The sequence below is a fragment of the Dickeya oryzae genome, assembly GCF_020406815.2.
In the GTDB taxonomy this organism is placed as follows: Bacteria; Pseudomonadota; Gammaproteobacteria; order Enterobacterales; family Enterobacteriaceae; genus Dickeya; species Dickeya oryzae.
In genome coordinates, this window is record NZ_CP162670.1 from 4,612,544 (window position 1) to 4,727,886 (window position 115,343).

94 protein-coding genes, 2 tRNA genes and 3 rRNA genes (1 of these 99 cut by a window edge) are annotated in these 115,343 nt (G+C 53.6%); 47 read left to right on the top strand and 52 right to left on the bottom strand.

The features are described from left to right. Nucleotides 1-155 precede the first annotated feature (155 nt). Nucleotides 156-1,763 (bottom strand): dipeptide ABC transporter periplasmic-binding protein DppA, encoded by a 1,608-nt coding sequence (gene dppA, locus LF929_RS20340; RefSeq protein ID WP_038906047.1) that lies wholly within the window; start codon nt 1,761-1,763, stop codon nt 156-158. A 1,398-nt stretch (nt 1,764-3,161) separates the two neighbouring features. Here dppA and LF929_RS20345 point away from each other — a divergent pair. Further along, nucleotides 3,162-4,481 carry a 2-hydroxycarboxylate transporter family protein gene (locus LF929_RS20345; protein ID WP_282577514.1) on the top strand — a complete coding sequence of 440 codons (1,320 nt, stop codon included), beginning with the start codon at nt 3,162-3,164 and terminating at the stop codon, nt 4,479-4,481. A gap of 163 nt (nt 4,482-4,644) precedes the next feature. Here LF929_RS20345 and dcuR read toward each other — a convergent pair whose 3' ends face one another. The 5 genes from dcuR to ibpA form a co-directional block, all read right to left on the bottom strand. Beyond that, nucleotides 4,645-5,367 (bottom strand): two-component system response regulator DcuR, encoded by a 723-nt coding sequence (dcuR, locus tag LF929_RS20350; protein WP_016942756.1) that lies wholly within the window; start codon nt 5,365-5,367, stop codon nt 4,645-4,647. Between the two features lie 12 nt (nt 5,368-5,379). Beyond that, complete coding sequence (locus tag LF929_RS20355; protein ID WP_016942755.1) at nt 5,380-6,993, bottom strand: sensor histidine kinase; 1,614 nt, start codon at nt 6,991-6,993, stop codon at nt 5,380-5,382. 150 nt (nt 6,994-7,143) lie between these two features. Next, nucleotides 7,144-8,556 carry an anion permease gene (locus LF929_RS20360; RefSeq protein WP_038906048.1) on the bottom strand — a complete coding sequence of 471 codons (1,413 nt, stop codon included), beginning with the start codon at nt 8,554-8,556 and terminating at the stop codon, nt 7,144-7,146. A 709-nt stretch (nt 8,557-9,265) separates the two neighbouring features. Continuing rightward, entirely contained in the window at nt 9,266-9,715 is a 450-nt protein-coding gene (gene ibpB, locus LF929_RS20365; RefSeq protein WP_210173963.1) for a small heat shock chaperone IbpB, read from the bottom strand. A 157-nt stretch (nt 9,716-9,872) separates the two neighbouring features. Further along, complete coding sequence (gene ibpA, locus LF929_RS20370) at nt 9,873-10,286, bottom strand: small heat shock chaperone IbpA (RefSeq protein ID WP_016942752.1); 414 nt, start codon at nt 10,284-10,286, stop codon at nt 9,873-9,875. A gap of 324 nt (nt 10,287-10,610) precedes the next feature. Here ibpA and LF929_RS20375 point away from each other — a divergent pair, with 324 nt between their 5' ends. After that, nucleotides 10,611-10,985 (top strand): YceK/YidQ family lipoprotein, encoded by a 375-nt coding sequence (locus LF929_RS20375; protein ID WP_210173962.1) that lies wholly within the window; start codon nt 10,611-10,613, stop codon nt 10,983-10,985. On the opposite strand, the gene LF929_RS20380 is transcribed toward LF929_RS20375, so the two are convergent. The 7 genes from LF929_RS20380 to LF929_RS20410 form a co-directional block, all read right to left on the bottom strand. Next, nucleotides 10,979-11,983, bottom strand: a complete 1,005-nt coding sequence (locus LF929_RS20380; protein WP_226092865.1) for a LacI family DNA-binding transcriptional regulator — start codon at nt 11,981-11,983, stop codon at nt 10,979-10,981. The two genes, LF929_RS20375 and LF929_RS20380, sit on opposite strands and share 7 nt — an antisense overlap. A gap of 100 nt (nt 11,984-12,083) precedes the next feature. Next, nucleotides 12,084-13,433 (bottom strand): MFS transporter, encoded by a 1,350-nt coding sequence (locus LF929_RS20385; protein WP_012886673.1) that lies wholly within the window; start codon nt 13,431-13,433, stop codon nt 12,084-12,086. 113 nt (nt 13,434-13,546) lie between these two features. Then, on the bottom strand, nt 13,547-14,593 hold the full coding sequence (locus tag LF929_RS20390; protein WP_226092864.1) for an exo-alpha-sialidase: 1,047 nt from the start codon (nt 14,591-14,593) through the stop codon (nt 13,547-13,549). Nucleotides 14,594-14,608: 15 nt separating this feature from the next. Beyond that, nucleotides 14,609-15,580, bottom strand: a complete 972-nt coding sequence (locus LF929_RS20395) for a dihydrodipicolinate synthase family protein (RefSeq protein ID WP_226092863.1) — start codon at nt 15,578-15,580, stop codon at nt 14,609-14,611. A gap of 4 nt (nt 15,581-15,584) precedes the next feature. Continuing rightward, nucleotides 15,585-17,237: a signal transduction protein gene (locus LF929_RS20400; protein ID WP_168366749.1), complete on the bottom strand. Its 1,653-nt coding sequence runs from the start codon at nt 17,235-17,237 to the stop codon at nt 15,585-15,587. A 50-nt stretch (nt 17,238-17,287) separates the two neighbouring features. Continuing rightward, nucleotides 17,288-18,874: an FGGY-family carbohydrate kinase gene (locus tag LF929_RS20405; protein WP_226092862.1), complete on the bottom strand. Its 1,587-nt coding sequence runs from the start codon at nt 18,872-18,874 to the stop codon at nt 17,288-17,290. Between the two features lie 240 nt (nt 18,875-19,114). Further along, complete coding sequence (locus LF929_RS20410; protein WP_226092861.1) at nt 19,115-20,398, bottom strand: DUF3748 domain-containing protein; 1,284 nt, start codon at nt 20,396-20,398, stop codon at nt 19,115-19,117. 236 nt (nt 20,399-20,634) lie between these two features. On the opposite strand from LF929_RS20410, the gene LF929_RS20415 reads away from it, so the two are divergent. Continuing rightward, nucleotides 20,635-20,895, top strand: a complete 261-nt coding sequence (locus LF929_RS20415) for a YdgH/BhsA/McbA-like domain containing protein (protein WP_226092860.1) — start codon at nt 20,635-20,637, stop codon at nt 20,893-20,895. Between the two features lie 100 nt (nt 20,896-20,995). Here LF929_RS20415 and LF929_RS20420 read toward each other — a convergent pair whose 3' ends face one another. Further along, nucleotides 20,996-21,691, bottom strand: coding sequence for a FadR/GntR family transcriptional regulator (locus LF929_RS20420; RefSeq protein ID WP_226092859.1), 696 nt, complete (start codon nt 21,689-21,691; stop codon nt 20,996-20,998). Between the two features lie 409 nt (nt 21,692-22,100). Between LF929_RS20420 and uxuA the strand changes: the two genes are divergently transcribed. Continuing rightward, complete coding sequence (gene uxuA / locus LF929_RS20425; RefSeq protein ID WP_210176929.1) at nt 22,101-23,285, top strand: mannonate dehydratase; 1,185 nt, start codon at nt 22,101-22,103, stop codon at nt 23,283-23,285. Nucleotides 23,286-23,450: 165 nt separating this feature from the next. On the opposite strand, the gene yidA is transcribed toward uxuA, so the two are convergent. After that, nucleotides 23,451-24,266 (bottom strand): sugar-phosphatase, encoded by an 816-nt coding sequence (gene yidA, locus LF929_RS20430; RefSeq protein WP_038906056.1) that lies wholly within the window; start codon nt 24,264-24,266, stop codon nt 23,451-23,453. Between the two features lie 222 nt (nt 24,267-24,488). On the opposite strand from yidA, the gene LF929_RS20435 reads away from it, so the two are divergent. Next, nucleotides 24,489-26,516 (top strand): methyl-accepting chemotaxis protein, encoded by a 2,028-nt coding sequence (locus LF929_RS20435; protein ID WP_226092858.1) that lies wholly within the window; start codon nt 24,489-24,491, stop codon nt 26,514-26,516. A 139-nt stretch (nt 26,517-26,655) separates the two neighbouring features. Here the strand turns inward: LF929_RS20435 and uspA are convergent, their stop codons facing one another. Beyond that, a complete protein-coding gene (gene uspA, locus LF929_RS20440; protein ID WP_012886684.1) occupies nt 26,656-27,090 on the bottom strand; it encodes a universal stress protein UspA in 435 nt (144 codons plus the stop codon). A gap of 643 nt (nt 27,091-27,733) precedes the next feature. Between uspA and uspB the strand changes: the two genes are divergently transcribed. After that, nucleotides 27,734-28,069 carry a universal stress protein UspB gene (gene uspB / locus LF929_RS20445; protein WP_023641072.1) on the top strand — a complete coding sequence of 112 codons (336 nt, stop codon included), beginning with the start codon at nt 27,734-27,736 and terminating at the stop codon, nt 28,067-28,069. Nucleotides 28,070-28,253: 184 nt separating this feature from the next. Here uspB and pitA read toward each other — a convergent pair whose 3' ends face one another. Continuing rightward, on the bottom strand, nt 28,254-29,762 hold the full coding sequence (pitA, locus tag LF929_RS20450) for an inorganic phosphate transporter PitA (RefSeq protein ID WP_038906058.1): 1,509 nt from the start codon (nt 29,760-29,762) through the stop codon (nt 28,254-28,256). Nucleotides 29,763-30,060: 298 nt separating this feature from the next. Between pitA and LF929_RS20455 the strand changes: the two genes are divergently transcribed. From LF929_RS20455 to LF929_RS20465, 3 genes are read left to right on the top strand one after another with little or no spacing between them, the layout of a single operon-like run. Then, nucleotides 30,061-31,245, top strand: coding sequence for an NAD(P)/FAD-dependent oxidoreductase (locus tag LF929_RS20455; RefSeq protein WP_226092857.1), 1,185 nt, complete (start codon nt 30,061-30,063; stop codon nt 31,243-31,245). 41 nt (nt 31,246-31,286) lie between these two features. After that, complete coding sequence (locus LF929_RS20460; RefSeq protein WP_368678955.1) at nt 31,287-32,780, top strand: AAA family ATPase; 1,494 nt, start codon at nt 31,287-31,289, stop codon at nt 32,778-32,780. Beyond that, a complete protein-coding gene (locus LF929_RS20465; protein WP_226092855.1) occupies nt 32,764-33,426 on the top strand; it encodes a TIGR02646 family protein in 663 nt (220 codons plus the stop codon). Before LF929_RS20460 ends, LF929_RS20465 begins: the two co-directional genes overlap by 17 nt. Nucleotides 33,427-33,547: 121 nt before the next feature. Here the strand turns inward: LF929_RS20465 and LF929_RS20470 are convergent, their stop codons facing one another. The 6 genes from LF929_RS20470 to LF929_RS20495 form a co-directional block, all read right to left on the bottom strand. After that, nucleotides 33,548-33,799, bottom strand: coding sequence for a DUF1471 domain-containing protein (locus LF929_RS20470; RefSeq protein ID WP_226092854.1), 252 nt, complete (start codon nt 33,797-33,799; stop codon nt 33,548-33,550). Nucleotides 33,800-33,998: 199 nt separating this feature from the next. Next, complete coding sequence (locus LF929_RS20475) at nt 33,999-34,862, bottom strand: endonuclease/exonuclease/phosphatase family protein (protein ID WP_226092853.1); 864 nt, start codon at nt 34,860-34,862, stop codon at nt 33,999-34,001. A gap of 28 nt (nt 34,863-34,890) precedes the next feature. After that, the gene (locus LF929_RS20480; RefSeq protein WP_226092884.1) at nt 34,891-35,994 is read right to left on the bottom strand and encodes an ABC transporter ATP-binding protein; all 1,104 of its coding nucleotides are present in this window, start codon (nt 35,992-35,994) and stop codon (nt 34,891-34,893) included. 3 nt (nt 35,995-35,997) lie between these two features. Beyond that, nucleotides 35,998-37,044, bottom strand: coding sequence for a carbohydrate ABC transporter permease (locus LF929_RS20485; RefSeq protein WP_023641089.1), 1,047 nt, complete (start codon nt 37,042-37,044; stop codon nt 35,998-36,000). Next, the gene (locus LF929_RS20490; RefSeq protein ID WP_038906062.1) at nt 37,041-37,958 is read right to left on the bottom strand and encodes a carbohydrate ABC transporter permease; all 918 of its coding nucleotides are present in this window, start codon (nt 37,956-37,958) and stop codon (nt 37,041-37,043) included. The genes LF929_RS20485 and LF929_RS20490 overlap by 4 nt, the downstream gene beginning before the upstream one ends. A gap of 52 nt (nt 37,959-38,010) precedes the next feature. Further along, entirely contained in the window at nt 38,011-39,381 is a 1,371-nt protein-coding gene (locus LF929_RS20495) for an extracellular solute-binding protein (protein WP_318841886.1), read from the bottom strand. Between the two features lie 100 nt (nt 39,382-39,481). Here LF929_RS20495 and LF929_RS20500 point away from each other — a divergent pair, with 100 nt between their 5' ends. Continuing rightward, nucleotides 39,482-40,585 carry an ROK family transcriptional regulator gene (locus LF929_RS20500; protein WP_226092851.1) on the top strand — a complete coding sequence of 368 codons (1,104 nt, stop codon included), beginning with the start codon at nt 39,482-39,484 and terminating at the stop codon, nt 40,583-40,585. Nucleotides 40,586-40,642: 57 nt separating this feature from the next. Here LF929_RS20500 and LF929_RS20505 read toward each other — a convergent pair whose 3' ends face one another. Both LF929_RS20505 and LF929_RS20510 read right to left on the bottom strand, forming a co-directional pair. Beyond that, a complete protein-coding gene (locus tag LF929_RS20505; protein ID WP_038906065.1) occupies nt 40,643-40,894 on the bottom strand; it encodes a DUF1471 domain-containing protein in 252 nt (83 codons plus the stop codon). Nucleotides 40,895-41,072: 178 nt separating this feature from the next. Then, nucleotides 41,073-41,354 (bottom strand): hypothetical protein, encoded by a 282-nt coding sequence (locus LF929_RS20510; protein WP_226092850.1) that lies wholly within the window; start codon nt 41,352-41,354, stop codon nt 41,073-41,075. Between the two features lie 370 nt (nt 41,355-41,724). Between LF929_RS20510 and LF929_RS20515 the strand changes: the two genes are divergently transcribed. The 3 genes from LF929_RS20515 (at nt 41,725) to LF929_RS20525 (ending at nt 44,430) form a co-directional block, all read left to right on the top strand. Beyond that, nucleotides 41,725-42,453: a hypothetical protein gene (locus tag LF929_RS20515; RefSeq protein ID WP_226092849.1), complete on the top strand. Its 729-nt coding sequence runs from the start codon at nt 41,725-41,727 to the stop codon at nt 42,451-42,453. A 24-nt stretch (nt 42,454-42,477) separates the two neighbouring features. After that, nucleotides 42,478-42,942: a GNAT family N-acetyltransferase gene (locus LF929_RS20520; protein WP_226092848.1), complete on the top strand. Its 465-nt coding sequence runs from the start codon at nt 42,478-42,480 to the stop codon at nt 42,940-42,942. A 207-nt stretch (nt 42,943-43,149) separates the two neighbouring features. Next, nucleotides 43,150-44,430, top strand: coding sequence for a histidine-type phosphatase (locus LF929_RS20525; RefSeq protein ID WP_226092847.1), 1,281 nt, complete (start codon nt 43,150-43,152; stop codon nt 44,428-44,430). Nucleotides 44,431-44,544: 114 nt separating this feature from the next. Here LF929_RS20525 and LF929_RS20530 read toward each other — a convergent pair whose 3' ends face one another. From LF929_RS20530 to LF929_RS20540, 3 genes are all read right to left on the bottom strand, one after another. Then, a complete protein-coding gene (locus LF929_RS20530; RefSeq protein ID WP_226092846.1) occupies nt 44,545-45,714 on the bottom strand; it encodes an MFS transporter in 1,170 nt (389 codons plus the stop codon). 167 nt (nt 45,715-45,881) lie between these two features. Further along, nucleotides 45,882-46,772 carry a LysR family transcriptional regulator gene (locus LF929_RS20535; RefSeq protein ID WP_226092845.1) on the bottom strand — a complete coding sequence of 297 codons (891 nt, stop codon included), beginning with the start codon at nt 46,770-46,772 and terminating at the stop codon, nt 45,882-45,884. 30 nt (nt 46,773-46,802) lie between these two features. Beyond that, nucleotides 46,803-47,984: an MFS transporter gene (locus LF929_RS20540; protein ID WP_226092844.1), complete on the bottom strand. Its 1,182-nt coding sequence runs from the start codon at nt 47,982-47,984 to the stop codon at nt 46,803-46,805. A 231-nt stretch (nt 47,985-48,215) separates the two neighbouring features. Between LF929_RS20540 and LF929_RS20545 the strand changes: the two genes are divergently transcribed. The 3 genes from LF929_RS20545 to LF929_RS20555 are packed head-to-tail and all read left to right on the top strand — an operon-like array spanning nt 48,216 to nt 50,257. After that, on the top strand, nt 48,216-48,824 hold the full coding sequence (locus LF929_RS20545; protein ID WP_226092843.1) for an iron-containing redox enzyme family protein: 609 nt from the start codon (nt 48,216-48,218) through the stop codon (nt 48,822-48,824). Nucleotides 48,825-48,827: 3 nt separating this feature from the next. Then, nucleotides 48,828-49,622, top strand: coding sequence for an SDR family oxidoreductase (locus LF929_RS20550; RefSeq protein WP_226092842.1), 795 nt, complete (start codon nt 48,828-48,830; stop codon nt 49,620-49,622). Nucleotides 49,623-49,633: 11 nt separating this feature from the next. After that, complete coding sequence (locus LF929_RS20555) at nt 49,634-50,257, top strand: tetratricopeptide repeat protein (protein ID WP_226092841.1); 624 nt, start codon at nt 49,634-49,636, stop codon at nt 50,255-50,257. A gap of 452 nt (nt 50,258-50,709) precedes the next feature. Here LF929_RS20555 and LF929_RS20560 read toward each other — a convergent pair. Together LF929_RS20560 and ligB are read right to left on the bottom strand one after the other, a co-directional pair. Beyond that, nucleotides 50,710-50,786: transfer RNA gene (locus tag LF929_RS20560), tRNA-Pro, on the bottom strand. A gap of 142 nt (nt 50,787-50,928) precedes the next feature. Beyond that, nucleotides 50,929-52,614 (bottom strand): NAD-dependent DNA ligase LigB, encoded by a 1,686-nt coding sequence (ligB, locus tag LF929_RS20565; protein ID WP_226092840.1) that lies wholly within the window; start codon nt 52,612-52,614, stop codon nt 50,929-50,931. Nucleotides 52,615-52,906: 292 nt separating this feature from the next. Here ligB and gmk point away from each other — a divergent pair, with 292 nt between their 5' ends. The 7 genes from gmk (at nt 52,907) to LF929_RS20600 (ending at nt 62,506) form a co-directional block, all read left to right on the top strand. Continuing rightward, nucleotides 52,907-53,530 (top strand): guanylate kinase, encoded by a 624-nt coding sequence (gmk, locus tag LF929_RS20570; RefSeq protein ID WP_016942719.1) that lies wholly within the window; start codon nt 52,907-52,909, stop codon nt 53,528-53,530. A gap of 54 nt (nt 53,531-53,584) precedes the next feature. Continuing rightward, on the top strand, nt 53,585-53,860 hold the full coding sequence (rpoZ, locus tag LF929_RS20575) for a DNA-directed RNA polymerase subunit omega (protein ID WP_012886708.1): 276 nt from the start codon (nt 53,585-53,587) through the stop codon (nt 53,858-53,860). A gap of 24 nt (nt 53,861-53,884) precedes the next feature. Further along, nucleotides 53,885-55,987: a bifunctional GTP diphosphokinase/guanosine-3',5'-bis pyrophosphate 3'-pyrophosphohydrolase gene (gene spoT / locus LF929_RS20580; protein WP_038906076.1), complete on the top strand. Its 2,103-nt coding sequence runs from the start codon at nt 53,885-53,887 to the stop codon at nt 55,985-55,987. 6 nt (nt 55,988-55,993) lie between these two features. Further along, nucleotides 55,994-56,686, top strand: a complete 693-nt coding sequence (trmH, locus tag LF929_RS20585) for a tRNA (guanosine(18)-2'-O)-methyltransferase TrmH (protein ID WP_012886710.1) — start codon at nt 55,994-55,996, stop codon at nt 56,684-56,686. Further along, nucleotides 56,686-58,767 (top strand): ATP-dependent DNA helicase RecG, encoded by a 2,082-nt coding sequence (gene recG, locus LF929_RS20590; protein ID WP_226092839.1) that lies wholly within the window; start codon nt 56,686-56,688, stop codon nt 58,765-58,767. The genes trmH and recG overlap by 1 nt, the downstream gene beginning before the upstream one ends. 202 nt (nt 58,768-58,969) lie before the next feature. Beyond that, entirely contained in the window at nt 58,970-60,358 is a 1,389-nt protein-coding gene (locus tag LF929_RS20595; protein ID WP_016942715.1) for an NCS2 family protein, read from the top strand. 396 nt (nt 60,359-60,754) lie between these two features. Next, complete coding sequence (locus LF929_RS20600; RefSeq protein WP_226092838.1) at nt 60,755-62,506, top strand: AsmA family protein; 1,752 nt, start codon at nt 60,755-60,757, stop codon at nt 62,504-62,506. An 82-nt stretch (nt 62,507-62,588) separates the two neighbouring features. Here LF929_RS20600 and fabY read toward each other — a convergent pair whose 3' ends face one another. The 4 genes from fabY to typA form a co-directional block, all read right to left on the bottom strand. Continuing rightward, nucleotides 62,589-63,530 carry a fatty acid biosynthesis protein FabY gene (gene fabY, locus LF929_RS20605; protein WP_038909375.1) on the bottom strand — a complete coding sequence of 314 codons (942 nt, stop codon included), beginning with the start codon at nt 63,528-63,530 and terminating at the stop codon, nt 62,589-62,591. Nucleotides 63,531-63,619: 89 nt separating this feature from the next. Next, the gene (gene dtd / locus LF929_RS20610; RefSeq protein WP_038906080.1) at nt 63,620-64,057 is read right to left on the bottom strand and encodes a D-aminoacyl-tRNA deacylase; all 438 of its coding nucleotides are present in this window, start codon (nt 64,055-64,057) and stop codon (nt 63,620-63,622) included. A gap of 7 nt (nt 64,058-64,064) precedes the next feature. Beyond that, on the bottom strand, nt 64,065-64,676 hold the full coding sequence (yihX, locus tag LF929_RS20615) for a glucose-1-phosphatase (RefSeq protein ID WP_226092837.1): 612 nt from the start codon (nt 64,674-64,676) through the stop codon (nt 64,065-64,067). Between the two features lie 220 nt (nt 64,677-64,896). Then, nucleotides 64,897-66,720, bottom strand: coding sequence for a ribosome-dependent GTPase TypA (gene typA, locus LF929_RS20620; RefSeq protein ID WP_016942711.1), 1,824 nt, complete (start codon nt 66,718-66,720; stop codon nt 64,897-64,899). A 374-nt stretch (nt 66,721-67,094) separates the two neighbouring features. On the opposite strand from typA, the gene glnA reads away from it, so the two are divergent. From glnA to LF929_RS20640, 4 genes are all read left to right on the top strand, one after another. Beyond that, nucleotides 67,095-68,504, top strand: coding sequence for a glutamate--ammonia ligase (gene glnA, locus LF929_RS20625; RefSeq protein ID WP_038906082.1), 1,410 nt, complete (start codon nt 67,095-67,097; stop codon nt 68,502-68,504). Nucleotides 68,505-68,710: 206 nt separating this feature from the next. After that, the gene (gene glnL / locus LF929_RS20630; RefSeq protein WP_033568900.1) at nt 68,711-69,760 is read left to right on the top strand and encodes a nitrogen regulation protein NR(II); all 1,050 of its coding nucleotides are present in this window, start codon (nt 68,711-68,713) and stop codon (nt 69,758-69,760) included. 8 nt (nt 69,761-69,768) lie between these two features. Beyond that, nucleotides 69,769-71,181: a nitrogen regulation protein NR(I) gene (gene glnG, locus LF929_RS20635; protein ID WP_012886721.1), complete on the top strand. Its 1,413-nt coding sequence runs from the start codon at nt 69,769-69,771 to the stop codon at nt 71,179-71,181. A 168-nt stretch (nt 71,182-71,349) separates the two neighbouring features. Beyond that, nucleotides 71,350-71,472 carry a YshB family small membrane protein gene (locus LF929_RS20640; RefSeq protein WP_012886722.1) on the top strand — a complete coding sequence of 41 codons (123 nt, stop codon included), beginning with the start codon at nt 71,350-71,352 and terminating at the stop codon, nt 71,470-71,472. A 145-nt stretch (nt 71,473-71,617) separates the two neighbouring features. Here the strand turns inward: LF929_RS20640 and hemN are convergent, their stop codons facing one another. Then, nucleotides 71,618-72,991 carry an oxygen-independent coproporphyrinogen III oxidase gene (gene hemN / locus LF929_RS20645; RefSeq protein ID WP_038906083.1) on the bottom strand — a complete coding sequence of 458 codons (1,374 nt, stop codon included), beginning with the start codon at nt 72,989-72,991 and terminating at the stop codon, nt 71,618-71,620. A 181-nt stretch (nt 72,992-73,172) separates the two neighbouring features. Then, entirely contained in the window at nt 73,173-73,706 is a 534-nt protein-coding gene (gene yihI / locus LF929_RS20650) for a Der GTPase-activating protein YihI (RefSeq protein WP_038906084.1), read from the bottom strand. Between the two features lie 223 nt (nt 73,707-73,929). On the opposite strand from yihI, the gene yihA reads away from it, so the two are divergent. Continuing rightward, entirely contained in the window at nt 73,930-74,574 is a 645-nt protein-coding gene (gene yihA, locus LF929_RS20655; RefSeq protein WP_038906085.1) for a ribosome biogenesis GTP-binding protein YihA/YsxC, read from the top strand. A 473-nt stretch (nt 74,575-75,047) separates the two neighbouring features. Here yihA and polA read toward each other — a convergent pair whose 3' ends face one another. From polA to LF929_RS20675, 4 genes are all read right to left on the bottom strand, one after another. After that, a complete protein-coding gene (gene polA / locus LF929_RS20660; protein ID WP_226092836.1) occupies nt 75,048-77,834 on the bottom strand; it encodes a DNA polymerase I in 2,787 nt (928 codons plus the stop codon). Nucleotides 77,835-78,211: 377 nt separating this feature from the next. Continuing rightward, nucleotides 78,212-78,835, bottom strand: coding sequence for a thiol:disulfide interchange protein DsbA (dsbA, locus tag LF929_RS20665; protein ID WP_038906087.1), 624 nt, complete (start codon nt 78,833-78,835; stop codon nt 78,212-78,214). A gap of 22 nt (nt 78,836-78,857) precedes the next feature. Next, entirely contained in the window at nt 78,858-79,844 is a 987-nt protein-coding gene (locus LF929_RS20670; protein ID WP_038906499.1) for a serine/threonine protein kinase, read from the bottom strand. A gap of 35 nt (nt 79,845-79,879) precedes the next feature. Continuing rightward, nucleotides 79,880-80,149, bottom strand: coding sequence for a YihD family protein (locus LF929_RS20675; protein ID WP_038909380.1), 270 nt, complete (start codon nt 80,147-80,149; stop codon nt 79,880-79,882). 110 nt (nt 80,150-80,259) lie between these two features. Here LF929_RS20675 and mobA point away from each other — a divergent pair, with 110 nt between their 5' ends. Both mobA and mobB read left to right on the top strand, forming a co-directional pair. Then, complete coding sequence (mobA, locus tag LF929_RS20680) at nt 80,260-80,850, top strand: molybdenum cofactor guanylyltransferase MobA (protein WP_038909381.1); 591 nt, start codon at nt 80,260-80,262, stop codon at nt 80,848-80,850. Next, entirely contained in the window at nt 80,843-81,361 is a 519-nt protein-coding gene (mobB, locus tag LF929_RS20685; protein ID WP_226092835.1) for a molybdopterin-guanine dinucleotide biosynthesis protein MobB, read from the top strand. The genes mobA and mobB overlap by 8 nt, the downstream gene beginning before the upstream one ends. Nucleotides 81,362-81,466: 105 nt before the next feature. Here mobB and rrf read toward each other — a convergent pair. From rrf to kup, 11 genes are all read right to left on the bottom strand, one after another. After that, nucleotides 81,467-81,582: ribosomal RNA gene (gene rrf, locus LF929_RS20690) — 5S ribosomal RNA — on the bottom strand. Between the two features lie 131 nt (nt 81,583-81,713). Beyond that, nucleotides 81,714-84,620: ribosomal RNA gene (locus LF929_RS20695) — 23S ribosomal RNA — on the bottom strand. A gap of 193 nt (nt 84,621-84,813) precedes the next feature. Then, nucleotides 84,814-84,889 (bottom strand) — tRNA-Glu (locus tag LF929_RS20700). A gap of 86 nt (nt 84,890-84,975) precedes the next feature. Continuing rightward, a 16S ribosomal RNA gene (locus LF929_RS20705) occupies nt 84,976-86,517 on the bottom strand. Together the 16S, 23S and 5S rRNA genes with 1 tRNA gene alongside form the textbook arrangement of a ribosomal RNA operon. Nucleotides 86,518-86,949: 432 nt before the next feature. Next, nucleotides 86,950-87,957 (bottom strand): ribose operon transcriptional repressor RbsR, encoded by a 1,008-nt coding sequence (gene rbsR / locus LF929_RS20710; RefSeq protein WP_226092767.1) that lies wholly within the window; start codon nt 87,955-87,957, stop codon nt 86,950-86,952. A 3-nt stretch (nt 87,958-87,960) separates the two neighbouring features. Beyond that, entirely contained in the window at nt 87,961-88,887 is a 927-nt protein-coding gene (rbsK, locus tag LF929_RS20715) for a ribokinase (RefSeq protein ID WP_038906091.1), read from the bottom strand. Nucleotides 88,888-88,969: 82 nt separating this feature from the next. Then, complete coding sequence (gene rbsB / locus LF929_RS20720; protein WP_012886735.1) at nt 88,970-89,860, bottom strand: ribose ABC transporter substrate-binding protein RbsB; 891 nt, start codon at nt 89,858-89,860, stop codon at nt 88,970-88,972. 25 nt (nt 89,861-89,885) lie between these two features. Beyond that, the gene (gene rbsC / locus LF929_RS20725) at nt 89,886-90,854 is read right to left on the bottom strand and encodes a ribose ABC transporter permease (RefSeq protein WP_012886736.1); all 969 of its coding nucleotides are present in this window, start codon (nt 90,852-90,854) and stop codon (nt 89,886-89,888) included. 7 nt (nt 90,855-90,861) lie between these two features. Then, nucleotides 90,862-92,367, bottom strand: coding sequence for a ribose ABC transporter ATP-binding protein RbsA (rbsA, locus tag LF929_RS20730; RefSeq protein ID WP_020477035.1), 1,506 nt, complete (start codon nt 92,365-92,367; stop codon nt 90,862-90,864). A 7-nt stretch (nt 92,368-92,374) separates the two neighbouring features. After that, nucleotides 92,375-92,794: a D-ribose pyranase gene (gene rbsD, locus LF929_RS20735; RefSeq protein ID WP_016941663.1), complete on the bottom strand. Its 420-nt coding sequence runs from the start codon at nt 92,792-92,794 to the stop codon at nt 92,375-92,377. Nucleotides 92,795-93,109: 315 nt separating this feature from the next. Next, nucleotides 93,110-94,978 carry a low affinity potassium transporter Kup gene (gene kup / locus LF929_RS20740; protein WP_038906094.1) on the bottom strand — a complete coding sequence of 623 codons (1,869 nt, stop codon included), beginning with the start codon at nt 94,976-94,978 and terminating at the stop codon, nt 93,110-93,112. A 258-nt stretch (nt 94,979-95,236) separates the two neighbouring features. On the opposite strand from kup, the gene ravA reads away from it, so the two are divergent. The 15 genes from ravA to LF929_RS20815 all read left to right on the top strand — a co-directional run bounded on the left by ravA (nt 95,237) and on the right by LF929_RS20815 (nt 109,836). Next, nucleotides 95,237-96,733, top strand: a complete 1,497-nt coding sequence (gene ravA / locus LF929_RS20745) for an ATPase RavA (protein WP_210176879.1) — start codon at nt 95,237-95,239, stop codon at nt 96,731-96,733. 5 nt (nt 96,734-96,738) lie between these two features. Then, nucleotides 96,739-98,214, top strand: a complete 1,476-nt coding sequence (viaA, locus tag LF929_RS20750; RefSeq protein ID WP_038906096.1) for an ATPase RavA stimulator ViaA — start codon at nt 96,739-96,741, stop codon at nt 98,212-98,214. 120 nt (nt 98,215-98,334) lie between these two features. Next, a complete protein-coding gene (gene asnC, locus LF929_RS20755; protein WP_038906097.1) occupies nt 98,335-98,799 on the top strand; it encodes a transcriptional regulator AsnC in 465 nt (154 codons plus the stop codon). Between the two features lie 91 nt (nt 98,800-98,890). Continuing rightward, the gene (gene mioC / locus LF929_RS20760; protein WP_038909387.1) at nt 98,891-99,334 is read left to right on the top strand and encodes an FMN-binding protein MioC; all 444 of its coding nucleotides are present in this window, start codon (nt 98,891-98,893) and stop codon (nt 99,332-99,334) included. Nucleotides 99,335-99,713: 379 nt separating this feature from the next. Beyond that, nucleotides 99,714-101,603 carry a tRNA uridine-5-carboxymethylaminomethyl(34) synthesis enzyme MnmG gene (gene mnmG, locus LF929_RS20765; RefSeq protein WP_038909388.1) on the top strand — a complete coding sequence of 630 codons (1,890 nt, stop codon included), beginning with the start codon at nt 99,714-99,716 and terminating at the stop codon, nt 101,601-101,603. A 76-nt stretch (nt 101,604-101,679) separates the two neighbouring features. After that, on the top strand, nt 101,680-102,300 hold the full coding sequence (rsmG, locus tag LF929_RS20770) for a 16S rRNA (guanine(527)-N(7))-methyltransferase RsmG (RefSeq protein WP_226092768.1): 621 nt from the start codon (nt 101,680-101,682) through the stop codon (nt 102,298-102,300). Between the two features lie 621 nt (nt 102,301-102,921). Continuing rightward, nucleotides 102,922-103,305 (top strand): F0F1 ATP synthase subunit I, encoded by a 384-nt coding sequence (gene atpI / locus LF929_RS20775; RefSeq protein ID WP_038909390.1) that lies wholly within the window; start codon nt 102,922-102,924, stop codon nt 103,303-103,305. A 22-nt stretch (nt 103,306-103,327) separates the two neighbouring features. After that, complete coding sequence (gene atpB, locus LF929_RS20780; protein WP_016941654.1) at nt 103,328-104,119, top strand: F0F1 ATP synthase subunit A; 792 nt, start codon at nt 103,328-103,330, stop codon at nt 104,117-104,119. A gap of 49 nt (nt 104,120-104,168) precedes the next feature. Beyond that, nucleotides 104,169-104,408 carry a F0F1 ATP synthase subunit C gene (gene atpE, locus LF929_RS20785; protein ID WP_004093904.1) on the top strand — a complete coding sequence of 80 codons (240 nt, stop codon included), beginning with the start codon at nt 104,169-104,171 and terminating at the stop codon, nt 104,406-104,408. A gap of 64 nt (nt 104,409-104,472) precedes the next feature. Beyond that, nucleotides 104,473-104,943, top strand: a complete 471-nt coding sequence (gene atpF / locus LF929_RS20790; RefSeq protein ID WP_012886748.1) for a F0F1 ATP synthase subunit B — start codon at nt 104,473-104,475, stop codon at nt 104,941-104,943. Nucleotides 104,944-104,957: 14 nt separating this feature from the next. Continuing rightward, nucleotides 104,958-105,491, top strand: a complete 534-nt coding sequence (atpH, locus tag LF929_RS20795; protein WP_226092769.1) for a F0F1 ATP synthase subunit delta — start codon at nt 104,958-104,960, stop codon at nt 105,489-105,491. A gap of 12 nt (nt 105,492-105,503) precedes the next feature. Continuing rightward, nucleotides 105,504-107,045 (top strand): F0F1 ATP synthase subunit alpha, encoded by a 1,542-nt coding sequence (gene atpA, locus LF929_RS20800; protein WP_016941653.1) that lies wholly within the window; start codon nt 105,504-105,506, stop codon nt 107,043-107,045. Between the two features lie 53 nt (nt 107,046-107,098). Next, nucleotides 107,099-107,962, top strand: coding sequence for a F0F1 ATP synthase subunit gamma (gene atpG, locus LF929_RS20805; RefSeq protein ID WP_016941652.1), 864 nt, complete (start codon nt 107,099-107,101; stop codon nt 107,960-107,962). Between the two features lie 48 nt (nt 107,963-108,010). Beyond that, complete coding sequence (gene atpD, locus LF929_RS20810) at nt 108,011-109,393, top strand: F0F1 ATP synthase subunit beta (protein WP_038906104.1); 1,383 nt, start codon at nt 108,011-108,013, stop codon at nt 109,391-109,393. 29 nt (nt 109,394-109,422) lie between these two features. Next, nucleotides 109,423-109,836, top strand: coding sequence for a F0F1 ATP synthase subunit epsilon (locus tag LF929_RS20815; protein WP_026357867.1), 414 nt, complete (start codon nt 109,423-109,425; stop codon nt 109,834-109,836). A gap of 130 nt (nt 109,837-109,966) precedes the next feature. On the opposite strand, the gene pelX is transcribed toward LF929_RS20815, so the two are convergent. Further along, nucleotides 109,967-112,171, bottom strand: a complete 2,205-nt coding sequence (pelX, locus tag LF929_RS20820) for a pectate disaccharide-lyase PelX (RefSeq protein ID WP_226092770.1) — start codon at nt 112,169-112,171, stop codon at nt 109,967-109,969. 393 nt (nt 112,172-112,564) lie between these two features. Here pelX and glmU point away from each other — a divergent pair, with 393 nt between their 5' ends. Together glmU and glmS are read left to right on the top strand one after the other, a co-directional pair. Next, entirely contained in the window at nt 112,565-113,935 is a 1,371-nt protein-coding gene (gene glmU, locus LF929_RS20825) for a bifunctional UDP-N-acetylglucosamine diphosphorylase/glucosamine-1-phosphate N-acetyltransferase GlmU (protein ID WP_226092771.1), read from the top strand. Nucleotides 113,936-114,168: 233 nt separating this feature from the next. Next, nucleotides 114,169-115,343, top strand: the 5' portion of a protein-coding gene (glmS, locus tag LF929_RS20830; RefSeq protein WP_226092772.1) for a glutamine--fructose-6-phosphate transaminase (isomerizing). Its footprint extends 661 nt past the window's final position; the window shows 1,175 of its 1,836 coding nt (coding positions 1-1,175); it begins with the start codon at nt 114,169-114,171; its stop codon lies beyond the right edge, outside the window.

Here is a 115,343-nt window from a genome sequence, read left to right on the forward strand (position 1 = left end):
CACCATCGAGCCTGACATTGCTCACTGCGTTAAAACGGGCGTTGAGCGCACCCTGCCGTTTCCCTACAGAAACACGCGTCTCCAGAAACACGCATTCCAAAAACAACAGGGGCGACAGCGCTGCCATCGCCCATAAGTGTGACGTGATGAGATAATTAGTCTATTGATACGTGGTTGAAGCTGTGTACGCCGCGCGGCTCAATAACGTAGCCTTTCACGTTTTTACGGATCGGTTCAAACACGGTGGAGTGCGCCACAATCAGTGCCGGAGCCTGATCGTGCATCACAACCTGAGCCTGTTTGTACAGTTCGATACGTTTGGCCTGATCAGACACCGCGCGAGCTGGCTGGATCAGGTCTTCGAACGGCTTGTAACACCACTTGGAGTAGTTAGAGCCTTTCTTCGCCGCATCGCAGCTAAACAGCGTCGCCAGGAAGTTATCCGGATCCCCGTTGTCGCCAGTCCAGCCCATCAGCACGGTCTGGTGTTCGCCCGCTTTAGCGCGTTTGAGGTACTCGCCCCACTCGTAGGTAACGATCTTGGCTTTCACACCGACTTTCGCCCAGTCAGCCTGAATCATCTCAGCCATACGGCGAGCGTTCGGGTTGTACGGACGCTGTACCGGCATCGCCCACAGATCTATCTCAAAGCCGTTTTCCAGACCGGCTTCTTTCAGCAGCGCTTTGGCTTTAGCCGGATCGTACGCGTAGTCTTTAACGTCGTCGTTATAGCCCCACATGGTCGGCGGAATCAGGTTTTTCGCTGCCTGGCCCGCGCCCTGGTATACCGCTTCGATGATAGCCTGCTTGTTCACCGCATACGTCAGCGCCTGACGTACTTTCACGTTATCCAGCGGCTTTTTCTCAACGTTGAACGACAGGTAACCGACGTTCAGGCCCGGTTTCTGCAGCAGTTCAATGTTCTTGTCCTGCTTCATGCTGGCCAGGTCGGCCGGGTTCGGGTACGGCATCACCTGACATTCGTCTTTCTGCAGCTTGGCGTAACGCACGGAGGCATCCGGCGTAATGGAGAATACCAGACGGTCGATACCCGGTTTGGTGCCCCAGAAGCTGTCAAAACGCTTGTAGAGAATGCGGGAGTCTTTCTGGTACTGCACCAACTGGAACGGACCGGTACCGATCGGATCCAGGTCGATTTTCTCCGGCGTACCGGCTTTGAGCATCTTGTCGCCGTATTCAGCGGACATAATGGACGCAAAATCCATCGCCAGGTCAGCCAGGAACGGTGCTTCAGCGTGGGTCAGTTGGAAGCGGACAGTATAGTCATCCACTTTCTCGATTTTGCTGATCAGGTCATTCATCCCCATGCCTTCAAAGTACTCGTAGCTGCCGCCGGAGACTTTGTGGTACGGGTGGTTGGCATCCAGCTGACGCTGGAAGGAGAACAGCACGTCGTCAGCGTTGAACGTACGGCTCGGTTTGAAATCTTTGCTGTCCTGCCACTTCACGTCTTTACGCAGGTGGAAGGTGTAAGTTTTACCGTCGGCGCTGATGTCCCATTTTTCGGCCAGACCCGGCTCGATTTCGGTAGTACCGTTCTTGAACTCAACCAGACGGTTATAGATAGGAATGGAGCTGGCATCAAACGTCGTACCAGACGTAAACAGCTGTGGGTTAAAGCCTTCTGGAGAACCTTCTGAGCAATATACCAGGGTTTTTGCCTGTACACCGGCGGCAACGGACAGCGCCAGCAAACCAAGGCCGAATTTCAGCACCCTTGATTTCATCAGGGATTTAGCCATTACATGAACTCCATTGTGGATGTTGTGTGTCAGCCAGACCTGTTTGTTGTCATCGCGACTGTTGTGATTACAACAGGGTTATCGCAACTTAGGTTATCGCGATGATTTTTATCGCGGTGGTCTGTACTTTTCTTCTATTTCAGCCTGAGGAGCGTGTCCAAAGACCAATGTAATAGTAAACAGGGAGAGACAACAGTGCGGGACAAGCAGGAAAAACCCCACCAGCCCTGTCGATTCAACCGTAATGATTCCTGGTCCTCTGCTGCTGTTCTCCTCCTTGTGACGCCCACAATGTGTCAACAGATCACAATCGCGTCAATATAACCTGTTAGGATTTACAAACAGAAACCACGGAATCATCAAGGTATAAAGTTAGCTCAATTTGCCACTGAGTTGGTGATAAAACCCACAAAATAACAAAAATCCAACAGAGAAAACCACATCAGAGCCATCATTCGATAATTATCACCACACAATAACTCATAGGAAAATCCTCTCGAATGGTGAATTACTGCACAATAAAGCGTGTTAAAAAGGTTAAAGTCAGGTGAAAATACTGACAAAACCCCTCGATGGTGATGTATTCCTATCATCCCTGACGATTGTTAGCCAACTATTTGCGCATTATAAAAAAACTTTATAGCACAGCGGCAAAAGCACCGAACACGGTGACAGAACGTGGTAGAGGCGGGTGATCGCCACGTCATGCCATTGCGTCCTTTACTTCGCCTGCCTAACACAGTGTAGATCATCGTGCAGTGTAGAATGCCCCAACGCTGAGATATCGTGAGCAAGGTCGAATACCGTTTGTTACCACACAGGAGGAGTATGGAGAGATAGGCACTCAGCTCCGGCGTTATTCGCTTCACACCATTCGCTTCACACCATCAATTAACGACAAGCGACATAACGATAAGCAACACAACAACAGCAACATAGCGGCAAGGTCAGGCAGAGATATCACATGAGGTTGGAGAAAAGGCGGGTTGAATACTTTATTTATATAACTTTAAAAAATTATTTTTCCATCCGTCGCTAGCGTGTTAACTTTATATAACACTGAATCAACCCTTCCATATAAATATCCCACCCACGATATTCACAAACTAATTTTAATTACAAAATGGCTAATTAAGCTACTTAAAAATGAATTGCTGTGCGGTTCACAATTCCCTAATATTTGCAGTGAACAACTATTATTTTTAACATTTCTCCATGCTAGATTACTTGCCACATTACTATAAAAATAACATCGCATCCGTCTTGGATGGTGCAGCACATGACTACGTGCTTTGCGCCCTGACTAAGTTTTCCACGTATTGCAGAGCAAACTGCTTATCTCTGTCCTAATGCCGCTACAACAGGGTGAATATAATGAAAAATATTGAAACTGAAATCATGAGCGATAACACGCTCGCTACCACCGCACCATCAGGCTTACTGGAAAGCCTGAATAAAGCTCGCATCGGATCAGTCCCTTTTATTCTCTTCCTGGTCATTTCCGCTGTTGTTTTTATTGCGTCTTATGCCAGTTATTTGCCTAAGAATATGATCGGCGGATTCGCGGTGATTATGACCATGGGCTTCCTGTTGGCGTATATCGGCCAGCGTATTCCTGTTCTGAAAGAAATCGGCGGCCCGGCTATTCTCTGCCTGATGGTGCCGTCAGTTCTGGTGTATTTTCATCTGTTCAACGCTAACACGTTGGATACCGTCAAGTTGTTGATGAAAGACGCCAATTTCCTTTACTTTGTCATCGCCAGTCTGGTTGTCGGCAGTATTCTGGGTATGAACCGCGTTATCCTGATTCAGGGGATGATCCGCATGTTCATTCCGCTGGTGGTGGGTACCGCTACGGCCGTCATTACCGGTTTGCTGGTAGGTAAACTGTTTGGCTACAGCTTCTATCACACCTTCTTCTTCATCATCGTGCCGATTATCGGTGGCGGTATCGGTGAAGGTATCCTGCCGCTGTCACTGGCCTACTCCGCTATCCTTGGTCACGCGCCGGATGTGTATGTCGCCCAACTGGCCCCAGCCGCTGTAGTCGGCAACATTTTCGCTATCATTTGCGCCGGTGTGCTGGCTCGTATCGGTGTATTGCGTAGCGACCTGAACGGTAATGGCAATCTGGTACGCAACGAGGCGGATAACGCGTTATTTGCCATAAAAGACACACCGAAGACGGTGGATTTCCACCTGATGGGTGGCGGCCTGCTGCTGATCTGTACCTTCTTCATCGTGGGTGGGTTGTTTGAAAAAGTGCTGCACATTCCCGGTCCGGTACTGATGATCCTGATCGCGGTATTGTGCAAATACGGTCGTATTATCCCTTCCAGCATGGAAACGGGTGCCAACAGCTTCTATAAATTCGTGTCCAGCTCACTGGTGTGGCCGCTGATGATCGGTCTCGGTATGCTGTACGTACCGCTGGAAAGCGTGGTCGCGGTCTTCTCCGTCGGTTACGTGGTGGTGTGTGGCTCGGTGGTGCTTTCAATGGCGCTGGTTAGCTTCTTCATCGCACCGTACCTGAAAATGTACCCGGTTGAAGCCTCCATCGTGACCAGTTGCCACAGTGGCCTGGGCGGTACCGGCGACGTCGCCATCCTGTCGGCCTCCAACCGTATGTCACTGATGCCGTTCGCACAAATCGCCACCCGTATCGGCGGTGCTTCTACCGTGATCGCAGCAACCCTGCTGTTGGGCTGGCTGGTGTAATCACCTCCACTGATTGCCATACTAAAAGGCCACGGATTTCGTGGCCTTTTTCGTTTTATACATCCAAACAACCACCACCTCCTAAGGAGGTGGTTTAACGCTGGCAATAAAAAAGCCACGTCGTCCGTGGCTTTTTTATTGGATTTTATTGAATGTTATTGCGTTACTCGCAGTACTGGCGCAGGGCGTCCTGCTTTTCCGGCAACAGTCGGTAGAGATAAACCGGGCGACCGGTGGAGCCGTAGAGAATGTTGGTATCGAGAATACCGGTGTCTGCCAGGTAGATCAGATATTTACGGCAGGATACGCGCGAGATGCCGATGGCATTGGCTAACATCTCGGTGGAGAATTCCGTTCCTTGATTACCTTCAATCCACTCACAGACGGTGCGCAATGTCAGGCTGGTCAGCCCTTTCGGTAATTTTTTGCGTTCCACCACAGGTGTACCGCTGGTGCGACGGATCAGGTTATCGATATCTGATTGCGCGACAAATTCACGGTGCTTGAGCAGATTGGCTTCTTCCCGGTAAGCCGTCAGCGCCTGCTCGAAACGCGCAAACTGGAACGGTTTGATCAGGTAATCCACCACGCCATAGTGCAGCGCTTTTTTGATGGTATAGACATCACTGGCTGACGAAATAATGATGACATCCGTGTGTTCACTAAATTCACGGATGGTGGGCAGCAAATCCAGACCATTATCCTGCTGCATATAGATATCCAGCAGCACCAGATCAATCTCGCAGTCCGGCTGCATCAGCAGATTTCGCGCTTGCTGCAATGTCGGCACTGTCGCATAGCAGCTAAACCCGGAAATCTGATTCAGATAACACTTATTCAACTCCGCCACCATGGCGTCGTCATCGACGATCAGTACATTTATCATGGTCAAATTGCCTTAATCATGGTCAAACTGCCTTGCTTGATACGGGATATTCACAAAAAACTGGGTGTAAACGTCCGGTTCGGATTCAAAATCGATAGTCCCGCCGATTTTCTCAAGACTCTGTCGGGTGAGATACAAACCGATACCGCGTCCGGAGCCTTTGGTGGAAAAGCCTTCCTGATAAATGCGCTGCTGAATATCCGGCGCAATACCCGGCCCATCATCGCTGACCGTGCAGTGCAACTGCCCATCCTGATGATGAAATGTCACGGTAATTTCTCGATTATCCAGACCAGATAACGCGTCCATCGCATTTTCGATCAGATTACCCAGCACGGTAATCAATTCATTGGTGGCCTGAGCATCGTCGGTATCCGGCAACAGGCTATCTTCACTGATGGATAGCGTGACGCCTAAATCCCGCGCCCGGTTGATTTTACCCAACAGGAACCCGGCAATCACCGGTGATTTTACTTTTCGAATAATCGAACCGATTTCTGCCTGATAATTATTGGCGGTTTTTAAAATATATTCTTCCAACTGCGGGTAATATTTCAGATGCAACATGCCGAGAATCACATGCAGCTTGTTCATGAATTCATGTGACTGGGCACGCAAGGCATCAGCGTAATAGGACATCCCGGTCAGACGTTGCAGCAACTGGCTGACTTCCGTTTTATCGCGGAAGGTCGCAATCGCACCGATAATATCGCCCTTCACCACCACCGGTACGGTGTTGATGAGCAGCAAATTGCCGTTGAAATTGATTTCCTCATCCTGGCGCGGCGCGCCAGAGGCAAGCACCTTTTCCAGGTTCATCAGCGCCGGCCAGCGGCTAATAGTACTGCCAATAGCCAGCGTTTCGCCGGAGCCGTGCTGGCTGAAGAGCCGTTTGGCTTCGTCATTGATGATAGTGACACGCAGGTCGGTATCGACCGCAATCACCCCTTCTTTGAGTTGTTTGAGCATCGCGTTACGTTGCTCGAACAGGTTGGAAATTTCGAACGGCTCAAAACCCAGCATGATGCGTTTAAGGGTTTTCACCAGGAAATAGGTACCCAGCAGACCGACCAGCGCACCAAACAGAATAGTCCAGGGGATAATCCAGCGATTTTCGTTGATGACCGACTGCACGCTGGACAGTGAAATCCCAACGGCCACGACACCGAGCTGGTGGTTATTTTCGTCAAACACCGGCGTAAACACACGCAGTGCCGGGTCCAGTACCCCACGGTTCACCGCCGTATTCTCCAGCCCCAGCAACGCCGGATAGAGATCATCACCGATAAAGTGACGACCAATTTGTTCCGGCTCCGGGTGGGAATGACGAATACCACCCATATCGGTAACAATCACAAACAACAGATGGTTGCGGCTTTTCACATTCTCGGAAAAACGCTGCACCAGCGCCGGATCACCGATGCCTTTGAGTTCATCCACCACGATCGGCGAATTGGCGACAGTGCGGGCAACCGCAAAAGCCTTATCTTTGAGATGTGCTTCAGTGAGTTCGGTAATGCGAAAAAACAGCAGTGCATACACCACCAGCAAGACAGAGCCGATCACCGCCGACACCATCAGGATGACCGAGGTACCCAATTTCAGCGGTGTCTTTTTTTTACTCATTTCTCGCTCCGGAATTCGCATCATCGATCCCGTTATCTTAACCTGTTCAGGCCCTTTCTGCCCGTGCTGATAACAAAACCGCCGCCCTTAACAGGCGGCGGATGGAACAAACCGTCAGGCAAAAACCGGTTACCCTATACCTAACGCTTGTTACCACATACCCAAGACTTTCCACCACAGGCTGCCGATACCTAACCAGATAGGAATCACCACCAGTCCAACCAGAAAACCGATTTTCCACCAGGTGCCCAACGGCAGGTAACCACAGCCGAACATGATCGGTGCCGGGCCGCCAGAATAATGCGTGGTCGCCATAAACAGGTTACTGAACGCGGCAAACGCCAGCACCGTTAATACCGGCGGCGCACCGGCGGCAATAGCGATAGACACGAAAATGGCGTACATGGCGCTGATGTGTGCGACCGCGCTGGCCATGAAATAATGGCTGTAGTAGTACACCAGCAACAACAGCCCCAGCATTGGCAGCCAGTGCATACCGACAACCGCGTGACTGGCGATACCGCCCAGCCAGGCTATCAACCCCATCTTGTTCAACTGCGTTGCCAGCATCATCAAGACGGCGAACCATACCACGGTATGCCAGGCCTCTTTCTCACCGGTGACGTCTTCCCAGCTTAACGCTCGGGTCAGCAACAGCACGCTCAAGCCGCCCAGCGCGGTCAGGGTCGCATCGATATTCAGCGTCGCACCCAGCACCCAGAACACCACCAGTCCCAGGAACACACACAGCACAACCCACTCGTTGCGGCTCATCGGCCCCATTTCCTGCAGGCGGACTTTAGCCAGCTCGCGCATTTCCGGCGTTTTCTTCAGTTCCGGCGGGTAGAAACGGTAGAGCACCAGCGGAATGACGATTAACGACAGCAGCCCCGGTACCAGCGTGGCAGTGGCCCATTCGGTCCAGGTCAGGTGAACACCGAACTGGGTCGCCAGTTTGCTGATAAGCGGGTTACCGGCCATTGACGTCATGAACATCGCCGATGTAATGGTGTTGCACTGGAAAATGGTCTGTACCAGAAACGCACCAATACGACGCTGCGTCCCCTGCTCTGGCGTCGAACCGTAGGCTTCAGCAATCGAACGAAACAGCGGGGTGATAATACCGCCGCAACGGGCAGAGGTTGACGGCATCGCCGGGGAAAACAGCAGGTCGGTGAACACCAGACCGTACGCAAGCCCCAGGCTGCTGTTACCGAGTTTACTGATGAACAGAAAGCCGATACGACGGCCGAAACCCGTCTTAATGAAGCTGCGCGAAATGAAAAATGCACAGGCAATCATCCAGATAGTCGGGTCACTAAACCCAACCAACACCTCCTTGACCGGCAGGAGTCCGAGCGCCGACACGGCGGTGATACTAAAAATGGCAATAGCGCCAAGTGGATAGGGAGAAAGGATCAAACCGACAACGGTAGCAACAAATATTGCCAACAGATGCCACGCCGGGGGATTCACACCTTCAGGGACGGGAATAAACCAAAATATAATGGCTATACCAAGGATAATAAAAAGCTTCACTAACCTGCTGTTATTTGCAGACATACTAACACCACTCAAGATTAAAACGAAATCAGCCACGTTTACCGGAGGCCCCGTGTTATGAGTGGAGGAGTTATTTTATTTCTTCATCACCCTTAATGTCGCCATCTGACAATCCAGACAAATGCAAAAGCGCAAATAAATGCAGATAGCGGTTTTTTCATCATGCCATCACCACGTTCATGACGGGTGCGGCCTGACAAACACAACGGGTACAGCATCAGCAAAAAAAAGACGAGAAAACAATAAAGAACAGGGTGCTTTTCTCGTCCCATCAAAATCAAGTGAAGTGATCAACGAGGAAAATAGTATTATTAAAAACGGAATAAACCATTGTTATTTTAATTACTAAATAGGTTTAATAATTTACTTTTAAGAATAAAAACGCCATTTCAAAAAAATAAATATTTACTATTATCGGATAAAATAACAATTATTGAACATGACATTAACGATAATGTTAATGGCAATTTATCGCCGCATTTCTTTTTCACCGTGATTATTTATTGGTTTATTTCGCCTGATTGGCTCGGGAAGTAAAATAACTCTAAAGGGTTATTCACTATTTATCTTTTAAATGAAGAAAACTATTCAGCTACCGTAAAGCGAACCACGCCTAGCCTTGAAGGAAGGCGGGGGAAGCGTGACGCGAAATGTTAAAAAACCGCTCACGGACACACCGCGAGCGGTCGGTAACAGAAGGAACAGAATGTTAAGCCTTATCGTCAGGCGCACTCTCATTGAGTGCGGGGACCGGTCGGCCAATAGCGATACGCTGCGGTTGCAATGCCTGCGGCACTTCGCGGATCAGATCAATATGCAGCAACCCATGCTGGAACTGGGCCTGTGACACATGCAGGTGCTCGGCCAGGGTAAAACTCAGCGTGAAGGGTTTGAACACCAGCCCTTGGTGCAGATACTGCACTTTTTTCTCTGGCAATGTCGGCGAGCCTTTCACGGTCAGACGCTGGCCTTCCACTTCAATATCCAGCTCAGACTGGCGGAATCCGGCCAACGCCAGTGTAATGCGATAATGGTTATCGTCGATTTTCTCGATATTATACGGCGGGAACTCCACGGCGTCCTGATTACCCATAGAACTGGCGAGCTTGTCAAAGCCAATCCACTGACGCAGCAGGGGGGATAAATCGTAATTACGCATACTCATAACTCCTTCTGTGAAGCGAGATAATGGTTTCCGGCCGATGACCGGATCGTCCCCGTTCGGCGGACGAGTAAAAATCAGGATTCGGGGTGATAGCACTCACGCCCGGTCATCCACGTAACACCGCGACGTGGCACGCCAGCGGCCATGAAAGTTATTTGATTTCGATACGACGAGGTTTGAGCGTTTCTGGAATCACCCGCTGTAACTCAATAAACAGCAAGCCATTCTCCAGGCTGGCACCACGAATCTGGATGTGCTCGGCCAGTTGGAACTTGCGCTCAAAATTGCGCTCGGCAATGCCTTGATAGAGGTAATTGCGCGGGGTGGCGTCACCACTATGCGATCCTTTAACAATCAGCATGTTGTCGTGCGCGGTGATCTCCAGTTCGCTTTCAGCAAACCCCGCCACGGCAATGGCAATGCGATACAGGTTTTCGTCAACCAGCTCAACGTTATAGGGAGGGTATCCACCATTCCCCTGGCTCTGGCCAGCTTCCAGCAGATTAAACAGACGGTCAAAACCAATAGCAGAGCGATACAGCGGGGAAAAATCGGGATTACGCATAAACTCTCTCCTGACATGCAGCGAGGTCAATATCGACAGCCCTCCATTCGGACGGGCTCCTGGCCGCAGCTGCTGTATATCAGGAACACAGCGCCATACCCTGTCGGCGTATGTCTGCGGCTCTGATTGAGATATGGTGATTTGTCTCTGCTTTTCAACACGGCAGGTGGGAAATTTTTCTTATTCTCTAACCCAGTCCTGATGTAATCGCATACACTGGACAACGAGCACATTTTGCTAAAACATGTAAGCACATGCAGGTCGATGGCGGGTCGATGTAAGTACAGTCAACCACGTAACCGGGACGATTTACCTCAAGGTAACATGATGACCATTCTGAAAAATGCCTCATTGTCGTTCGTGCTGTCAGGCGGGATACTGGCGACGTGCGGCGGTTGCTCCAGCGTGATGACCCACTCTGGCGGCGAACAAGGATACTATTCCGGCACCAAGGCCAGCATGACCACGCTGAAAGATGAGGACACCAGTTGGGCGATGATGCCGATGGTGGCGCTGGATGTCCCCTTCTCCGCCATGCTGGATACGCTACTGTTACCCTATGACTTCTATCGCACCCACGACGATACCCACAGCACCTCCGCGCGCGACCGTCTGGGAGAATACGAGCGCCGCCAGCCGATGGGCTCCCCTCCACCTTTGGTGGTGATGCCAGCGGCGGCGAATAACGCGGGTCAGTGATGCCCGGCCTGACGACGATGGATAAGCGTCATGGGGATCACCGCGTTATGCGGCTGCACCTCACCGTTTAACGCCTGCTGCATCGCGGTAAACGCCTGTTCTGACCACGCATCTTCATTCTGACGCATCGACCACAGCGTATTGGGCAAGAACCCCAGCATGGCGTGTTCATCGAAGGTGCCGATATTAATATGCGCCGGAATATAGCCATAGCGCTCACGAACCACACTGAGCATCCCCTCCAGCACCGGCAATGATGACGCGATAAACGCGGGCGGCAGCGCATCGTGCTGGCGTAAAAACTGCTCCATCATCAACATGCCATCCTCACGGCGGTTATGGCTGGCTTCCAGCACCGCTGGCGTCAGGCCCGCCTGCTGCACGGACTGGTGATAACCACGCAGACGATCGCGGATCGCCGGTTGCTGTACGTCACCCGCCATAAAAAACAACGGTGCGGCAGGCTGGGCAGCCAGCATCGCCTGAGTCAGCGCCGCGCCGCCTTGCAGGTTGTCACTCATGACCAGCGGCACCTGTTCGATACCAAAATCGCGGTCCAGCAGTACCAGCGGCTTTTTCACCACCTTCGCGTGATGCTGCGCGGACTGTAGCGATGAGGGCACCACAAACAGCCCGTCGACATGACGTTGCAACAGCGCTTCCACCAGCCGGTTTTCATACTGTGGGTCACTGTAAGAACAGCTGATCATCAGTTGGTAGCCCACCTCACGGCAGCGCGTTTCGAGCTTTTCGGCCAGCGTCGAGAAAAACAGGTTGGATAAACGGGGAACGATAAGCCCCAGCGTTTCGGTTTTGTTCAGCTTCAGGCTGCGGGCGACGTGATTAACGGTATAACCGTACTCCGTCACATACTGGTGGATGCGTTGCTGGGTTTTGGCACTGATTCGATACTGTTCCGCTTTTCCATTGAGTACCAGACGTACCGTGGTCACGGATAACTTCAAGGCACTGGCAATCTGTTCAACTGTTTTCGCCATGAAACAGAATATCCCTATGAGAACTGAAAGATAACCAGTGTAACGGAATAACTAACTCGACGCAGCTAAAGCGCGGCCGACCCTGGCCGCGATCAATAAATCACACGTCTTTGGTCATATCCCGGCGTGATGTTTCCGGCGCTTTCCAGGCAGCGAAGGCCGCAACCAGCGCAGCTACCGTGACGTAGGTTGCCACCAGCGTCCAGGATTCGTTATCTATCGCCGTCAGCCCCTTGGCGATAAACGGGGTAAAACCACCGGCCACAATCGCCCCCAGTTGCGCACCGATAGACGCGCCGCTGTAGCGCACTTTCGGGCCAAACAGTTCGGTAAAGAACGCCGGTTGCACCGAGTTAATGGAGTTATGGGCGATATTGATCAGCAACACATACCCCAGCACCATCAGTCCAAAAGAACCACTTTCCAGCAGATAGAAGAACGGGAATGCCATTGCCGCCGCGCACAATGCACCGAAGATGTAGATAGGACGACGGCCCACCCGGTCAGACAGCGCGCCAAACAGCGCGTGCATCGGGAACGCCAGCACACAGGTCGCCATGATCACGTTGAGCATGGTTTGCTTCGGCACGCCTAACTGCACCGTGGCGTAGGATACGGCGAACACCGTCGCCAGGAAGAACGGCACACTTTCCGCGAAGCGCAACACCATGATCAAACAGACACTGCGCCACTGATTACGCAGCACTTCCACCACCGGGCTCTGACGCGGAGCGGCATCACGCTGATTCGCCTGCTGCTGTTGCTGCTTCTGAACCTGTTGGAACACCGGGGTTTCATCCACCTTGCGGCGCATATACAGCCCCACCAGCACCAGCGCCACGCTCAGCATGAACGGCACACGCCAGCCCCAGGACATCAGTTGATCTTCCGGCAGTGTCGAAACCATGGCGAATATTGCCGTCGCCAGCAATTGACCGGAAAAACCGCCCGTCTGCGGGATAGAGCCTAACAGGCCGCGACGATTGGCAGGCGCGGTTTCCACCACCATCAGCATCGCACCGCCCCATTCGCCACCGACCAGAAAACCCTGCACAAAACGCAGCACTACCAGCAAAATCGGTGCCCAGACCCCGATCTGATGATAGGTCGGCAGGCAGCCGATCAAAAAGGTCGCCATCCCCATACCACCGAGGGTAATCAGCAGCGTCAGCTTACGCCCCAGGGTGTCACCCATGTGGCCAAAAAAGATGCCGCCCAATGGACGAGCGATAAACCCCACGCCAAAGGTGGCGAACGATGCCAGCATCGCCGTTACCGGGCTGACGTTGGGAAAGAACAGTTTGCCAAAGACCAGTGCGCTCGCCAGTCCGTAGAGCAGGAAATCGTAAAACTCGATAGTGTTGCCAATCCAACTGGAGATCACCACGCGGCGAATGTTGGATTTATTGTGCATCGCCTGGTGTTGGGATAATTCCACGGAAATCGACATGATGTTCCTCGCTTTATGATTTTATCGCCCTTCAGGCAAAACCATCCGGACGCCGCCTAACCCGGAGGTTGGCGGGGGGTGTAGGGTACAGGTTTTTTTGAGTGCTACAACGACTACCCGCTGAATATCAGCGCGCAGTAAACGATATTTTTTCGATTCCAGGTGTAGGTCACATGTAACGTATCGCCATCAGCAATAATGGCGGGATAAGAAAACTCGCCGGGCTCCTGCTCAAGACAGAGAGCGTCCTGCCAGTGTTCACCGTTGTCCGTCGAACAGGCCACGGCTAACGGGTAGCGACGATGCCAGTTGCCGGTCACCGGGTTGTAGACCAGCACCAGACGACCCGCGCCCAGATGCACCAGATCGACGCCGCTATTATTGTTTGGCAAATCCACCGCGTAAGCCTCGCACCAGTGGCGGCCGTAATCGTCAGAATCGCTGCGGTATAACGCGCCACGGGTACTGCGCATCAGTACGTGTACCCGCCCGGGTGACGACTCCCATGCCGACGGTTGAATCACACCGTCCCACTGGAATACACGGGTCAGGTCGTTTTCCCACAACGCCGCCTGCTCCAGCCCCGACCACAGGGCCTCACGACCATGATCGCCGGGTAAGCGATGGGTCAACGGGATAGGCGTACGCTGCCAGTTCTGCCCCTGATCAGCGCTGAGATCGACAAACGCGTCCCAGTGGCGGTCATCCTCGACAGACGCGGGAGCCAGCCATTCGCCGTTCGACATCACCAACAGCTTATTCTTCACCGGCCCGCGCGGTGCGCTGTCGCCGGGCACCAGCGGGCGCGGTGCGGACCAGCTCGCGCCTTCATCCGTGGACAGCTGCACCCGCGTCTGCCAGTGGTGTACGTCAGCCCCCACCTTGTAGAACAGCCACAGCGTGCCCGCCTGCCAATGCAGCACCGGGTTCCAGTGCGCCAGCCCGTCTTCCCAGGCCACCCGAACCGGCGGCAACCAGCGCCCTTGCTCGCAGCTCGCCAGCCAGATAGCGGTATCACGACTACCTTCTTTTTCACCGGCAAACCAGGCAACCCGTAACCGCCCGTCCGGCAACGCCACCACGGTCGAGGCGTGGCAGTTGCCAAAATAGTCATGCCCCTCGGGCAGGACATATTGCCGTGTTGTCGTTGTCAGCCTCATCAGGATGTCCTTGCGTTAACGTGGCGATACCGGGAGCCTGGCCGCCAGCGTATTGCCCAGCCGGAGCATGCTCTCGATAGCCTGTGGGAAAAAACTCTCGTCGTAAGCCGCGCTGTTGCGTACCCGGCAAACGTGGGTCGAGAACGTACCACATTGTTGCTGATAGAACTTGGCGCAGGCCGGATAATCGAGAAATTCCACCAGTGCCGCCGTACCGAGGTAGTCCGCCAAATGCGCAGCCGCCTCCGGGTGCTCCCGCCAGTGCTCGAACAGCCACACGTACAGCTGCGGATGGAAGTTAGCCATCACACCGCTATAGGCCTGACACCCCGCCTGCAACGAGGGCAGCAGCGTCTGGCTATTGGCATTCGCCAGATGCAGGCGGGAACCCTGCGCCAGTTGCAACCGCCGACGAATCGTTGGTAAATCGCAACAGGTGTCTTTGATAAAGGTGTAGCGCTCGCTGCGCGCGCACCAGGCGACGGTCTCGTCAGACAGCAACCGCTTGTAAGGATAAGGACACTCGTAAATCCCCAGATCCACCTGCACGGGCAGTTGCGCCGTCAGCGCCTGCAACCGGGCCAACGCCAGTTCATCCGATTCACCGGCCAGCGCCAGCCGGTTACTGATGAGGATCACGCCGTCAACGCCGGTTTCCGCCACGCCGTTGAGTTGATCCACCTGCTGACTGAAGGCGCTGGCGGTGTGGCCTGACGCCACGACCGGTACCCGGCCATCCACCTGCGCGACAATAAAGCGCACTAGCTCGCGGGTTTCGGCGTCGCTTAAGAAAAACATCTCGCTGGACTGGCAGGCGGCAAACAGACCGTGTACACCCGCCTGCAGATACCACTCTACCAACCGCGCCAGCGACGCGTAGTCGATTTCGCCACGCGCATCGAACGGGGTAAGCATCACCGGCCAGATGCCGGTGTACTTGTTTTGATCACTGTTTTGATCACTGCTTGAAGGATTGTCGTGGGTCATGATGTTACTCCGCCAGCAGTGAATGAGCGTCGCCCGCTACCCATACCTGGATATGCTGCGTCAGCGCCTGGGCAACAAAGGCTTTCAGTACGTCGGCGAGTTTATCGTCGTCCACATACGCCACCGTCAAATGGTTACTCTGGTGACCCGCCATCAGGTCATCACGGGTAACGCCATCCAGTACCGCGTTGAGCAGCGGCCACTCGTAGTTGGTCGCACGGCGACGGCGCTCGAACTCGTCCGCAGGCAGCTCCACCGCGGTACCGGTACCGATATGCATGACAACCTGCGTTCCTTCGTAGTGCGCTCTTGCCCAGACAAAACGCCCCGCTTTACCCTGACCGGCAATCGTGGAGCCGCCATACGGGAAGAACATCGGCGGTTGACGATAGCCGGTAGCACCCGCAATACCACCTTTAAGATGGGCGAACGGCACCGCGCCAGAAATTTCCAAATCCCAGTAAAAAACGCCCTGATACTCACTGCCCCAGCGAATATCGTGCAGCGTGGTCTCTGCCGGTAATCCCAGCCCGTGCAACAGGTGCCACAACATGACCTGCGGAATGGCGCTGCCCATGTCCACTTCATTGATGCAGGGGATGGCGACATCAGGACGAATCGGTACGCCCTGCTCATCCGGCAATGGGAAACGCTCCGCATTGCCGATCGCGCCTTCGGCGAAATCGGACGCGGCGCAGCTGTCCTTCAGCCCTTGCTGATACTGCACCCCAACCGCCGACAACCCGAAACGCTGCACGAAACGCGCCATCGCGATCATCATCGCGCACTGCTCCAGTACCTGTTCGCGTGTCAATTGGCGGCTGGCATCATCGCCGAACTCAAAACGCATACCACGCTGCTCATACCACGCCAGACAGCTTTCCCGCAGGCTATGCGGCACTTTCGCCATTTCCACCAGCAACGCCGACTGGGACAACGACTCGATCGGCATACCGGTCTGGATCATCGCCTGTTGCGGGAATACGCCGTTGATCATCCCCATACAGAAGCTATCGAACAGCCCGATAATCGCCTTGTGACGCAAAATGTAGTCGCCGACCTGGCGGCCAATCTGTCCGGCAGTGGTCGCCAGCACCGGGTGAGAAGCGGCCACCGGACGCAGGTAGCCGGTCTTGTGACTTACCGCGCCGTCACGCAACCAGGTCGCCAACCCCTGATGGAACGCCTCATCATCAAAGGTTTCTGACCACAAACGGGAATAACTGCGCCCCAGGCTGGTCAGACAGCCCGCCATACACAACATCCCCACCAGCCCCGGCCAGGTGCCGTCAAAGTTGGCCAGCAACAGCACCGGACCACGGTGATGCACCAGCGACGGGGCGATATGGTGGGAATACTGCCAGGCGGTCAACAGCACAATCACTGGCGCATCCGGGTCGAGTGCGGCGAAAACATCACTGCCCTCCCGCTGAGAGCTGATAAAACCATGCCCGCGTGCAGTGTCTACTGCATGGGCGCGCGTCATGCGGTATCCCAGGTGTTCCAGCGCGCTCTGCAGGCGGCTTTCGAACTGTTGTTGGGTCGGCCAGCAGGTCAGGTTGGCGGATTCACGCAAGTCCGCATTGGTAACCAGCAAGACCTCACGTTCGCCGACGGAAAGCGAGCGGGGTGAGACGGGAAGATTCAGTGTCAACATAATGTACTCCTGGTGTCCTCTCCGGACGGTGCCGGAAGAAAATTCGGCTATCAGTGACGGCGCATCTGTTGCTGTGCGGCCTGCTGGTAGTCATACATCTGCAAATAAATCTGATATTTATCGTCGTGAAACGGTTGATGACCTCGATCGGCGCGGATAAGCACACCGGGGCGCACCAGCGACTGTGCCGCTTGTTGTAACGAGGAATACGCGCCGCACGCCACCGCCCCCAATAACGCCGCCCCCAGCGTGACCGCATCCTCCTCACTCGCCAGTTGAATGTCACACCCCGTAATGGCGGCGTATTCCCGCAGCCACAGTGGGTTTTTGGTCGCCCCGCCGCACATCACCAACCGGGTAATACGATGACCGGACTGATTCAACGTCTCGATAATGTGCCGGGTGCCGTAGGCGATAGCCTGTAACGTCGCCAGATAAAGCCGGGCCAGCGCGTCGGGGCCTTGCTCCAGCGTCAGCCCCATCACCATGCCGCGCGCATCCGGGTTCGCCCGTGGCGAGCGATTACCGTGGTGATCCGCCAGCACATGCAAGTGACGGGTCGGTAACGGCTCGCGCTGTTCCAGTGATGCCACCCATTCATTCAATACGGCATACGGGCTACGCTGCTGTTGTTCAGCCTGCGCGAGCAGTGTCGGCCACTGGGCATGCTGATGTAAGGTCCACTCCACCAATGCCCCCGCCGCGCTCTGCCCACCTTCGTTGAGCCACCATTGCGGCAGCATTGCTCCCCAGTACGGCCCCCATACGCCGGGCACCTCGACCGGCTGACGACTGACCAGCATATGGCAGTTAGACGTCCCGCTGATGATGGCCAGACTCCCCTGCGGTTCACTGCCCACCAGCGCCAGCCCACCGGCGTGCGCGTCGATGATGCCACCGGCGACCACTACGTTTTCCGGCAATCCCCAGTCGCGCGCGACGTCAGCCGCCAGTGTCCCGGCCGCTTCACCCAGTTGCAGGATGCGTGGCGGGATTTTCTGCACTACATCGTCCAGCCCGACTGCCTGCAACAGACCATCGCTAAAACGATTTTCATGCGCCAGATAGTTCCACTTACACGTCAGGGTGCAGACGCTGGCCACATCCGCACCAGTAGCGCGCCATACCAGATAGTCCGCCAAATCGAAAAAACGCCATGTTTGTTGGTAACGTGCGGGGAAATGGCGTTTCAACCACAGGATTTTGGGCAGTTCCATCTCAATACTGACTTCACCACCCACATAGCGCAGCGCCTCGTCGCCAGTGGCGTTGATATCAGCGGTTTCGGTTGCAGCACGGTGATCCATCCACATGATGATGTCCCGCTGCGGGTCATTCTGCTCCGCTACCGATACCGGCTGCCCTTGCTGGCCCACCGCCACCAGCGAGCAGGTGGCGTCGATGCCAATGGCACGGACCTGCGAAGGTGCAACCGCCGCCACACTGAGCGCTTCACGCACACAGGTACCCACCGCTTGCCAGATATCCGCCGACGATTGCTCCACCACATGCGTGCGGGGATGAAACTGTTCAATAGGCCGCACCGCAAACGCCAGACGCTGGCCATTGCCATCAAATACCCCAGCCCTGACGCTGGCTGACCCGACATCCACACCGATAAAGCAATCGTTTTTCATGCTGAAATCTCTTTGCTAAGTCGAGTTAGCAATTTATTTTAAGCATGGAGAAGATGACAATGATTTTTGTTGCGAACTGTGAGGCAGATCGGTGAATAAAAAATAATCGTTTGAAAGAAAACAGTTTTATCAGGCAAGCAAAATTGCCTCGCGATGAATACCGCGGAGGAGGTGCTGACGCGGCGTCAGCACTGGGCGGCGCAGACATCCGGTACGCGCCGCCTGAGGAAAAACCGGTGATTAACGGGCGACCGTCACCACAAAAATCTGGCTGAAACCGTCAATGTCCCGCAGATAGGCAAGGCGATCGCCATTGGGTGAAAATACCACCGCATCCCCTATGGGCGGCGTTTCACTGCGTGCCGTCTGGCGAATCAACCGACCGGTGGCGACCTCACACAGCATCACGCTGTTGTCGGCAATAAACGCCAGAGAGTCACCGTCTGGATGCCAGCTGAATGCTGACTGTATCGGCCAGTCGCTGTGCGTGACCTGGCGCGGCTCTCCCCCGTTCGGCGATACCGTCCACAGTTGCACAATGCCACGATCGTCTTTCATCAAAAACGCGATTTGGCTGCCGTCCGGCGAGCTGCGTAACCAGTGGCGCGGTTGATTAACCACACCGGGGTAAGCCCTGTCAGCGGTAAAGGTGAGTCGACGCTGGTACACACCGGCTGGCGGCGCGGGCAAGGTGTCATCCGTACCACCCAGCGGGCATTCGCCGGGGCGGGCGTAGTCGTCCAGTTTTTCTGGTAAATCAACAATAAACACGTCAGGCACTTTTTCGCCACGCGCCGATAGCGTATCGCCGATAAACGCCAGCGCCCAGCGCTGGCGGCTACCATCCGGGCGGACATAACCGGTATTGCCGACCCAACCTTCTTCGTAAGCGCGGTTAATATCATCGCTACCAGGACGCGGCTGCGATGTGGTTTGACTCACCAGCACACAGTAATGGCTACCGTCGTGCTCACGCGGATGGCGATGTGGCGCGTCAACCCGGTGCAACGGTACCGCTACGCCAACGTTGCGCAAGTCCAACGCCGGGTCACGCTCATGCAACACATGGTCGTTGTAGGTAAAGCTCAGGCGAGTACCGTCCGGGCTGAACACATGCACATGAGAACCGCCGCGCAGTGCGCCGGCCAGATAGGGTGGCGTCAGGACACAGGCATCCAGCGTCGTAGCCTGCTGGCGATCGTCATCGGCTATCATCACGCCACGGCGATGGTGAAAGTCATACTGCCAGTGCACATCGGGATTTTCCGGACCGTGGATAAACACGTAGCGTTGCGGCGGCACCGGGCTACCGGTCGCGACACCAACATGTGCGCCTTGCCCGGCACGGTAAAGCACCTCGCACTCTCGAGTTTCCACATTGACGCGCTCAATCGTCGAACCGGTAAACGAAGACCCATGCGGCCGGACATCATAAATCAGCCAGTTTCCATCACATGACCAAATATTGATGTTGGTCAGCTGATGTGAAAACGCCCCCACAGTTATCTGCCTGTCTTCATTCATCACAGATTCCCCGCTTTGATAAATTAACTTGGCATATCATAAAAAACCACGCAATGAATGACAAAAACAATGAAAATCAACGTATTGTTTACAATACCTGACTGTATTGTTGGTCAAAAAAGTAGAAAGATAGCGTCAACAACCTCCGTTTTCCACGAAGGCTAACAGGGCGTAACCTCTGCGTTATATCGAAAGAGCAAACGCCTTTACCAAGATGACCGAAAAAGGAAAGAGACATGAAAAACATCAAAACCATCGCTATCGCCGCCGCCCTTGCCACCGTATCTTTTGGTTCTTTCGCGGCCGCTCATAGCGTCAGCTATGCACAGGCTCAACAGCTGGAAAAAATCGGTGCCGTGTCCGCCACCGCCAATGACGTGACCTCGCTGCAAAGCAAACTGGCGCACAAAGCCCGCGCGGCCGGCGCTTCCGCGTATACCATTACCTACGCTGGCGGCGACGATACACTGCACGGCAATGCGACTATCTACAAATAATCCTTGCCCACGAATTCATCATTACCCCTCAGCCCCGGTGCCTGTGTCCCCCCCGGGGTTTTTTACTTTCAACGCCGGACACACCAGCTTAATTCAACGCTTACTTATCACCACCGAAGAGATGATCGTACACATGCTGGAGATGACGCTCCATACTGGTACGCGCCCGTGCCGGGTCGCGTGCAATGATGGCGTCGGCGATATCGGCATGATCCTGATTCATGGTGCGGGGGAAATCGGAGTCGGCATAGAGCGTTTCCAGCCGAACAAATCGGCTGCTCTGGCGCTTGTTCCACAGGTATTCCATCATGTCCTGCAACACCTCATTGCCAGACATTTCGCTCACCAACAGGTGGAAGCGCTTATCTTCATGCAGAAATTGCGCGTCATTAATGTGCAGGCGAGACAAATCGCGGGTGATTTCCTGTAGCGCGGCACACTGTTCGTCGGTGGCATGTACCGCCGCCAGTTCCGCCATCATCGCCTCGTAGACCTGGCGGGCCTGAATAAACGCCCGCAGGCTGAACTCGTCTTCTGGCAACACGACGGACGGCGCTTCCGGCAGCGGATCGTTAACGTAAACGCCATTGCCGGTACGGATTTCTACCCAGCCGGTAATCTCCAGCGCAATCAACGCCTCACGGATGGACGATCGGCTCACCCCCAGTTGTTTCGCCAGTTCACGCTCCGAAGGCAGCAATTGCCCGGCCGCAAACTGACCATTTCTGATGCAGTTAATCAGCAGTGTGGAAATCTGCCGATACAACCGCTCAACCTTCAGTGTGGGTAATACCATATCCCCTCCGGATCCCCCGTCAGTCGTGTCCTGTAAACCGATGTGATGCCAACATGTTATGCCAACAATAGCCCGCAGCTTACCATAGCCGTCAAAACGTCAGAAAATTAAATGCCCCGGTCTGGCGCTTACGCGTCATTGCACCGTCTGCCTGATGTTTACGTGATCTAAGTCACAGAAATATCACTACAGGTGGTGAATAGTGAGCTGGTCAGGCGGTCAGGCCACCAGACCGACCATCTAATATTCATTATTTCCCAATCTATACCCAAAATAATTCGAGTTGCAGGAAGGCGGCGACGCAGCGAATCCCCAGGAGCTTACATCAGTAAGTGACTGGGGTGAGTGAGGAAAGCCAACGCATCTGCAACTTGAAGTATGCCGGGTATATAGCTTAAGGAGCTACATTATGGAACACACCTGGCGCTGGTACGGCCCCAACGATCCGGTGTCGCTGGATGATGCCCGCCAGGCGGGCGCGACCGGTATTGTCACCGCCCTGCACCACATCCCCAATGGGGAAGTGTGGAGCATTGAAGAGATTAAGCAACGTCAGGCGTTGCTGGCGGAAAAAGGGCTGACCTGGTCAGTGGTGGAAAGCGTGCCAGTGCACGAATCCATCAAAACCCAGACCGGCGACTACCGGCGTTATATCGCCAATTACCAGCAGTCGCTGCGCAATCTGGGTGCCTGCGGTATCGATACCGTGTGCTACAACTTCATGCCGGTGCTGGACTGGACCCGTACCGACCTGGAATACCCGCTGCCGGACGGCTCCCGGGCGCTGCGTTTTGATCACACCGCTTTCGCGGCGTTTGAGCTGCACCTGCTAAAACGTGACGGTGCTGCTGCTGACTATACCGATGAAGAACAACGTCAGGCTGCTGCATATTTCACCGCCATGACCGACGCTGACAAAGACAAGCTGACCCGCAATATTATCGCCGGTCTGCCGGGTGCTGAAGAAGGCTATACGCTGGAGCAGTTCCGTGCCCAACTGGCGCAGTACGACGGTATCGATAAAGCGAAACTGCGTGAGCACATGGCGGAATTCCTGCGGGCAATCGTGCCCGTGGCGGAAGAAGCCGGTATCGTGCTGGCGGTACACCCGGACGATCCACCGCGTCCGATTCTCGGTCTGCCGCGCATCGTCTCCACCATTGAGGACATGCAGTGGCTGAAAGAGACCGTGGACAGCATCCATAACGGCTTTACCATGTGTACCGGGTCTTACGGTGTGCGGGCAGACAACGATCTGGTGAAAATGATCGAAACCTTCGCTGATCGCATCCATTTCACCCATTTACGTGCTACTTGCCGTGAAGACAACCCGAAAAGTTTCCACGAGGCAGCCCACCTGAATGGCGACGTGGACATGGTGAAGGTCGTGAAAGCCATTCTGGCGGAAGAATACCGTCGCCGTCAGCAGGGCAACACCCGCTCCATCCCGATGCGCCCCGACCACGGCCACCAGATGCTGGATGACCTGAAGAAGAAAACCAACCCCGGTTACTCTGCCATTGGGCGGCTTAAAGGGCTGGCGGAAGTGCGCGGCGTCGAGCTGGCCATCAAACAGACGTTCTTTAACGACTGATCCGCACACTCCACATCTTATACCCTAAATAATTCGAGTTGCAGGAAGGCGGCGACGCAGCGAATCCCCAGGAGCTTACTCAAGTAAGTGACTGGGGTGAGCGAGGAAAGCCAACGCACCTGCAACTTGAAGTATGACGGGTATATTCGTTTGGCCCGCCGGGGGTCAAACGTTCAACACAAACTTCTCAATCGCGTAAGCCACGCCATCTTCACGATTAGAGCGGGTGACGAACTGGCTTACCGCTTTGACACTATCAATCGCATTGCCCATCGCCACACCCAGACCAGCAAACTCGATCATCGCCAAATCGTTTTCCTGATCGCCCAACGCCATCACTTCATCACGCTCCAGGCCGAGGTGCTGCGCCAGCATTTTGACCCCCTCGCCTTTATTCACGCGCTTATCCAGAATCTCCAGATAAAACGCCGCGCTTTTCATGATGGTATAACGTGCGAAATCCTGCGGTGGAATACGGGCAATAGCGGCATCCAGCACCTCGGGCTCATCGATCATCATCACTTTTGGAAAACGCAGGTTGCGGTCCATTTCCTCTACCGCACGGTATTTCAGTGGCATGCTGGTCAGGTGAGACTCATGTACGGTGTAGGCGCTAATGTCTTTGTTGGCGGTATAGACATAATTGAAATCAAGCGCGTGGAAATGTACCCCCAGCTCGCGTGACAGCGCTTCAAAATAGAGATAATCCTCAAAGCTCAACGTCGTTTGTGCCACGCACTCACCCGTCAATGTGCTCTGCACTAACGCGCCATTGTTGGTGATGCAATAATGTCCGTCCTGCTGCAACGCCAGTTGCTGCAAATAGCGCTCGATACCAATGAACGGGCGTCCGGTCGCCAGCGCCACATACACACCCTTTTCACGGGCAGCCGTAATCGCTTGTTTTACCGCAGGCGAAATATGGTTTTCCGGCGTTAGCAACGTGCCGTCCATATCAATCGCAATCAGTTTTATCGCCATGAATAATCCCCAATAATCAACCTCATTGCCCGCATGCTAACGCGATTTAACCGGACGAAGCCAGAAAATCCACTGACGTGTCATCATTGTGCGATTAAAGAAACGCACACTATGGTCGATGCTAATTCTGAATACAGAAAAAATAATCTCCGTATCCAGTTGTATTCATTCCCGCTGTTATTTATTTAATTCATTAATGACGCTATACAGTGGAGTACTGCTATGCCTAACCCGTTGGTTTCCTATGCTTCCTCTGCGGTTTCTTCGGTCAGTACTATTGATATGCTGAAAAGAAATGATGCGCTGACAAGAAAAAAATCCCTTTCTACCCGAGCACTGGTGCTTATCACCACTGTCATCATCATTACCGCAGGATTTGCCATCACTATTGGTTTTTTGCTGTGGCAGTCAGGCCAACAACAAAAAACCAGTGTCCAGCAAGTGCTGGAACAAACTGCGACGGCCAGCACCTATTCAGTACAGAATCGCATTGATGTGGCGTTGTTTGCCGCACGAAATCTGGTGCAAAGCGTTGTCAGCCTACGTGAGTCCGGCTCGACAGACCGCGCTACAGCGGAACAAATGCTGAAAAACGCGCTCAAAAATCACCCTGAACTACTGTCTATGTCGCTGGCGTTTGAGCCAAATGCCTTTGACGGAAAAGATGCACAATACGCCAGCCAACCAGATCAAGACCCGAAAGGCCGGTTTGTTCGCTATGTGGACCGCGATAACGCCGGTCAGGTGGCGTTGCACAACCTGACCGACTACGAAACCCCCGGCAGCGGTGATTACTACCTGTTGCCGCGAAAGCTGCAAAAGGAAGTGATCCTGGAGCCTTACAGCTACCCCTATAACGGGGTTGATGTTCTGCTCACGTCTATTGCGGTGCCTATCATGATTGACGGTAAGTTTTACGGTTCGGTCACCGCGGACTTCTCGCTGGCCACACTGCAAAAAATGGTCAACGACATTAAGCCGTTTGGCGGTGCTGGTTACGCCATGATGTTTTCCTCCAGTGGAAACTACATCGCCCACCCGGACGCCAGCCGTATTACCAAAAAGCTCGATGATGACCCAAAACTGCTGGAGAGCATCCAGTCAGGAACCCCGTTTGTTTCCAACCGCGTGAGCTCCTTCACCCAGAAAGAGATGATGAATGCCTATCTGCCGATTACTATCGGCAATACCGGCACGCCGTGGATGTTGGGCGTCACGGTACCCGAGCAGGTGGTCATGGCGGAATCCGTACGGTTACGCTACATCGGCGCGTTCATGACGCTACTGAGTATTCTGGTCGTCTCCGGGGTGATTAGCGTTATCTTCACCCGTAAGGTGTTGCGCCCTATTGGCGGTGAGCCGACGGAGGCCGCCCGAATCGCCCTGGCGGTGGCACAAGGTGACCTGACATTCCACATTCCGGTGCAGCCTAAAGATACCAGCAGCATCTTCTATGCGATGTCGGAAATGCAGCAGCAGTTACGCAATATTGTGGAGCAACTGATGTCCACCAGCGAATCCGTCAGCCACGGTGCCGCAGAAATTTCAGCCGGTAACGTCGACCTGGCTTCCCGCACCGAACAACAGGCCGCGGCGCTGGAAGAAACCGCCGCCAGCATGGAGCAAATCACCGCCACCGTGAAACAAAACGCCGATAACGCGCACAGCGCTACCCGGCTGACACAAAACGCGGCGCACATTGCCCAGCGCGGTGATGAGATAGTCGGTCAGGTGGTAAGCGTGATGGGTAGCATTGACGACAGTTCGAAGAAAATCAGCGAAATTACCACCATCATCAGCAGCATTGCCTTTCAGACTAATATTCTGGCGCTCAATGCGGCGGTGGAAGCCGCCCGCGCTGGCGAACAGGGTCGAGGTTTCGCGGTAGTGGCAGGCGAGGTACGCAGCCTGGCCCAACGCAGCGCGGATGCCGTCAAGGATATCACGGCGCTGATCGGTGAATCTGCCGAACGGGTCGGTCATGGGGTCAGTATGGTGGAGAATGCCGGGAAAACCATGCGGGACATGCTGGCCGCCGTCACCTCGGTCAACGATATCATGAGCGAGATTGTCGCCGCCTCCGATGAACAATCACGCGGCATCAGTCAGGTAACGCAGGCGGTGCATGAAATGGACGGCGTTACCCAACAGAACGCCGCATTGGTACAGCAGGCAACGGCGGCCGCAGCCTCTCTGGAAGATCAGGCCCGGCAACTGGCGCAGTTGGTGCAGGTGTTCCGTATCCATTAGGCTCAGGGTAACGCTTTCATCATCGCCATTGCTCAATAACAAACCTCCATAACAAATAAGGGCATAGTCATCGCTATGCCCTTATCGTTGGTTTGGTCTATCGTCGTCTATCTGTGCGCATCAGCACCGTTTGTGCTGCTTACACCTCTTCATCACGCAGCGGCACAATCAGCATGTCGATGTGTACCGTATTGATCAACTGACGCGCGGACGACATCAATTTGCTCCAGAAATCCTGATGATGACCACACAACACCAGATCAACATCATACTTGCGAATCGCGTCGACCAGCACCTGACCCAGATCACCGCTGCCGCTCAGGGTTTCCGAAATAGGATAACCGGCACCGTCCGCCAGGTCTTTCAGGGCATTCTGGGTTTCTTCGGAAATGCGTTGCTGCATATCGCCCAGATTGACATCAATAAGCCCGGTGTAGAGATCGGAGTAATTCACGTCAACATGGATCAAAGAGACTTTGGCATCATACGGCCGCGCCATGGAGACCGCTTTTTCCACTAACACCTTACTTTCCGGTGACAAGTCAACCGCAATAAGGATGTGTTTGTAAGCCATGATTAAGCTCCTTCCTAATGACTAACTGATGGGTCAGCAGATATTTCTCCTGCCAGTCTGACAACCTATGGCAGTCATGAGCATAACACCCCCTCAATTCCGGGTTATGTTCAACGGATCACAACGCCACACATTTTGTAACGGTTCTGCGACGGCGGATAACCACTTACCCTGAAGTGACCACCCATTTGCGCCGATAACTCTTTATACCCGTCATACTTCACGCTATACCCGTCATGTTTCACGTTGCAGGTGTAGTGGTTCCTGTAACACGAATAATTGAGGTATGCAGGGGGAAGCCTCTCGCCCGTGCGTAAAGTGTAGCTGAAAAAAACAAGGTCTATGGCAGAGAAAACAGCGCCAGATCAAAAGAAGTCATGATGTTTTTAGCTATCAGGAACCTTGCGCAAGGTATGGAAAAAAAGCGTCAGGCTCTTCTACAATGAAACTGGAGAGGGACTTTTCAGGTTCTTTTCCAGACAGGGATATCGAGGTGAAGAAGAATACCTGGGCAACTCGCCATGGTCTGGCAGCCCCATAACATCGCGTGAATAACGTGTGGCATAAATACCCACAGATGTGACGTCAGCAGGACACGACGCCTACCCGCATCTGGAGGGTCATAATCCGGGAGGGAAGCATGATGATTAGTACATTTGCGCTTTTCTGGGCTTTATGTGTCGTCTGTGTCATCAATATGGCGCGATATTATTCTTCGTTGCGAGTGCTGCTGCTGATTCTGAGAGACTGTGATCCGCTACTGTACCAGTATGTGGACGGAGGCGGTTTTTTCACCTCCCACGGGCAGCCCAGCAAGCAATTACGGCTGGTTCGCTATATCTACGCACAACGTTATCTTGACCATCACGATCCGGAATTCATCCGTCGCTGCGCACGAGTGCGGGGTCAGTTTCTGCTGACCTCAGCCTTATGCGGGCTGGTGGTAGTGAGCCTTATCGGCCTTATCATGTGGCACTGAGGTGAACGACAACAGAGGTGGCGGACGCCTCAACCGGTCGTGTACCCCTATCAACCCTTAAATAACGCAACACTGAAAGCAGAAAGGCGACCGGGTGGCCGCCTTTCTTATTTGGTGATAACGATGTTTTGACGATAACGATGTGATTTAACGATGCTATATCGTGGTGGCATATCGCCACCCGTCAGATAACCTTCAGAGCCAGCCAGTACAGAACCCCGGACAGCACCATCGACACCGGCAGGGTAAACACCCAGGCCAGCATAATGTTTTTCACCGTTTTCCCCTGCACACCGCCGCCATCGACAATCATGGTTCCCGCCACCGCGGACGAGAGCACATGTGTGGTGGAGACCGGCATGCCGGTATAACTGGCGATACCGATGGACACCGCCGCCGTTACCTGCGCCGAGACACCCTGCGCATAGGTCATGCCTTTTTTACCGATCTTCTCACCGATAGTGACCGCCACGCGCTTCCAGCCCACCATGGTACCGAGCGACAACGCCAGTGCTACCGCAACAATAATCCATAGCGGAGCGTACTCCACCGTATGGAGCAGGTCACCGCGCAGATTATTAAGCAGACGTTTGTCATCAGCCGAGGTTTCCGGCAGTTTGACGACGCGATCCAGAGTATCGGAAATGCACATCAGCAGGCGACGAGCACGGGCGCGATCGTCTGCGGCCAGATCATCATAACTCTTCACATTATTCAGCAGCGTCAGTGCGCGGTCGACGGCAATCAACGCACGCGAGGTATCGCAGTGAAAATCCGGTTTGTTACCGGTGGAAGGGATCACATTTTCCGGTGCCGGGATGACCGGCTGAGACAAATCAATCACATGAGCCAGTGTCGCCTGATGGGACTGATAGTAGGTTTGCAGATTCACCACCGCGTCGCGGGTACGGCTAATGTCATAACCGGAGGCACTCATATTCAGCACAAACCCGGCAGGTGCCACGCCAATCAGCACCAACATAATAAGGCCAATGCCTTTTTGACCGTCGTTAGCGCCGTGAGAGAAACTCACCCCTACCGCAGACAGGATCAGCGCAGTACGGGTCCAGAACGGTGGCTTACGTTTGCCATCTTGTTTTTCACGCTCAACCGGCGTCAGGTGAATCCGCTGACGCTTCTTATTGCCGCTCCAGTAACGACGCAGCAGATACACCATCAACCCGGCAATGATCATGCCGACCACCGGTGATACCAGCAGCGACAGGAAAATACTGACCATTTTGGGAATATTGAGTGCATCCACCACCGAGGTGTGGCTCACCAGCGCGTTGGTTAAACCAATACCGATAATGGCACCGATCAGGGTGTGAGAACTGGAAGCCGGTAAACCAAAGTACCAGGTCCCCAGGTTCCAAATGATCGCCGCCAACAGCATGGAAAACACCATCGCCAGCCCGTGGGTGGAACTGACGTTCAGCAGCAAATCGGTTGGCAACAGGTGGACGATGGCATACGCCACACTCAGTCCCCCCAGCAATACCCCGAGGAAATTGAAAACACCGGCCATGACAACCGCCAGTTGGGCACGCATCGCACGGGTATAGATAACAGTGGCTACCGCGTTGGCGGTATCGTGAAAGCCGTTGATAGCTTCGTAGAACAGAACAAACAGCAGGGCGAGAACCAGCATCAGACCGGTGTGGAAATCAAGCCCGGCAAATAAATGTAACATAAGTGTTAGGCCATGTAGTGGTCATGAACGCGGCGCATTATCGATGACAAGCTGAAACGGGAAAAGCAAAATATGACATTATTTTGACTTAAATTACGCCACTTCTACCGGTGACTTTGATTTAGCTAATTAAAATCAATGCATTATTGATTTCACCCCTCTACATATTCTGTTACGGGTAAAGGCACCGTCCCACGGTCACCACTGGCGTCAGGCACCTGCAGGCAGATGACCGACGAAGAGACATCCCCTATAATCGGCCCCCCGGATATCACCGGCGCAAGAGCGGGAGAGTAATGTGGAACAGTTTGACGTCATCATCATTGGTGCGGGAGCAGCCGGGCTATTTTGCGCGGCACAGGCAGGCCAGAGAGGGTTACGTGTGCTGCTGGTGGACAATGGTAAAAAACCGGGCCGCAAAATTCTGATGTCCGGCGGTGGGCGCTGCAACTTTACCAATCTGTACGCCGAACCGGCGGCTTACCTGTCGCACAACCCGCACTTCTGTAAATCCGCCCTCGCCCGCTATACCCAATGGGATTTCATCAGCCTGGTCAGCCGCCACGGCATCGCGTATCACGAAAAAACGCTCGGCCAGTTGTTCTGCAACGATTCCGCACAGCACATTGTCGATATGCTAATGAAAGAGTGCGATGCCGGTAACGTGACGCAGCGCCTGCGCAGCGAGGTGCTATCAGTAGAAAAAAACGCGCAGTTCCAGGTGAAGCTCAATACCGGTGTGGTACAAGCGCGTGCGCTGGTTATCGCCACCGGTGGGCTGTCGATGCCCGGTCTGGGGGCTACACCATTCGGTTATCAACTGGCGGCACAATTTGGCCTCAACGTGTTGCCGACTCGCGCCGCACTGGTGCCGTTTACCCTGCACAAGCCATTGTTGGAGCAATTACAAACGCTCTCCGGCGTGTCGGTACCGGCGGTGGTCAGCGCCATAAACGGTACCACCTTCCGCGAAAATATCCTGTTTACCCACCGTGGCTTGTCCGGCCCGGCCATTCTGCAACTGTCCAGCTACTGGCAGCCGGGAGAATTCGTCACCATCAATCTGTTGCCCACGCATGATCTGGCGCAATGCCTGAACGCTGAGCGTCAGGCCCACCCGAACCAGAGCCTGAAAAATACGTTGTCGCAATGGCTGCCGAAACGACTGGTGGAATGCCTGCAAGCATTGGGGCAGCTACCGGATGTCACCTTAAAGCAGCTCAACAAGTCACAACAGGCCGAGGTGGAAGCGACGCTACAACAGTGGCGGGTACAGCCTAACGGCACCGAAGGTTATCGCACAGCGGAAGTCACGCTCGGCGGGGTCGATACCCGCGAACTGTCGTCAAAAACGATGGAAGCCAGCAAATGTCCAGGGTTGTACTTTATCGGCGAGGTGGTGGACGTCACCGGCTGGCTTGGCGGCTATAACTTCCAGTGGGCCTGGAGCTCCGCCTGGGCCTGCGCGCAGGCATTGGGGTAAGTGAGTGATCCCCGCAATGAATCCCGGAAAGGGATGTATCATTGCCAGAAGATTTGTACACTGCACAGGCGGCTCAACGTCTGATTAAGGAAGGGATGATGAAAATAAAGCAATTCCGGTTGCACAATGTCGGGCGCTTTACCTCTCTCGACGCTCTCATCGCGCCGACGGCTGATTATCCTTCCAATGTAACGGTACTGGTCGGCAATAACGGTGCCGGGAAAACTTCCATTTTGCAGGCGCTGGCGACCTCGCTCAGTTGGCTGGTAGCGCGGGTGCGTAGTGAAAAAGGCAGCGGTAGCGTTATTAGTGAAGACAGCATTACCAACGGCCATGCTTCCGCCGCGATTGAGGTCATGGTGCAGAATACGCCGCTCTCCGGTAACGCTGCTGACAACGACGCTGAATATCATTGGACACTGGCAAAAGCCCACAGTGGCAAAAAAGGACAGCACGCCAGCCAGTTGAATGCACTTTCCACACTTGCCGATCGCTACCGTATTGCCTTGACGCAAGATGAACAAAGCAGTCTGCCGTTAATCGCCTTTTATCCGGTCGAACGCAGCGTGCTGGATATTCCACTGAAGATAAGAAATAAACACCATTTTCAACAAATAGATGGATATGACAACGCGCTGAATCAGGGTGTAGATTTCCGACGTTTTTTCGAATGGTTTCGTGAGCGGGAAGATATTGAAAACGAGGCAACACCATCCCTGGTCGATGTTCTTTCCAATATACTCGACAACAATCCAGAACAATTTATTACCCAAACTCTCGACCCTGAGAAAAATAAGAATGTCGATGTCAAAGACGAAATAGCTAAATTAAAAACAGCGTTATCAAAATTAAAGCAATCCGAAAAATCGAATAAAGATCCACAGCTTGATGCCGTGCGACACGCCATTTACTGTTTCATGCCAGGTTTTTCTAATTTAAGAGTACGCCGCAAACCTCGCCTGCATATGTCGATCAGCAAAGAGGGAAAGCCGTTTAACGTGCTGCAACTGTCGCAAGGCGAAAAATCACTGATGGCGCTGGTGGGCGACATTGCACGTCGTCTGGCGATAATGAATCCAGCATTGGATAACCCGCTGCACGGGCAAGGTATCGTGCTGATTGATGAAGTGGATATGCACCTGCACCCGTCGTGGCAGCGCAGCATTATCGAACGGCTCACTACCACCTTCCCAAACTGTCAGTTTATTCTGACCACCCACTCGCCGCTGGTGATCAGCGATTGCAAGGACGTGTTAGTGTACTCACTGGATAACGGCGAACTGACAGTCGTGCCATCCCAATACGGTCAGGATGCTAACAGCGTCTTACTTGAAGTGATGGATACACATATCCGTAATGCAAGAATCACGGAAAAATTGGGTGACCTGCTGGACATGATTCAATACCAGCAATTAACACAAGCCAAAGCGTTGCTGGAAGAACTGACGGAAGAACTGCCCGCCACCAATCTGGAACTGACCAAAGCCCGCCTATTACTGCGCAAACAGGAGTTACGCGGTGAGAAAAATCACTAAAGGCACCGAACCTGCCAGTCTGACAGCCTGGAAACGCGCCAACCCCAACGGCCGCTATGACAATTTGACGGAAACCGAACGGCAGGACATCCGCGATGCCTGCGTCAAAGAGCAGTTTGGCCTGTGCGCTTACTGCTGCAAACCAATCAGCGGTGATAACAGCGACACCATGAATGAGCATGTTCAGGCGAGAGACGAGGCTCCTCAACGCAGCCTTGATTTCACTAACATCGTCGCCAGTTGTACCACGCCAAATCAGTGCGACGCCGCTCACGGTTCACAGGCGTTTTCACTTACCCCACTCATGGCGGAATGCGAAACCGAATTGGAATTCATGTCTAGCGGGCGCGTCAAAGGCAAGACAGAACGTGCTCAGGAGGCCATCAAGGTACTAAACCTTGGTGATCATGAAACGAATAACAAAAAGCTGATTGGGGCACGCAGAAAAGTCATCCATGACCTGTTATGGAAGGAAGGTATTAATCCCGAGGAAAAATTAGAATTAGAAGATGATGATTTGCTAAGAGACCTCTTAAGAGACTTCCAAATAGACAACATTAACAAGTACAGCACTCCTCAAAACGGCAGGCTTGAGCAATATTCCCCGGTGCTGGTCAATTTCCTGAAAGGATGGCTTCCTACATAAATGCTAACGCGTTTTATACCCCCCGCAATCTTCCTCCAAAACAACAAAGCCGCCCGAAGGCGGCCATTGCGTTGCGTGATACTGGTGTTAGCGAATATCGGTGTTGCTTATATCGATAGAATTAGTTGTACAGTTCGGCCACACCGCGCAGTTGGCTATCGCTGCCAGTAGCGGAGATGATGCGGAACGATTTGGCACCCGCGGCACTCGCTTTTTCAGCCAGGTTAGCCTGCAGGCCGTCCAGGGTATTAGCGCTGGCACTGACGGTACCGACGGACTGGCTGGCAGAGTACTGCACTTCTGTCGCGGCGAAGGTGCCGAAAGAAACGGTAGCCAGGGTGATAACTGCAACAATATTTTTGATAGCGCTCATGGTCTATATCCTTCACGTTGAATTCGGTTAACTTTCTTTTTGAAAGCGTCTTCGCTTTCGATGGAAGTGATAATAGACCTGTTATCCCGGCGTTAAAATCGGGTTTATTTGCAGATATCATTCAAATTTTATGAATTAAAAAAATCACCTTCGCAGCCAGCCATCTGCGCGGAAAGCAGGCAGATGGCCTGCTTAGCGGTTATTGCAGTTCAACCCACAGTGGGTGGTGATCGGAACCCTGATTCTCCGTATCGACCCAGCAACGGCGTACCGTCAGCCCCAGTGAAGGCGTCAGCAGGCAATGATCGATCCGGCCGCCGACATTCGGGTGGGTAGAACCGCTACTCTCCAACTGGCCTGCCGCAACCCAGGCATCCATCAGCCCGCGATGACGGACCAACCGACCGTGATGCGGTGACACCGGCCCCACCAAATGGCGGTATTCGTCGCTGTCCGGCAGGCAGTTCAAATCGCCCATCAGGATCATCTCCTGTGGCATCACCGGCATACGGCCTTCAGTCCAGCCAGCTGTCGGGTCAGGATGGCCGCCGCACCAGGCACCGCCTTCATCTGGGGCGTGGGCAAAAATCCCCAACATCGCGTCTACCTGTGGTAGCCGCGTCTCGGTACACAGGTGGCTGAGGTGGGTGTTATAAACGCGGATCGCCCCGCCATCGGCGTCGACCACCGTTTCCAGCACGCCTTGCTGAATCGAATGCTGGGTGAGTGTGCCGAATTTTGGCAATGGGAAGTTGCGGCTGGAAAGAATCGGCCTGCGCGACAACGTCAGGGTACCAAACTGGCGACGGCGATTGAGAACCCGGCCGTCCGCGACCACAGTACTCGCATCCATATCCAGATTGGCACCATACACCCAGTGATACTCGCCCAACAACGCGGCCAGTTCCGCCGGTTGGTCCGTCATACCGGAGCGTTGCCAGAAGCGTTCCACTTCCTGCATACAGATGATATCCGCACCGCGCACTTCATCGGCAATGCGAGCCAGATCGTAGCGGCCATCGCGGCCAAGACCGTATTGAATGTTGTAGCTGACAATGAGCATGAGGCAACCTGTTGGTAAGAGAGGGAGATTAACCTGCCGTCCGGCAGGCGGGAAAGTCATTGGCGGGCAGCACCACACCAACATCAGCAAGACGATTGCCGTCGGCACCAAACAGCAGCAGCGTGTCTGCCGACAGCGATACTCCGACGCACATCCCCGCGTCATACTGCGCTATCGAACCGGCTATCAACGCCTGCAAGGGGCCAAGCGACGTGTGCAGGCGGTAGAGGATTTCCCGCCCCATCGGTTCAACGTGTTCGATACGCCCCATCAACAGCCCAGGAGCCGCGGGCTTCAGCGTGACGTCTTCCGGGCGGATACCGAGCGTCACTGCCCCCTGATACGCCGATGACAGTTCCCAACCGACCTCCCCCACCGTCAACTGATGTCCACTGGCGTACCCCGGCAGCAGACAAATCGGCGGCGAGCCGATAAAGCTGGCGACAAAGGTATTAGCGGGCTGGCGATAGAGCTGTTGTGGGGTGCCGATTTGCTCCACCCGCCCCTGATTCATACAGATAATGCGGCTGGCGAGCGTCATCGCCTCCAGTTGGTCATGGGTGACCATCAATGTGGTGGCGCGCGAACGGGCATGAATCGCTTTCAATTCGGTACGCATCGTCATACGCAAGGTGGCATCAAGGTTGGATAGCGGTTCATCCAGTAATAGCAGCGACGGCCGTTTTACCAGCGCCCGTGCCAGCGCCACCCGCTGTTGCTGACCACCGGACAGTGCCGACGGTTTGCGATCCAGCAATTCCGATACCTGCACCAGTGCGGCCGCTTCCCGCACCCGCTGGTCACGCCCGGCACGCTCGTCGGGTTTAAAACGCAGCGGGAACGCAATGTTGTCGTACACATTCAGATGCGGGTAGAGCGCGTAAGACTGGAACACCACGCCAACGTTACGATCACGCGCATCGACGCCATTTACCCGCTGACCGTCGAACAGAATCTGTCCTTGTGTCGGCGCATACAGCCCGGCCAGCAAAAATAAGGTGGTGGATTTACCACACCCCGACGGCCCGAGGATCGCCACAAACTCGCCATCAGCCAGCGTCAGATTAACCGGGTGCAACACCGGCGTATCGCCCCAGGCTTTGGTTACACCATCAAGCACAATCTCTGCCATCATTCAGCCTTTAATTCCGCCGACGCTCATCTGCGTCAGGTATTGTTGGGTTAACAGGTACAACGCCAGTACCGGCAGGATATAGACGACGCCAACGGCAGCAATCAGCCCGGAATCTGCGCCCATACTGTCTTGTGATGCCCAGAACAGGTACAGGCTCATGGTCATCCTGCTGCTGTCAATCAGCAGGGTGCGCACAAAAATGTACTCCTCCCAGCCGCGCAAAAAGGCAAAGGTGGCGATAGCGATGATGCCGCCGGTCACCTGTGGCAACACCACCAGCCGGAATGCCTGAAAACGACTGGCACCGTCGGTAATGGCGCTCATTTCGATATCCCACGACACGCCGTCGAAAAAATTCTTCATCACGAAAATGGCGAACGGCAGCTCAAGGGCGCACATCACCAGCATCACCCCCCACAGACTGTTGAGCAGCCCCATCCAGTAAAGCTGAATAAAAATCGCCACCGTCAGCGCCATCACCGGAAAAGCGTGTAGCAATAACAAGGCTTTCAGCACCCCTTCGCGCCGTCGAAAGCCAAGCCGGGATAAGGCATAAGCGGCAGGTACCGCCAGTAAGGTCACCAACACCGTATGGCCGGTCGCAAACAGCAGCGAATTGCCCAACGCCGTCCAGACAGACGGCAACGTACCACTCTGTACACCGGTGGCCTGCACATCCGGGTTCCATAAAAAACGGTAGTTGTGGAATGTCAGTTCGGGGGCAACCCACAAGCCGCACACCAGTAATGCCGCCAGACCAACCAGCCAACGCAAACGGCGGGCATGCTGTTCGGTACGCGCCCGCCAGGCGATCGCCAGCAGCAAGGCGTAGGCCAGCGCGGCAATCGTCAGTAATCGCCACAGCACCTGATACTCGCTACCACCATCCCGATGGGTAAACGAGATAGCCAACAACCACAGATACGGCGTCACAATCGGTATCGATACCAGCGTCAGAAACAGCACCACGCTCGCCAGAAATCCCACCCGATTCCAGCGTGAACGCGCCGCCTGACGCGCCCAGTCAACCGCGTTCATCGTCGTCATCGCATCACCTCAATACGTGGCGGAGAAAACTGCGCACGCATGTTCATCATCCGCCACTGCAACAACGTCAGCAGCCCGCCGAAGACCATCAACCCCAGCGCCAGCATAGCGCCATAGCCATAAGCGCCGGACTCGAACGCCCGCCGGTAGATATAAAGTGCATAGGTAGTAGTGTCATATACCGGGCCGCCGCCGGTAATCAGCAGGATGTACTCGTAGGTCACCATCAGCGACAGCGCCTGATACAGCGCAATAAAGCACACCGGGCTTTTTAACGCTGGCAGCACCACATGACGAATCACCGACCACTCGCCAGCACCATCAACACGCGCGGCATGCCACAGGTGAGCCGGAATAGCGCGAATGGTGGAGGCAAGGATCACCATGGCAAAAGACGCCCCCACCAGACCGTTAGCCACCACAATCAACACCATCGGATGGTCATTACGCAGATTGAGTGGCGGCAACCCGAACACCCCCACCACCACCTGATTGATCAGGCTGTGGGGCGACGGGTCTGCCGCCCAGATCCACAACAGCGCGTACAACACCGAGGGGGAAATACGCGGCAAAAACCAGATACCGCGAAACAATGCTCCCAGCGCAGGCGGCACCGCCGTGGTGGCAATCGCCAGCACAATCCCCAGCCCCAGGTTGAACAACAGCAGCGTACTGACCACATACACCAGCGTAGTCAGCAAGATAGCGGGCAGGCGCTTGTCCGACACCAGCAACCGCATCAGGTTGTCGGTACCAAAGGCGCTTATCTGCACGTTGCTGCCCATATCACTAAACGCAATCACCACATTGAGCAGCATCGGCGCGACAAAAAACACCGCCAGCACCGAGATGGCCGGGGCCAGCCAACGCGCCGGATGTACCCCAGCCGTGCGGTTCGACAACGTCACAGACATACACCACCTCGTTCATCAACGCGGATAACACCAGCGCCCACGATGCCTGCCATCAATGCAGGCTATCGACGATTTCCACATCCTTGCCCAACTGGGTTTCCAGTTCGTCGGCAATAAAGTCCACCGCCTGCGCTGGCGTCATCCGTTTGGTTTCCACCGCCTGCAACCCTTTAAACAGCACGCGGTTGTAGTCGCCAAACCGGGCGTGATTCGGCACGAAGGTAATATTTTTCATCATCTTGCCGGCTTCACTCAGCGCCCAGTTATCGGTGTATTGCGGCATGGCGGCCTGAGCGTGGCTGATAGCGGTGTGATAGGAGCTGATGTCGTGGCGATTGTTGTAGTAAGGCAGGCTGGCGATAGCCACCAACTGCGCCGCCAGATCCTTATACTGGCTCTTGTTGCTGACCACGTAAGCGATAGGGTGCGACAGGTTGGCGGGTTTACCGCCTTTCACCAACGCCGGAGCAGCAATCCAGCCAATCTTGTGGGTGTATCCCGCTTTATCGGCAGGCCACGCCGGACCAAAGCTATCGTTCACTTGCCAGGCCATCGCCCAAATCCCTTGATGGAACAGGAAAGCTTTTTCCTGCTTAAACGCCGTCTGGATAGCGTCCCAGCTCATGGCGGTGTTATCAGTCGGCGTGACACCCGCTGCGACATTGCGGGCATACCAGCTGAGGGCTGCCTGGGTTTCTTTTTTCGCAAATAGCAGTTTGCCAGTCTTCTCATCCATAAATCTGGCACCGCACGCGGCAAACACCATCAGGTAGTCGATACCGACATTCGGGCGGTGCAACATGCCGATTGGCGCTACCTGACGGTCGACCACCTCTTTGGCCAGCACCGTCAGGTCATCCAGCGTGAATTCACCGCTGTCGACACGGGCGGGCAGGCTATCGATAAACGTCTCGTCTTTGCCAATCTTGCGCAGCATGTCCTTGTTATAGAAAAACATGCGGATTTCAGCATCCTGCGGTATGCCGTACACCTTGCCCTGATACTTCATCGCTTCCCACAATACCGGCAGAATATCGGCGTACACCCACGGGTTGGCTTTGATTTGCCCATCCATCGGCATGGCGTAACCATTGCGGGCGAACTCGCCAATCCACTCGTGCGGCAGCAGCACAATATCCGGCCCCTGATTCACACCGAAGGCTTTCAGCGTATCCAGCGCCAGATCGTCCCAGCCTTGTACCGCGCTGGCATGGGAATCGATAACGATTTTGCGATCCACACCCGCATCGGCGAATTGCTGGTTGAGCACTGCCGCCGCCTCTTCGATATTGACGGTGCGCATCGGCGCGTTTCTGTCATTCAGGGTCCAGAGCTTGAGTTTGATAACATCCGCTACCGCCGTGTGGGCCATTAGCCCGCTCACCAGTAACGCTGTCAGGGATAACGAGACAAGTTTACGCACGGGTACCATCCTGTTATTGGGGTTGACGAATTAATTAAGTAGCTTAATTATATTGCAGACGTATGAAGGAAACCGGACAGAACCGGGACAACGGATACCCATGGAAAAGCGAGAACTCACCATCACCCACCGCAAGCTGCTGGGGTTACTGCGCCGCTCTGGCAGCCTGTCACGCAGCGCCCTGGCCGCCGCCAGCGGCCTGACGACCGCCGCCGTCAGTATGATGACCAGAGACATGCTCAACCTTGGTCTGCTGGAAGAGAGTGACCGGGCGCAAGGACGGCGCGGCCCGCCGCAAATCAACCTGCGGCCAGCAGCACAGGCGGGCTATGTGCTGGGGGTGTACGCGGAATACGACCTGATTTGCCTGATTCTGATGGATTACGCCGGGCAAGCCGTGGCACACACCACCCTGCGTGGTGATTTCCGGCTGGTGGCGTCAGTCGCGGATACGCTGGCCAATGCGATTAACACCCAGCTTGATGCCATACCACAGGCACGCGAACGGCTTCTGGCTGTCAGTCTGGCTCTGCCCGCCCGTTTTGACGGCGGAGCCATGCCTGTGTGGATAGCCCCCGGTCTGGCGGCCTGGCGCGGGGTCGATATCGCCCGGCAATTGAGTGAACGGCTGGGCTGCCCGGTGTTGGTGGAAAACGACGCCAACTGCGCTGCCATCGGCGAACTGCATTTTGGTTCCGCCGCTCCGGATGACAGTTTTTTTTACCTGTATATCGGTAAAGGGATTGGCGGCGCCCTGATCTTCAACGGTGAGCTCCACCGAGGCCGACAGGGTAACGCCGGTGAGATAGGCGCACTGCGCACACGCGCGCAATCACGTCCATCGTTTGACGATCTGCATGATTACCTGCAAGCGGCAGGCGAGTCGTTGCCCGCCACGACGACCGATGCCAACTGGCAGACTCTGGCAGACTCGCCTGCCGGAGTGCGCTGGGTCCAACGTGCGGCGGGCGAACTGTATCAGCTACTCTATGCCGTCACCGCGCTGCTCGACCCACCCAGCCTTTATCTGGGCGGGACCTTGCCCACCCCGTTCATGGCGGGTTTGCAAGCCGCCGTCATGGCGCAGGCACCTGCGCCGGACGATGACGCACTGCTCACGCTGCCGCCGGTGCGCCTATCCACGCTACCCACACAACATAGCGCCGCTTTCGGTGCTGCTGCGCTGGCATTGAGCCAGTACTGAAACAACAAAGCCGCCCGAAGGCGGCCATTGTTGCGCATGATAACGATAAACCGGTTATCAGTTATAGAGTTCAGCCACACCGCGCATCTGGTTGTCGCTGCTGGTCGCGGAAATGATACGGAACGACTTGGCACCGACGGCACTCGCTTTTTCAGACAGGTTAGCCTGCAGGCCGTCCAGTGTATTGGCGCTGGCACTGACGGTACCGACGGACTGGCTGGCAGCGTGCTGTACTTCTGTTGCGGCAAAGGTGCCGAAAGAAGCGGTAGTCAGAGCGATAACTGCAACAATATTTTTGATAGCGTTCATGGTCTATATCCTTCACGTTGAATTCGGTTAACTTTCTTGTTGAAAGCGTCTTCGCTTTCGATGGAAGTAATAATAGACCTGTTATCGCAGCGTTAAAATCGGGTTTATTTGCGCGTAATGGTCAATTTTTTTGAATTAAATTCAGCGTTATCTGATATCGCCATGTCTTGCGCCAGACTTACTGCGGCGGGCATACCCACCGCATGTCGACGCACGGACTGCGCTTGCCGTTATCCGCTATCGGATGTGACGGCACACAGCCGCTGCTCATCGTCTCCGACGTGTTTGTCGTCCCACTGGCCGGGTGCGCCAGTAGAGACTCCATCACAATTCGACGAATCTCCGCCCGCTGCGCCTCGGTGAATGCATGGCTGCCATCAGCCGGATAAGGTGCTATAGCCAGCCCGTATAATGGCAGCAGCATCAGTATTGTGCCTGCCACCAGTCTGTTGACGTTCATGGTGACGTCCTCTGCGTTAGGAGACACGCTATGGCAGGCTCACTCCCCCTGAAATGAACCTGCCACACAGCGCATCTGAGCTGTATCAAAGCCCATGATTTCGCCCCCGATACGACGTTCAGCCCACCTTTGGTTGACGCCGCCCCGCCCGGGGGCACGTCATCAGATTACGAGCCAGACGGTAAATTTGTCGTAAAAGCCGTTTGTGCGGGTATAAAAATTCTGTATAGAGAGCCAAAAAATATATCTATATGATTATAAAAAGAAATAATAAAAACAGCCTCTCAGTCGCCAGCCGACGGGTAAAACCCTATCAATGCAGGCATGATAAATAACAGGGTAGGAAAAACGATGCAGACAGGAGACCACGATGACAGGTGATGCCTTGCACGGTAAAACGTTGCAGCAATGGTTCCATGACTTTCCACTACTGGCCCCCCTGGTGCGTCGCCAGCCGGTATGTTGGTTCAACCCGGCAGCAGCATCCGTAGATGAGGCGTTGGGTGATGTGCCACTCACCCACGCCGACGTGACCGATGCCAGTCAGCGGTTACAGCGGTTCGCGCCCTTCCTGCAACACGCCTTTTCGGAACTGCAAGCCAGTGGTGGCATCATCGAGTCCAAGCTGGTAGCAGTACCGACATTCGCGGCGGCGGTCGCCCGACAGGCTGGTTTGGATACGCCGCCGTCGGTATTGCTGAAGCTGGACAGTCATTTGCCGGTCGCAGGGTCCGTTAAAGCACGCGGCGGTATTTACGAGGTTCTGTTCCATGCGGAACAACTGGCGTTGGGCCACGGTTTGTTGCGCGAAGACGATGACTATCGTCGCTTACTGGACGACGAGATGCTGGCATTGCTGCATACCATGCACGACACGCAACAGATTCTGCTGGAGCCGTCGGCACTGGCAGGCGCACCGGGCTTTCTGCGTCTGTTGCAGGAAAATCAGGGCTACCGCCAGCGTGCCCCACTCACACCACAGCGTTGTCAGCAAGGCACGCATGTTATCTGGGCGACGGGCGGCGGCATGGTGCCGCCAGACGAAATGGCACACTACCTGCAGGCTGGTGCCGCCTGCCGCCAGTCGGCCACGCGGTAAGCAAACACAAAGGACACGCCGTTCATGCCTCTTATTGATTTTACACCGGCGGATTACCCACGGCTGATTCACTGGATAGACAGCGCCGAGCTGAATCTACTGTGGGGCGGCCCCAGCTACTCATTTCCGCTTACCGCTACACAGATTGCCGATCATCTGGCGCATCCCCAGTTTGCGCCATACCTGTTCGAACATCAGGGCGATATTGTGGGGTTCGTCGAGCTCAATCAGGTGGAACCGGGCCACAGCCGCCTGTGCCGGGTATTTATCGACCCGGCCTGCCGCGGCCGTGGGCTGGCACAAGCAATGCTGCGGGCGGCTATCCACCGGGCAGCACAGCACTATCAGGCCCACACGGTGTCGCTCTCTGTGTTTAGCCATAATCACAGTGCGCTGCGCTGTTATCAGTCGCTCGGCTTTCACGCCACAGCCACGACCCCGTATGGCAGCCAGGGACTGGCATTGACCACGATGCGCCTGACGCTGTGATGCCATGGTTTTCGACACATTCCGGCGTTTTCTTTTTTTCTTTCAGCTCCGTGACCTACCCGAAAGTGGCAGCGATATTTTTCCTGCAATAATTTTGTTTACAGATTGAAAGAAAATCCTTGTTTATTAGATAGAAAAATAGGTTTCCCGCTGCCGCCGTCATGTCACTCTAGTGGCGACTAAAAAACATGTACCTGAGGACTCATTATGGTATTCACACGCAAGATCATCGCCGGGCTGCTGCTCTCGGCGCTTCCCTGGCTGGGGGCGCAGGCAGAGACCACGTCGTCAGGCTGGACGCTGGAAAAAGTGGTGGAGGTCAGTCGCCACGGTGTTCGTCCACCGACTGAAGGTAATGTTAAAACCATTCAGCAAGGCACCGATCGCCAATGGCCGACCTGGCTGACCCATTACGGCGAACTGACCGGCCACGGTTACGCGGCAGCGGTGTTAAAAGGGCACTACGAGGGGCAGTACCTGCGCCAGCATGGGTTACTGAGTCAGGCTTGTCCGGCTCCCGGCGATGTGTTCGTCTGGGCCAGTCCGCTACAACGCACACGGGAAACCGCGATGGCGCTGATGGACGGCGTGTTCCCCGGTTGTGGTGTGGCGATTCAAGGCCCTGAGGATGAAGACAACGACCCGCTGTTTCATGCCGAGGCGGCAGGCGTGAAGCTCGATCAGCAACAGGTGAAAGCCGACCTGCAAAACGCGATGCAGGACAAAAGCGCCGCACAAATTCAGGCGCAATGGCAACCGGCTATCGATCGCCTGAAACAGGCGGTCTGTCTGCCGGATAAACCCTGCCCGGCGTTCAGCACGCCCTGGGAAGTGAAAGAGAGTAAAAAAGGGAATATTTCTCTGCACGGCCCTGAGGTGCTGGCTAACATCGCAGAGACTATCCGGCTGTCCTACAGTAACAATAATCCGCTCAGTGAGGTGGCCTTCGGTCATGCTAAAACTGCCGCAGAGGTGGCAGCACTGATGCCGCTTCTGACCGCCAATTACGATTTCACCAACGATCTGCCCTACGTGGCACGCCGCGGTGCGTCGGTACTGATGAACCAGATAGCGCTGGCACTCAACACCGAGCATCAGGCTGATGCCCCACCAGATGTCAAATGGCTGCTGTATGTGGCGCATGACACCAACATCGCCAAACTGCGTACGATGCTCGGCTTTACCTGGCAGATGGGCGACTATCCGCGCGGCAATATCCCGCCCGCAGGTAGCCTTATCTTCGAACGCTGGCGCAATCAACAGTCTGGTCAGCGCGTTGTGCGTATCTATTTCCAGGCACAATCGCTGGATCAGATTCGTGGGCTGACTGCGCTGGATGACAGCCACCCGCCGTTACGCAGCGAGTTCTCGATGCCTGACTGTCAGAAAACCGATATCGGCACCCTGTGCCCGTATGACGCGGTGATGAAGCGCCTTAACGACGCAGTGGACCGTACCGCATTGCTGCCAGTGCGCTATACGCCGTAAGAACCCGCCACACGTCAAGTTGCCGTACCGGTATCGCGTTGTCGTACCGGTGTCGCGTTGCAGTACCGGTAATTGTCGTACTGTATGGCCGTCACGGGCGGGACCCGCCCGTGATTAACGACGGCTGGCGGCGACCAGCGCCAACAACGCGACCCCGCCAGCAAACAACGTCACCGGTAACCATCCGCCTGCCTGCCAGGCCGCCATCGCCCCACTGGACCCTAGCGCCCCACCAAGAAACATACCACCCATAAACAAGGTATTGATACGACCGCGCGCAGCAGGCTGAAGCCCATAAATCACATGTTGATGAGCAATCAACGTGCTCTGTACCCCCAGGTCCAGCAGCACCACGCCGACAATCAGACCCACCACCGTTCCCCACAAACCGATAACGCCCCACGCCAGCAACGTCAGCAACGCCCCCAGCAGAATCACCGGCCGACTGCCGATACTGTCCGCCAGCCGTCCTGCCACGGGGGCAGCCGTAATCCCCGCCACACCGATGACGCCAAACAAACCTGCCGCCGCCGCACCGAGCGGATGGCTGCCGCTGGCAAGATACAGCGCCAGAATGCTCCAGAACGCGCTAAACGATGCGAACAGCGCGCCCTGAATCCAGGTCGCACGACGCAACATCGGCTCTGCGCGCCACAACGTCAGCAGCGAACGCATCAACGAACGCCAGGACAACACGGATGATGACGACAACACAGGTAACATGCGCCCCATCAGCACCGCACCGGCCAACGCCAGCGGTACACTCAGCCAGAACATGGCGCGCCAGCCAGCGGCATCCGCCACTAACCCGGCCAGCGTCCGGCTGAGCAAAATACCGCTCAATAATCCGCTCATCACCGTACCGACCACAGCTCCACGCTGGCCTTCGCCCGCTATCGTCGCGGCAACCGGCACAATCTGCTGAGCGACCGTCGCCCCCACACCAATCAATACCGACGCGGCCAGCAACACCGGTGCCGATGGTGCCAACGCCGCCAGCACCGAGGCCAATGCCAGCAATAAAAATTGCCAGACGATCAGCCGCCGACGCTCAAATTTATCCCCCAACGGTACCAGCATCAGCAATCCCAACGCGTAACCCAGTTGGGTGGCGGTGGGGATCATGGATGTCGCACTGCTGCCAGGAAAACTGGCGGTGATAAGGCCAAGCATCGGCTGGTTGTAATAAATATTGGCGACTGCCGCGCCACTGGCGGCGGCCATCGCAAAAATCAGCGGCTTCCCCGTTCTTACGGTGTCATCGCTGTACGATAATGTGCTCATGGTTATCTCCGTGGTTGCCTGTCTGACGGTCATTTTCCCCTCAGGTCGCAGGCAACATCACGCGGTACGACATGGGGGGCAGGCTCAGAATAGGGAAAGCGACTTCATCGCAGAAGATAGCCATCTGCCATAATAGTTATTCCAGAATGGAATGGCTGAAGGAAAACTCAGGCAGGCGCGGATAAATGGCGGGCCACAAACTCGGTAAATGCCTGGGCACGGGCTGAGGTTAACCGGCCGCCGGGGTAAACCGCCCACACATCCCTCACACCGATATGCCAGTCGGTCAGCGCGGTGACCACCGCACCGTTCGCCAGCTCTGGCGCAAACATCCACGCCGAGGCTACCGTCAACCCATTGTCGGCCAGCACCGCTTCCCGCACGCCTTCCGCCGCCGTGGTACGGATACGTCCGGATAGCGTCACCCTATGCTGCCGGTCACCCTTCTGGAAGCAAACACTACCCGGCGCTTCATCTTGCAGGTAGATAACCGCATCATGGTGTTCCAATGCGTCGGGTGATGTGGGTGTACCGTGAGCAGCGAAATAGGCCGGTGTTGCCAGCAACCGCATCGGTGCCGACCCTATCTTTCGGGCGGTCAATCCAGAGTCTTTCAGGTCACCGACTCGCAACGCTACATCAATACCTTCGGCAATCAAATCCACCGGACGATCATCCAGAATGATGTCAGCCTTCAGGTTCGGATGCTGCGACAAAAACACATGCAGATGAGGCAGGACGTGCAAGCGGGCAAAGGTCACCGGGGCCGACACCCGCAAATAGCCACTCAGTTCACCGTTGCCACCGCGCACAGCATCCTTCGCCTCCTGCAATTGCCGCAGTGCCGGTGCGACCTGGCGATAAAACTGCTGCCCGGCTTCCGTGGGCGTCAGGCCTCGGGTGGAACGCAACAACAATTTGACGGCCAGTTGCTGCTCAAGCTGCATGATAGCTTTGGATATGGCTGGCTGACCGATACCCAGACGGCACGACGCCGCAGAAAAAGACCCACACTCGTACACACAGACAAAGGTTTCCAGCGTTACCAGACGATCCATTTTCGCCTCCGGTGATTCACTACCCCAGCACTACTCCGCCACTTCCTGATTCACTGTTTTGTCGGCGTAGCGCGTCGTCATCGTCGGCAAGGCGTTAGCCGCCAGAAACAGTAATCCCAATAACACCAGAATCGCGATAAGCCCATCACGGCCGTACCACTGCATCAGCGAACCGCTCACCAGCGGCCCACTGAAGCTGCCAACACCCCACAGCACACCGAACAGCGCGTTGATCGCCACCAAATCGACGCCGCTGAACCACTTACCCGCCCGCACCAGCGACAAGGTATAAATACTGCCCGCTACGGCACCCAGCAAAAAAACGTTCGCCCACACCCAGCCGGTACCGTAGCTAAACGGCAAACCTGCCAGCATCAGCACGAACATCCCGCCACAGGCAAGGTGTACCCGTACCGTACCCAGCTTGTCGGATATCCAGCCCAGTGGCACCTGCAATAAGGCATCGCCGATAAACAGCACGGTGACCAGCAGCACGGCCAGCGACTCCTCGTAACCGTGCGCCATGCCGTACAGTGGCAGCATTGACAGGACTGCGCCGTCAAAAAAAGCGAAGGCAAACACCGCCATTGCCAGTGCAGGGGCGGCCAGTAACAAAGAAAACAGGTTATGCTGCCGATGCGCGCTCAGCGCCAACCGGGAAAATGACGCACCGGGCACCATCAGTAGGCATGCGCCATGCAGTGCCAGAATCAGCAACAACCCGGTTGGGTCATCCAGCCCTGTCAGGGAGATCAGCAACGGCCCCAGCAGTTGCAGACCGGTAAACGCGGTAGCGTACAGCCCGACCAGTACCCCACGGCGATGCTCGGCGGTATGGCCACTGACCCAGGATTCGCCAATGACGATAATCAGGCCGCAGCAAAACCCCATCATAAAACGGGGAACCGCCAGAAGCGCGACATTATCGAGATAAAACGACAGCGTCAGGCTTATCCCCATTCCCCATGTCGACAACGCCAGCAACCGGCCAACCGGCAGGCGCATCGCTACCGGTGCAGCTACCCACGAAGAGACAAACACGCCTATCGCCGGTAGTGCGGACATCATGCCGGTCAGTGCAGAACCGTATCCCAGCGCCGTGAGTTTCAACGTCACCAGCGGGATGGAATACCCCTGAACCAGCCCCACCAACGAGGCGCTGGTCATCACCACCAGAATCGCCAGTTGATGCGCACGGCGCGATGTCGACATGCTTTTTCTCCGTTGTGTCATTTCTGTCATTGCGTATCGGGCGCTCAGTATAGCGGATGTCAGCCTTCTCTTTGGGATATCCGCATCGCCTGCAGATTTTGACGTCAAATCCGGGAGTAAAACGATTTTTTAATCGTCTTAAGTCTCTCTTAATGCTCCCCCGCTAGCATGACACCATCGCATCCTTAGCGGCCGCTTTACGACTGTCAACGCGCCATTCAGGAGTAAGACATGAGCTTTTACCAACAACTACAATCCGCTACCTCTACCTCGCAGCAGCTTATGATGTCCGCGCCGGTTATTCACGCCTGCCGCCAGGGGACCATTACCGGGGAGATGTACGTTACGTTTCTAACGCAGATTTATCATCACGTCAGTTATACCGTGCCACTGTTGATGGCCGCGAGCGGGCGTGTCCCCCAACATCAGGAGTGGGCCCGTCAGGCACTGACGGCGTACCTCAACGCCGAATATGGCTACAAGGCGTCGCTTCGCCGCAAAATTCGAGCCTGCGGTGTTGAAATGGATACCTGGCGTCAGCGTGCGGTCGCGGAGTGGATAGAGTTGATGGCCGCTTACTTTTACGATCAGATCCAGCGCGGTAACCCCATGAGCATCTTCGGACTGATGCACGTACTGGAAGGTCTCAATCTCAACATTACGACCAGCACCACAGGTCAATCGCCATCACGGGTTCCGACGAATCAGACGCCGCTTCCTTGCTTTGCCACACTGATGGATAACATTAACGACTCAGCCGATCAGGCCGCCATCATCCACGCCGCTCACGTGGTTTATCGGCTGTACGGCGATATGCTGCGCAGCCTCACGGAGCACTAAGCTATGAAACTCGACAATAAACGTATTCTATTAACTGGCGCCAGCAGCAACCTGGGTCAGGAACTGGCACTGGCACTGGCCACCAAAGGTGCCAGATTATATTTGGTGGGCCGTAACGAGCAGGCGTTGCTGGCATTACAGCGCAGACTGCCTGATTCCGGTCATCACAATATTTTGCTGGCAGACCTCTGTAACGAACAGGATCTCGACGCGCTGGCGGAGTGTTTTCCGGAAAACGCCAGGCTGGACGTGTTGATTAACAATACTGACACCTCGACCTTTAGCTCGTTTAACGATCAAAGCCACGACACGATTCGCCAACAGCTCATGCTAAATACCGAGGCACCGATCCTGCTCACCCATGCGTTGCTCGGCTGTATCAACACGCCCGGCATTATCATGAATATTGGCTCCACGCTGGATGGGATCGGCTACCCTGGATACAGCGTCTATTGCGCCAGCAAATTCGCTTTACGCGGATTTAGTGAGGCACTGCACCGCGAACTGTCATCAAAAGGCGTTAAAGTATTGCACCTTGCTCCCAGGGCCGTCGATGCCAAAGGCAATACATCCACCGCCAGCAGGCTGATTCAGGAACTGGGCTATCGCAGCGACCGACCTGACTGGGTAGCGGATCGCGTGGTTAACGCGCTGGAGCGAGAAACGTTACGCCAATGGCTGGGGTGGCCTGAAAAAATGTTTGTGGCGCTAAATGCACTGTTGCCCATAGTGGTGGATAAAGCCATCCGGCGCCAGTTAGCCGTTATCCAGCGTTATATAACATTGCCAAAAAAATAGGGAAATCGTACATGACTCTGCGATCGATGGCGCTACTGTTTAGCGGATTACTGGCAACCAGCATGACCTATGCCGGCGATATGTCGATGGATATCCACCGGCAATGGTCAGTCTGCCAGTACAGAACACCAGCGAGCATGAAAGAAGCCTGTTTCGCCACACTCAGTCAGCAGGCGCAGGAACTGGCGGAAAATTATCCCAACCGCGCGGATTACCTGATCTCATCAGCAATGGTGGAGAGTAGCTGGGCGGGCGTTAAAGACGGTATGGAAGCGCTCAATCTGGCCGGGCAAGCCAAAAGCCGGCTGGAACAAGCCATTGTTATCGATCCACAGGCACTCAATGGCGCGGCTTACACCATCCTCGGGGTACTGTATTATCAGGTGCCAGGCTGGCCGCTCGGGTTTGGTGACGATAAAAAAGCAGAGCGATACCTCAAAACCGCCTTGAAAATGAACCCCACCAGCATTGACGCTAACTTCTTTTACGGCGACTTTCTGCTGAAAGCCGGGCGCAAAAGCGAAGCCAGACAATATCTGTCCACCGCACTGACTGTCGCGCCGCGTCCGGGGCGTGAAATTGCCGACCAGGGGCGTCGCGCAGAGGCCGAAAAAGCGCTGGCGCAGTTGAGATAGCAGCAACGCCCCCCTTCGTTCAACCTACACGGTGGTTTCGAGCCACTTCGGCCATTGCCGAACCGACTGGCATTCTCCCGTGTCGTTTTTTTCACCTTTTATTGATACATCCAGATTAAAACAGCTCACATTTTCGTGAGGAAATGGGGTAGCTGGCCGCCTTAATGTAAATAAAGGTGAAAGCCAACAAAAACACGTTGCCACTGGTTATAAACAGAATAAAAACAAAAGATTAAATAAAAAAACAGGCGGGTTATCTGCGGAAAAAACGGCGTACTTCACACAAAAGCAACAGAGAAATAGCATCTACCATAAGGTTCAGGATAGTGAAGTCTGAAAAGCAAAGAAACCGATGAAAAAAACACCAAATAAAACGACAAAAACAAAAAAACTCGCTATCGGTAAGATGCGAGTTTCATGTCAACGATAACCGGGTTTTATCGTTTTAAAAATGGTCGGTGAGAGAGGATTCGAACCTCCGACCCCTTCGTCCCGAACGAAGTGCGCTACCAGGCTGCGCCACTCACCGAATGCGGGGCGCATATTACTGCTCCCCTACTATAGCGTCAATCCTTTTTCATCGGCTTTTTTATAAAAGCCGACAGGTTGATGACAAAGTGTCCGGCCCGGCAACCAGACGCCGTATACGCGCCTGAACGCGCGTATCCCGGTCATGATTTCACGCCTTGCTCATTAAGCCACGTCAGTTGACGGACTATCTCGGGGTGGTGCAGAAAATCCCGAATACGTTGCGCTCGTCGCACGCCAATCCCCGAAAATTGCTGCCATTGTGCGACAGATCGTTGCTGTAATTGTTCGAACGAAGCGCCATCCAACGCCTGTCTGGCACTGGATGGCAACGGCAACCCTAACGCCAGCAACCACTGACGCAACGGCTGGCGACGCGCCCGCTGGAACTGACGATAAATCCGCTCTACATATTGTTTATCAACATCACCACCAGCCGCCAGTTGCGCAGGCTCAAGCGCCAGCCAGGAAACGACATCGACGACTTTACCCTGCTGTATCAACTGTCGCCAGGTGCCCTCACTGATACCGCTGAGCGACAGCCCATTACGTCCGCTCATCCACACCAGTCGGGCCAGAAACTGCGGCTGGCACGCTTTACTCCATTGCAAGCAACTGAATACATCAAAAGATGACGCCGCCGGGACGCTAATCGGCTCACGTACCGCCCCGCGCCATACCACGGCGTCCAGCCGGGGAATCCCCAATCCTGCCAGACTGATGCTGACCCGATCACCCGGTAATACATCCCACTGCCGCCAGCGGGAAACCGAACCGAGATTAACCCGGCTCACGTTCTTGTCATCCAGCATCATCGGTTTTACCTGCAGCACGACCGTCATTCTGCCGGTACGCCCGATCTCGACATCAACACCGGTCACTTCCGTTACCCGATTCACCAACGGGTATTTCCAGGCTATGGCCCACTCAGCTGGCGTATCCTGCCAGTAACGCCCGGCGGGTTCCTGCGACTGATGCAATACCACACCATCGGTTACAAACGGCAGCGGCGCTTGATACCAGCGTTCACGCCATCGCGCCGCCTCGTCAAAGGAAGCAATGGGCTGGGTGTAGTCTGCCGTTAGCCCAAATCCCAGTTCCCGTAATGCTGCAAGCCTCGTCGGCATGTCTGCCGGGCCGTCAGGCCAGGCCCAGATGAACACGCGAAGGCGAGACAGCAACGGTGACGGCTGTTTTCGTCGCATTTCACCTGCGACCTGAGCCCGCGCATTGATGCCGCCAGTCTGCTGCTGCCGATGCGCCGTCACTGACAAATACAGCTCCCCCTGCAATACCAGACGCCCAGACATACCGGAAAGTTGCTGCGGCACGGCATTCATCTGGCGCACTTTATCTGTCCAGTCCTCACCCTGACGACCATTACCGCGACTGATGGCGCTCACCAATTTTCCTTGTTCATACACCAGCGTCACCGCGACACCGTCGATTTTAGGTTGTATCCACAGGTCACGATGCTGAGCTATCCACTGTTTCAGCTCTGCCGGTTCAGTCAGTTTTTTCAGACCGGTATGCGCCACCGGATGTGGTTGCTTACCACTTGATGGCAGGCTAACCGCAAAACCGTCGGCGTCCGCCTGAAAACATACCTGCCAGGTTGCCAGCGTTTGACGCAGTTGATCATAGACCTGATCGTCAACCAAGCTCTGACCCCGTTCATAATAGGCCTTGTCCCACTGCATCAGTTGTTGCCCCAACCGGGCTACCTCCTGTTCAGCCCGTGCGGCAGACCATGCCGGACAAGGCTCCGCCTTGACCAATCCGCAGGTCACAAGCCACAACATGACCGCCAACGTGTATCGATATCGCATCGCTTTTCCTCCCTGAGCGAAAACCCAGGCATTAATCCGCAGACAGTCAGAAAATACGAGCGTAAAAATCAGGTGATGCGAAGCAAGCCGCACAGTATTGGGCGCGTTGCAGCAAGCGGCAGAAAAACAGGAAAACAGCCCGCAAAGTAAAAAAAGGTGGGGTGACAGATAACAGGTGGAGTATCAGGCTGTGTTTCACCACGCGACGGCCTACACAGCGGCGTGTATAATGCGGAAAAACGCGCAACTGGTTGCATCTCTTCTTCCATCTTTATCAGACGCAGAATTCACTATGGCTCAAGGCACGTTGTATATTGTTTCCGCCCCCAGTGGTGCAGGGAAATCCAGTTTGATTCATGCGCTGTTGAAAACACAGCCGCTCTATGACACCCAGGTTTCCATTTCGCACACCACACGCGCCATGCGCCCGGGTGAAGTTCACGGTGAACACTATTTCTTCGTGCCGACTGATGAATTCAAGCAGATGATCGCAGCGGATGACTTTCTGGAATACGCTGAGGTTTTCGGCAATTATTACGGTACGTCCCGCGCCGCTATCGAGCAGGTGCTCTCCACCGGCGTTGACGTTTTTCTGGACATTGACTGGCAGGGCGCACGCCAGATTCGCGAACGCATGCCGCAAGCCCGCAGTATCTTCATTCTGCCGCCTTCGCAAGATGAACTGGAACGTCGCCTGCGCGGGCGCGGCCAGGACAGCGAAGAGGTCATTGCCCGCCGGATGAAACAGGCGGTGGCAGAAATGAGTCACTACGCTGAATACGATTATCTTATTGTGAATGACGATTTCGATCTGGCATTACTGGATCTGAAAACCATTATTCGCGCTGAGCGTCTGCGCCTGAGCCGTCAGAAAGTTCGACATGACGCTTTAATCACCAAACTATTGGCAGACTGACGGCACTTTCAGTATGATGCCCAGTCATTTTATTTCCCCACTGGAGTACACACTATGGCACGCGTAACTGTTCAGGACGCTGTAGAAAAAATTGGTAACCGTTTTGACCTGGTGCTGGTCGCCGCTCGTCGCGCCCGTCAGATCCAGGTGGGTGGCAAAGATCCACTGGTTCCGGAAGAAAACGATAAGTACACCGTGATTGCCCTGCGCGAAATTGAAGAAGGCCTGATCAACGGCCAGATTCTGGATACCCGTGAGCGCCAGGAACAACAGGAACAGGAAGCAGCGGAAATTCAGGCAGTTACCGCCATCGCTGAAGGTCGTCGTTAATTCGCATTCGGTCGTGAGTCGCCCTTGTATCTGTTTGAAAGCCTCAATCTGCTGATTCAGCGTTATCTGCCGGAAGACCAGATAAAACGTCTCAAGCAGGCTTATCTCGTTGCACGTGACGCTCACGAGGGCCAGACACGCTCCAGCGGTGAGCCCTATATCACGCATCCGGTGGCAGTAGCCTGTATTTTGGCTGAAATGCGTCTCGACTATGAAACGCTGATGGCCGCCTTGCTGCATGATGTCATCGAAGATACACCCGCCACCTACCAGGATATGGAACAGCTGTTCGGCAAAAGCGTGGCTGAACTGGTGGAAGGCGTCTCCAAGCTGGATAAGCTGCAATTCCGCGATAAGAAAGAAGCGCAGGCAGAAAACTTCCGCAAAATGATCATGGCGATGGTGCAGGATATCCGCGTCATTCTGATCAAACTGGCCGACCGCACCCACAATATGCGAACGCTGGGATCGTTGCGTCCGGACAAACGCCGACGCATCGCCCGGGAAACGCTGGAAATCTATAGTCCGCTCGCTCACCGTCTCGGTATTCATCATCTGAAGACCGAACTTGAAGAGCTGGGCTTCGAAGCGCTCTACCCCAACCGCTATCGGGTCATTAAAGAGGTGGTGAAAGCCGCCCGCGGCAACCGTAAGGAGATGATTCAAAAGATCCTCTCCGAAATTGAAGGGCGTTTGAAAGAAGCGGGTATCAGTTGTCGCGTCAGCGGCCGCGAAAAGCATCTGTACTCCATTTATTGCAAGATGCACCTGAAAGAACAGCGCTTCCATTCCATTATGGATATCTATGCTTTTCGGGTGATCGTGCGGGAAGTCGATACCTGTTATCGCGTGCTGGGGCAGGTACACAGCTTATATAAACCGCGCCCGGGCCGGGTGAAAGACTATATCGCCATCCCTAAAGCTAACGGCTATCAGTCGCTCCATACCTCCCTTATCGGGCCACATGGCGTACCGGTTGAAGTCCAGATCCGTACCGAGGACATGGACCAGATGGCAGAAATGGGGGTTGCCGCGCATTGGGCTTACAAAGAAGGCGAAAGTAGCAGTACCACGGCACAGGTACGCGCGCAACGCTGGATGCAAAGCCTGCTGGAACTACAGCAAAGCGCCGGGAGCTCTTTCGAATTCATCGAAAGCGTTAAATCTGACCTGTTCCCAGACGAAATTTACGTGTTCACACCAGAAGGCCGCATTGTCGAGCTGCCTGCTGGCGCGACACCGGTGGACTTCGCTTACGCGGTACACACCGATATCGGCCACGCCTGCGTCGGCGCTCGCGTCGATCGCCAGCCTTATCCGCTGTCTCAGGCGTTGTCCAGCGGGCAAACCATCGAAATTATCACTGCGCCGGGCGCTCGTCCAAACGCTGCCTGGCTCAACTTTGTCGTCAGTTCCAAAGCACGCGCCAAGATTCGCCAGATGTTGAAAAACCTCAAGCGTGACGACTCTGTCAGCCTGGGGCGTCGTCTGATTAACCATGCATTGGGCAGCGGCCGTAAACTGTCCGACATTCCGGAGCAAAACATTCAGCGAGAGCTGGAGCGTATGAAGCTCGCTTCTCTGGATGATCTGCTGGCGGAAATCGGTCTGGGTAATGCCATGAGCGTGGTAGTAGCGCGTAATCTGCTGGAAGAGCGTGCTGAAAACGGTACGACCGGCATTCGAAAACTACCAATCAAGGGTGCCGACGGCGTCTTGATCACCTTCGCTAAGTGCTGTCGCCCCATCCCTGGCGACCCGATTATCGCGCATGTCAGCCCCGGCAAAGGGTTGGTGATTCATCATGAATCCTGCCGCAACATCCGTGGCTACCAGAAAGAGCCTGAGAAATTCATGGCGGTAGAGTGGGATGAGGTAACCGAGCAAGATTTCATGACCGAAATCAAGGTCGACATGTTCAACCATCAGGGGGCATTGGCCAACCTGACGGCGGCGATCAGTGCATCGAACTCCAATATTCAGAGTATCAACACCGAAGAACGAGATGGCCGGGTGTACAGCGCCTTTATCCGCCTCACCACACGCGACCGTATCCATCTTGCGAATATTATGCGCAAGATCCGCGTGATGCCGGACGTGATTAAAGTCAACCGTAACCGAAATTAGCCAGTTATGACCCCAGAACGTTATACGCGTATCCGCGAGATGCTTAACAACCGTCAGCCTGATCTGACCGTGTGCATGGAGCAGGTACATAAGCCTCACAACGTATCCGCCGTTATCCGTACCGCTGATGCCGTTGGCGTACATCAAGTGCATGCCGTGTGGCCCACCAGTCGCATGAAAACCCTGGTGTCTACCGCGGCAGGCAGCAACAGTTGGGTTCAAGTCAAAACCCACCGTACGATTCAGGACGCTGCCCGCCATCTGAAAACGCAGGGGATGCAAATTCTGGCGACCAATCTGTCCGCCGACGCGGTCGACTTCCGCGATGTGGATTACACCCGCCCGACCTGCATCCTGCTTGGACAGGAAAAAACCGGTATCTCTGGCGAGGCGTTGGCTCTCGCGGATCAGGACATCATCATTCCGATGATCGGTATGGTGCAGTCGCTGAACGTGTCGGTAGCTTCCGCCCTGATTCTGTATGAAGCGCAACGCCAGCGTCAGTTGGCAGGGATGTACCAGCGCGAAGACAGCCCTTTGGATGAGGAAGAGCAACAACGCCTGCTGTTTGAAGGGGGTTACCCGGTACTGGCCCGCGTCGCCAAACGCAAAGGGCTGCCGCGCCCACATATTGACCAGACCGGCCAGGTGATTGCCGATGCGCCCTGGTGGGCGGCGATGCAATCCACGGAGCAATAATGGATAGCCGCCTGCTGCATACCCAGCCGTTGAGCACCCTTGCCGGCGTCGGGGCCAGCCAGGCGGAAAAACTGGCCCGTCTTGGTCTGGAGACGGTGCAGGATCTGCTGCTACATCTGCCACTTCGCTACGAAGACCGCACCCATCTTTATCACATTAACGATTTGTTGCCCGGCATGTACGCGACGGTAGAAGGCGATGTGTTGCGCAGCGATATCACCTTTGGCCAACGCCGGATGCTGACCTGCCAAATCAGCGATGGCAGCGGCATGCTCACGCTACGCTTCTTTAATTTCAACGCCGCCATGAAAAACAGCCTGTCGCCGGGCCAACGCGTACTGGCCTATGGGGAAGTACGACGCGGCAAACTGGGCGGCGAGATGATCCATCCGGAATACCGGGTGCAGGGCGAAAGCACGACGGTTGAGTTGCAGGAAACGCTGACGCCGGTTTACCCCACAACAGAGGGCGTGCGGCAGGCAACGCTGCGTAAGCTGACCGACCAGGCGCTGAAACTGTTGGATACCCATCCGATTGACGAACTTCTGCCCCAGGAAATGCGCCACGGACTGATCAGCCTGCCAGATGCGTTACGCACCCTGCACCGCCCACCACCGAATGTAAAGCTGGCGGAACTGGAGCAAGGGAAACACCCGGCACAACAACGTCTGGTCATGGAAGAGCTGTTGGCGCACCACCTGAGTATGCTGGCGGTGCGCGCGGGTGCACAACGCCACCGGGCGCTGGCGCTGGATACCAAAGACGACCTGAAGCAACAACTGCTGGCCGCGCTGCCGTTCAGCCCTACCGGCGCGCAACAACGGGTGGTGGCAGAAATCGAACAGGATATGAATCAGCCCTTTCCGATGATGCGTCTTGTTCAGGGCGATGTCGGCTCCGGTAAAACACTGGTCGCGGCGTTGGCGGCGTTGCGGGCCATCGCTCACGGCAAACAGGTGGCGTTGATGGCACCAACGGAATTGCTGGCTGAGCAACATGCCGCCAACTTCCGTCGCTGGTTTGAGCCACTGGGTATTGAAGTGGGCTGGCTCGCAGGCAAGCAAAAGGGTAAAGCGCGGCAAGCCCAGCAGGAGGCTATCGCCAGCGGACAGGTTTCGATGGTGATCGGCACCCACGCTATTTTTCAGCAACAGGTTCAGTTCAGCGGCCTGGCGTTGGTGATTATCGACGAACAACACCGATTTGGTGTACATCAGCGGCTGGCGTTATGGGAAAAAGGCGAAGAGCAGGGCTTCCACCCTCACCAGTTGATCATGACTGCCACACCGATTCCCCGCACACTGGCAATGACCGCCTATGCCGACCTGGATACCTCGGTCATCGATGAGCTGCCACCGGGCCGCACACCGGTAACCACCGTCGCCATTCCCGACATCCGCCGCGCCGACATCATTGAGCGGGTACGCCATGCCTGTCTGCAAGAGGGGCGGCAGGCATACTGGGTTTGTACTCTGATTGAAGAATCCGAACTATTGGAAGCGCAAGCGGCCGAAGCGACCTGCCAGGAACTAAAAGCCGCGTTACCCGACCTCACGGTTGGTCTGGTGCATGGCCGGATGAAAGCGAAGGAAAAACAGGCCGTCATGGAGGCATTTAAAGCCAATCAACTGCATTTGTTGGTCGCGACGACCGTGATTGAGGTAGGTGTGGATGTGCCGAACGCCAGCCTGATGATCATCGAAAACCCGGAGCGACTGGGGCTGGCGCAATTGCATCAATTACGTGGCCGCGTCGGCCGTGGGGCCATCGCCTCCCACTGCGTGTTACTGTACAAATCACCACTGAGTAAAACCGCGCAAATGCGGCTTCAGGTTCTGCGCGACAGCAACGATGGCTTCGTCATCGCCCAGCGCGATCTGGAAATTCGCGGACCCGGCGAACTGCTCGGCACCCGTCAGACAGGTAACGCCGCTTTCAAAGTGGCGGATTTACTGCGCGATCAGGCACTGATTCCGCAAGTCCAACGAGTCTCGCGCCATATCCATGAGCACTACCCGGAACATGCCAGAGCACTGATCGAGCGCTGGCTGCCAGAACGCACCCGTTATACCAACGCCTGATAACATAGAAAGCGTTTTTATTGCGTTGCCCTTATCCCGTTGTTGTTACCCCTATCCTTAATAAAGGGATTGTGCCCCAGTTAGGTTTATCTGTTTGCGGCGATGATTCCCGGCGATAAGTAAATCCCATCCCGCAATCGATTGCTTTTACACAGCAGATGATTAAAATGCGTTTTTTGCCGTTCAGGAGCGCCCCGCTATCATGAGTCTTTCCACCACCGAGCTACCCCAGACTGACGCCGTTACCCCGGCAAACAGCGAGCTGATTTACCGTCTGGAGGATCGGCCTCCTTTACCGCAGACGTTATTCGCCGCATGCCAGCACCTGTTGGCGATGTTTGTTGCGGTCATCACCCCGGCGTTACTGATTTGTCAGGCGTTGGGCCTGCCAGCGCAGGATACGCAGCACATCATCAGCATGTCGCTGTTCGCTTCCGGTCTGGCTTCTATTTTGCAAATCAAAACCTGGGGACCGGTCGGCTCTGGCCTGTTATCCATTCAGGGGACCAGCTTCAACTTTGTTACCCCGCTGATTATGGGCGGTATGGCGCTGAAAAACGGTGGCGCGGATGTACCGACGATGATGGCGGCGCTATTCGGCACGCTGATGGTAGCCTCTTGCACCGAAATTCTGCTGTCACGCGTTTTGCACCTGGCTCGCCGCATTATTACACCGCTGGTTTCCGGTATCGTCGTGATGATCATCGGCCTGTCACTGATTCAGGTTGGCCTGACATCAATCGGCGGTGGTTTTGCTGCCATGAGTAACCACACGTTTGGGGCACCGAAGAACCTGCTGCTGGCAGCCGTCGTTCTGGTGGTGATTATCATCCTGAACCGCCAGCGTAACCCTTATTTGCGCGTGGCATCGCTGGTTATCGCAATGGCCGTCGGTTATCTGGCCGCCTGGCTGATGGGTATGCTGCCGGAAAGTACTGGCACATCCAACCACTCGCTGATTAACGTCCCCACCCCGTTGTACTATGGCCTTGGTTTTGACTGGAATCTGTTGATCCCGCTGATGCTGGTATTCATGGTGACCTCGCTGGAAACCATCGGTGATATCACCGCCACTTCCGATGTCTCCGAACAGCCGGTCAGCGGCCCGCTCTACATGAAGCGCCTGAAGGGCGGCGTACTGGCTAACGGCCTGAACTCTTGCCTGTCTGCCGTGTTCAATACCTTCCCCAACTCCTGCTTTGGGCAGAACAATGGCGTGATTCAACTGACCGGGGTTGCCAGTCGCTATGTCGGTTTCGTTGTAGCATTGATGCTGATCGTACTGGGGCTGTTCCCGGCGGTGAGCGGCTTTGTGCAGCATATTCCAGAGCCGGTTCTGGGCGGCGCAACTATCGTCATGTTCGGTACTATCGCCGCGTCTGGAGTACGAATTGTCTCCCGCGAGCCGCTTAATCGTCGCGCTATTATGATTATCGCGCTGTCGCTGGCTGTTGGTTTGGGTGTCTCCCAGCAGCCATTGATTTTGCAGTTCGCACCAGACTGGTTGAAAACCCTGCTGTCATCAGGCATTGCTGCGGGCGGTATCACAGCAATCGTGTTGAATCTGGTGTTCCCTCACGAAAAAGAGTAAAGCGCGCTTCCAGAAATTTTTCCTCTTACGTGATAATAAGGGCCGATGGCGGTATACCCTAAATAATTCGAGTTTCAGGACAAAACGCGTTGGCCCTTCAGGGCAAGGCTCATTGAGCCTTGTAACGCGGCAAGGGAGAGACAAATTCGTCGGGAACGAATTTGACCAGCCAAAGGCTGGCCTCTGGTGAGAGACAGGATGTCTCTCATTTCATCCCGATGAGCTTACTCAGGTAAGTGATTCGGGTGACTGAGCGCAGCCAACGCACCTGTAACTTGAAGTATGACGGGTATAACATCGGCCCTTATTTATTGTCTGTAATAAGTTACCTGTTGAGATGACTGGATAATTACGGCATAACACGATCATCCCTTGCGAATGGCGCGGACTTAAGCAATGAAATTTATCGGGAAACTTCTTCTCACACTGCTGTTACTGGCGCTACTGGCTGTGGTGGTGCTGTATGTCCTGGCCCAGACTGAATGGGGAGCCAGGCATATCAGTCAGTGGGTTAATCAACGTACCGAATACCACGTGTCATTCAGAAAGATGGCGCATGAGTGGTCTTCGCCCGGCAGTATTCAATTGCTGGATGTCAGTTTCGGCCACAAAAACCAACCGGTAACACTGGTCGCGCAACGTGTCACGGTGGGGTTCAGCGTACGCCAGATTACCGACCCTCGTCATTTTTCCAGTCTGGTGCTGGAAGGCGGTACCCTCAATCTGGGACAGACCGATTTCACCTTGCCGATTGAAGCCGACGTTCTGCAATTGAAAACCATGGCGCTGCATGCACAAGATGGCGACTGGCGTCTGAAAGGCGAACAGGTCACCGGGGGGATAACCCCGTGGCAGCCGGAGCCAGGCTACCTTTTGGGTAAGAAAGCCGCTTTCCAGCTTAGCGCCCACTCTTTACTGCTTAATGATCTGCCAGCCAGCAAGGTCTTGGTACAAGGTCAGTTTGCCAACCAGCAACTGACGCTGGAGAATTTCGGTGCCGACGTGGCGCGTGGGGAACTGACGGGAAATGCATCCCGAGCGGCGGACGGCAGTTGGCTGGTCAATAATCTGCGACTGAGCAATGTCCGGTTGCAAACCCGACAGTCGATGGCAGATTTCTGGCAGCCCGTTACTCGTCTGCCCGCCGTCACCGTTAATCGTTTTGACCTGATTGATGCCCGAATCGAAGGGCAAAACTGGGCATTTACCGATCTGGACGTCACCCTGCAGAATGTGACATTCCGGCAAAACAGCTGGCAGAGTGACGACGGCTCGTTGTCATTCAACGCCACCGATATCGTCAATGGCAACATGCATCTGGTTGACCCTATCGTCAGTCTGGATTTGTCAAAACAGGGTGTGAACATCAAACAGTTCTCCACCCGTTGGGAAGGCGGCCTGCTACGCACCAGCGGCAACTGGCAGCGCGACAATCAACGACTGACGCTCGATGAGCTGGTGGTCGCTGGCATGGAATACACACTACCGGAGGACTGGCGCCAACGCTGGCAACAAACGCTACCTGACTGGCTGTCAGAAGTGGAACTACGGAAATTCAGCGCGAACCACAACCTGCTGATTGATATTAACCCCGCGTTCCCGTTCCAGCTCACCGCCCTGGACGGCTTCGGCAATAATCTGCTGCTGGCACGTAACCATCAGTGGGGTGTGTGGCAAGGCACGTTGAACCTGAATGCCAGTGACGCCACCTTCAACAAGGTGGATGTTCGTCGTCCCTCACTGGCGTTAAACGCTAACGACAACCAAATCACGTTAACGGACCTGAGCGCGTTTACCCAAACCGGCTTACTGGAAGCCAAAGCAGTGATTGCGCAACAGCCCGCGCGAGCATTTACGCTGGACCTGAACGGCAAAGCCGTCGCATTTGATATTCTGACGCGCTGGGGCTGGCCAACACCCGCCAACGCCCCCACCGGCAACACCAATCTGCAGTTACATCTGAATGGTCGACTGGAAGCGGCAAGCCCGCTTAAACCGACACTCAGCGGTACGCTGCAAGGTATAGACAGCGCCGGACACCCCATTAATCAGGCAATGCATCAGGGCACAGTGGCAGACAGTGCGCCCGCCGCCCCCCCGGTATCTTCCGAACCGGCCTCGACACCAACAGCGCCTGTCGCACAGTAAGCACCAAGGCGCATAAACACAAACAGCCACCGTCATGGTGGCTGTTTCATATTCGTCGTCATCGCTTATCGCCGACGTTGCATTAACGAATGGCGGAACCGCCTTGCTCCAGCGATTCATTCTGATCTGGCGGCAACACAATGTAGGTACCATCAAATACGGCACCTTTTTTATCATTGCCGAACAGTTCTACCTGTAACTGAACCCGTGCTTTACGGCCACGAGCCAACCGGTCCAAATCACCACTCAGCGATCCTAAATCCGCCACCGCGCTGGGACGACCGGTTACCGGTGTGCTGTAGCGAATATGCGCATCCGCCAGAATAATGGTGCCGCCAAGTTGCCGTTCGCGCAGCAGCAACCAGATAAGCCCCCACCCGGTCAGGGTCGCCAGTGAAAACATGCTACCGGCAAACAGCGTATGGTGCGGATTCTGGTTCCCCGTTTCCGGCATCGTGGTAATAAATTTCTGACCGGTGTACTGGCTGATGCGTACACCCATTTTTTCACTCAGCGGGATATGGTTGTACCATGCCTGCTGTAGCTGACCACACCAGTCTGGGCGATGCAGAATGTCATCCAACGTTGCCACCGGCTTAATCATCAGAAAATGACGCACCGGTGTGGTCATCGGCGTGGTAATTTCACCCTGATTCACAAAACCAAGGCGGGAAAAAAACGCCATCGCATCCTCGCGGGCGCTACATACCACCCGCTTTACGCCTTCCTGACGCGCCACCGACTCCAGCGCCATCGCCATCAGGGTTCCAAGCCCTTTCCGCTGAACATCCGGATGAACCGCCAGAAAACGTATCGATGCTTCATTTTCAGCATTGATTGAGAGACGGCCAACCGCCACCAAATGACCTTGCCCATCGACAATGGTTTGATGGTGCGCCAGCGCATCATAGGCATCCCGTTCGGAGCCAAGTGGCTGATGCAGCGGTTTACGCAACATTTCCCAGCGAAACTGGTAATAAGCGTCCAGCTCTTCAGCGCTTTCCGGTACTCTCAGGTAGTACATAACCGCCCCTTCTCAACACATACTCATATTGCAGCTCGCAGCGTAATATCGCTGCTTAACCCGGCAACCAGGCCAGACCTGTCGCTAAACTATACCTGCAGCCAAAACGTCACAGGCCCGTCGTTCACCAGAGAAACCTGCATGTCTGCGGCAAAACGACCGGTTTCCGTCGTCAGGCCATGCTCACGGCATTGACCGACAAAATACTGATACAGGCGATCAGCCTCTGCCGGCGCGGCACCACGGGAAAAACTGGGGCGCATTCCTTTTTGCGTATCCGCCGCCAGCGTAAACTGCGACACCACCAGCACACTGCCACCAGCTTGCTGAACATTCACATTCATCTTGCCGTTATCATCACTGAAAATCCGATAGCCGATCACCTTTTCACATAAACGGGTTGCCTTTTGTTCATCATCGCCCTGCTCTACACCCAGTAAAACCAACAGCCCGTGGTTTATCTCCCCGACTATCGCTCCTTCTACCGCCACACTGGCGGAGGAGACTCGCTGAATTAATGCGATCATAACGGCCTTACGACTCCTGCTTAAAAACCTGGCTGGCAAAAAAATCCGGCACCACCTGCCGATCACTGACCAGAATAGAACGGATGCCCAGTGCATTTGCCGCGTCTACATTGGCAGCATTGTCATCAAAAAAGAGCGCATCACTGGCTGCAAATCCCTCTTCGCGCAACACATGATGGTAAATCGCCGCTTCTGGTTTTCGCATACCGATATCCTGAGACAAATAAATCCTGTCGGCGGCTTGCTGTACTTCGGGGTATTCGCCCGGCCAGAATTGACAGTGCAGGCGATTGGTATTGGAGAGTATTACCACGCGATGGCCTTCCTGCCGCAACCGATGCATGATGTCGATCACATCTTTGCGCACACCGATGAAAATTGCCTGCCAACCGGTCGAAAACTGCTCAAAACTGAGTGACATCCCCAACTCATGGCACAGCCGCGACGCAAATTCTTCATCGCTGATTTCACCACGTTCGTGCAGCTCAACGGTGTGTCCCAACTCAAAACGCTTACGCAAGGTCGCCAGCGGTGCGCCGCTCAGATTGCTCCACACCCCCAGAACACGATTGAAGTCGATATCGATTACGACGTTACCTAAATCAAAGATATACAGCATGAGTCCTCCAGACAGGCCAGTAGGGTTTTCACTGTAGCGAGAAAAATCCGTGCTGAATAGGGAGGATAAGCAGGATCATAATAAGGTTATGAAGGAGGCAGGCCAGACGCAAGCGCAGGGGACAACGGTCTGAAAAAACAAAGGCCCCATAAAGGGGCCTTATCGCAAGGCAGCGCGGTCAAGTACCGCATTCCGCCTGATGTATCACTAAGATAGTGAATTATTCTTCTTTGGCAGAGCGGTTAGCACGACGACGATCGTTTTCCGTCAGGTGACGTTTACGCAAACGAATCGAGGTCGGCGTCACTTCAACCAGTTCATCGTCATCAATGAACTCCAGCGCCTGCTCCAGCGACATTTTCACCGGCGGTACCAGTACGGTAGCTTCGTCAGTACCGGAAGCACGCATGTTGGTCAGCTTCTTACCGGTCAGACAGTTAACAGTCAGGTCGTTAGAACGTGTATGAATACCGATGATCTGGCCTTCGTACACTTCAGCGCCGTGACCCAGGAACAGCTTACCGCGCTCCTGCAAGCTAAACAGCGCATAAGCAACTGCTTTACCCTGGCCGTTAGAGATCAACACACCGTTCTGACGCTGGCCGATTTCACCCGGACGGATGTCATCATAGTGACTGAAGGTGGAGTACAGCAGACCGGTACCGGAGGTCATGGTCATGAACTCGGTACGAAAGCCGATCAAGCCACGGCTTGGGATTACGTAATCCAGACGTACGCGACCTTTGCCGTCTGGGATCATGTCACGCATTTCGCCTTTACGCAGACCCAGCGCTTCCATCACCGAACCCTGATGCTGCTCTTCGATATCCACGGTCACCTGCTCGAACGGCTCCTGACGGCGGCCATCGATGGTACGGAAGATAACTTTCGGACGGGATACCGCCAGTTCGAAACCTTCACGACGCATGTTTTCGATCAACACGGACAGGTGCAGTTCACCACGGCCAGATACACGGAACGCATCCGGATCTTCGGTTTCTTCCACACGCAGCGCCACGTTGTGCACCAGCTCTTTACGCAGACGATCCAGAATCTGACGTGACGTGACGTATTTGCCTTCCTTGCCGCAGAACGGCGAGGTGTTAACGCAGAAATACATGGTCACGGTCGGTTCGTCCACCGACAGTGCCGGCAACGCTTCCACGCAGGACGTATCGCAGATAGTGTCGGAAATGTTCAGTTCACCCAGACCGGTGATAGCAATGATATCGCCCGCTTCTGCCAGTGAACTTTCAATACGCTGCAAACCCAGGTGGCCCAGCACCTGGCTCACTTTACCGTTGCGTACTTTGCCTTGGCTGTCGATGATGCTGACCTGCTGGTTCGGTTTCACCACGCCGCGTTTAATACGGCCGATACCGATAACGCCAACATAGTTGTTGTAGTCCAACTGGGAGATCTGCATCTGGAACGGACCGTCGAGGTCGACATTCGGCGCTTCAACGTGTTTCACGATGGCTTCAAACAGCGGGGTCATGTCTTCGGCCATATCGTTATGGTCCAGACCGGCGATACCGTTCAGCGCGGACGCATAAACAATCGGGAAGTCCAACTGCTCGTCGGTAGCACCCAGATTAACAAACAGGTCGAACACCTGATCAACCACCCAGTCAGGACGAGCGCCAGGACGGTCAACCTTATTAATGACAACAATCGGCTTCAGGCCATAGGCAAAAGCTTTCTGGGTCACGAAACGCGTCTGCGGCATCGGGCCGTCCATCGCGTCTACCAGCAGCAGTACAGAGTCCACCATGGACATCACGCGTTCTACCTCGCCGCCGAAGTCGGCGTGCCCTGGGGTATCCACGATATTGATGCGGTAGTCATTCCAGTTGATGGCGGTATTTTTAGCGAGGATGGTAATTCCGCGCTCTTTTTCCAAATCATTGGAGTCCATAACACGTTCAGTGGCGTCATTACGCTCACCCAACGTACCGGACTGTTGCAGCAACTTATCAACCAGGGTTGTTTTTCCATGGTCAACGTGCGCAATAATAGCGATGTTACGCAAATTTTCGATCACAGCTTTGCCTCAGGCATTTTAGAAATAGCGCGCTATTGTACACGTATTAATCGAGCGACTGAACAAGATCACAATCATCTTCCACAAACAACCTGCGAATTACGGGTCTGTGATCCCTTTCACGGTGCAATAAAGCAGCACCCCACAAACTCAGAGCACCAATTAAGTGCAATAACACCAAAATGGTGCACACTTTTGGTGCAGTTAACTATCTTGGTGCAGTTCAGGAGGAGACAAAAAACCAGCAGGAACGCTGTTTAGAACTATTATTTAAAGTTGGCACAGTTTTAGCTATATGTTTTGTACGGTAACAACATCATTCCACAACGATATTCGTTCCACGACGATAAATGACACAATCGGGAGAACCAAGTATGTCAGTAGAACACGTTTTGACGATGCTGAATGAGCATGAAGTGAAGTTTGTTGACCTTCGCTTCACGGATACCAAAGGCAAAGAACAGCACGTCACTATTCCGGCCCACCAGGTTAACGCTGACTTCTTCGAAGACGGTAAAATGTTTGATGGTTCCTCGATTGGCGGCTGGAAAGGCATCAACGAATCCGACATGGTGTTAATGCCGGACGCGACTACTGCGGTTATGGATCCGTTCTTCGAAGAACCGACTCTGATCATCCGTTGTGACATTCTGGAACCGGGCACCATGCAGGGTTATGACCGCGACCCGCGCTCCATCGCTAAACGCGCTGAAGACTTCCTGCGCTCTTCCGGTATCGCTGATACCGTACTGTTCGGGCCAGAGCCGGAATTCTTCCTGTTTGATGACGTACGTTTCGGCAGCAGCATCTCCGGTTCTCACGTTGCTATCGACGACATCGAAGGTGCCTGGAACTCCAGCACCAAATACGAAGAAGGCAACAAAGGCCACCGTCCGGCTGTGAAAGGCGGTTACTTCCCAGTTCCGCCGGTAGACTCTGCGCAGGACCTGCGTTCCGCCATGTGTCTGACCATGGAGCAGATGGGCCTGGTAGTTGAAGCGCATCACCACGAAGTAGCGACCGCTGGTCAGAACGAAGTGGCTACCCGCTTCAACACCATGACCAAGAAAGCCGACGAAATCCAGATCTACAAATACGTCGTACACAACGTGGCACACGCTTTCGGCAAAACCGCAACCTTCATGCCGAAACCGATGTTCGGCGATAACGGTTCCGGCATGCACTGCCACATGTCTCTGGCTAAAGACGGTACTAACCTGTTCTCCGGCGACAAATACGGCGGCCTGTCTGAAACCGCGCTGTACTACATCGGCGGTGTTATCAAACACGCTAAAGCAATCAACGCGCTGTCCAACCCGACCACCAACTCCTACAAACGTCTGGTCCCGGGTTACGAAGCGCCGGTTATGCTGGCTTACTCTGCCCGTAACCGTTCTGCCTCCATCCGTATTCCGGTGGTATCGAGCCCGAAAGCACGTCGTATCGAAGTGCGCTTCCCGGACCCGGCTGCTAACCCGTACCTGTGCTTCGCTGCACTGCTGATGGCTGGTCTGGACGGCATCATCAACAAGATCCACCCGGGCGATGCCATGGACAAGAACCTGTACGATCTGCCGCCGGAAGAAGCGAAAGAGATCCCAACCGTAGCAGGCTCTCTGGAAGAAGCGTTGAACGCGCTGAGCGCAGACCGCGAGTTCCTGACCCGTGGTGGCGTATTCACTGACGACGCTATCGATGCTTACATCGAACTGCGTACTGCTGAAAACGACCGCGTTCGCATGACGCCGCACCCGGTTGAGTTCGAACTGTACTACAGCGTGTAACCTCCTACGCGCTTGACGGCAGGACGAAGAAAATGATGTTCATACTGCCGTCAGATAGTTGTTTTTTATTTATGTTTATTTTTGTTGCCGTGGAAACTTTTCAGCCCATCTTCGGATGGGCTTTTTTCTCCACAAGACATATTACCGTTGCGACTTAAACTACAATCGAGAATAGTGTGCACTAAAATAGTGCGGGAGTCTGCGTTATGGCAACAGGCACGCTGCCCGATGCTGGGCAGATCCTTAATTCTTTAATAAACAGCATCTTGTTGCTGGATAAAGATCTGGCTATTCACTACTCCAACCCAGCGGCGCAACAACTTCTGGCTCAAAGTTCACGTAAACTGTCTGGAACGCCCCTGCCGGAGCTGCTCGGTTACTTTTCGTTAAATCTCGACCTGATGCGGGAAAGCCTCGACTCTGGGCAAGGTTTTACCGATAACGAAGTCACCATCGTGGTAGATGGTCGGGCACATATTATGTCGCTGACAGCTCAGCGCATTCAGCACGATTTTATCCTGTTGGAAATGGCGCCGATGGATAACCAGCGCCGTCTCAGTCAGGAACAGCTACAACATGCCCAGCAACAGGCGGCTCGCGATCTGGTACGCGGTCTGGCGCATGAAATCAAGAATCCACTTGGCGGCCTGCGTGGCGCGGCACAGTTGCTGTCCAAAGCCCTGCCGGACCCGGCGCTGATGGAATACACCAAAGTCATTATCGAACAGGCAGACCGCCTGCGTAATCTGGTAGACCGTTTGCTTGGCCCGCAACAGCCCGGGCTGCATGTCACCCAAAGCATCCATCAGGTCGCCGAACGGGTATTCCAGTTAGTCTCGATGGAAAAAGCCGACAACGTGACGCTGGTGCGCGACTACGACCCCAGCCTGCCGGAATTGATGCACGACCCGGATCAGATTGAACAGGTCTTGCTGAACATTACTCGTAACGCCATGCAGGCGCTGGGAGAGGAAGGCGGCACCATCACCATCCGTACCCGTACCGCGTTTCAGCTGACGCTACATGGCGTGCGCTACCGTCTGGTGGCCCGTATCGATATCGAAGACGACGGCCCCGGCGTGCCAGCCCATCTGCAAGACACGCTGTTCTATCCCATGGTGAGTGGTCGTGAAGGCGGCACCGGGTTGGGTTTGTCGATTGCCCGTAACCTTATCGATCAACATTCCGGAAAAATTGAATTTAACAGTTGGCCAGGTCATACCGAATTCTCGGTGTATCTGCCCATTCGCCAGTGAGGTTCACGATGCAACGAGGGATAGTCTGGATTGTCGATGACGATAGCTCCATCCGTTGGGTGCTTGAACGTGCGCTTACCGGGGCGGGATTAACCTGCGCAACCTTTGATAACGGTACCCAGGCGTTAAACGCGCTGACCACGCAAACACCGGATGTCCTGCTGTCCGATATCCGTATGCCCGGTATGGACGGGCTGGCATTGCTGCAACAAATCAAACAGCGCCACCCGATGCTGCCCGTTATCATCATGACCGCGCATTCCGATTTGGACGCAGCGGTTAGCGCTTACCAGCAAGGGGCTTTCGATTATCTGCCCAAACCGTTCGACATTGATGAAGCGGTAGCGCTGGTTGAACGCGCCATCAGCCATTACCTGGAACAGCAGCAACCGGTACGCAGTCAGCCCATCAGTGGGCCGACCACCGATATTATCGGTGAAGCACCGGCAATGCAGGATGTGTTTCGAATTATCGGTCGTCTCTCACGCTCATCAATAAGCGTACTGATCAACGGTGAATCAGGCACCGGTAAAGAGCTGGTCGCCCATGCATTACATCGCCACAGCCCGCGCGCCAAAGCCCCTTTTATCGCGCTGAATATGGCGGCAATCCCTAAGGATTTGATCGAATCAGAACTGTTCGGCCATGAAAAAGGTGCATTTACCGGGGCGAACCAAATTCGGCAAGGGCGTTTTGAGCAGGCGGATGGCGGAACACTGTTCCTTGATGAAATCGGCGACATGCCGCTGGATGTGCAAACCCGCCTGTTACGCGTACTGGCTGACGGTCAGTTTTATCGTGTCGGCGGCTATGCAGCCGTGAAAGTGGATGTGCGCATTATCGCCGCCACGCATCAGAATCTGGAATTGCGGGTTCAGGAAGGCAAATTTCGCGAAGACTTGTTCCATCGTTTGAACGTGATTCGTGTTCATTTACCGCCGCTGCGTGAACGTCGGGAAGATATTCCACGTCTGGCGCGCTACTTCCTGCAGGCAACGGCTAAAGAACTGGGTGTCGAACCGAAAAACCTGCACCCGGAAACTGAAGCAGCGCTCACCCGTTTACCCTGGCCGGGTAACGTGCGCCAGCTTGAAAATACCTGCCGGTGGCTGACGGTGATGGCGGCGGGACAGGAAGTGCTGATTCAGGATCTGCCGCCGGAGCTGTTTGAAACAACAGCGCCAGACGCTACCGTACATGTCATGCCCGATAGCTGGGCGACGCTGCTGGCACAGTGGGCTGACCGTGCGCTGCGTTCCGGTCATCAAAACCTGTTGGCCGAAGCGCAACCGGAAATGGAACGCACACTACTGACAACCGCGTTACGCCATACGCAAGGGCATAAACAGGAAGCAGCAAGGCTGCTGGGCTGGGGGCGAAACACGCTGACGCGTAAGCTTAAGGAACTGGGCATGGAATAACGGCGCTCTGCCGTTTTCCCGTTACCGTTCATCACAAGGAACAGCGCCCACGGATGGGTTGCGTTATGAAACCCACACATCTGCAATTTACGTCATCATGGATATATTTTGTACTTTACTTGCGCCGCGCCAGCAGTATGATCATGTCGCTGACTGGAGAGGGTAACCATGCTGGAATCCATTTTTTCTGCCGTAACGCACGGCGCTGAGATCAGTAGTGCGATGGGTCCATCATCGCAAACTGCGATTGCAGCCGTGTTGTGCGCAGCACTGATCAATTTCTTCAGCTAACACACGCTGACACAATAAGAAAAGAGCCAGTCATACGACTGGCTCTTTTCTTTTATCTCTAACCCCTTCCCATCTACCATAACAAGGTCATGCCAGATTCGGTGGCCAACACATTTTCGATTCCCGCAGGAATTACCCGGTGGAATTAAATGACTCGGGAAAATTGGCGCTCACGCATTTTGTTGCGGAAATACACATCAAAACACATACAAATATTACGAATAAGCAGCCGTCCTTTCGCCGTCACCCGAATACCGTCGGCCTGAATCTCCACCAGTCCATCCTGGGCCATCGGTGCCAACAATGCCAGGTCCTCACGGAAGTAATCGCCAAATGACAGGCCATAAGCCTGCTCAATCGCCGCAAACTCCAGTTGGAAATGACAAATCAGCGCTTTAATGACATCACGGCGAATACAATCATCACGAGTCAGGGACAAACCGCGCCACAATGCATGACCACGTTGTTCAACATCCGCGTAGTACAGCTTCAATTCTTTTTGGTTCTGCGCATAACTGTCGCCAATCATACTGATGGCAGACACGCCCAACCCCAGCAAATCGGTATCGCCTTGTGTGGTATACCCCTGGAAATTACGGTGCAATTTGCCTTCGCGCTGCGCTACCGCCAGCTCATCATCTGGCCGGGCGAAATGATCCATACCGATGAACTGATAACCCGCTGCCGTCAGGCTTTGAATGGTCTGCTGCAAAATAGCCAGTTTTTGTTCCGCATCCGGCAGATCCGCTTCTTTAATTTTTCGCTGTGCGGCAAACAAACTGGGTAAATGGGCATAATTAAATACGCTCAGGCGATCCGGGCGTAACTCGGCTACCCGTTGTAAAGTAAAAGCAAAACTGTCCGGCGTTTGTTTTGGCAGACCATAAATCAGGTCGATGTTGGTCGAGGTAAACCCTAACGTCTTGGCCCGCTCAATCAGCGCAAAAATGAACGCTTCATCCTGCTCGCGGTTAACCAGCCGTTGCACCTCTTTATTGAAATCCTGCACGCCCATGCTAAGGCGGTTGAATCCTTCGGCGCGCAAATGATCGAGCACATCCAGTTCAATTTCCCGCGGATCCACTTCCAGCGACATCTCGGCGTGCTCAGAAAAATGGAAATGCTGGCGAAGCAGCGCCATCAGCCGACTAATCTGTGCTTTATTCAGGAACGTGGGCGTTCCGCCGCCCCAATGCATTTGGGTGACCGTACGATTGGCAAATAACGGTGCGCGTTGATGAATTTCCAGCGCCAGCCGATCGAGATACTCATCGGCTTTATGCAGTTGCCGGGTTACCAGTTTATTGCAACCACAGAAGTAGCACAGGCGGTGACAAAACGGGATATGCAGATACAACGACAACGGGCGGTGGGGATAACGGGCCACCGCCTGGGCAAACGCCGCATCGTCATAGCTGTCGCTGAATTCCAGCGCGGTAGGGTAGGAAGTGTAGCGTGGCCCCGAATAGTTATATTTCTGGATCAGGGATAAATCCCAGTCGATAGTCTGTTCGGACATAGAGCTCACTCCTTCCTGTAACCGGTCCTTGCCGTACGACGCCGGGGCAACCGATGCTGCCCAGCCAATACGGCACGCTGTAATCTGCCTTTCCGTTTCGACAGACACCACAGTTTAACCAACAGGCCACCCAAAAAACACAGAACCAACAGGGTTATGAGCAGAAACAGCGCTTTTAACATTAATAACCGTCTTTCGGATTACCACGACGAAGCAGTTGCAGCATATCTTCTTCCTGCTGTTCATCTTCGTCGTCATCGTCCAGGCTAATCCCCAGCTGTTCCATCAGGATATCAATGCGATCCAGCGTTTCATCCAGCCAGGACTGTTCTTTAGCTGGCAATGTTTCACCTTTCTCGAGCCTGTCCAGCAGGTCATCAAGACGCGGATCATTTTCCAGCATCTCCAGTTCTTCCTGTGGTGACAGGCGAACCGGTTTCTCTTTCGGCATAGTTACCGGTTTGGTCGGCGCAACGGCGCTTTCCGGCAGCAGCGCTACCGGCTTTTTACTGCCAATACGCGGGTCTTTACCTTGACCAGAGGAGGCATTGTGCTGATGACCACCAGACGGCTGCGCACGGCTGCCTGCGGCATGACCACGGTGTTTTTTCTGGCGTTTGCGATCGCGAGCTTCAAGATCCAACTGCTCGCGACTTTTTCTTTTGGCCTTTGGAGCAGGAGCTTTGCGTCCCGCCCCTTGTGATGGTTGTTTCATAGCGTCAATCTCAGGTTCGGATGAGCAAATATAAGGAGAATTGCGGCGGAATCTAGCAGAAAGCATACCAATAAAAAAGTGCTCCAGGCGCTCTGTACCAGTTTTATTTTTTCAGTCTGTTACCGCGCTAACACCCCGTACAAAACAGATAAACGCCGCCTTTCTCATCCGTTACAGGTATAATCAGCTATATAAAACCGTGATCCAGACAGAGAAGCACACTGTGACCCAGCAATACAACTATCATGTGACCCATTTTGTCACCAGCGCGCCGGACATTCGTCATCTTCCTGCCGACAGCGGTATTGAAGTCGCGTTTGCCGGCCGCTCCAATGCGGGAAAATCCAGCGCCCTCAACACGCTGACCAACCAAAAGAGCCTGGCCCGTATCAGTAAAACGCCTGGTCGTACCCAGCTCATCAACCTGTTTGAAGTCGCTGAGGGAGTACGTCTGGTCGACTTGCCTGGTTACGGCTATGCCGAAGTACCAGAAGAAATGAAACGCAAATGGCAGAGAGCGCTTGGCGAGTATCTGCAAAAGCGTAACTGTCTGAAAGGGCTGGTGGTATTAATGGATATCCGTCATCCGCTCAAAGATCTGGACCAGCAGATGTTGGAATGGGCTGTTGATGTCGGGTTGCCGGTACTGGTGTTACTGACTAAAGCAGACAAACTGGCTCAGGGAGCCCAGAAATCCCAGCTAAACATGGTGCGGGAAGCCGTGTTGCCCTTTATGGGAGATATTCAGGTTGAGACGTTTTCTTCGCTGAAAAAAACCGGTGTAGATAAATTACGTCAGAAATTAGATAACTGGTTCAGCACATTACCCCCCGCCGATGAGTCCTCTCTTGCCGAGTCTGAGCAGTAACGTCTCCATCAAGAATGGGCGAGCATTTCTGAAATGCCATCCTTGTCCACACCACTACCGGCAAATTTTTTTGCCGGTAGCATAAGCGTTGGTTATCCCGAAAATTTATTATCAGAACAATAAAAAACGCCCCGGTCAGAAACCTGACCAGGGCGGCTAACATTCAGCCAAATCCGATTACGTGAAGTAAAAGGTCTGAAAGATAGAACATCTTACCTCTGTACCCTACGTGTTTAACTCTACTCCATTTCTTTTCTGGAAAAAAGCATTTTTTGTTGTTTAATTTCATAAAAAATGGCGATGAATTAAACAAACCCAAACCAGGTCACACAATCATGTAGCTTAATTACAGAATCACCCATACCCCAGCCGAAAAAACTAACAGAGAAAGGAAAGCGCGATTTCTGTCGGCATTTACAGCTAAACGCCCGATAAATCACGAATGCGTCAGACCCATTTTTTCACCGAAGACATTAATGGGCCTGATCCCAGTTACTACCGGTACCGATATCCACCTGTAATGGCACATCCAACTGCATGCAGCCTTCCATCAGGTTACGAATCTTCGCACTGACCTCATCCAGTACAGAGTGGTGCACTTCAAACACCAATTCATCGTGTACCTGCATCAGCATCGTTGCCAATGGTTTTTCCTGCTGTAACCAGTCATCAATGGCAATCATCGCTTTTTTAATGATGTCTGCGGCGGTTCCCTGCATCGGTGCGTTGATAGCAGCCCGCTCTGCGGCTTTACGGCTCATGGCATTACGGGAGTGAATATCCGGCAGGTAGAGACGTCGGCCATCCAGCGTGGAGACATACCCTTGCTCTGCCGCCTGCTGGCGAGTGCGCTCCATGTATTCCTGTACCCCTGGATAGCGCTCAAAATAGAGATTCATGTATTTCTGCGCTTCATTACGCGCAATGCCCAACTGGCGGGACAAACCAAAAGCACTCATACCGTAAATCAGGCCAAAGTTGATGGCTTTGGCACTGCGGCGCTGTTCCGTCGTCACTTTATCAAGCGGCAAACCGAATACTTCGGCAGCGGTAGCACGGTGAATATCCAGACCTTCGGAAAACGCCTTCAGTAATCCGGCATCCCGCGATAGATGCGCCATAATGCGTAACTCTATCTGCGAGTAGTCAGCCGCCAGAATTTGGTATCCTTGCGGAGCAATGAACGCCTGACGAATACGGCGCCCTTCTTCATTACGCACGGGAATGTTTTGCAAGTTAGGATCACTGGAGGACAGACGCCCCGTAGCCGTTACCGCCTGGTGATAGGAGGTATGCACCCGTTTAGTCAACGGGTTAATCATCTGCGGCAACTTATCCGTGTAAGTCGATTTCAGTTTAGCCAACTCACGATGTTCTAAAATTAACTTCGGTAGCGGATGATCCAGCGCCAGCTCAGCCAGCACTTCTTCATTGGTCGAAGGCGCGCCTTTCGGCGTTTTCTTAATAACCGGCAACTGCATCTTTTCGTACAGAATGGCGCCTAACTGTTTAGGCGAAGCCAAATTGAAAGCCTCACCCGCCAGCTCATGGGCCTGAACTTCCAGTTCCGCCAGACGTTGCGTTAGCTCCTGCGAGTGTTCGGCCAGAATCGTGGTATCGATCAGCACACCAGTGCGTTCCATACGAGACAACACTGGCACCAGCGGCATATCGATATTCTTGAATACCTTGCACAGATCCTGTTGCGGTTCCAGCTTCGCCCATAACGTTTCATGCAAACGCAACGTCACGTCAGCATCTTCCGCAGCATAAACCGCCGCCGGCTCCAGTGGGATCTGATTAAAAGTTAACTGATTCTTGCCCTTACCAGCAATCTCTTCAAAGGTGATGGTCTTATGCTGCAGATAGCGCTCTGACAGGCTATCCATATCGTGCCGACCCGCCACACTATCAAGCACGTAGGATTCCAGCATGGTATCAAACACAATCCCGCGCAGATCAATACCGTAACGAGCCATCACGCCTTTATCGAACTTCAGGTTTTGCCCGATCTTACCGATGGCTTCATTTTCCAGCAGTGGCTTTAATCGCGCTAACACGGTATCTCTATCCAACTGTGTCGGCGCATCGAGGTAATCATGGCCTAATGGCAGGTAAGCGGCTTCACCGGGTTTGATAGCCAGAGAGATACCTACCAGATTAGCCGTTAGCGTATCGAGGCCATCGGTTTCGGTATCAAACGAAAACAGACCAGCAGCTTTAATTCTGGCAATCCAGTCCTGCAAGGATGACTCATCCAGAATGGTCACATAACCATCCTGAGACAATACGCTGGACGCCTCTTTAGGTGCATCTTCAGTGTCTGGTTTCACAAACGGTACCGCAGCCGGACTCTTTTTACCGCCCTGCAACCATTTGCCATCTTCCACATCTGCCAGCCAGCGTTTGAATTCATAACGGGCGAATAACTCACGCAGTTCCGTTGCATCCGGCTCATTCACCGTCAGTTTTTCGCAACCGAGCTCCAACTCGACATCGGTTTTAATCGTCGCCAGCTGGTAAGAAAGGTAAGCCACGTCTTTATGCTGCTCAAGTTTCGCAGCCATGGTTTTAGCACCACGGAAGGTCAGGCCAGCAATCTTATCCAGATTGCCATAGAGCGCATCCAGCCCCCCCACACCTTGCAGTAATGCCTGAGCAGTTTTCTCACCCACACCAGGCACGCCGGGAATATTGTCGGAGGAATCCCCCATCAGCGCCAGAAAATCGATAATCAGAGAGGGAGGAATACCATATTTGGCACACACCTCATCCGGCCCCAGAATAGTGTTATTCATGGTGTTGATCAGGGTTATCTGCGGCGTCACCAGTTGGGCCATATCTTTATCGCCAGTGCTGATCAACACAGGTTTACCGGCACGCTCCGCCTGCTGTGCCAGTGTCCCAATCACATCGTCAGCCTCAACACCGGAAACAGAAAGCAGCGGCAACCCCATCGCTTTCACCATACGATGTAATGGTTCAATCTGCGCACGCAGATCATCCGGCATCGGCGGGCGATGAGATTTGTAGTGTTCAAACAAGTCATCACGAAATGTCCTCCCCTTCGCATCAAACACCACCGCCACATGGCTGGGATGATACTGCTGCAACAAACTACGCAGCATATTGAGCACCCCGTACATCGCCCCGGTCGGCTCGCCAGCAGCGTTAGTCAAGGGAGGGAAGGCGTGGTAAGCGCGGTAAAGGTACGATGAACCGTCAACCAGAATGAGAGGGTTTTCTGCTATTTGAACCATGATTTTTCGTGATCGTTATTTTCTGCCATGGGGGTAAGGATGCCATAGCTGGCAGTCAGAGACGAATACTAACGATCGTTCATTACGCTTTTTGCACAACGTCTCGCAAAAATTCTGTGGATAACTTTGTGCATAGAAATTGAAAGATAATTAACAGTGATATCACCAGAATTGTTTGTTATATGTATTCCATTATCAATCAATACGTTAATAAAAAATCATTGACATTGTAGTTATATCAAAACGTTGTTATTAATGTGGATAGATATGAAACCACCAAGCCCGGCAGTAAGCAGAAATGTCCAGACGTTAGCAGTAGACGGAAATAAAAACGCCATATGCGTTAAGGCATATGGCGTATGGATAAAGCGGAAAGCTTATTTCTGAGAGAGCAGGAATTTCACTACATCAGCATACTGTTTGACATAGCTGTCCATAGAACTGGTATCAAGCCCGTCGCTTTTCACCATGTATTTACCGCTAACAAATACCGCCGGTACGCCACGCAGTTGCAAATCGGCAGCCGCTTTTTCCTGTTGTGCGACCAATGATTTCACCACGAAGCTATTCAACGCACTGTCATAGTCTTCAGCTTTTACACCTGCAGCCACAAAGACCTGACGAATATCTTCTGTCGTTTTTACCGTCTGAGTTTTCTGGACAGCATCAAACATCAACGGGCTGACTTTGTCTTCCACACCCAGCGCAATCGCAACCGCCCACGCCTGGGTCAACTCTTTACCCAATGGGCCCAGGAAGTCGACATGATACTTGGTCAACTTAGCGTCGGTTGGTAAAGCTTTCTGGATAGCCTCAGGAATGTGGTAAACCTGAGCAAACTGGTAGCAGTGTGGGCAGTAGAATGAGAAGAATTCCAGCACCTGAGGGGATTGGGGAACCGGTTTATCCAGGGTAGTGAACTGTTTACCATCGGAAAAATCAGCAGCTGACGCACTGAACGCCAACACCACACCAACCAGCGCAAGCCATATTTTCTTCATATCAAGGTTATCTCCATAATTGTCAGTACATCGGTGCCAGCTGCAACGGTGGTTCCTGCAACAGCCTGACCTGTTCAGTAAAAATAGCGGTCTGCTTTGCCCAAAAATCAGCGTCTTGCATCCACGGAAAACTACGGGGAAAAGCCGGGTCATGCCAGCGGCGGGTCACCCAGGCCAGATAATGGACCATTCGCATGGCACGTAGCGGCTCAATCAGCGCCAATTCTGACTCATCAAACGAAGCAAATTCGCTGTAGGCATCCAGCAAAATATCCAATTGAATACGCTGCTCCTGACGCTCACCATGCAGCAACATCCACAGATCCTGAACAGCCGGGCCATTACGCGCATCATCCAGATCGACAAACAATGGACCATCGCGCCAAAGAATATTCCCAGGATGGCAGTCACCATGCAGGCGTCTGGCTTGCCAGTGGGTATGCCAGTGTAATTTCACTTCCTCGATAAGCCGGGTTGTCGCGGCCAGAAAGAGCGCTTTCTGCGCATCAGCGATCAGAGCGCTGTCCGTTAATGTGAGCAGAGGGTCATCAAGGTATTCCTGCACCCCGATAGTAGGACGCGTTGAGAACAGATTTCGACTACCAGTCTGATGGATTCGGCCCAGATAGCGCCCGACTTCCTCCAACTGGTTATCATTGTCCATTTCATACTGACGCCCACCAACGCTTGGGAACACGGCAAACCAGAAACCATCATGCACATGCAGCGTATTGCCCTGTAAGGCCAGCGGGGCAACCACCGGCACTTCATCATCAGACAACTCGGCCGCAAAACGATGCTCTTCATTAATCTGGGCAGCATCCCAACGTTGCGGTCGATAAAACTTCACTACATAACGCTTACTGTCTTCATCGCTAAACTGGTAAACCCGGTTTTCATAGCTGTTAAGTGCTGTCAGGCCGGAGTCAACACGGATCCCCACAGACCAGAGTGCGTCCATGATGACATCCGGCGACAGTGTATGAAAATTGAATACGGCATCATGCATGGTAAGCATAGCTCCATGGCATCAAATCCTGGCCGTTAATCCTTAATAACGCCGCGGGCACGCAGTAATGCGGTTTTGAAATCTTCTTCATAATCCTTCTGCAAGCCAGGGATAGGCTGTGTGCTATCTGCGTCACGTAACTTAAGATGATAAATAAGGATATCATCAGTCAAATCACTAAGCGCCCCCTCAAACCCGGCTTCCTGTGCAAGTTTTTGTAAAAATTGCACCAAATTAAAATCAGGCTCTTTTTGCCAGGCTGGATGCAGTAACTCAATCAATTCATTTACACGATGACACTTCATTATCATGACCTCAAATATTGATGATTGTTTATCTAGTATGGGGAAAGGTCTTGGCCTTACGCCATAGTTTTCCGACAATAACGCATTAAATCATTACGGATACCAATACGATGATAACAGGTGTGATTCTGGCTGGGGGTCAATCATCCCGCATGGGTGGAAATGATAAGGGATTGATTGAGCTGGAAGGTAAGCCGCTCTATCAACATGTTCTGGCTCGTCTGAAACCACAGGTTGATACTCTGCTCATTAACGCCAATCGTCATCAGGCTTGTTATCAGCAAAGCGGTTATCCGGTGATCGGCGATATTAATCGTGATTTTTCCGGCCCTTTGGCTGGCATTTTTACCGGGCTAAGTGTCGCCAACACAGAATGGGTGGTATTCGCCCCTTGTGATGTACCGGCATTACCCTGCGATTTAGTCTCACGGCTGCGGCAATCCTGTGGCAATCAATCCAGTGACAATGATTGTGCCGCCTATGCTACCGATGGAGAACGCGAGCACCCGACACTTTTGTTGATCCACACATCCCTGACCGGAGAGCTGGAAAGCTATCTGAATCGCGGTGACCGAAAACTGATGTTATTCCTGGAGCAGGTCGCGGCAAAAGCCGTTTCTTTTGCCGATCAGCCTTTATCATTCCGTAATCTCAATACACCAGAGGATCTCGCTCACTGGAAGGGGAATACACATGACTGATGTCCCGCTTTTGGCTATTGCCGCTCACAGCGGTACAGGTAAAACCACACTACTGAAACAAATGATCCCTCTGTTGAACGCCATGGGGATCCGGGTGGGGATCATCAAACACACTCATCACGATATGGACATCGATAAACCAGGTAAAGACAGCTATGAACTGCGCAAAGCAGGTGCCGATCAAACACTGGTTGCCAGTCATACTCGCTGGGCATTGATGACTGAGACACCAGAACAACAGGAACCCGACTTGTTTTTTCTGGCCAGCAAAATGGATAGTTCAAAGCTGGATTTAATTCTGGTAGAAGGCTTCAAGCATGAGTCTGTCGATAAAATCCTGCTTTACCGCCATAAGTCTGAGAATAATGAAGTGATGGAGATTGATGACCACACACTGGCTATCGCCAGCGATGTACCATTAACGCTTCTCAGGCCTTGTCTGGATCTGAACCAACCACCACAGGTAGCAGTATTTATCCGGGATTGGTTGCGCCAAAAGAAAGGTATCTGACTAATTGAGGTAGTAGCAGAGATGATTACCCGGAGGATTAACACGGCCGCCCGGGTTGCAGGCATAAAAAAACCCCCGGCGCTAACCGGGGGTTCTCTGTTTGATGCCTGGCAGTTCCCTACTCTCGCATGGGGAGACCCCACACTACCATCGGCGCTACGGCGTTTCACTTCTGAGTTCGGCATGGGGTCAGGTGGGACCACCGCGCTCTCGCCGCCAGGCAAATTCTTTCGACGTCTGTTCAACGTCCTGATTCTTCATGTCGCCGTGTATCGCTACACCACGCCATCCAATCCTCGAACAAGCTAAAATCTCGTCTCTGTCTCTCTCACCAAAACACCTTCGGTGTTGTAAGGTTAAGCCTCTCGGGTCATTAGTACTGGTTAGCTCAACGTATCGCTACGCTTACACACCCAGCCTATCAACGTCCTCGTCTCGAACGTCCCTTCAGGGGAATCTAGTTCCCAGGGAAGACTCATCTCGGGGCAAGTTTCCCGCTTAGATGCTTTCAGCGGTTATCTCTTCCGCACGTAGCTACCGGGCAGTGCCATTGGCATGACAACCCGAACACCAGCGGTGCGTTCACTCCGGTCCTCTCGTACTAGGAGCAACCCCCCTCAATCTTCCAACGCCCACGGCAGATAGGGACCGAACTGTCTCACGACGTTCTAAACCCAGCTCGCGTACCACTTTAAATGGCGAACAGCCATACCCTTGGGACCTACTTCAGCCCCAGGATGTGATGAGCCGACATCGAGGTGCCAAACACCGCCGTCGATATGAACTCTTGGGCGGTATCAGCCTGTTATCCCCGGAGTACCTTTTATCCGTTGAGCGATGGCCCTTCCATTCAGAACCACCGGATCACTAAGACCTGCTTTCGCACCTGCTCGAGCCGTCACTCTCGCAGTCAAGCTAGCTTATGCCTTTGCACTAACCTCCTGATGTCCGACCAGGATTAGCTAACCTTCGTGCTCCTCCGTTACTCTTTGGGAGGAGACCGCCCCAGTCAAACTACCCACCAGACACTGTCCCCAGCCCGGATTACGGGCCCAGGTTAGAACATCAAACATTAAAGGGTGGTATTTCAAGGTTGGCTCCATGCAGACTGGCGTCCACACTTCAAAGCCTCCCACCTATCCTACACATCAAGGCTCAAGGTTCAGTGTCAAGCTATAGTAAAGGTTCACGGGGTCTTTCCGTCTTGCCGCGGGTACACTGCATCTTCACAGCGAGTTCAATTTCACTGAGTCTCGGGTGGAGACAGCCTGGCCATCATTACGCCATTCGTGCAGGTCGGAACTTACCCGACAAGGAATTTCGCTACCTTAGGACCGTTATAGTTACGGCCGCCGTTTACCGGGGCTTCGATCAAGAGCTTCTCCTTACGGATAACCCCATCAATTAACCTTCCGGCACCGGGCAGGCGTCACACCGTATACGTCCACTTTCGTGTTTGCACAGTGCTGTGTTTTTATTAAACAGTTGCAGCCAGCTGGTATCTGCGACTCCCCTCAGCTCCATCCGCAAGGGACTTCACCAACAGGAGCGTGCCTTCTCCCGAAGTTACGGCACCATTTTGCCTAGTTCCTTCACCCGAGTTCTCTCAAGCGCCTGAGTATTCTCTACCTGACCACCTGTGTCGGTTTGGGGTACGATTCAATGTTACCTGATGCTTAGAGGCTTTTCCTGGAAGCCGGGCATCTGTCACTTCAGCACCGTAGTGCCTCGTCATCACGCCTCAGTGTTAACAGCAGACCGGATTTACCTGGTCCACCCACCTGCACGCTTAAACCGGGACAACCGTCGCCCGGATGACATAGCCTTCTCCGTCCCCCCTTCGCAGTAACACCAAGTACAGGAATATTAACCTGTTTCCCATCGACTACGCTTTTCAGCCTCGCCTTAGGGGTCGACTCACCCTGCCCCGATTAACGTTGGACAGGAACCCTTGGTCTTCCGGCGTGCGGGTTTTTCACCCGCATTATCGTTACTTATGTCAGCATTCGCACTTCTGATACCTCCAGCAGCCCTCACAGGCCACCTTCACAGGCTTACAGAACGCTCCCCTACCCAACAACACCTAAGTGTCGCTGCCGCAGCTTCGGTGCATGGTTTTAGCCCCGTTACATCTTCCGCGCAGGCCGACTCGACCAGTGAGCTATTACGCTTTCTTTAAATGATGGCTGCTTCTAAGCCAACATCCTGGCTGTCTGGGCCTTCCCACATCGTTTCCCACTTAACCATGACTTTGGGACCTTAGCTGGCGGTCTGGGTTGTTTCCCTCTTCACGACGGACGTTAGCACCCGCCGTGTGTCTCCCGTGATAACATTCTTCGGTATTCGCAGTTTGCATCGGGTTGGTAAGCCGGGATGGCCCCCTAGCCGAAACAGTGCTCTACCCCCGAAGATGAATTCACGAGGCGCTACCTAAATAGCTTTCGGGGAGAACCAGCTATCTCCCGGTTTGATTGGCCTTTCACCCCCAGCCACAAGTCATCCGCTAATTTTTCAACATTAGTCGGTTCGGTCCTCCAGTTAGTGTTACCCAACCTTCAACCTGCCCATGGCTAGATCACCGGGTTTCGGGTCTATACCCTGCAACTAGACGCCCAGTTAAGACTCGGTTTCCCTGCGGCTCCCCTATTCGGTTAACCTTGCTACAGAATATAAGTCGCTGACCCATTATACAAAAGGTACGCAGTCACACCCTAAAGGTGCTCCCACTGCTTGTACGTACACGGTTTCAGGTTCTATTTCACTCCCCTCGCCGGGGTTCTTTTCGCCTTTCCCTCACGGTACTGGTTCACTATCGGTCAGTCAGGAGTATTTAGCCTTGGAGGATGGTCCCCCCATGTTCAGACAGGATACCACGTGTCCCGCCCTACTCATCGAACTCACAACCTGTGCATCTTCGTGTACGGGACTGTCACCCTGTATCGTGCGCCTTTCCAGACGCTTCCACTGACACACAAGCCGATTCAGGTTCTGGGCTCCTCCCCGTTCGCTCGCCGCTACTGGGGGAATCTCGGTTGATTTCTTTTCCTCGGGGTACTGAGATGTTTCAGTTCCCCCGGTTCGCCTCATTAACCTATGGATTCAGTTAATGATAGTGTGACGAGTCACACTGGGTTTCCCCATTCGGGTATCGTCGGGTATAACGGTTCATATCACCTTGCCGACGCTTTTCGCAGATTAGCACGCCCTTCATCGCCTCTGACTGCCTAGGCATCCACCGTGTACGCTTAGTCGCTTAACCTCACAACCCGAAAGTGTCTCGGGATATGAGTATTTTGAGAGACTCGAACAACACATGAATTCTCACTCACATGCTGTCGTTTCAATTTTTCAGCTTGTTCCGGATTGTTAAAGAGCAGATAACATAAACCTGACTATCTCTAATCAGTTTTAGGTTAGCGTTGACCGTGCCTTTCACCCACTGTCAGTCATACTGGCGTCCCCTAGGGGATTCGAACCCCTGTTACCGCCGTGAAAGGGCGGTGTCCTGGGCCTCTAGACGAAGGGGACATCACTTGTCAGCTTCGCAAGACGCTTTTGACTCTTTCTTATCATCAGACAATCTGTGTGGACACCACGCAGGCACTTCTACTCGGTAAGGAGGTGATCCAACCGCAGGTTCCCCTACGGTTACCTTGTTACGACTTCACCCCAGTCATGAATCACAAAGTGGTAAGCGCCCTCCCGAAGGTTAAGCTACCTACTTCTTTTGCAACCCACTCCCATGGTGTGACGGGCGGTGTGTACAAGGCCCGGGAACGTATTCACCGTAGCATTCTGATCTACGATTACTAGCGATTCCGACTTCATGGAGTCGAGTTGCAGACTCCAATCCGGACTACGACGTACTTTATGAGGTCCGCTTGCTCTCGCGAGGTCGCTTCTCTTTGTATACGCCATTGTAGCACGTGTGTAGCCCTACTCGTAAGGGCCATGATGACTTGACGTCATCCCCACCTTCCTCCGGTTTATCACCGGCAGTCTCCCTTGAGTTCCCACCCGAAGTGCTGGCAACAAAGGATAAGGGTTGCGCTCGTTGCGGGACTTAACCCAACATTTCACAACACGAGCTGACGACAGCCATGCAGCACCTGTCTCAGCGCTCCCGAAGGCACCCTCGTATCTCTACAAGGTTCGCTGGATGTCAAGAGTAGGTAAGGTTCTTCGCGTTGCATCGAATTAAACCACATGCTCCACCGCTTGTGCGGGCCCCCGTCAATTCATTTGAGTTTTAACCTTGCGGCCGTACTCCCCAGGCGGTCGATTTAACGCGTTAGCTCCGGAAGCCACGGTTCAAGACCACAACCTCCAAATCGACATCGTTTACAGCGTGGACTACCAGGGTATCTAATCCTGTTTGCTCCCCACGCTTTCGCACCTGAGCGTCAGTCTTCGTCCAGGGGGCCGCCTTCGCCACCGGTATTCCTCCAGATCTCTACGCATTTCACCGCTACACCTGGAATTCTACCCCCCTCTACGAGACTCTAGCCTGTCAGTTTTGAATGCAGTTCCCAGGTTAAGCCCGGGGATTTCACATCCAACTTAACAGACCGCCTGCGTGCGCTTTACGCCCAGTCATTCCGATTAACGCTTGCACCCTCCGTATTACCGCGGCTGCTGGCACGGAGTTAGCCGGTGCTTCTTCTGCGGGTAACGTCAATGAACAGACGTATTAAGTCTGCTCCCTTCCTCCCCGCTGAAAGTGCTTTACAACCCGAAGGCCTTCTTCACACACGCGGCATGGCTGCATCAGGCTTGCGCCCATTGTGCAATATTCCCCACTGCTGCCTCCCGTAGGAGTCTGGACCGTGTCTCAGTTCCAGTGTGGCTGGTCATCCTCTCAGACCAGCTAGGGATCGTCGCCTAGGTGAGCCTTTACCTCACCTACTAGCTAATCCCATCTGGGCACATCCGATGGCAAGAGGCCCTAAGGTCCCCCTCTTTGGTCTTGCGACGTTATGCGGTATTAGCTACCGTTTCCAGTAGTTATCCCCCTCCATCAGGCAGTTTCCCAGACATTACTCACCCGTCCGCCGCTCGTCACCCAAGGAGCAAGCTCCTTTGTGCTACCGCCCGACTTGCATGTGTTAGGCCTGCCGCCAGCGTTCAATCTGAGCCATGATCAAACTCTTCAATTTAAAGTTTGATGTGTTTTCCGAAGAAAACGGTGCTCAAAGAATTTACTGTTTATTCGTAATGAATTAACTGTTGTCACTCTTCAAGACTTTCACTAATTTTTTAGTGAAGTGTCCTGCGAGTGCCCACACAGATTGTCTGATTGATTGTTAAAGAGCAGTGCGACCGGCCTGAGCCTGCTGTCGCGAGGTGGCGTATACTACGCTTTCCTCATGAAGTGTCAACGATTATTTTCGTTTCCACTTCCTGACACCGCGCTGCGTTGCCGCTGTTGCCGTGTCAGTGGAGGCGCATTATAGGGAGTTATTCCGGCCTGACAAGCGATAAATACAAAATAATTATCAACTGGATGGTTTTCAGGCAAAGCGAGTGGGAATTAGCCAATATGCCGCTGTTCTGCGGCATAAACGCCAGAAAGAAAGGAGAACGGTCAATCAGGCGTGGATTTTACCGACAGAACTACGAACGATTAACTCGGGAGTCAGTACCAATACATTATGTTCTGCATCCGGGTGCTCCAACCGGTGGAGAAGCGTATCAATGGCAAGTTCACCAAGCTCACCTTTAGGCTGATGTATCGTCGTCAAGGGCGGCGATAGATAACGAGCCAATTCAATATCGTCGTAACCCACCACGGCCATATCGTCAGGAATGGATAGCCCTGCCTCATATAAGGCACGATAAACGCCTACCGCCATCGCATCATTACTGGTAAAGACAGCATCAGGGCGCTCCGGTAGCGCCAGTAACTGCTGCATGGCGCGAAAACCAGCTTCAAACTCAAAGTCCCCGATCACTTCATAACCTGCAGGAATCGACAAGCCCGACTGGTGCATCGCTTTACGATAACCTTCCAGACGATTGTGTGCGGTGGTTTTATCTTGCGGACCTGCAATACAGGCAATTTTGCGATAGCCCTGAGAAATCAGGTAGTGAGTCGCTATTTCGCCGCCTTGCAGCGAATTATCTTTGATGATATCGCTGCTGCCTTCAAACGGTGCCCAGTCCATCATCACCACAGGAATAGAAGGATAGCGACGAATAATATCCGGTGAAGGCAGATGGCTCTCAGTGCACATCAGCAACAGCCCATCCACCCGCTTTTGCAGCAACGTCTCCAGACTGCGGCTCAGACGGTGGTGATCGCCTTCGGTGTTGCAAAGAATCAGGCTGTAGCCTCGTTCGTAACAACAACGTTCCACACCACGCACGACTTCAGCATAAAACGGGTTACTACTTGCCGTCAGCAACATACCAATGGTACGGGTCTGGTTGATTTTGAGACTACGCGCCAGCGCGGACGGCGCGTAGTTCAGTTGTTCCACCGCTTTCATTACCCGGTCGCGAATGGCATCGCTGACATAGCGGTTATCGTTGATGACATGAGAAACCGTTGATGTGGATACCCCAGCCAGACGGGCCACGTCTTTCATTGTCGCCAAGGATTACTCCTGTGCATTCAGGAAGGCATCAATCTCTTCACGCCAGGGAACAGAAGGCTGAGCGCCATGGCGAGTCACCGCGATAGCCGCCGCCGCATGAGCAAACTTAACCGCCGCGTCCATAGGGCGTGACTCCAGCAAAGCCGTCACTAACGCGCCATTGAAGGTATCACCCGCTGCAATGGTATCAACTGCTTTGACCCGGAAACCGGGAATACGCTGACCCTGCCCTTGTTCGCTTAACCAGACACCACGACTGCCAAGGGTAATCAATACTGTTGAGATGCCTTTATCATGCAATACCTGTGCGGCACGCTGTGCATCTTCTTCGGTTTCTACGCTCACCCCGGTCAGGATCTGCGCTTCCGTCTCATTCGGCGTGATCATATCCACCAATGACAATAACTCGTCAGGCAGAGAACAAGCTGGAGCCGGATTGAGGATAACTTTAGTGCCACTGTCATGCGCCAGGCGAGCAGCTGCTATCACAGTTTCCAGCGGCGACTCCAGTTGCATCAACAGCGCGGAAGCATCAGTAATTTTCTGCTGATAGCGATGCAGGTAATCTGGCGTTACGGCTGCATTAGCCCCCGCATGAATACCGATCATGTTTTCAGCTTCACCGTTAACGAAAATCAATGCCACCCCGGTAGTCTGGCCGGGAATCGCTTCAACGGCGGAAACATCAATTCGGTCCTTGATGAGTTGTTGGCGAATACGTTCGCCGATATCGTCAGCGCCGACACAAGCGATAAATTCGATATCTGCGCCACTACGCCCGGCAGCCACCGCCTGGTTCGCGCCTTTACCGCCAAATGCCACACCATATTGTTTACCGATCACCGTTTCACCTGGGCGGGGAAACTGAGCCAGATTCAAAATATGATCCGCATTGATACTTCCCAAGACTACCAGCTTGCCTGATTTCATTAACATGAACCCCGATGTTGATTACGCGCCACCCACCAGGGGTGGCGCCGTACTGCACGTGCGGTATTACGTTTTGATGATGTTATTGCTTAGTAACCAGTTTCAGGTCGACAGGGATGATCGCCTGTACTTTTTCGCCTTTCAGCACCTTGTCAGCCGTTTCCACACCGATGACACCGATCTGATCAGGACGCTGAGCCACGGTAGCCGCCATCTTGCCGCTTTCTACTGCTTTCAAGCCATCAGCGGTACCATCGAAACCAACGACCATCACATTGTCACGACCTGCGGTCTGCAGAGCGCGCAGGGCACCCAGCGCCATTTCGTCATTCTGAGCGAAGACAGCCTGAACATCCGGGTGAGCGGTCAGCAGGTTTTGCATCACATTCAGACCTTTGGTGCGGTCAAAATCAGCAGGCTGGCTTGCCAGCATGTTAAATTTGTTCTTCTCGGCAGACTTCATGAAGCCAGCGCCACGTTCACGAGCAGCAGACGTACCCGCCAGACCTTCCAGTTGAATAACTTTGGCACCTTCACCCAGTTTTTTAGCGATGAAATCGCCGGCAACTTTACCGCCGAAGGCGTTATCGGAAGCTACGTGGCTAACGACTTCACCGCTGGCAGCGACACGGTCCAGCGTGATAACCGGAATTTTGGCCTGATTAGCCAGTTTCACCGCATTACCAACCGCGTTGGAGTCCGTCGGGTTGATCAGCAACAGCTTGGTGCCACGAACAGTCAAATCCTGCACGTTGGAAAGTTCTTTGGCTGGGTTGTTCTGGGAATCAAGCACGACCAGGTTGTAGCCCAGTTTGTCCGCTTCTTTTTGGGCGCCATCTTTCAACGACACAAAGAACGGGTTATTCAGCGTGGAAACAACAAGAGCAATGGTATCCTTTGCCAGCGCATTGGCACTGACCGTTGCACTCAGCGCGACAGCGGAAACCAGAGTAGCAATCTTCTTCAAGTTCATATTTCAATTCCTGTGTGAATGAAAGTTATTTACTGCCTTTGTTATCTACCAAAACCGCCAGCAGAATAACCACCGCCTTGACGATCATCTGGTAGTAAGAAGAAACCCCTAACAGGTTAAGCCCGTTATTCAGGAACCCCAGAATCAAGGCACCGATTAACGTTCCCACCACGCGTCCTTTACCACCTGACAAACTTGTACCACCCAGCACTACCGCCGCAATGGCATCCAGTTCATACCCCGTCCCTGCCGTTGGCTGTGCTGAAGACAGACGGGCAACTTCAATAATGCCTGCCAATGCCGACAACAAACCGCACAACGAATAAACAACGATTTTGACTCTATCAACGCTGATCCCGGAAAGACGGGTTGCCGCTTCATTACCGCCCAACGCATAGATATAGCGACCAATGCGGGTATGGTGCAGCATGTACCAGGTTGCCAGGAATACCACCGCCATAATCCAGATTGGCGTAGGTACTCCCAGAGGACGTCCGATGCCGAACCACCCCAACGCATCCGCCGCATCAGAAAAACCGGTATTGACAGGACTGCCGTTGGTGTAGACCATCGTGACGCCACGTAGCAGCAACATCATCACTAGCGTAGCAATAAAGGCCTGTACTCGCCCCTTGGCAATGATAATCCCCGTTCCCGCACCGATGACCGCACCCAGCGCCAGCGCCGCGAATACCGCCACCAACGCATTGATCTCAAGCCCGACGATAGACGCGGCAACCGCCCCTGTCAGCGCCAGCAACGACCCTACCGACAAATCGATACCGGAGGTGAGGATAACCAGTGTCATTCCCACCGCCATAATGGCGTTTACCGAGGTTTGCTGCAGGATGTTGAACAGGTTGTTCAGGGTAAAAAAGTTGGGACTCATTGAAGACACCACAGCGATAAGAATCAGCAGGGCGATCAATGATTTTTGCTCCATCAGCCACTCTTTGCTGAGCCAGCGCTTTGCTGTGATAGTTTGAGAACTCATATCTGATTTACTCCTGCTTTACGCCGTATTGCTTACCAACGGCCGCAGCCATCAGCGCTTCCTGTGTAGCCTGTTCAATCGGGAACTCACCGCTCAGGTGCCCTTCGTGCATGACAATAATGCGATCGCTCATCCCGAGCACTTCGGGCATTTCCGACGATACCAGAATGATGCTTAACCCTTCTTGCTTGAACTGGTTGATTAACTGATAGATTTCTTTTTTTGCCCCCACATCGACGCCACGGGTCGGCTCATCCAGAATCAGCACTTTGGGACGGGTCATCAACCCGCGGGCGATCGCCACTTTCTGCTGATTACCACCGGACAATAACCCGATCGGCTGGGACATGGACGGAGTGCGAATATTGAACATGCGGATGAAATCGCCCACCGCCTGCTGCTCATCGCCATGCCGCAGCGAACCCGCTGCGTTACTGAAATAACGCAGTGCCGTCAGGGACATGTTTTCTTTTACCGACATGCCGAGCACCAGCCCGTCTCGCTTACGGTCTTCGGAAATATACACAATGCCGCTGGCCAGGCCGTCCTGTGGGCTGCGCGCCACGATGTTCTCCCCATCTAAGGAGACGCTACCGTGGGTACGTGGCAACGCACCATACAACACTTTCATCAGTTCGGTGCGACCGGCCCCCATTAGCCCGGCCACCCCGAGAATCTCGCCTTTGCGCAGGGTGAAGCTCACGTTATTCACCCCCGGCCCGGACAATTCGCTGACTTGCAAACGCACGTCACCGGGCGCCTGATTCAAACGGGGGTACTGATCTTCCAGCTTACGTCCCACCATCATTTCAATCAGCGAATCTTCCTGTAATTCACTCACTGCACGCTCGCCGATAAACTGGCCATCACGGAACACGGTCACATCGTCGCAGATTTCGAAAATCTCTTTGAGTCGATGGGAGATATAGACAATGCCGCAGCCCTGGGCCTGCAATTCCCGGATAACACTAAACAGCGAGGCGGTTTCGGTATCTGTCAGCGCATCGGTAGGTTCATCCATAATGATGACCCGAGACTCAAAGCTCAGCACTTTGGCGATTTCAACCATCTGTTGATCGCCAATAGACAATTCCCCCACCAGGCGGCGACTGTCATAACGCAGATTCAAACGCTTGAGCAGCTTATCCGCCTCGTCATACATGCGCTTCCAGTCAATACGCCCCAGACGGTTGGTAAATTCACGGCCGAGGAAAATATTTTCCGCAATGGTTAATTGGGGAATCAGGTTCAATTCCTGATGGATAATGCCGATACCAGCTTCCTGAGAGGCTTTGGGACCACTGAAATCCACATCCTTGCCCAAAAACTGGATACTACCGGCATCCCGACGATAAATGCCCGTCAGCACTTTCATCATGGTGGACTTGCCGGCACCGTTTTCTCCCACCAGCGCCATGACTTTGCCCGGATAGACATTCAATGCCGCGCCGGACAGCGCCTTAACGCCGGGGAACGTTTTAGTGATGCCTTGCAATTGCAGTAAAGGTTGCATCGCTACCTCAGAAGGTGACGCCAGCACAAAGGATCACATTCGCATAAGGAGAGCATTCCCCTGTACGAATAATGGCCCGGCTCTGACCACTTTGTTTTTTAAACTCTTCGTGGCTGACGTAATGCAGTGAAATGGTATTTCCCTGGTGTTGTTCAAGTTGTGCTAACTGTTTTAATAACGCTTCATGGAGCGTGGTGTTTTTCTCAATGATTTCCTGAGCCAAAATCGCCGCTTCCACCTGCATTTCCGCCGTCACCACGTCCAGCACCTGCAAGAAGCCAGGAACGTTATGGGTTAAAGCCAGGTCGATGCGGGCCGTCGTCGCTGGAATCGGTAAACCGGCGTCAGCAATGACAATCTGATCGGTATGTCCCAGTTGGGAAATCACCGACGAGATATCGGAATGAAGTAACACACCTTTTTTCATGTTGTTTATCCTGAGAGCGAAACGTTTCGCTTATAGAGCAAGTGTAGAAAAAGAACCGGAGAAGGCAACGATTATCTTATGAAAATGTGATCGTTATCGAAACGTTTCGTTGGCGTAATAAAAGGAAGATTTTAAGTTATTAAAACCAATAAAAAAGACGCGGCAGAGCATTGCCGGACAAAGCCAGAGAGTTTTAGAGGAGATGGAATGCCACATCCGCGACAGGATAACAGTAGGCGGGAAGAAGAGGCCCCAATACCACAGCGGGTGAGATCCTGTTAGACCTCACCCGCTTATTCATCTACTCGCCCGGAATCAGATTTCTACCTGAATACCCAATTCAATCAACCGGTTCGGTGGAATTTCGAATTGATCCGCCGCGCGCAGCGCATTGCGGCTCAGCATCATGAACAACTTACCGCGAACAAGCAGATACCAGGGACGCGCACCCATCATCAGCGATTCATTCGACAAGAAGAACGTAGTTTCCATCATCTGGCAGGTCAATCCATCCTGCCAGCAGCGATGGAATACCTCTTCTACATTCGGCGTTTCACGCCAGCCATAGCTGGCGACCACACGCCAGAAGGTGGGGGAAAGTTGCTCCACCGAAACACGCCGGGCATTGTGCACATAAGGCGCGTCTTCCGTTCTCATGGTCAGCAGCACCACGCGCTCGTGCAATACCTTGTTGTGTTTAAGATTGTGCAGCAAAGCAAACGGAATGACATGGGTAGCACGCGACAGATAGACAGCCGTTCCTGTTACACGCACTGGCGGGTTCTTCTCCAGCGACGCGATCATCGCATCCAACGAATTGCCATGCTCATGGATACGACGTAATAGCCGGAAACGCTCGCTTTTCCAGGTCGTCATGATGATAAACATCACCATACCCAGCGCCAGCGGCAACCAACCACCAGAAATAATCTTCACCACGTTGGCCAGGAACATCGGCAAGTCGATAGCCAGCAGAGCCACCAGCAGCAACCAGACCAGATAGCGATACCAGTGCCAGTTTTTCAACGCCACCGTACAGGACAGGATGCTGGTCAGTACCATCGTGCCGGTCACCGCAATACCGTAAGCGGCAGCCAGATTGCTGGAATGCTCAAAGCTGATAATAACGATTACCACCGCCACATACAGCAACCAATTGATAAACGGGATATAAATCTGTCCGGACTCCATATCTGACGTATGCACGATGCGCATCGGTGGCAGATACCCCAGACGAACCGCCTGACGGGTCAGCGAGAACACCCCGGAAATGACCGCCTGAGAAGCGATGATGGTAGCGAGCGTAGCCAGCACCAACAACGGAATCAGCGCCCAATCCGGTGCCAGCAGGAAGAACGGGTTTTTGATAGCCTCTGGATTTTTCAGCAACAGCGCGCCCTGGCCAAAGTAGTTGAGCACCAGCGACGGTAAAACCGCTGAAAACCAGGCGATGCGAATCGGCAGTTTGCCAAAGTGGCCCATATCGGCATACAGCGCCTCAACCCCTGTGATCGCCAGTACTACCGCCCCCAGCGCAAAGAAGGACACCGATTTATATTGAATAAAAAAGTTAATTGCCCATTGGGGATTGAGTGCCTGCAATACCTCTGGATTGGCGATAATGCTGCGAGCCCCCAACACACCGAGCGACAAAAACCACAGCATCATGATCGGCGCAAACAGGCTACCGACCCGACCCGTACCGTGCTTTTGAATCATAAACAATAGCGTCAGTACCACTATCGAAATAGGCACGATATAGGTATCCAGCGACGGGGCAACGATATCCAGCCCTTCGATCGCCGACATCACGGAAATCGCCGGGGTAATCACCACCTCACCATAGAAGAAGCTACCGCCGATCAACCCCATGATCACCACGACGGCAGTCATCTTGTCGGACGTATTGCGTCCGGCCAGCGACATCAGCGTCAGGATCCCCCCTTCACCGGCGTTATCCGCCCGCATGACATAGCTGAGATACTTAAGGGAGACCACTAGCACCAGCAGCCAGAATATCAGTGAGAGAAAGCCAAAGACGGAATCAGGTTCAACCCCGAAACCAAACTGCCCGGAAAGACACTCCCTGAGCGTATAGAGCGGGCTGGTGCCGATGTCGCCATACACTACACCGATGGCAGCCAGCGTGACCGCTGGAAGTGAACGTTTATGTTCTGAATTCATAAACCTTGTCTTCTGTTATCAATTCATTAACAAATCGGGCCTTATTCTGGTTGGAGTAGCCCGAAAACGCACAGTATGCACAAATCACGTTAAAAGCCCATTCTTTAATACTACCTTGGTTCTGTTCGGGGCTGGCACCTCTGTTGCTTAACACCAGCAATGGTGACAATAATTAATGTATAGCTAATGAAGAAAACGTAGTCTTTCTGACGTTTATTACACGCTCTTGACGGCATTTACCGCAATGACGGATCTATTATGATGCAACCCACAGCGCTGGCCGACCGTATCTCTCGCCTGAGCCATGCTCTCGAACACGGTCTTTACGAACGGCAACACGCCATCCGACTTTGCCTGCTGGCAGCGCTCAGCGGCGAGAGCGTCTTCCTGTTGGGGCCGCCAGGGATTGCCAAGAGCCTGATTGCTCGTCGCCTGAAATACGCATTCAGACACGCGCGCGCCTTTGAATACCTGATGACGCGTTTTTCAACGCCAGAAGAGGTCTTCGGCCCACTCTCCATTCAGGCACTGAAAGACGAAGGGCGCTATCAGCGCCTGACAACCGGCTACCTGCCAGAAGCGGAAATTGTCTTTCTGGATGAAATCTGGAAAGCCGGTCCTGCAATCCTGAATACCCTGCTGACCGCTATCAACGAGCGGCGCTTTCGCAACGGCAATAGCGAAGAACCCATCCCGATGCGGCTACTGGTCACGGCCTCCAACGAACTGCCTGAAGCCGACAGCAGCCTGGAAGCCTTGTATGACCGTATGCTGATTCGCCTCTGGCTTGACCGGGTGCAGGATAAACACAATTTTCGCGCCATGCTCACCGCGTCACCCGCAGAGCAGGATAACCTTATCAGCCCGGCACTGAGTGTCAGCGATGAAGAGTACCAACAGTGGCAATCTCATATCGAGCATATACCGTTACCAGAAAATTGCTTCGAACTGATTTATCAGTTGCGCCAGCGTCTGGATACTCAGGAAGGTTCGCCGTATGTTTCCGATCGTCGCTGGAAGAAAGCCATACGACTGCTTCAGGCCTGTGCCTTTTTTAGCGGACGGGAAGCAATCACCCCGGTCGATCTGATCCTTCTCAAAGACTGCCTATGGCACGACCTGGATACCCACAATCTGGTGGAGCAGCAATTACAGCAATTGATGGGCGAACAAGCCTATCAACAGCGGACATTACTGTTCCGATTGCAGCAATTGAATGTGAAACGCCAGCAATATCAGCAGGAACAAAGTGAACAGCAGGCATTCAAGGTTGAACGCCAGGTCAACTTTTTCGGCCGGAAACCCCATCACTCGTTACCTGAAAGCCTGACCGCCGCCGAAATAACGCTGATGCTACAAAAACCACTGCTGCTACACGACTATACCGTCACCCATGTGGTTATCGACCGGGAAGCGCTGGCGAGCTGGCTGCAAAAGGGAGGCGAAATACGTGGGAAGCTCAACGGCGTCGGTTTTAGCCAACATCTCGATATGGAAGTGGATGAGCGCCAGCATCTGATCATTCGCGATATCAGTTTACAAAGCACGGTGTTATCGCTGCCCGGCGTGATGAAGGGCGATCTGCCGGAAGAGATAGTTAAAGAATATGACGCGTTGAAAATCCAGTTACGTGAACAACGTCGATTGTTCGAGCGTCACCAGCCTTGTTTGTTTGTCCCGAAAGAATGGCTTGCCAGGATTGAAGAAAGCCTTCAACAGGTCGATGAACAAATCGCGCAGTCACAACGGGAGTAACGATCATGTTGACGCTGGAATCCCTGGAGATGCTGTTATCCATCGATGAAAACGATCTGCTGGATGACGTGATTGTAGCCCTGATGGCAACGCCTCAGTTGGTGATGTTCTTCGACAAGTATCCGCGTCTGAAAAATGCCATCATGCGTGACTTACCCGAGTGGAAAGAAAACCTCCGGCAACGGCTGCGCAGTACCCAGGCACCTCCCGAACTGGAAAAAGAATTCACCTGTTATCAGCAGACCCAGTTAGTCAGCGAGCATGCCTTTCAGTCCACTCTGCCAGACATCATATCCACCTTGCATCATGTGGATTCTCCTTTCCTTAATCAGGCGGAAAAGCTGATCAGTTCCGCTTCCCCCTCCTCAGAACGCCGCATCAGCGCCAGTCAGCACAGCCTGTTTATGCAGCGCTGGCGCCTTAGCCTGACGCTGCAAACGATGAATCTGCACCATCAGATCATGGAACAGGAGCGGGATCAGTTACTGGACGAGATCCAAAAACGCCTGACGATAAGCGGGGCACTGGAACCGATTCTGGCTGAAAACGACACGGCCGCAGGCAGGCTGTGGGATCTCAGCGCCAGTAAACGCATGAAACAACCCTTCAATGCGTTACTGGAGACCGGGGCATTTTTGCAAAAACAGCCGGAACTGCAGCGTCTGGCGGAGCGCCTGGGCCGTAGCAGGGAGACAAAATCGGTTCTCAGCCATCAGGCACCGAAAGAATCCTTTCAGGTGATGGTGCGTGAACCGGCGTTTGCACCGGAACAAGTCAGCGGCATACATCAGAGTGATGACATTCTACGGCTACTGCCCACCGAACTATCCACCCTCGGGACCCATGAGCTGGAGTTTGAATTTTACCGCCGTCTGGCCGAACACCGGTTACTGACGTACCGGCTACAAGGGGAGAGCTGGCGGGAAAAAACGCTTGAGCGGCCGGTCGTCCATCAGCATAACGAGCAACAACCGCGAGGGCCGTTTATCGTTTGTGTGGATACCTCCGGTTCGATGGGCGGATTTAACGAACGTTGCGCTAAAGCCTTCTGCCTGGCGCTGATGCGGATTGCTCTGGCGGAAAACCGCCGCTGTTACATTATGCTGTTTTCAACCGGCATCGTCAGTTATGACCTGACCTCAGAAAACGGGCTGGAAGAAGCGATACGTTTTCTCAGCCAGACCTTCCGGGGCGGTACTGATCTGGCAAGCTGCCTGTCGTCGCTGCTGGAAAAAATGGACACCGCCTCCTGGCAGGATGCCGACGCCGTCATCATTTCAGACTTTATTGCCCAGCGTCTGCCAGACGATCTGGTCAACGAAATCAAACGCCGCCAGCATCGGCTGCAGCACCGTTTTCACGCTGTCGCCATGTCAGCGCATGGCAAACCCGGCATTCTGCGCATCTTTGATCATATCTGGCGCTTTGATACCGGGCTGAAAAGCCGCCTGTTACGCCGTTTTCAGCACGAAAAAGTCTGATACCTCATCCTGATATCCCTCTTGTCGCGTATCTTCCCTGAACGGGCAGCCGTTTTGGTCGTTGATTCATTCAGCAATAATCAGTAAAACGCTTCAGACAGCCCTTTACGGAGCAGCATCATGGCAGCAGACACATACTCGATGGACGAACTCGATCGCGGCATCCTCAACGCCCTGATGGATAACGCCCGCACACCCTATGCCGAACTGGCGAAACAGTTTTCGGTTAGCCCCGGCACTATCCATGTCAGGGTAGAAAAGATGAAACAGGCTGGCATCATCATGGGAACACGACTGGACGTGAACCCTAAGCAGCTGGGCTACGACGTCTGCTGTTTTATTGGCATCATCCTGAAAAGCGCCAAGGACTATCCGTCCGCGCTGGAGAAGCTCAACAACCTGGAAGAAGTGGTCGAGGCGTATTACACCACCGGGCATTACAGCATCTTCATTAAGGTCATGTGCCGCTCTATCGACGCCTTGCAGCATGTACTTATCAACAAGATTCAGACAATTGATGAAATTCAATCCACCGAAACGCTGATCTCGTTGCAGAACCCCATTATGCGTACCATCGTGCCCTGATGCTTTTTTACTATCCCCCTATTATCCACAGGTAGATCCCACCAAGATCACAGCGTACAATGTGCCGTCATTCAATCAGGCGGGATCACGCATGTCAGACATTACCCTCATTAGCGGCAGCACACTGGGTAGCGCAGAGTACGTTACCGAGCACCTGGAATCATTGCTGCAACAGGATAATTTCACCACCACGCTACTGCATGGCCCGGAATGGGATGAGGTTACGCCTGAAAATGTGTGGCTGGTGGTCACCTCCACCCACGGCGCTGGCGATCTACCCGATAACCTGCAACCTTTTTATGAAGAGCTGCAGGAAAAGCGCCCTGATTTATCCGCTGTCCGTTACGGCGCAATCGGCATCGGTAGCAGCGAGTACGACACCTTCTGTGGTGCGATCGTAAAACTGGATCAGCTATTACAGGATCTGGGTGCGCATCGGATCGGCGATATACTGAAGATCGACATTACCCAGCATGACATTCCGGAAGATCCGGCTGAGGTCTGGTTGGGATCATGGAAAATTTTACTCAAATAAAATTATTTTTTTCATTAGTCTCTGTGGATAAATAGGTTGAAATGCCGGGTAAAACCCGTAGTTATCCAGATAATAACCGCAGATGCTTTTTTGAGCTGTGTATAATTACCCTTTCAGATCCCAGCTAATACAGACTGGGATCACCGATCATTCACAGCTAATGATCGGCAATAACTTATTGATCTTCTTTTTGGATCCCGGCTTATCCACAGCACATGGGGATCCTAATAAGAGATCTAATAAAGAGATCTTTAAATAAAAAAGATCTTTCTTTAACTACCCGACGATCCAACAGACTTGGTCGGCGGCACAAACTTAAGTAGAATCCCCCACCCCAGGGCAAGTAACGATCATTCGCAACCACGCGAGGTGTAGCACCATGTTTTATCCGGATCCTTTTGACGTCATCGTGATCGGTGGCGGTCATGCGGGTACTGAAGCCGCGATGGCTTCAGCCCGAATGGGACGTCAAACCCTTTTACTGACACACAACATTGATACGCTGGGGCAAATGTCCTGTAACCCGGCGATCGGCGGTATTGGGAAAGGGCATCTGGTAAAAGAGATCGATGCGATGGGTGGCCTGATGGCTCGTGCGATCGATCATGGTGGCATTCAGTTTAGGATACTAAACTCCAGTAAAGGCCCGGCTGTGCGCGCCACACGCGCTCAGGCTGACCGGGTACTGTATCGTCAGGCTGTGCGTACCGCGCTGGAGAATCAGCCGAACCTAACCCTGTTCCAACAAGCGGTTGAGGATCTGATTGTCGAAAATGATCAGGTCGTTGGTGCGGTAACCCAAATGGGGCTGAAATTCCGCGCTAAAGCGGTGGTGCTAACGGTAGGGACTTTCCTGGACGGCAAGATCCACATCGGACTGGATAACTACAGCGGCGGGCGAGCAGGCGATCCGCCTTCGATCGCGCTGTCCCACCGTTTACGTGAACTTCCCTTGCGTGTCGGCCGTCTGAAAACCGGTACACCGCCGCGTATTGACGCCCGAACTATCGATTTTAGTGTACTGACCCCACAACATGGTGATGACCCCATGCCAGTGTTTTCCTTCCTGGGGAACGCCAGTGAGCATCCGGCACAGATGCCGTGTTACATCACCCATACCAATGAGCGTACTCATGACGTGATCCGTAACAATCTGGATCGCAGTCCGATGTACGCTGGGGTCATTGAAGGGATCGGTCCACGTTATTGCCCTTCGATTGAAGACAAAGTGATGCGGTTTGCCGATCGCAATGCACACCAGATTTTCCTGGAACCGGAAGGGCTAACCAGTAACGAAATTTACCCGAACGGTATCTCAACCAGTTTGCCGTTCGACGTGCAGTGGCAGATCGTCCGTTCGATGGACGGTATGCAAAATGCACGTATCGTCCGCCCCGGTTATGCCATTGAGTATGACTATTTCGACCCGCGTGATTTAAAACCCACGCTGGAAAGTAAGTTTATCCACAATCTGTTTTTTGCAGGTCAGATCAACGGTACTACCGGCTATGAAGAGGCGGCGGCTCAAGGGATGCTGGCAGGGCTAAACGCGGCTCGTCTGGCGTTTGATCAGGAAGGTTGGACGCCGCGCCGTGATCAAGCTTACATCGGCGTACTGGTGGATGATCTGTGCACGTTGGGAACGAAAGAGCCTTACCGTATGTTTACCTCTCGCGCTGAATACCGCCTGATGCTGCGTGAGGATAATGCTGACCTGCGTTTGACGGCCATTGGCCGCGATTTGGGGATGGTCGATGATGAACGTTGGGCGCGTTTTAATGAGAAACTGGAAAATATCGAAAAAGAACGCCAGCGTCTGCGCGATATTCTGGTTCACCCGAACACTGAAGGCGTAGAGCAGATTAACTGCCTGTTAAAATCGCCCTTATCGCGTGAAGCCAACGGTGAAGATCTGTTACGACGCCCTGAAATGGATTATGCCCAACTGACAGCGCTGCCGATGTTTGCCCCTGCTTTGCCTGATGTTCAGGCGACTGAGCAGGTGGAAATTCAGGTCAAATACGAAGGGTACATTGCTCGACAACAGGATGAGATCGAAAAGCAACTGCGCAACGAGAACACATTGCTGCCTGCGGATCTGGACTATCGTCAGGTCAGTGGCTTGTCGAACGAAGTGATCGCTAAACTCAACGATCACAAACCGGGGTCGATTGGCCAGGCATCGCGTATTTCAGGCATCACTCCTGCCGCTATCTCAATTCTGCTGGTCTGGCTGAAAAAACAAGGTATGCTGCGCCGCAGCGCCTGACAAAGACCGCTCGCTTACGTTGACGCATGGCCGCGATAAGCGGCCATGTTGCCTTAACCGACAACAGGATTTATTCGTGCTAGAGAAACTAAACAGCCTGCTGCAGCGTGCTGGAATGGCGCTGACCGATCAGCAAAAAAAACAGTTGCTTCAGTATGTAGCGTTACTCCACAAATGGAACAAAGCCTATAACCTGACATCGGTTCGTGAGCCGGAACAAATGCTGGTTCGGCATATCATGGACAGTCTGGTGGTGGAACCACACCTGTACGGAAATCGTTTTATCGATGTGGGTACCGGCCCGGGGTTGCCAGGCGTACCGCTGGCGATTGCTCGCCCTGATGCGTATTTTGTCCTGCTGGATAGTCTGGGAAAACGCGTGCGTTTTTTGCGTCAGGTGCAGCATGAGCTGGGTCTGAACAATATTGAGCCGGTACAGAGTCGGGTTGAGGATTTTCCTGCCGAACCCGCGTTTGATGGTGTGATTAGTCGAGCCTTTGCGTCATTGCAAGACATGGTCAAATGGTGCCATCACCTGCCATCCCGTCCACAGGGCCGCTTTTATGCCCTCAAAGGCACGGTGCCGCATGACGAAATGGGATTACTGCCGCAAGGTGTCACGGTTGATAAGGTCGTTCCTCTGTCGGTTCCTGAGCTTGACGGAGAGCGGCATCTGGTGGTGCTAAAGCCCAATTAATTTTGTCATTTATCAAAGAAATCATGAATAGTTGTAAACTTTTCATACTGATAGCTCAAAGTGAAATAATGACCTTTATCACTTTTTCGTTCACCGTAATTTTACAACTCGGTGGTATAACCTCTCCGGTTGAGGGGATGAAAGAGGCGTATCAGCAAACTATTTGTATGATTCGGTAAGGGGATTGATGGCCCCATTGTGTTAAAAACATGAGAAAAAAATATCCAGATTGTCAATAGATGGTTTTGTGGCAGTATTCGGGTGATTTTGTGAGTGCCGGGTTTTTAAAGTATTGAAATTATGAGATATATCTGGGTTTTTTTACTGAGAGCAAAAAAAAATCAATTCAGATGTAAAAGCCTTAGTTTAATTTTATGTGAGAAATATCACATATTGCTGACGTCAGATGCATTGGGTTTCTCTAATCAACTTTGGGGATAGTTAGTGAAAATAAGGCTTCGGAAATAAATTTAAATAATCGTTCACCTTTTTGCTACTTATCGATTGAATTCGCATGGATGACCCGTATAATTTGCTCGTTTTTCGCTGCTTGACTCGGTACTGCAAAGGCAGTTTTATACGGTCATTCAGCATGCCTCTGAAAAGGTACGGAGAATCATCATGCCTGTATCCCTTTACAGTGGGAAACTCGCCCGGTTATCGCTGTTATTGCAGTTGGCGGTGATTTTTGTTGCCGGTGCTGCGTTTTGCGCGGGTGGCTTTAGAGCGGGTGCTTCCGCACTGGCTGGAGGGTTGGCAGCCTGGCTGCCGAGCATGGTGTTTATACTGTTTGCCGTACGGCATCAGGCAGACAAGCCACCGGAAGGTCGGGTAGCCTGGTCGTTTGCCGTTGGAGAAGCGCTGAAAATGCTCTTCACCATCGTGCTATTGGTGGTGGCGTTAGGTGTGTTTCATGCGGCTTTTTTTCCGCTTGGCCTGACGTACTTAGTGGTGCTGATCACGCAGATCGTGGCACCGACTGTAATTAACCGTTACCGTAGTTAACAACAAAAGGGTAAGAGACATCATGTCTGCATCTACTCCGCAAGAGTATATCGGTCACCACCTGACCCATTTGCAGGTGGGCTCGGGATTCTGGTCGATTAACGTCGACTCGATGTTTTTCTCCGTGGTCCTCGGCGTACTCTTTCTGGCTATCTTCCATAAGGTTGCCAGGACCGCGACCAGTGGCGTACCGGGTAAACTTCAAACGGCGGTCGAACTGGTTGTGGGATTTGTCGATGGCAGTGTTCGCGACATGTTCCACGGGAAGAGCAAACTTATCGCACCATTGGCGTTGACCGTTTTCGTTTGGGTCTTCCTTATGAACCTGATGGATTTGTTGCCTATCGATTTGTTACCGCAAATCTGGGCCCATATCTATAGCGCTCTCGGTCATGACCCTGCCCATGCTTATCTGCGTGTGGTACCTTCCGCTGACGTAAACGTTACGCTGTCCATGGCGCTGGGCGTATTCATTCTGATTCTGTTCTACAGCATCAAGATGAAAGGTGTGGGCGGTTTCGTTAAAGAACTGACCATGCAGCCGTTCAATCACCCTGTGTTTATTCCCATCAACCTGATTCTTGAAGGGGTGAGCTTGCTGTCCAAACCGGTATCTCTTGGTTTGCGACTGTTTGGAAACATGTATGCGGGTGAGTTGATTTTCATCCTTATTGCAGGCTTGTTGCCGTGGTGGTCACAGTGGATTCTGAATGTGCCTTGGGCCATTTTCCACATTCTGATTATCACGCTGCAGGCTTTTATCTTTATGGTTCTGACGGTTGTTTATCTTTCGATGGCATCTGAAGAGCATTAATTTTTCACAACACTACAAACGTTTTAACTGAAACAAACTGGAGACTGTCATGGAAAACCTGAGTATGGATCTGCTGTACATGGCTGCCGCTGTGATGATGGGCCTGGCGGCAATCGGTGCTGCAATCGGTATCGGCATTCTGGGTGGTAAGTTCTTGGAAGGTGCTGCCCGCCAGCCTGACCTGATCCCTCTGCTGCGTACACAGTTCTTTATCGTTATGGGTCTGGTGGATGCTATCCCGATGATCGCGGTAGGTCTGGGTCTGTACGTGATGTTTGCGGTGGCCTAAGCAGGCGTAAGCTTGTCAGGTTAAAGACATCGACTCATTTAACTCATGAAAGAGGCATTGTGCTGTGAATCTTAACGCAACAATCCTCGGCCAGGCCATTGCGTTCGTCCTGTTTGTCTGGTTCTGCATGAAGTATGTATGGCCGCCGATTATGGCAGCCATCGAAAAGCGTCAGAAAGAAATTGCTGACGGTCTTGCTTCTGCTGAACGTGCCAAAAAAGATCTGAACTTAGCGCAGGCCAATGCGACCGACCAACTGAAGAAAGCCAAAGCGGAAGCTCAGGTGATCATCGAGCAGGCAAACAAACAGCGTGCTTTGATTCTGGACGAAGCTAAAGTGGAAGCGGAAGCGGAACGCAACAAAATCGTGGCGCAGGCGCAGGCTGAAATCGAAGCCGAACGCAAACGTGCCCGTGAAGAGTTGCGTAAGCAGGTTGCCATTCTGGCTATTGCCGGTGCCGAGAAAATTATTGAACGTTCCGTGGATGAAGCTGCCAACAGCGACATCGTTGATAAACTGGTCGCTGAACTGTAAGGAGGGAGGGGCCGATGTCTGAATTTGTCACGGTAGCTCGCCCCTACGCCAAAGCAGCTTTTGACTTTGCCGTTGAACACCAGGTGCTTGATCGCTGGCAGCAGATGCTGGCGTTCGCTGCCGAAGTTGCGCGTAATGAACATATTGCCGGCATGCTGGCTGGAGCTATCGCTCCCCAGACCATGGCGCAGACATTCATTACCGTGTGTGGTGAACAACTGGATGAAGCGGGCCAGAACCTGATCCGGGTGATGGCTGAAAACGGACGTTTGCCAGTGCTGCCTGAGGTACTGGAACAGTTTGTTCAATTGCGTGCGGAGCTGGAATCGACCGTGGATGTCGAGGTTATTTCCGCCGCCACGTTGAGCGAGCAGCAGTTGTCAGGGATAACTGCTGCAATGGAACAACGTCTGTCACGTAAAGTGAAGCTGAATTGCAAAATTGATAAGTCTGTTATGGCCGGCGTGATCATTCGCGCGGGCGATATGGTGATAGACGGCAGTATTCGCGGTCGTCTGGAACGTCTGGCAGACGTCTTGCAGTCTTAAGGGGACTGGAGCATGCAACTGAATTCCACCGAAATCAGTGAACTGATCAAGCAGCGGATTGCTCAGTTCAACGTTGTGAGCGAAGCTCATAACGAAGGTACAATTGTTTCCGTTAGTGACGGGATCATTCGCGTACACGGTCTGGCTGACGTGATGCAGGGTGAAATGATTTCCCTGCCGGGCAACCGTTACGCGATCGCACTGAACCTGGAGCGCGACTCCGTTGGTGCGGTAGTTATGGGTCCGTACGCGGATCTGGCTGAAGGCATGAAGGTTAAATGCACCGGCCGTATTCTGGAAGTGCCGGTTGGCCGTGGCCTGTTAGGCCGTGTGGTCAACACGCTGGGTGCGCCCATCGACGGTAAAGGCCCGCTGGAACATGATGGCTTCTCTGCCGTAGAAACCATTGCGCCGGGTGTTATCGATCGCCAGTCCGTTGATCAGCCGGTTCAGACCGGTTACAAGTCTGTGGACGCCATGATTCCAATCGGTCGTGGTCAGCGTGAGCTTATCATCGGCGACCGTCAGACCGGTAAAACCGCGCTGGCGATTGATGCCATCATCAACCAGCGTGATTCCGGCATCAAATGTATTTATGTCGCTATCGGCCAGAAAGCGTCCACCATTGCTAACGTGGTGCGTAAACTGGAAGAGCACGGTGCGTTGGCCAACACTATCGTTGTGGTGGCAACAGCGTCTGAATCTGCTGCGTTGCAATACCTGGCACCGTATGCCGGTTGCGCCATGGGTGAATACTTCCGTGACCGCGGTGAAGATGCGCTGATCATTTATGATGACCTGTCTAAACAGGCTGTCGCTTATCGTCAGATTTCCCTGTTGCTTCGTCGTCCGCCTGGTCGTGAAGCGTATCCGGGTGACGTATTCTACCTGCACTCCCGTCTGCTGGAACGTGCTGCGCGTGTTAACGCCGAGTACGTGGAAGCCTTCACTAAAGGTGAAGTGAAAGGACAAACCGGTTCTTTGACTGCTCTGCCGATCATCGAAACGCAGGCTGGCGACGTATCCGCGTTCGTTCCGACCAACGTTATCTCGATTACCGATGGTCAGATCTTCCTGGAATCCAACCTGTTCAACTCTGGTATTCGTCCGGCGGTTAACCCAGGGATTTCCGTATCCCGTGTGGGTGGTGCTGCACAGACCAAGATCATGAAGAAACTGTCCGGTGGTATTCGTACCGCGCTGGCACAGTACCGCGAACTGGCAGCATTCTCCCAGTTTGCCTCTGATCTGGACGATGCAACCCGTAAACAGCTGAGCCACGGTCAGAAAGTGACCGAGTTGCTGAAACAGAAACAGTATGCGCCGATGTCTGTTGCGCAGCAGTCTCTGGTGCTGTTCGCGGCAGAACGTGGTTATCTGGAAGACGTTGAACTGGCGAAAGTCGGCAGCTTCGAAGCCGCACTGCTGGCTTACGCCAGCCGTGAGCACGGCGAGCTTCTGCAGCAGATCGACCAGACTGGTGCTTATAACGATGAGATCGAGGGTAAATTCAAAGGCATCCTCGATACCTTTAAGGCAACCCAGTCCTGGTAACGCCCCGTGGCCTGCCTTAACGGCAGGCCGCTAGGCATTGAGGAGAAGCTAAGATGGCCGGCGCAAAAGAGATACGTAGTAAGATCGGAAGCGTCCAGAACACGCAGAAGATCACCAAAGCGATGGAAATGGTCGCCGCTTCCAAAATGCGTAAATCGCAGGATCGTATGGCGGCCAGCCGTCCTTATGCGGAAACCATACGCAAAGTGATTGGTCACCTTGCGTTAGGGAATCTGGAATATAAACACCCGTACCTGGAAGAGCGTGACGTTAAGCGTGTCGGGTATCTGGTGGTGTCTACCGACCGTGGCCTGTGCGGCGGCCTGAACATTAACCTGTTCAAGAAGCTGCTGGGTGATATGAAAGCCTGGAACGAAAAAGGCGCCGAGGTTGATCTGGCGATGATTGGTTCCAAAGGTGTTTCTTTCTTCGGTTCTGTAGGCGCAAACATTGTTGCTCAGGTTACCGGCATGGGGGATAACCCTTCGTTGTCCGAACTGATCGGGCCGGTGAAAGTCATGCTGCAGGCCTACGACGAAGGTCGTCTGGATAAACTGTACGTGGTGAGCAACAAGTTCATCAATACCATGTCTCAGGTTCCACAAGTTGTTCAGCTGCTGCCATTGCCCCCGGCAGAAGAAGGCGAGCTGACGAAGAAATCCTGGGATTACCTGTATGAACCCGATCCTAAGTCGCTACTGGATACCCTGTTGCGCCGCTATGTGGAGTCTCAGGTTTATCAGGGCGTCGTAGAAAACCTGGCCAGTGAACAGGCCGCGCGAATGGTAGCGATGAAAGCCGCAACAGATAACGGCGGCAACCTGATCAAAGAGCTGCAGTTGGTTTACAACAAGGCTCGTCAGGCAAGCATCACTCAGGAACTCACCGAAATCGTATCGGGAGCCTCCGCGGTTTAAATCAGGTTTTACGAATTACGTATTGTCGAATTACGTAGAGGATTCAAGATGGCTACTGGAAAGATTATCCAGGTAATCGGCGCCGTGGTGGACGTCGAGTTCCCTCAGGATGCCGTACCGAATGTGTACGAAGCGCTTGAGGTAGAGAACGGGGCTGAGAAATTGGTGCTGGAAGTGCAGCAGCAGTTAGGTGGCGGCCTGGTTCGTTGTATTGCAATGGGTTCTTCCGACGGCCTGCGCCGTGGTTTGAACGTCACCAGCCTGGCGCACCCGATCGAAGTCCCGGTTGGTAAAGCGACGCTGGGTCGTATCATGAACGTACTGGGTCAGCCGGTCGACATGAAAGGACCGATTGGCGAAGAAGAGCGCTGGGCGATTCACCGCGCAGCCCCGACGTACGAAGAGCTGTCCAACTCTCAGGAACTGCTGGAAACCGGTATCAAGGTTATCGACCTGATTTGTCCGTTCGCAAAAGGCGGTAAAGTTGGTCTGTTCGGTGGTGCGGGTGTAGGTAAAACCGTAAACATGATGGAGCTTATTCGTAACATCGCGATTGAGCACTCCGGTTACTCCGTGTTTGCGGGTGTGGGTGAGCGTACCCGTGAAGGTAACGACTTCTACCACGAAATGACCGACTCCAACGTTATCGACAAGGTATCGCTGGTGTATGGCCAGATGAACGAGCCGCCGGGTAGCCGTCTGCGTGTGGCGCTGACCGGTCTAACCATGGCGGAAAAATTCCGTGACGAAGGTCGTGACGTTCTGCTGTTCGTGGATAACATCTACCGTTATACCCTGGCGGGGACGGAAGTATCCGCACTGCTGGGTCGTATGCCGTCCGCGGTAGGCTACCAGCCGACGCTGGCAGAAGAAATGGGTGTGTTGCAGGAGCGTATTACCTCCACCAAGACTGGTTCTATCACGTCTATCCAGGCCGTTTACGTGCCTGCGGATGACTTGACTGACCCGTCACCAGCAACCACCTTTGCGCACCTGGACTCGACAGTAACACTGAGTCGCCAGATCGCCTCTCTGGGTATCTACCCGGCCGTTGACCCGCTGGATTCCACCAGCCGTCAGTTGGATCCACTGATCGTGGGTCAGGAGCACTACGATGTGGCGCGTGGCGTGCAGTCTATTCTGCAGCGTTATCAGGAACTGAAGGATATCATCGCGATTCTGGGTATGGACGAGCTGTCTGAAGAAGACAAGCTGGTTGTATCCCGTGCACGTAAGATCCAGCGCTTCCTGTCTCAGCCGTTCTTCGTAGCTGAAGTATTTACCGGTTCTCCGGGTAAATACGTGTCTCTGAAAGACACCATCCGTGGCTTCAAAGGCATTATGGAAGGCGAATACGACCACCTGCCGGAACAGGCGTTCTACATGGTTGGTTCCATTGATGAAGTAGTGGAAAAAGCCAAGAAACTGTAACGCCTTGATAGGAGGGTGATATGGCTGCTATGACTTACCATCTGGATGTCGTTAGTGCGGAACAGGCAATGTTTTCCGGTCTGGTGCAGAAGATCCAGGTGACCGGTAGCGAAGGCGAACTGGGAATCTATCCTGGCCACGCCCCCCTGCTCACGGCCATTAAGCCTGGTATGGTGCGCATTGTTAAACAGCACGGCGAAGAAGAGTATATCTACCTGTCCGGCGGTATCCTTGAGGTACAACCGAATATGGTGACCGTGCTGTCCGATACCGCCATTCGTGGGCAGGATCTTGATGAAGCGCGTGCGCTGGAAGCGAAACGCAGAGCCGAAGAGCATATTCGCAATTCACACGGTGATGTGGATTATGCTCAAGCCTCTGCTGATTTGGCAAAAGCCATCGCCAAACTGCGCGTCATTGAGCTGACCAAAAAAGCGATGTAACAGATGCTGATGTAACTATCATGCAGATGTAAAAAAGCCAGCTGATTCAAGCTGGCTTTTTTTATGGCTGGAAAAAAAGACAGAAAGACGGATGGGAAGGCCCCGCCTCTCTGTTTTCACCCGTTCGGCGTTATTTCTTTTTCAGAAAATCACCCAACTGCAAATTGCCTTTTTCATCACGGCTGAATACCGCCGGTATTGCGACGGATGTATAATTCGCCGTCGTGATCTCTTTTCCTTCGCTGTTGAGCGAATGGTTATTTTTGATGAAATAGTTGCTGGCATCTACCCTGCCGACGACGGCGTCATCATATTTGCCAGGGTGGGTGCGCAGTGAGATATTGTTTTTTAAAATACCTTGTTTTTCAGGGCTATAGTAAGGATTTGGCCGGAAGATAAAGTTAAAGCGCACGTTATCCAGCGCGATATTATTGGTGACCTGCAGTGCGCCGGGGTTGAAGTTGTCGCTAAAACCATCCATGTGGTTACCGATAGCTATGCTATTTTTCACCTGATGCGCGACAGGCTGGCCTTCACCACCCAGCTTGAAGCCATTGCTGGTGTTGTTGAGCGAGACGGAGTTCTCGATCAATACTGCGCCATTCGGGCCATCCTCAATTTTGTTGAACAGGTCGAAGCCGTCATCAACGTTGTCATGGGAGAAGGCACCGCGAATGACGTTACCCTCGCCAACCCGCATTTTTATTGCGAAACCATCGGCGTCTTTTTTACTCGGGTCCTGATTACTGTGGGATTCTGAATTCAGGATCAGGTTATAACTGGCCCATAACGGACGACCCACGTTATCGCTGGATGAAACCTGAATACCGGTATTATCGCAGTGGTGTGCCAGTACCCGTTCAATCTGGTTGTGGCTGCCTTCAATGCGGAAACTCTTCTCGGTAATTTCGATCCCTTTGATTTTCCAGTGGCTGGCGTTGAGTTGCAGGCCGTGGAAAACCGCTTTTTTGTCTGCTGGCATCAGCGTTTTAATGCCTCTGGCGTTACCGCTGGCACTGACCGGGATAACGGTCGCGCTGTAATCGCCATCCATCAGCCATACTGTGCCGCCAGCAGGTAACGCATTAATGGCCGTTTTAATATCCAGTGGTGCGTTTTTGCTGCCGTTGTTGCCAGCTTTACCTTCCGGGGAGACATACAGATTTTTGGCGTCGGCCAGCGTGATTTTTTCTACGCTGAACGACGTGTCTTTTGCGGTTTTGTCTTCACCTTCTTCAGGAATGTAGACCAGCTTGAACTCTGATTTTGGCTGCGTCAGCCTGGTTGTCAGAGAGAAATAATCCCCGGCGCGAACATGTTGCGGTTTACCCAACGATTTGCCGTTTTGGAATACTTCGATCGTTCCGTTGTAATTCACCCGCGCCTGTACCGGATAGGTGTCGCTGGTGGAAAGCGAAGACGATGCTACTTGCAGCAGTGGAGCAGTGGTTTCTGCTTTGAACGGCGCGGAAGGTTTAGTATTCGCCGGGCTGGTGGTCAGACTGGCGTTACTGATGGTTATTTTCGCATTACGGGAGGCGAAGAATCCCACGTAGTAGTGGCTTTTGTCTTGTTGAGTAACGAGATCCGCCCCTTTTATGGTTTTACTGACCCACTGATCGCTGCCTTTGGGCGCATAAGCGGTGATGAAGCCATCGTTGGTGCGTTCCAGTTTCAGACGAAATGTCGGGGTCTGCTCCAGGTTAATTTTTTCCTGATAACTGGTACGGGTAATTTCTGCGTTGGTATTACCCCAGGGTTGTGTCACGCCATCGCGGCTAATAAGCTGCATTTTCACATCGGTTTTCGATTTTTTGTCCTGCGTCATGATGGCGTTCATCACCATGTTCGATGCCGCTGGAAACTCTTCGTACCCTTCTTTCAATGGTTCCTGACGGGGGACGCCAGGGATATCGCGAACTAACAGACCGGCCCCTTCCTGGGCATTGGGTTTGGCGTCGTTTTCCGGGCCGAACTGGTCGACGGTGACGTCAGATTGCAATATGAAATTCACATTGGCAGGCAATTGCGTATAGAAAAAGGTCAGGCCGTCATGGGTGTTGGCGATTTTCCCGCCCCGACTTTCGATAGTAACCGGAGAAGCCAGACTGGCTTTATCATTAACGGTCAGCTTTTTACCGTTGATAATAACGTCGTTAACGCCGACTTTTCCCGGCAATACGTTGGTGGCGAAGTTCACATCAGTAGACTGACCAAACGCGATGCTGTGCCACACTGGTACGGCATCCTGAGTGGTGGCAAAGGCGGTGTGGGAACCCAGAAGTAAAAGCGAATTAAAGGCGACAGAGAGTAACCCCGAAGTAGCGTATTTCATATTTTCCCCATCATTATTTGTTTTGAGCGGCGCATTATCTCAAAAAATGAAACGCTGTTTCTTTTGTTGCCTCACAAACTGAGCGATGAAATTCACTTAATGAAACAATTAGTTTCATTTTGTCGTATGTGTCCCGGTTCGATGAAACGATCGCTCGCTGTTATTCCGTGTATATACTCTGGTTATTGCAGGAGATGCTGAGGGTGGGAACGTTTCGCGTTACCTGAATCCTGCCGGGTTGAGTAAACTCACGTTAATACGTTTTTTCAGCCTGGAGTAGGCGTTGTGACGTATTTTTCGCTGAAAAATATGTAGTAATCCTGTGTAATAACGGGTTTACTTTCGTTCGTCCGTACTCAATCGGACACCATTCAGTTTTTAGTCAGGATGCCTATGTCAAACAGTGCAATGAGCGTGGTTATCCTTGCCGCCGGCAAGGGAACCCGCATGTATTCCGATCTTCCCAAAGTGCTTCACCCTCTGGCGGGTAAACCGATTGTTCAGCATGTGATCGATGCGGCGAAGGGGGTTGGTGCCCGGTGTATTCATCTGGTTTACGGACACGGTGCGGACCTGATTCGCGAAACGCTGACGGAAACATCGCTGAATTGGGTATTGCAAGCCGAGCAGTTGGGAACGGGCCATGCGGTGCAACAAGCGGCCGATGGGTTTGACGATAACGAAGACATTCTGATTCTGTACGGCGATGTGCCGCTGATCTCTCCTGCCACGTTGCAGCGCCTGGCCGCCGCCAAACCGCAAGGCGGTATTGGCTTGCTGACCGTCAATCTGGTTGACCCTACCGGTTATGGCCGTATTGTGCGCGAGAACGGCGACGTGGTGGGGATTGTGGAACATAAAGACGCCACCGAACAGCAGCGTACCATTACGGAAATCAACACCGGTATTTTGGTGGCCGGCGGCCGTGATTTGAAGCGTTGGTTAAGCCAGCTCAATAATCACAATGTACAGGGTGAATATTATCTTACCGATATTATCGCCATGGCGTCGCAGGAAGGGCAGCGGGTGGTGGCGGTACAACCGTCGCGTCTGAGTGAAGTGGAAGGCATCAATAACCGTCTGCAACTGGCAACGCTGGAGCGCACTTACCAGCGCGAACAGGCGGAGCAGTTGTTGCTGGCGGGGGTCATGCTGCTGGATCCGGCCCGTTTTGATTTACGTGGCGAACTGGTACACGGGCGTGATGTGACTATCGACACCAACGTCATTCTGGAAGGCCGGGTGACGCTGGGTAATCGGGTGAAAATTGGCGCGGGCTGTGTAATCAAAAACAGTGAGATCGGTGATGATTGCGAACTCAGCCCGTACACTGTAGTGGAAAATGCGGTGTTGCAAGCGCGCTGTACTGTTGGGCCGTTCGCCCGCCTGCGTCCCGGTGCGGTGCTGGAAGAAGAAGCGCATGTCGGCAATTTCGTCGAATTGAAAAAAGCGCGTCTTGGCAAAGGGTCGAAAGCCGGTCATCTGACGTACCTTGGCGATGCGGACATTGGCTCTGGTGTGAATATTGGCGCGGGTGTGATTACCTGTAACTACGATGGCGCAAACAAGCACCAGACGGTGATTGGCGATGATGTGTTTGTCGGCTCGGATAGCCAGCTGATAGCGCCTGTTAAGGTGGCTAATGGCGCGACTATTGGGGCTGGGACTACCGTCACCCGTGAGGTGGGGGAAAATGAGCTGGTTATTAGCCGTGTTAAGCAAACCCATATCAGCGGTTGGATACGCCCGGTGAAGAAAACATAAGAGTCTTACTCCCTTGGATTCGGTTTTCTGCGCAGGCGTATAAGGCGTACCGATCCGAGGGAGAATACGTCTTGATATAAGACGGTTTTGCCCTGTGTTCCCTGGGGGAATTCAGGTCAAAACATAAAAATCCCCACTCTCTACAAGGCTCGGGGAACCCGGAAAAAACCGGAACAATCAGGTCTAAAGACATCGTGGTGACACAATATGTCACGTTTATAGGAATACAACCGATGTGTGGAATTGTAGGCGCTGTTGCGCAACGAGATATTGCTGAGATCCTGCTGGAGGGGCTACGCCGCCTCGAGTACCGTGGTTATGACTCTGCCGGTCTGGCGGTGGTGAATAGTGAAGGGACGGTGTCCCGCCTGCGTCGTCTGGGCAAAGTGCAGGTGCTGGCTCAGGCGGCGGAAGAGCATCCGCTGTTGGGCGGAACCGGCATTGCCCACACCCGTTGGGCGACCCACGGTGAACCGTCTGAGCAGAACGCTCACCCGCATGTGTCTGGCGACATTATTGTGGTGCACAACGGTATCATTGAAAACCATGAGCCGCTGCGCGAGTTACTGGTATCCCGTGGCTATCATTTTGTTTCCGAAACGGATACGGAAGTGGTGGCACATCTGGTGCACTGGGAACAGCAGCAGAACGGTGGTTCGTTGCTGGATATCGTACAACGCGTGATCCCACAACTGCGCGGTGCGTATGGCATGGTCCTGATGGATAGCCGTGACCCCAGCGTACTGGTTGCTGCACGCTCTGGTAGCCCGTTGGTGATTGGCCGTGGTGTCGGTGAAAACTTTATTGCTTCCGACCAGCTGGCATTGCTGCCGGTAACCCGTCGCTTCATCTTCCTGGAAGAAGGTGACATCGCCGAAGTCACGCGTCGTACCGTGCGCATCGTCAACCGCCAGGGGCAGGACGTTGAGCGCGAAGAAATTGAATCAAAAGTACAGTACGATGCCGGCGACAAAGGCGCGTACCGTCACTACATGCAAAAAGAGATCTACGAGCAGCCGATGGCTATCAAAAACACCCTGGAAGGGCGTTTTAGTCATGGCGAGATCAACTTGTCCGAGTTAGGCCCGCAAGCGGATACGCTGCTGGCACAGGTTCAGCATATTCAGATTATTGCCTGCGGTACGTCTTATAACTCTGGCATGGTGTCGCGTTACTGGTTTGAGTCGCTGGCGGGGATTCCGTGTGATGTGGAAATCGCTTCAGAATTCCGCTATCGCAAACCGGCGGTTCGCCCCAATAGCCTGATGATTACCCTGTCCCAATCCGGTGAAACAGCCGATACATTGGCGGCATTGCGTTTGTCGAAAGAACTGGGGTATCTGGGGTCGCTGGCGATTTGTAACGTAGCGGGTTCGTCGCTGGTGCGTGAATCGGATCTGGCGCTGAT

Excerpts from the sequence above, each read along its gene's own strand:
- dppA (WP_038906047.1), bottom strand. The coding sequence starts at position 1,763 with ATGGCTAAATCCCTGATGAAATCAAGGGTGCTGAAATTCGGCCTTGGT.
- LF929_RS20345 (WP_282577514.1), top strand. The coding sequence starts at position 3,162 with ATGAGCGATAACACGCTCGCTACCACCGCACCATCAGGCTTACTGGAA.
- dcuR (WP_016942756.1), bottom strand. The coding sequence starts at position 5,367 with ATGATAAATGTACTGATCGTCGATGACGACGCCATGGTGGCGGAGTTG.
- LF929_RS20355 (WP_016942755.1), bottom strand. The coding sequence starts at position 6,993 with ATGAGTAAAAAAAAGACACCGCTGAAATTGGGTACCTCGGTCATCCTG.
- LF929_RS20360 (WP_038906048.1), bottom strand. The coding sequence starts at position 8,556 with ATGTCTGCAAATAACAGCAGGTTAGTGAAGCTTTTTATTATCCTTGGT.
- ibpB (WP_210173963.1), bottom strand. The coding sequence starts at position 9,715 with ATGCGTAATTACGATTTATCCCCCCTGCTGCGTCAGTGGATTGGCTTT.
- ibpA (WP_016942752.1), bottom strand. The coding sequence starts at position 10,286 with ATGCGTAATCCCGATTTTTCCCCGCTGTATCGCTCTGCTATTGGTTTT.
- LF929_RS20375 (WP_210173962.1), top strand. The coding sequence starts at position 10,611 with ATGATGACCATTCTGAAAAATGCCTCATTGTCGTTCGTGCTGTCAGGC.
- LF929_RS20380 (WP_226092865.1), bottom strand. The coding sequence starts at position 11,983 with ATGGCGAAAACAGTTGAACAGATTGCCAGTGCCTTGAAGTTATCCGTG.
- LF929_RS20385 (WP_012886673.1), bottom strand. The coding sequence starts at position 13,433 with ATGTCGATTTCCGTGGAATTATCCCAACACCAGGCGATGCACAATAAA.
- LF929_RS20390 (WP_226092864.1), bottom strand. The coding sequence starts at position 14,593 with ATGAGGCTGACAACGACAACACGGCAATATGTCCTGCCCGAGGGGCAT.
- LF929_RS20395 (WP_226092863.1), bottom strand. The coding sequence starts at position 15,580 with ATGACCCACGACAATCCTTCAAGCAGTGATCAAAACAGTGATCAAAAC.
- LF929_RS20400 (WP_168366749.1), bottom strand. The coding sequence starts at position 17,237 with ATGTTGACACTGAATCTTCCCGTCTCACCCCGCTCGCTTTCCGTCGGC.
- LF929_RS20405 (WP_226092862.1), bottom strand. The coding sequence starts at position 18,874 with ATGAAAAACGATTGCTTTATCGGTGTGGATGTCGGGTCAGCCAGCGTC.
- LF929_RS20410 (WP_226092861.1), bottom strand. The coding sequence starts at position 20,398 with ATGAATGAAGACAGGCAGATAACTGTGGGGGCGTTTTCACATCAGCTG.
- LF929_RS20415 (WP_226092860.1), top strand. The coding sequence starts at position 20,635 with ATGAAAAACATCAAAACCATCGCTATCGCCGCCGCCCTTGCCACCGTA.
- LF929_RS20420 (WP_226092859.1), bottom strand. The coding sequence starts at position 21,691 with ATGGTATTACCCACACTGAAGGTTGAGCGGTTGTATCGGCAGATTTCC.
- uxuA (WP_210176929.1), top strand. The coding sequence starts at position 22,101 with ATGGAACACACCTGGCGCTGGTACGGCCCCAACGATCCGGTGTCGCTG.
- yidA (WP_038906056.1), bottom strand. The coding sequence starts at position 24,266 with ATGGCGATAAAACTGATTGCGATTGATATGGACGGCACGTTGCTAACG.
- LF929_RS20435 (WP_226092858.1), top strand. The coding sequence starts at position 24,489 with ATGCCTAACCCGTTGGTTTCCTATGCTTCCTCTGCGGTTTCTTCGGTC.
- uspA (WP_012886684.1), bottom strand. The coding sequence starts at position 27,090 with ATGGCTTACAAACACATCCTTATTGCGGTTGACTTGTCACCGGAAAGT.
- uspB (WP_023641072.1), top strand. The coding sequence starts at position 27,734 with ATGATTAGTACATTTGCGCTTTTCTGGGCTTTATGTGTCGTCTGTGTC.
- pitA (WP_038906058.1), bottom strand. The coding sequence starts at position 29,762 with ATGTTACATTTATTTGCCGGGCTTGATTTCCACACCGGTCTGATGCTG.
- LF929_RS20470 (WP_226092854.1), bottom strand. The coding sequence starts at position 33,799 with ATGAGCGCTATCAAAAATATTGTTGCAGTTATCACCCTGGCTACCGTT.
- LF929_RS20475 (WP_226092853.1), bottom strand. The coding sequence starts at position 34,862 with ATGCTCATTGTCAGCTACAACATTCAATACGGTCTTGGCCGCGATGGC.
- LF929_RS20480 (WP_226092884.1), bottom strand. The coding sequence starts at position 35,994 with ATGGCAGAGATTGTGCTTGATGGTGTAACCAAAGCCTGGGGCGATACG.
- LF929_RS20485 (WP_023641089.1), bottom strand. The coding sequence starts at position 37,044 with ATGACGACGATGAACGCGGTTGACTGGGCGCGTCAGGCGGCGCGTTCA.
- LF929_RS20490 (WP_038906062.1), bottom strand. The coding sequence starts at position 37,958 with ATGTCTGTGACGTTGTCGAACCGCACGGCTGGGGTACATCCGGCGCGT.
- LF929_RS20500 (WP_226092851.1), top strand. The coding sequence starts at position 39,482 with ATGGAAAAGCGAGAACTCACCATCACCCACCGCAAGCTGCTGGGGTTA.
- LF929_RS20505 (WP_038906065.1), bottom strand. The coding sequence starts at position 40,894 with ATGAACGCTATCAAAAATATTGTTGCAGTTATCGCTCTGACTACCGCT.
- LF929_RS20510 (WP_226092850.1), bottom strand. The coding sequence starts at position 41,354 with ATGAACGTCAACAGACTGGTGGCAGGCACAATACTGATGCTGCTGCCA.
- LF929_RS20515 (WP_226092849.1), top strand. The coding sequence starts at position 41,725 with ATGACAGGTGATGCCTTGCACGGTAAAACGTTGCAGCAATGGTTCCAT.
- LF929_RS20520 (WP_226092848.1), top strand. The coding sequence starts at position 42,478 with ATGCCTCTTATTGATTTTACACCGGCGGATTACCCACGGCTGATTCAC.
- LF929_RS20525 (WP_226092847.1), top strand. The coding sequence starts at position 43,150 with ATGGTATTCACACGCAAGATCATCGCCGGGCTGCTGCTCTCGGCGCTT.
- LF929_RS20530 (WP_226092846.1), bottom strand. The coding sequence starts at position 45,714 with ATGAGCACATTATCGTACAGCGATGACACCGTAAGAACGGGGAAGCCG.
- LF929_RS20535 (WP_226092845.1), bottom strand. The coding sequence starts at position 46,772 with ATGGATCGTCTGGTAACGCTGGAAACCTTTGTCTGTGTGTACGAGTGT.
- LF929_RS20540 (WP_226092844.1), bottom strand. The coding sequence starts at position 47,984 with ATGTCGACATCGCGCCGTGCGCATCAACTGGCGATTCTGGTGGTGATG.
- LF929_RS20545 (WP_226092843.1), top strand. The coding sequence starts at position 48,216 with ATGAGCTTTTACCAACAACTACAATCCGCTACCTCTACCTCGCAGCAG.
- LF929_RS20550 (WP_226092842.1), top strand. The coding sequence starts at position 48,828 with ATGAAACTCGACAATAAACGTATTCTATTAACTGGCGCCAGCAGCAAC.
- LF929_RS20555 (WP_226092841.1), top strand. The coding sequence starts at position 49,634 with ATGACTCTGCGATCGATGGCGCTACTGTTTAGCGGATTACTGGCAACC.
- ligB (WP_226092840.1), bottom strand. The coding sequence starts at position 52,614 with ATGCGATATCGATACACGTTGGCGGTCATGTTGTGGCTTGTGACCTGC.
- gmk (WP_016942719.1), top strand. The coding sequence starts at position 52,907 with ATGGCTCAAGGCACGTTGTATATTGTTTCCGCCCCCAGTGGTGCAGGG.
- rpoZ (WP_012886708.1), top strand. The coding sequence starts at position 53,585 with ATGGCACGCGTAACTGTTCAGGACGCTGTAGAAAAAATTGGTAACCGT.
- trmH (WP_012886710.1), top strand. The coding sequence starts at position 55,994 with ATGACCCCAGAACGTTATACGCGTATCCGCGAGATGCTTAACAACCGT.
- recG (WP_226092839.1), top strand. The coding sequence starts at position 56,686 with ATGGATAGCCGCCTGCTGCATACCCAGCCGTTGAGCACCCTTGCCGGC.
- LF929_RS20595 (WP_016942715.1), top strand. The coding sequence starts at position 58,970 with ATGAGTCTTTCCACCACCGAGCTACCCCAGACTGACGCCGTTACCCCG.
- LF929_RS20600 (WP_226092838.1), top strand. The coding sequence starts at position 60,755 with ATGAAATTTATCGGGAAACTTCTTCTCACACTGCTGTTACTGGCGCTA.
- fabY (WP_038909375.1), bottom strand. The coding sequence starts at position 63,530 with ATGTACTACCTGAGAGTACCGGAAAGCGCTGAAGAGCTGGACGCTTAT.
- dtd (WP_038906080.1), bottom strand. The coding sequence starts at position 64,057 with ATGATCGCATTAATTCAGCGAGTCTCCTCCGCCAGTGTGGCGGTAGAA.
- yihX (WP_226092837.1), bottom strand. The coding sequence starts at position 64,676 with ATGCTGTATATCTTTGATTTAGGTAACGTCGTAATCGATATCGACTTC.
- glnA (WP_038906082.1), top strand. The coding sequence starts at position 67,095 with ATGTCAGTAGAACACGTTTTGACGATGCTGAATGAGCATGAAGTGAAG.
- glnL (WP_033568900.1), top strand. The coding sequence starts at position 68,711 with ATGGCAACAGGCACGCTGCCCGATGCTGGGCAGATCCTTAATTCTTTA.
- glnG (WP_012886721.1), top strand. The coding sequence starts at position 69,769 with ATGCAACGAGGGATAGTCTGGATTGTCGATGACGATAGCTCCATCCGT.
- LF929_RS20640 (WP_012886722.1), top strand. The coding sequence starts at position 71,350 with ATGCTGGAATCCATTTTTTCTGCCGTAACGCACGGCGCTGAGATCAGT.
- hemN (WP_038906083.1), bottom strand. The coding sequence starts at position 72,991 with ATGTCCGAACAGACTATCGACTGGGATTTATCCCTGATCCAGAAATAT.
- yihI (WP_038906084.1), bottom strand. The coding sequence starts at position 73,706 with ATGAAACAACCATCACAAGGGGCGGGACGCAAAGCTCCTGCTCCAAAG.
- polA (WP_226092836.1), bottom strand. The coding sequence starts at position 77,834 with ATGGTTCAAATAGCAGAAAACCCTCTCATTCTGGTTGACGGTTCATCG.
- dsbA (WP_038906087.1), bottom strand. The coding sequence starts at position 78,835 with ATGAAGAAAATATGGCTTGCGCTGGTTGGTGTGGTGTTGGCGTTCAGT.
- LF929_RS20670 (WP_038906499.1), bottom strand. The coding sequence starts at position 79,844 with ATGCATGATGCCGTATTCAATTTTCATACACTGTCGCCGGATGTCATC.
- LF929_RS20675 (WP_038909380.1), bottom strand. The coding sequence starts at position 80,149 with ATGAAGTGTCATCGTGTAAATGAATTGATTGAGTTACTGCATCCAGCC.
- mobA (WP_038909381.1), top strand. The coding sequence starts at position 80,260 with ATGATAACAGGTGTGATTCTGGCTGGGGGTCAATCATCCCGCATGGGT.
- mobB (WP_226092835.1), top strand. The coding sequence starts at position 80,843 with ATGACTGATGTCCCGCTTTTGGCTATTGCCGCTCACAGCGGTACAGGT.
- rbsK (WP_038906091.1), bottom strand. The coding sequence starts at position 88,887 with ATGAAATCAGGCAAGCTGGTAGTCTTGGGAAGTATCAATGCGGATCAT.
- rbsB (WP_012886735.1), bottom strand. The coding sequence starts at position 89,860 with ATGAACTTGAAGAAGATTGCTACTCTGGTTTCCGCTGTCGCGCTGAGT.
- rbsC (WP_012886736.1), bottom strand. The coding sequence starts at position 90,854 with ATGAGTTCTCAAACTATCACAGCAAAGCGCTGGCTCAGCAAAGAGTGG.
- rbsA (WP_020477035.1), bottom strand. The coding sequence starts at position 92,367 with ATGCAACCTTTACTGCAATTGCAAGGCATCACTAAAACGTTCCCCGGC.
- rbsD (WP_016941663.1), bottom strand. The coding sequence starts at position 92,794 with ATGAAAAAAGGTGTGTTACTTCATTCCGATATCTCGTCGGTGATTTCC.
- kup (WP_038906094.1), bottom strand. The coding sequence starts at position 94,978 with ATGAATTCAGAACATAAACGTTCACTTCCAGCGGTCACGCTGGCTGCC.
- ravA (WP_210176879.1), top strand. The coding sequence starts at position 95,237 with ATGATGCAACCCACAGCGCTGGCCGACCGTATCTCTCGCCTGAGCCAT.
- viaA (WP_038906096.1), top strand. The coding sequence starts at position 96,739 with ATGTTGACGCTGGAATCCCTGGAGATGCTGTTATCCATCGATGAAAAC.
- asnC (WP_038906097.1), top strand. The coding sequence starts at position 98,335 with ATGGCAGCAGACACATACTCGATGGACGAACTCGATCGCGGCATCCTC.
- mioC (WP_038909387.1), top strand. The coding sequence starts at position 98,891 with ATGTCAGACATTACCCTCATTAGCGGCAGCACACTGGGTAGCGCAGAG.
- mnmG (WP_038909388.1), top strand. The coding sequence starts at position 99,714 with ATGTTTTATCCGGATCCTTTTGACGTCATCGTGATCGGTGGCGGTCAT.
- atpI (WP_038909390.1), top strand. The coding sequence starts at position 102,922 with ATGCCTGTATCCCTTTACAGTGGGAAACTCGCCCGGTTATCGCTGTTA.
- atpB (WP_016941654.1), top strand. The coding sequence starts at position 103,328 with ATGTCTGCATCTACTCCGCAAGAGTATATCGGTCACCACCTGACCCAT.
- atpE (WP_004093904.1), top strand. The coding sequence starts at position 104,169 with ATGGAAAACCTGAGTATGGATCTGCTGTACATGGCTGCCGCTGTGATG.
- atpH (WP_226092769.1), top strand. The coding sequence starts at position 104,958 with ATGTCTGAATTTGTCACGGTAGCTCGCCCCTACGCCAAAGCAGCTTTT.
- atpA (WP_016941653.1), top strand. The coding sequence starts at position 105,504 with ATGCAACTGAATTCCACCGAAATCAGTGAACTGATCAAGCAGCGGATT.
- atpG (WP_016941652.1), top strand. The coding sequence starts at position 107,099 with ATGGCCGGCGCAAAAGAGATACGTAGTAAGATCGGAAGCGTCCAGAAC.
- atpD (WP_038906104.1), top strand. The coding sequence starts at position 108,011 with ATGGCTACTGGAAAGATTATCCAGGTAATCGGCGCCGTGGTGGACGTC.
- LF929_RS20815 (WP_026357867.1), top strand. The coding sequence starts at position 109,423 with ATGACTTACCATCTGGATGTCGTTAGTGCGGAACAGGCAATGTTTTCC.
- pelX (WP_226092770.1), bottom strand. The coding sequence starts at position 112,171 with ATGAAATACGCTACTTCGGGGTTACTCTCTGTCGCCTTTAATTCGCTT.
- glmU (WP_226092771.1), top strand. The coding sequence starts at position 112,565 with ATGTCAAACAGTGCAATGAGCGTGGTTATCCTTGCCGCCGGCAAGGGA.